The 111,284-nt window shown below is 64.9% G+C and carries 114 protein-coding genes and 1 pseudogene (1 of these 115 running past the window's edge); 72 read left to right on the top strand and 43 right to left on the bottom strand.

The annotated features are described in order from the left end of the window. Together DN824_RS10065 and DN824_RS10060 are read left to right on the top strand one after the other, a co-directional pair. On the top strand, positions 1–80 hold the end of the coding sequence (locus DN824_RS10065; RefSeq protein ID WP_138408269.1) for a DJ-1/PfpI family protein. Its footprint begins 502 nt before the window's first position; 80 of the gene's 582 nt are visible here — the last part of the coding sequence; its start codon lies off the left edge, out of view; the stop codon is at positions 78–80. Positions 81–160: 80 nt separating this feature from the next. Beyond that, positions 161–382, top strand: a complete 222-nt coding sequence (locus DN824_RS10060) for a VF530 family protein (RefSeq protein WP_138408268.1) — start codon at positions 161–163, stop codon at positions 380–382. A gap of 59 nt (positions 383–441) precedes the next feature. Here the strand turns inward: DN824_RS10060 and DN824_RS10055 are convergent, their stop codons facing one another. Then, a complete protein-coding gene (locus DN824_RS10055) occupies positions 442–1,965 on the bottom strand; it encodes a fumarate hydratase (RefSeq protein WP_138408267.1) in 1,524 nt (507 codons plus the stop codon). A 198-nt stretch (positions 1,966–2,163) separates the two neighbouring features. On the opposite strand from DN824_RS10055, the gene DN824_RS10050 reads away from it, so the two are divergent. Together DN824_RS10050 and DN824_RS10045 are read left to right on the top strand one after the other, a co-directional pair. Next, positions 2,164–3,297: a GGDEF domain-containing protein gene (locus tag DN824_RS10050; protein WP_138408266.1), complete on the top strand. Its 1,134-nt coding sequence runs from the start codon at positions 2,164–2,166 to the stop codon at positions 3,295–3,297. After that, entirely contained in the window at positions 3,290–4,225 is a 936-nt protein-coding gene (locus tag DN824_RS10045; protein WP_138408265.1) for an iron-sulfur-binding ferredoxin reductase, read from the top strand. The genes DN824_RS10050 and DN824_RS10045 overlap by 8 nt, the downstream gene beginning before the upstream one ends. A 47-nt stretch (positions 4,226–4,272) precedes the next feature. Here the strand turns inward: DN824_RS10045 and pyk are convergent, their stop codons facing one another. Beyond that, positions 4,273–5,724 (bottom strand): pyruvate kinase, encoded by a 1,452-nt coding sequence (gene pyk / locus DN824_RS10040; protein WP_138408264.1) that lies wholly within the window; start codon positions 5,722–5,724, stop codon positions 4,273–4,275. A 168-nt stretch (positions 5,725–5,892) separates the two neighbouring features. Here pyk and DN824_RS10035 point away from each other — a divergent pair, with 168 nt between their 5' ends. Genes DN824_RS10035 through DN824_RS10025 form a run of 3 tightly spaced genes read left to right on the top strand, consistent with a single transcriptional unit; the run spans position 5,893 to position 7,219 of the window. Next, the gene (locus tag DN824_RS10035; RefSeq protein WP_138408263.1) at positions 5,893–6,270 is read left to right on the top strand and encodes a tetratricopeptide repeat protein; all 378 of its coding nucleotides are present in this window, start codon (positions 5,893–5,895) and stop codon (positions 6,268–6,270) included. A 31-nt stretch (positions 6,271–6,301) separates the two neighbouring features. Continuing rightward, positions 6,302–6,727, top strand: a complete 426-nt coding sequence (locus tag DN824_RS10030; protein WP_138408262.1) for a DUF4124 domain-containing protein — start codon at positions 6,302–6,304, stop codon at positions 6,725–6,727. A 54-nt stretch (positions 6,728–6,781) separates the two neighbouring features. Beyond that, positions 6,782–7,219: a PilZ domain-containing protein gene (locus DN824_RS10025; protein WP_138408261.1), complete on the top strand. Its 438-nt coding sequence runs from the start codon at positions 6,782–6,784 to the stop codon at positions 7,217–7,219. A 13-nt stretch (positions 7,220–7,232) separates the two neighbouring features. Here the strand turns inward: DN824_RS10025 and DN824_RS10020 are convergent, their stop codons facing one another. From DN824_RS10020 to DN824_RS09995, 6 genes are read right to left on the bottom strand one after another with little or no spacing between them, the layout of a single operon-like run. Beyond that, positions 7,233–8,564, bottom strand: coding sequence for a DUF58 domain-containing protein (locus tag DN824_RS10020; RefSeq protein ID WP_138408260.1), 1,332 nt, complete (start codon positions 8,562–8,564; stop codon positions 7,233–7,235). A gap of 16 nt (positions 8,565–8,580) precedes the next feature. Continuing rightward, on the bottom strand, positions 8,581–9,597 hold the full coding sequence (locus tag DN824_RS10015; protein ID WP_138408259.1) for an AAA family ATPase: 1,017 nt from the start codon (positions 9,595–9,597) through the stop codon (positions 8,581–8,583). After that, entirely contained in the window at positions 9,594–10,772 is a 1,179-nt protein-coding gene (locus DN824_RS10010) for a DUF4350 domain-containing protein (RefSeq protein ID WP_138408258.1), read from the bottom strand. Before DN824_RS10010 ends, DN824_RS10015 begins: the two co-directional genes overlap by 4 nt. Further along, positions 10,769–12,352: a DUF4129 domain-containing protein gene (locus tag DN824_RS10005; protein WP_138408257.1), complete on the bottom strand. Its 1,584-nt coding sequence runs from the start codon at positions 12,350–12,352 to the stop codon at positions 10,769–10,771. The genes DN824_RS10010 and DN824_RS10005 overlap by 4 nt, the downstream gene beginning before the upstream one ends. Beyond that, positions 12,339–13,319 (bottom strand): stage II sporulation protein M, encoded by a 981-nt coding sequence (locus DN824_RS10000; protein ID WP_138408256.1) that lies wholly within the window; start codon positions 13,317–13,319, stop codon positions 12,339–12,341. Before DN824_RS10000 ends, DN824_RS10005 begins: the two co-directional genes overlap by 14 nt. Beyond that, positions 13,316–14,026 carry an RDD family protein gene (locus tag DN824_RS09995; RefSeq protein ID WP_138408255.1) on the bottom strand — a complete coding sequence of 237 codons (711 nt, stop codon included), beginning with the start codon at positions 14,024–14,026 and terminating at the stop codon, positions 13,316–13,318. The genes DN824_RS10000 and DN824_RS09995 overlap by 4 nt, the downstream gene beginning before the upstream one ends. Before the next feature lie 215 nt (positions 14,027–14,241). On the opposite strand from DN824_RS09995, the gene sbcB reads away from it, so the two are divergent. Then, the gene (sbcB, locus tag DN824_RS09990; RefSeq protein WP_138408254.1) at positions 14,242–15,666 is read left to right on the top strand and encodes an exodeoxyribonuclease I; all 1,425 of its coding nucleotides are present in this window, start codon (positions 14,242–14,244) and stop codon (positions 15,664–15,666) included. Positions 15,667–15,833: 167 nt separating this feature from the next. Here sbcB and mvaT read toward each other — a convergent pair whose 3' ends face one another. Beyond that, a complete protein-coding gene (mvaT, locus tag DN824_RS09985) occupies positions 15,834–16,214 on the bottom strand; it encodes a histone-like nucleoid-structuring protein MvaT (protein ID WP_138408253.1) in 381 nt (126 codons plus the stop codon). 286 nt (positions 16,215–16,500) lie between these two features. Between mvaT and purU the strand changes: the two genes are divergently transcribed. Together purU and DN824_RS09975 are read left to right on the top strand one after the other, a co-directional pair. Further along, positions 16,501–17,352, top strand: coding sequence for a formyltetrahydrofolate deformylase (gene purU / locus DN824_RS09980; protein ID WP_138408252.1), 852 nt, complete (start codon positions 16,501–16,503; stop codon positions 17,350–17,352). A 2-nt stretch (positions 17,353–17,354) separates the two neighbouring features. Then, entirely contained in the window at positions 17,355–17,555 is a 201-nt protein-coding gene (locus DN824_RS09975) for a hypothetical protein (protein WP_138408251.1), read from the top strand. A 77-nt stretch (positions 17,556–17,632) separates the two neighbouring features. Here DN824_RS09975 and DN824_RS09970 read toward each other — a convergent pair whose 3' ends face one another. From DN824_RS09970 to yaaA, 3 genes are all read right to left on the bottom strand, one after another. Continuing rightward, positions 17,633–17,848, bottom strand: a complete 216-nt coding sequence (locus DN824_RS09970; RefSeq protein WP_138408250.1) for a hypothetical protein — start codon at positions 17,846–17,848, stop codon at positions 17,633–17,635. A 253-nt stretch (positions 17,849–18,101) separates the two neighbouring features. Continuing rightward, on the bottom strand, positions 18,102–19,547 hold the full coding sequence (locus tag DN824_RS09965; RefSeq protein WP_138408249.1) for a mannose-1-phosphate guanylyltransferase/mannose-6-phosphate isomerase: 1,446 nt from the start codon (positions 19,545–19,547) through the stop codon (positions 18,102–18,104). 745 nt (positions 19,548–20,292) lie between these two features. Next, positions 20,293–21,072 carry a peroxide stress protein YaaA gene (gene yaaA / locus DN824_RS09960; RefSeq protein ID WP_138408248.1) on the bottom strand — a complete coding sequence of 260 codons (780 nt, stop codon included), beginning with the start codon at positions 21,070–21,072 and terminating at the stop codon, positions 20,293–20,295. A 140-nt stretch (positions 21,073–21,212) separates the two neighbouring features. Here yaaA and dmeF point away from each other — a divergent pair, with 140 nt between their 5' ends. The 5 genes from dmeF (at position 21,213) to moaE (ending at position 25,084) form a co-directional block, all read left to right on the top strand. Continuing rightward, complete coding sequence (dmeF, locus tag DN824_RS09955) at positions 21,213–22,196, top strand: CDF family Co(II)/Ni(II) efflux transporter DmeF (protein ID WP_138408247.1); 984 nt, start codon at positions 21,213–21,215, stop codon at positions 22,194–22,196. Between the two features lie 249 nt (positions 22,197–22,445). After that, entirely contained in the window at positions 22,446–23,837 is a 1,392-nt protein-coding gene (locus tag DN824_RS09950; RefSeq protein WP_138408246.1) for a PhoH family protein, read from the top strand. 72 nt (positions 23,838–23,909) lie between these two features. Next, positions 23,910–24,380 carry a cyclic pyranopterin monophosphate synthase MoaC gene (gene moaC / locus DN824_RS09945; RefSeq protein WP_138408245.1) on the top strand — a complete coding sequence of 157 codons (471 nt, stop codon included), beginning with the start codon at positions 23,910–23,912 and terminating at the stop codon, positions 24,378–24,380. Continuing rightward, positions 24,377–24,625, top strand: a complete 249-nt coding sequence (locus DN824_RS09940; RefSeq protein WP_138408244.1) for a MoaD/ThiS family protein — start codon at positions 24,377–24,379, stop codon at positions 24,623–24,625. Before moaC ends, DN824_RS09940 begins: the two co-directional genes overlap by 4 nt. Further along, on the top strand, positions 24,626–25,084 hold the full coding sequence (moaE, locus tag DN824_RS09935; RefSeq protein ID WP_138408243.1) for a molybdopterin synthase catalytic subunit MoaE: 459 nt from the start codon (positions 24,626–24,628) through the stop codon (positions 25,082–25,084). It begins immediately after the preceding gene. Here moaE and DN824_RS22550 read toward each other — a convergent pair whose 3' ends face one another. The 4 genes from DN824_RS22550 to DN824_RS09920 form a co-directional block, all read right to left on the bottom strand. Further along, on the bottom strand, positions 25,085–25,249 hold the full coding sequence (locus DN824_RS22550; RefSeq protein ID WP_174236491.1) for a hypothetical protein: 165 nt from the start codon (positions 25,247–25,249) through the stop codon (positions 25,085–25,087). A 134-nt stretch (positions 25,250–25,383) separates the two neighbouring features. Next, positions 25,384–26,802 (bottom strand): ATP-dependent RNA helicase RhlB, encoded by a 1,419-nt coding sequence (rhlB, locus tag DN824_RS09930; protein WP_138408242.1) that lies wholly within the window; start codon positions 26,800–26,802, stop codon positions 25,384–25,386. Positions 26,803–26,925: 123 nt separating this feature from the next. Next, positions 26,926–27,861: a GGDEF domain-containing protein gene (locus tag DN824_RS09925; RefSeq protein ID WP_138408241.1), complete on the bottom strand. Its 936-nt coding sequence runs from the start codon at positions 27,859–27,861 to the stop codon at positions 26,926–26,928. A 212-nt stretch (positions 27,862–28,073) separates the two neighbouring features. Then, positions 28,074–28,742, bottom strand: coding sequence for an alpha/beta hydrolase (locus DN824_RS09920; RefSeq protein WP_138408240.1), 669 nt, complete (start codon positions 28,740–28,742; stop codon positions 28,074–28,076). 524 nt (positions 28,743–29,266) lie between these two features. On the opposite strand from DN824_RS09920, the gene DN824_RS09915 reads away from it, so the two are divergent. The 6 genes from DN824_RS09915 (at position 29,267) to DN824_RS09890 (ending at position 38,074) form a co-directional block, all read left to right on the top strand. Next, positions 29,267–30,295 carry an amino acid ABC transporter substrate-binding protein gene (locus DN824_RS09915; RefSeq protein WP_138408239.1) on the top strand — a complete coding sequence of 343 codons (1,029 nt, stop codon included), beginning with the start codon at positions 29,267–29,269 and terminating at the stop codon, positions 30,293–30,295. A 96-nt stretch (positions 30,296–30,391) separates the two neighbouring features. Next, complete coding sequence (locus DN824_RS09910) at positions 30,392–31,576, top strand: amino acid ABC transporter permease (RefSeq protein WP_138408238.1); 1,185 nt, start codon at positions 30,392–30,394, stop codon at positions 31,574–31,576. 10 nt (positions 31,577–31,586) lie between these two features. Next, the gene (locus DN824_RS09905; protein WP_138408237.1) at positions 31,587–32,684 is read left to right on the top strand and encodes an amino acid ABC transporter permease; all 1,098 of its coding nucleotides are present in this window, start codon (positions 31,587–31,589) and stop codon (positions 32,682–32,684) included. Positions 32,685–32,692: 8 nt separating this feature from the next. Beyond that, a complete protein-coding gene (locus DN824_RS09900; protein WP_138408236.1) occupies positions 32,693–33,460 on the top strand; it encodes an amino acid ABC transporter ATP-binding protein in 768 nt (255 codons plus the stop codon). 202 nt (positions 33,461–33,662) lie between these two features. Next, positions 33,663–37,559 carry a phosphoribosylformylglycinamidine synthase gene (gene purL, locus DN824_RS09895; protein ID WP_138408290.1) on the top strand — a complete coding sequence of 1,299 codons (3,897 nt, stop codon included), beginning with the start codon at positions 33,663–33,665 and terminating at the stop codon, positions 37,557–37,559. A 197-nt stretch (positions 37,560–37,756) separates the two neighbouring features. Continuing rightward, positions 37,757–38,074 carry a YqfO family protein gene (locus DN824_RS09890; protein WP_138408235.1) on the top strand — a complete coding sequence of 106 codons (318 nt, stop codon included), beginning with the start codon at positions 37,757–37,759 and terminating at the stop codon, positions 38,072–38,074. Between the two features lie 37 nt (positions 38,075–38,111). Here the strand turns inward: DN824_RS09890 and DN824_RS09885 are convergent, their stop codons facing one another. Continuing rightward, positions 38,112–38,615, bottom strand: a complete 504-nt coding sequence (locus DN824_RS09885) for a L,D-transpeptidase family protein (RefSeq protein ID WP_138408234.1) — start codon at positions 38,613–38,615, stop codon at positions 38,112–38,114. Positions 38,616–38,638: 23 nt separating this feature from the next. Next, positions 38,639–39,196, bottom strand: a complete 558-nt coding sequence (locus DN824_RS09880) for an NUDIX hydrolase (RefSeq protein ID WP_138408233.1) — start codon at positions 39,194–39,196, stop codon at positions 38,639–38,641. A gap of 142 nt (positions 39,197–39,338) precedes the next feature. On the opposite strand from DN824_RS09880, the gene DN824_RS09875 reads away from it, so the two are divergent. The 4 genes from DN824_RS09875 to purT are packed head-to-tail and all read left to right on the top strand — an operon-like array spanning position 39,339 to position 41,908. Then, positions 39,339–39,947: a CoA pyrophosphatase gene (locus tag DN824_RS09875; RefSeq protein ID WP_138408232.1), complete on the top strand. Its 609-nt coding sequence runs from the start codon at positions 39,339–39,341 to the stop codon at positions 39,945–39,947. A 46-nt stretch (positions 39,948–39,993) separates the two neighbouring features. Then, positions 39,994–40,518, top strand: coding sequence for a gamma carbonic anhydrase family protein (locus tag DN824_RS09870; protein ID WP_138408231.1), 525 nt, complete (start codon positions 39,994–39,996; stop codon positions 40,516–40,518). Further along, on the top strand, positions 40,515–40,712 hold the full coding sequence (locus DN824_RS09865; protein WP_138408230.1) for a DUF1289 domain-containing protein: 198 nt from the start codon (positions 40,515–40,517) through the stop codon (positions 40,710–40,712). Before DN824_RS09870 ends, DN824_RS09865 begins: the two co-directional genes overlap by 4 nt. Before the next feature lie 14 nt (positions 40,713–40,726). Further along, on the top strand, positions 40,727–41,908 hold the full coding sequence (gene purT, locus DN824_RS09860; protein ID WP_138408229.1) for a formate-dependent phosphoribosylglycinamide formyltransferase: 1,182 nt from the start codon (positions 40,727–40,729) through the stop codon (positions 41,906–41,908). A gap of 56 nt (positions 41,909–41,964) precedes the next feature. Here the strand turns inward: purT and DN824_RS09855 are convergent, their stop codons facing one another. Further along, positions 41,965–43,251 (bottom strand): HlyC/CorC family transporter, encoded by a 1,287-nt coding sequence (locus tag DN824_RS09855; RefSeq protein WP_138408228.1) that lies wholly within the window; start codon positions 43,249–43,251, stop codon positions 41,965–41,967. 13 nt (positions 43,252–43,264) lie between these two features. Next, a complete protein-coding gene (locus DN824_RS09850; RefSeq protein WP_138408227.1) occupies positions 43,265–44,065 on the bottom strand; it encodes a cytochrome C assembly family protein in 801 nt (266 codons plus the stop codon). Positions 44,066–44,230: 165 nt separating this feature from the next. On the opposite strand from DN824_RS09850, the gene ffh reads away from it, so the two are divergent. From ffh to thrC, 11 genes are all read left to right on the top strand, one after another. Next, complete coding sequence (ffh, locus tag DN824_RS09845; RefSeq protein WP_138408226.1) at positions 44,231–45,607, top strand: signal recognition particle protein; 1,377 nt, start codon at positions 44,231–44,233, stop codon at positions 45,605–45,607. A gap of 136 nt (positions 45,608–45,743) precedes the next feature. Beyond that, positions 45,744–45,995, top strand: a complete 252-nt coding sequence (gene rpsP, locus DN824_RS09840) for a 30S ribosomal protein S16 (protein WP_138408225.1) — start codon at positions 45,744–45,746, stop codon at positions 45,993–45,995. A 4-nt stretch (positions 45,996–45,999) separates the two neighbouring features. After that, the gene (rimM, locus tag DN824_RS09835) at positions 46,000–46,536 is read left to right on the top strand and encodes a ribosome maturation factor RimM (RefSeq protein ID WP_138408224.1); all 537 of its coding nucleotides are present in this window, start codon (positions 46,000–46,002) and stop codon (positions 46,534–46,536) included. A 5-nt stretch (positions 46,537–46,541) separates the two neighbouring features. After that, positions 46,542–47,294 (top strand): tRNA (guanosine(37)-N1)-methyltransferase TrmD, encoded by a 753-nt coding sequence (gene trmD, locus DN824_RS09830; RefSeq protein WP_138408223.1) that lies wholly within the window; start codon positions 46,542–46,544, stop codon positions 47,292–47,294. Between the two features lie 46 nt (positions 47,295–47,340). After that, entirely contained in the window at positions 47,341–47,691 is a 351-nt protein-coding gene (rplS, locus tag DN824_RS09825; RefSeq protein ID WP_138408222.1) for a 50S ribosomal protein L19, read from the top strand. A gap of 156 nt (positions 47,692–47,847) precedes the next feature. Further along, entirely contained in the window at positions 47,848–48,261 is a 414-nt protein-coding gene (locus tag DN824_RS09820) for an acyl-CoA thioesterase (RefSeq protein WP_138408221.1), read from the top strand. Positions 48,262–48,325: 64 nt separating this feature from the next. After that, a complete protein-coding gene (gene xerD / locus DN824_RS09815; RefSeq protein WP_138408220.1) occupies positions 48,326–49,222 on the top strand; it encodes a site-specific tyrosine recombinase XerD in 897 nt (298 codons plus the stop codon). Between the two features lie 88 nt (positions 49,223–49,310). Beyond that, the gene (locus DN824_RS09810; protein WP_138408219.1) at positions 49,311–50,039 is read left to right on the top strand and encodes a thioredoxin fold domain-containing protein; all 729 of its coding nucleotides are present in this window, start codon (positions 49,311–49,313) and stop codon (positions 50,037–50,039) included. Between the two features lie 102 nt (positions 50,040–50,141). Beyond that, the gene (locus DN824_RS09805; protein ID WP_138408218.1) at positions 50,142–50,630 is read left to right on the top strand and encodes a GFA family protein; all 489 of its coding nucleotides are present in this window, start codon (positions 50,142–50,144) and stop codon (positions 50,628–50,630) included. A gap of 116 nt (positions 50,631–50,746) precedes the next feature. After that, a complete protein-coding gene (locus DN824_RS09800) occupies positions 50,747–52,051 on the top strand; it encodes a homoserine dehydrogenase (protein WP_138408217.1) in 1,305 nt (434 codons plus the stop codon). 62 nt (positions 52,052–52,113) lie between these two features. Next, a complete protein-coding gene (thrC, locus tag DN824_RS09795) occupies positions 52,114–53,538 on the top strand; it encodes a threonine synthase (RefSeq protein ID WP_138408216.1) in 1,425 nt (474 codons plus the stop codon). A 393-nt stretch (positions 53,539–53,931) separates the two neighbouring features. Here the strand turns inward: thrC and DN824_RS09790 are convergent, their stop codons facing one another. Beyond that, positions 53,932–54,618 carry a GntR family transcriptional regulator gene (locus DN824_RS09790; RefSeq protein WP_138408215.1) on the bottom strand — a complete coding sequence of 229 codons (687 nt, stop codon included), beginning with the start codon at positions 54,616–54,618 and terminating at the stop codon, positions 53,932–53,934. 219 nt (positions 54,619–54,837) lie between these two features. Between DN824_RS09790 and DN824_RS09785 the strand changes: the two genes are divergently transcribed. The 8 genes from DN824_RS09785 to DN824_RS09750 all read left to right on the top strand — a co-directional run bounded on the left by DN824_RS09785 (position 54,838) and on the right by DN824_RS09750 (position 65,019). Next, positions 54,838–55,299: a GlcG/HbpS family heme-binding protein gene (locus DN824_RS09785; protein ID WP_138408214.1), complete on the top strand. Its 462-nt coding sequence runs from the start codon at positions 54,838–54,840 to the stop codon at positions 55,297–55,299. Between the two features lie 461 nt (positions 55,300–55,760). Next, on the top strand, positions 55,761–56,738 hold the full coding sequence (locus DN824_RS09780) for a TRAP transporter substrate-binding protein (protein WP_138408213.1): 978 nt from the start codon (positions 55,761–55,763) through the stop codon (positions 56,736–56,738). A 69-nt stretch (positions 56,739–56,807) separates the two neighbouring features. Further along, positions 56,808–57,341 carry a TRAP transporter small permease gene (locus tag DN824_RS09775; protein WP_138408212.1) on the top strand — a complete coding sequence of 178 codons (534 nt, stop codon included), beginning with the start codon at positions 56,808–56,810 and terminating at the stop codon, positions 57,339–57,341. 53 nt (positions 57,342–57,394) lie between these two features. Further along, positions 57,395–58,681 (top strand): TRAP transporter large permease, encoded by a 1,287-nt coding sequence (locus DN824_RS09770; protein ID WP_174236490.1) that lies wholly within the window; start codon positions 57,395–57,397, stop codon positions 58,679–58,681. A 14-nt stretch (positions 58,682–58,695) separates the two neighbouring features. Next, positions 58,696–59,490 (top strand): enoyl-CoA hydratase, encoded by a 795-nt coding sequence (locus tag DN824_RS09765; RefSeq protein WP_138408211.1) that lies wholly within the window; start codon positions 58,696–58,698, stop codon positions 59,488–59,490. Positions 59,491–59,516: 26 nt separating this feature from the next. Beyond that, positions 59,517–60,704: a CaiB/BaiF CoA transferase family protein gene (locus DN824_RS09760; RefSeq protein WP_138408210.1), complete on the top strand. Its 1,188-nt coding sequence runs from the start codon at positions 59,517–59,519 to the stop codon at positions 60,702–60,704. Between the two features lie 71 nt (positions 60,705–60,775). After that, on the top strand, positions 60,776–61,984 hold the full coding sequence (locus DN824_RS09755) for a pyridoxal-phosphate-dependent aminotransferase family protein (protein WP_138408209.1): 1,209 nt from the start codon (positions 60,776–60,778) through the stop codon (positions 61,982–61,984). 32 nt (positions 61,985–62,016) lie between these two features. Then, positions 62,017–65,019 carry an FAD-binding and (Fe-S)-binding domain-containing protein gene (locus DN824_RS09750; RefSeq protein WP_138408208.1) on the top strand — a complete coding sequence of 1,001 codons (3,003 nt, stop codon included), beginning with the start codon at positions 62,017–62,019 and terminating at the stop codon, positions 65,017–65,019. Between the two features lie 154 nt (positions 65,020–65,173). Here DN824_RS09750 and rnt read toward each other — a convergent pair whose 3' ends face one another. Beyond that, the gene (gene rnt, locus DN824_RS09745) at positions 65,174–65,848 is read right to left on the bottom strand and encodes a ribonuclease T (RefSeq protein WP_138408207.1); all 675 of its coding nucleotides are present in this window, start codon (positions 65,846–65,848) and stop codon (positions 65,174–65,176) included. Beyond that, positions 65,845–66,888, bottom strand: a complete 1,044-nt coding sequence (gene pyrC, locus DN824_RS09740) for a dihydroorotase (protein WP_138408206.1) — start codon at positions 66,886–66,888, stop codon at positions 65,845–65,847. Before pyrC ends, rnt begins: the two co-directional genes overlap by 4 nt. Before the next feature lie 217 nt (positions 66,889–67,105). Here pyrC and DN824_RS09735 point away from each other — a divergent pair, with 217 nt between their 5' ends. From DN824_RS09735 to gloA, 3 genes are all read left to right on the top strand, one after another. Next, on the top strand, positions 67,106–68,011 hold the full coding sequence (locus DN824_RS09735; RefSeq protein WP_138408288.1) for a flagellar protein MotY: 906 nt from the start codon (positions 67,106–67,108) through the stop codon (positions 68,009–68,011). A gap of 78 nt (positions 68,012–68,089) precedes the next feature. Further along, complete coding sequence (locus DN824_RS09730; protein WP_138408205.1) at positions 68,090–69,307, top strand: argininosuccinate synthase; 1,218 nt, start codon at positions 68,090–68,092, stop codon at positions 69,305–69,307. Positions 69,308–69,451: 144 nt separating this feature from the next. Beyond that, on the top strand, positions 69,452–69,844 hold the full coding sequence (gene gloA, locus DN824_RS09725; RefSeq protein WP_138408204.1) for a lactoylglutathione lyase: 393 nt from the start codon (positions 69,452–69,454) through the stop codon (positions 69,842–69,844). Positions 69,845–69,889: 45 nt separating this feature from the next. Here the strand turns inward: gloA and DN824_RS09720 are convergent, their stop codons facing one another. From DN824_RS09720 to rsxA, 8 genes are all read right to left on the bottom strand, one after another. Beyond that, positions 69,890–70,069, bottom strand: a complete 180-nt coding sequence (locus DN824_RS09720; protein ID WP_138408203.1) for a PA3496 family putative envelope integrity protein — start codon at positions 70,067–70,069, stop codon at positions 69,890–69,892. A 112-nt stretch (positions 70,070–70,181) separates the two neighbouring features. Beyond that, positions 70,182–70,820 carry an endonuclease III gene (gene nth, locus DN824_RS09715; RefSeq protein ID WP_138408202.1) on the bottom strand — a complete coding sequence of 213 codons (639 nt, stop codon included), beginning with the start codon at positions 70,818–70,820 and terminating at the stop codon, positions 70,182–70,184. Between the two features lie 73 nt (positions 70,821–70,893). Then, positions 70,894–71,607 (bottom strand): electron transport complex subunit E, encoded by a 714-nt coding sequence (locus DN824_RS09710; RefSeq protein WP_138408201.1) that lies wholly within the window; start codon positions 71,605–71,607, stop codon positions 70,894–70,896. Further along, on the bottom strand, positions 71,604–72,371 hold the full coding sequence (gene rsxG, locus DN824_RS09705) for an electron transport complex subunit RsxG (RefSeq protein WP_138408200.1): 768 nt from the start codon (positions 72,369–72,371) through the stop codon (positions 71,604–71,606). The genes DN824_RS09710 and rsxG overlap by 4 nt, the downstream gene beginning before the upstream one ends. 2 nt (positions 72,372–72,373) lie before the next feature. After that, positions 72,374–73,402, bottom strand: a complete 1,029-nt coding sequence (locus DN824_RS09700; protein WP_138408199.1) for an RnfABCDGE type electron transport complex subunit D — start codon at positions 73,400–73,402, stop codon at positions 72,374–72,376. A 57-nt stretch (positions 73,403–73,459) separates the two neighbouring features. Then, positions 73,460–75,751: an electron transport complex subunit RsxC gene (gene rsxC, locus DN824_RS09695; RefSeq protein WP_138408198.1), complete on the bottom strand. Its 2,292-nt coding sequence runs from the start codon at positions 75,749–75,751 to the stop codon at positions 73,460–73,462. Further along, on the bottom strand, positions 75,748–76,323 hold the full coding sequence (rsxB, locus tag DN824_RS09690; protein WP_138408197.1) for an electron transport complex subunit RsxB: 576 nt from the start codon (positions 76,321–76,323) through the stop codon (positions 75,748–75,750). Before rsxB ends, rsxC begins: the two co-directional genes overlap by 4 nt. Beyond that, a complete protein-coding gene (rsxA, locus tag DN824_RS09685) occupies positions 76,320–76,904 on the bottom strand; it encodes an electron transport complex subunit RsxA (RefSeq protein ID WP_138408196.1) in 585 nt (194 codons plus the stop codon). The genes rsxB and rsxA overlap by 4 nt, the downstream gene beginning before the upstream one ends. A gap of 231 nt (positions 76,905–77,135) precedes the next feature. Between rsxA and DN824_RS09680 the strand changes: the two genes are divergently transcribed. Next, positions 77,136–77,555 (top strand): hypothetical protein, encoded by a 420-nt coding sequence (locus DN824_RS09680; RefSeq protein ID WP_138408195.1) that lies wholly within the window; start codon positions 77,136–77,138, stop codon positions 77,553–77,555. Between the two features lie 7 nt (positions 77,556–77,562). On the opposite strand, the gene DN824_RS09675 is transcribed toward DN824_RS09680, so the two are convergent. The 3 genes from DN824_RS09675 to DN824_RS09665 all read right to left on the bottom strand — a co-directional run bounded on the left by DN824_RS09675 (position 77,563) and on the right by DN824_RS09665 (position 79,921). Next, positions 77,563–78,669, bottom strand: a complete 1,107-nt coding sequence (locus DN824_RS09675) for an enoyl-CoA hydratase/isomerase family protein (RefSeq protein ID WP_138408194.1) — start codon at positions 78,667–78,669, stop codon at positions 77,563–77,565. Positions 78,670–78,708: 39 nt separating this feature from the next. After that, on the bottom strand, positions 78,709–79,527 hold the full coding sequence (locus DN824_RS09670) for an enoyl-CoA hydratase (protein ID WP_138408193.1): 819 nt from the start codon (positions 79,525–79,527) through the stop codon (positions 78,709–78,711). Between the two features lie 76 nt (positions 79,528–79,603). Further along, positions 79,604–79,921 (bottom strand): hypothetical protein, encoded by a 318-nt coding sequence (locus tag DN824_RS09665; protein ID WP_138408192.1) that lies wholly within the window; start codon positions 79,919–79,921, stop codon positions 79,604–79,606. A gap of 151 nt (positions 79,922–80,072) precedes the next feature. On the opposite strand from DN824_RS09665, the gene DN824_RS09660 reads away from it, so the two are divergent. Together DN824_RS09660 and ung are read left to right on the top strand one after the other, a co-directional pair. Then, positions 80,073–80,702, top strand: a complete 630-nt coding sequence (locus DN824_RS09660) for a DsbA family oxidoreductase (protein ID WP_138408191.1) — start codon at positions 80,073–80,075, stop codon at positions 80,700–80,702. 127 nt (positions 80,703–80,829) lie between these two features. After that, entirely contained in the window at positions 80,830–81,525 is a 696-nt protein-coding gene (gene ung, locus DN824_RS09655; RefSeq protein ID WP_138408190.1) for a uracil-DNA glycosylase, read from the top strand. Between the two features lie 35 nt (positions 81,526–81,560). Here ung and DN824_RS09650 read toward each other — a convergent pair whose 3' ends face one another. From DN824_RS09650 to ygfZ, 3 genes are all read right to left on the bottom strand, one after another. Then, complete coding sequence (locus DN824_RS09650; protein ID WP_138408189.1) at positions 81,561–82,073, bottom strand: DUF4142 domain-containing protein; 513 nt, start codon at positions 82,071–82,073, stop codon at positions 81,561–81,563. A 172-nt stretch (positions 82,074–82,245) separates the two neighbouring features. Then, positions 82,246–83,082, bottom strand: a complete 837-nt coding sequence (locus DN824_RS09645) for an HDOD domain-containing protein (protein WP_138408188.1) — start codon at positions 83,080–83,082, stop codon at positions 82,246–82,248. A gap of 47 nt (positions 83,083–83,129) precedes the next feature. After that, positions 83,130–84,080, bottom strand: a complete 951-nt coding sequence (gene ygfZ / locus DN824_RS09640; protein ID WP_138408187.1) for a CAF17-like 4Fe-4S cluster assembly/insertion protein YgfZ — start codon at positions 84,078–84,080, stop codon at positions 83,130–83,132. Positions 84,081–84,213: 133 nt separating this feature from the next. On the opposite strand from ygfZ, the gene DN824_RS09635 reads away from it, so the two are divergent. Both DN824_RS09635 and DN824_RS09630 read left to right on the top strand, forming a co-directional pair. Further along, positions 84,214–84,468 carry an FAD assembly factor SdhE gene (locus tag DN824_RS09635; RefSeq protein WP_138408186.1) on the top strand — a complete coding sequence of 85 codons (255 nt, stop codon included), beginning with the start codon at positions 84,214–84,216 and terminating at the stop codon, positions 84,466–84,468. Next, positions 84,452–84,904 (top strand): protein YgfX, encoded by a 453-nt coding sequence (locus tag DN824_RS09630; RefSeq protein ID WP_138408185.1) that lies wholly within the window; start codon positions 84,452–84,454, stop codon positions 84,902–84,904. Before DN824_RS09635 ends, DN824_RS09630 begins: the two co-directional genes overlap by 17 nt. Here DN824_RS09630 and DN824_RS09625 read toward each other — a convergent pair. Beyond that, a pseudogene (locus DN824_RS09625) lies at positions 84,873–85,088 on the bottom strand (hypothetical protein); the annotation flags it as partial. The gene DN824_RS09630 and the pseudogene DN824_RS09625 overlap by 32 nt on opposite strands. Before the next feature lie 490 nt (positions 85,089–85,578). Between DN824_RS09625 and DN824_RS09620 the strand changes: the two are divergent. From DN824_RS09620 to DN824_RS09605, 5 genes are all read left to right on the top strand, one after another. Then, positions 85,579–86,286, top strand: a complete 708-nt coding sequence (locus tag DN824_RS09620) for a tyrosine-type recombinase/integrase (protein WP_241666685.1) — start codon at positions 85,579–85,581, stop codon at positions 86,284–86,286. Positions 86,287–86,289: 3 nt separating this feature from the next. Next, positions 86,290–86,529 (top strand): hypothetical protein, encoded by a 240-nt coding sequence (locus DN824_RS22470; protein WP_158295377.1) that lies wholly within the window; start codon positions 86,290–86,292, stop codon positions 86,527–86,529. 76 nt (positions 86,530–86,605) lie between these two features. Then, a complete protein-coding gene (locus tag DN824_RS09615) occupies positions 86,606–86,908 on the top strand; it encodes a hypothetical protein (protein WP_138408183.1) in 303 nt (100 codons plus the stop codon). Between the two features lie 54 nt (positions 86,909–86,962). Further along, on the top strand, positions 86,963–87,421 hold the full coding sequence (locus DN824_RS22880) for a BRO family protein (protein WP_138408182.1): 459 nt from the start codon (positions 86,963–86,965) through the stop codon (positions 87,419–87,421). A 961-nt stretch (positions 87,422–88,382) separates the two neighbouring features. Continuing rightward, positions 88,383–88,928 (top strand): hypothetical protein, encoded by a 546-nt coding sequence (locus tag DN824_RS09605; protein ID WP_138408181.1) that lies wholly within the window; start codon positions 88,383–88,385, stop codon positions 88,926–88,928. Positions 88,929–89,223: 295 nt separating this feature from the next. Here the strand turns inward: DN824_RS09605 and nadB are convergent, their stop codons facing one another. Next, the gene (gene nadB, locus DN824_RS09600; protein WP_138408180.1) at positions 89,224–90,843 is read right to left on the bottom strand and encodes an L-aspartate oxidase; all 1,620 of its coding nucleotides are present in this window, start codon (positions 90,841–90,843) and stop codon (positions 89,224–89,226) included. Between the two features lie 415 nt (positions 90,844–91,258). Between nadB and rpoE the strand changes: the two genes are divergently transcribed. From rpoE to pdxJ, 12 genes are all read left to right on the top strand, one after another. Then, a complete protein-coding gene (rpoE, locus tag DN824_RS09595) occupies positions 91,259–91,840 on the top strand; it encodes an RNA polymerase sigma factor RpoE/AlgU (protein ID WP_138408179.1) in 582 nt (193 codons plus the stop codon). A 31-nt stretch (positions 91,841–91,871) separates the two neighbouring features. Then, the gene (locus tag DN824_RS09590; protein WP_138408178.1) at positions 91,872–92,465 is read left to right on the top strand and encodes an RseA family anti-sigma factor; all 594 of its coding nucleotides are present in this window, start codon (positions 91,872–91,874) and stop codon (positions 92,463–92,465) included. 15 nt (positions 92,466–92,480) lie between these two features. Continuing rightward, a complete protein-coding gene (locus DN824_RS09585) occupies positions 92,481–93,428 on the top strand; it encodes a MucB/RseB C-terminal domain-containing protein (protein WP_138408177.1) in 948 nt (315 codons plus the stop codon). Beyond that, positions 93,425–93,880 carry a SoxR reducing system RseC family protein gene (locus DN824_RS09580; RefSeq protein ID WP_138408176.1) on the top strand — a complete coding sequence of 152 codons (456 nt, stop codon included), beginning with the start codon at positions 93,425–93,427 and terminating at the stop codon, positions 93,878–93,880. Before DN824_RS09585 ends, DN824_RS09580 begins: the two co-directional genes overlap by 4 nt. 26 nt (positions 93,881–93,906) lie before the next feature. Continuing rightward, positions 93,907–95,316, top strand: a complete 1,410-nt coding sequence (locus DN824_RS09575) for a DegQ family serine endoprotease (RefSeq protein WP_138408174.1) — start codon at positions 93,907–93,909, stop codon at positions 95,314–95,316. Between the two features lie 156 nt (positions 95,317–95,472). Then, positions 95,473–97,272 (top strand): translation elongation factor 4, encoded by a 1,800-nt coding sequence (gene lepA / locus DN824_RS09570; RefSeq protein WP_138408172.1) that lies wholly within the window; start codon positions 95,473–95,475, stop codon positions 97,270–97,272. Between the two features lies 1 nt (position 97,273). Then, positions 97,274–98,128: a signal peptidase I gene (gene lepB, locus DN824_RS09565; RefSeq protein ID WP_138408171.1), complete on the top strand. Its 855-nt coding sequence runs from the start codon at positions 97,274–97,276 to the stop codon at positions 98,126–98,128. 91 nt (positions 98,129–98,219) lie between these two features. Further along, positions 98,220–98,597, top strand: a complete 378-nt coding sequence (locus tag DN824_RS09560) for a DUF4845 domain-containing protein (protein WP_138408169.1) — start codon at positions 98,220–98,222, stop codon at positions 98,595–98,597. Beyond that, positions 98,594–99,283, top strand: a complete 690-nt coding sequence (gene rnc / locus DN824_RS09555) for a ribonuclease III (protein WP_138408167.1) — start codon at positions 98,594–98,596, stop codon at positions 99,281–99,283. Before DN824_RS09560 ends, rnc begins: the two co-directional genes overlap by 4 nt. Then, positions 99,276–100,181: a GTPase Era gene (gene era / locus DN824_RS09550; protein WP_138408165.1), complete on the top strand. Its 906-nt coding sequence runs from the start codon at positions 99,276–99,278 to the stop codon at positions 100,179–100,181. Before rnc ends, era begins: the two co-directional genes overlap by 8 nt. Before the next feature lie 56 nt (positions 100,182–100,237). After that, entirely contained in the window at positions 100,238–100,930 is a 693-nt protein-coding gene (gene recO, locus DN824_RS09545; RefSeq protein ID WP_138408163.1) for a DNA repair protein RecO, read from the top strand. Next, positions 100,923–101,666, top strand: a complete 744-nt coding sequence (gene pdxJ, locus DN824_RS09540; RefSeq protein ID WP_138408161.1) for a pyridoxine 5'-phosphate synthase — start codon at positions 100,923–100,925, stop codon at positions 101,664–101,666. Before recO ends, pdxJ begins: the two co-directional genes overlap by 8 nt. A gap of 38 nt (positions 101,667–101,704) precedes the next feature. Here pdxJ and cmoB read toward each other — a convergent pair whose 3' ends face one another. The 4 genes from cmoB to lon form a co-directional block, all read right to left on the bottom strand. Beyond that, positions 101,705–102,667, bottom strand: a complete 963-nt coding sequence (gene cmoB, locus DN824_RS09535; protein ID WP_138408159.1) for a tRNA 5-methoxyuridine(34)/uridine 5-oxyacetic acid(34) synthase CmoB — start codon at positions 102,665–102,667, stop codon at positions 101,705–101,707. Then, positions 102,664–103,407, bottom strand: a complete 744-nt coding sequence (cmoA, locus tag DN824_RS09530; protein ID WP_138408157.1) for a carboxy-S-adenosyl-L-methionine synthase CmoA — start codon at positions 103,405–103,407, stop codon at positions 102,664–102,666. Before cmoA ends, cmoB begins: the two co-directional genes overlap by 4 nt. 69 nt (positions 103,408–103,476) lie before the next feature. Then, positions 103,477–103,869, bottom strand: a complete 393-nt coding sequence (locus DN824_RS09525) for a protease inhibitor I42 family protein (RefSeq protein ID WP_138408156.1) — start codon at positions 103,867–103,869, stop codon at positions 103,477–103,479. Between the two features lie 91 nt (positions 103,870–103,960). Next, positions 103,961–106,351, bottom strand: a complete 2,391-nt coding sequence (lon, locus tag DN824_RS09520) for an endopeptidase La (protein WP_138408155.1) — start codon at positions 106,349–106,351, stop codon at positions 103,961–103,963. A gap of 127 nt (positions 106,352–106,478) precedes the next feature. On the opposite strand from lon, the gene DN824_RS09515 reads away from it, so the two are divergent. The 3 genes from DN824_RS09515 to DN824_RS09505 all read left to right on the top strand — a co-directional run. Next, positions 106,479–107,234: an AraC family transcriptional regulator gene (locus tag DN824_RS09515; RefSeq protein WP_138408153.1), complete on the top strand. Its 756-nt coding sequence runs from the start codon at positions 106,479–106,481 to the stop codon at positions 107,232–107,234. A 251-nt stretch (positions 107,235–107,485) separates the two neighbouring features. Then, the gene (gene putA, locus DN824_RS09510; RefSeq protein WP_138408151.1) at positions 107,486–110,659 is read left to right on the top strand and encodes a bifunctional proline dehydrogenase/L-glutamate gamma-semialdehyde dehydrogenase PutA; all 3,174 of its coding nucleotides are present in this window, start codon (positions 107,486–107,488) and stop codon (positions 110,657–110,659) included. 254 nt (positions 110,660–110,913) lie between these two features. Then, positions 110,914–111,284, top strand: a 371-nt coding sequence (locus tag DN824_RS09505) for a sodium:solute symporter family transporter (protein WP_414718411.1), incomplete at its 3' end; no start/stop codon positions are given.

The following is a 111,284-nucleotide window of genomic DNA, read 5'->3' as shown; positions in this document are numbered from 1 at the left end:
TCACGGCGCCGGCCTGGCCCGCGCATCCGGCCTGGCTGGCGGCGTTCCTCAGGCTGCTCGGCACCGAGATCCGCCCCTGAGCCAATGGCTGCGGCGGCTTTGCCCGGCGCAGCCGCTCCACTATGCTGTCGACCCTTCATCGACCGAGGCGAGGCTCACAGTGCCTGATTCTTCCCATGACCCGCTGCACGGCGTAACGCTCGAAGCCATGCTCGTCGAGCTTCAGGCCCGTTACGGGTGGGATGGCCTTGCCAAGCGAATCGACATTCGCTGCTTCAAGAGCGAGCCGAGCATCAAGTCCAGCCTGACCTTCCTGCGGCGCACGCCCTGGGCGAGGGAAAAGGTCGAGGCGTTGTTCGTGCGGATGCGCCAGTCGCGCTGACCAGGCGGCGCGCATAAAAAAGCCCGGCACAGGCCGGGCTTTTTTAGCGTACGCAGCGGTTACTGCACTTCCACCGCCAGGCTTTCGGCGATCTTCTTGTTCCAGATCGCGGGGCCTGTGATGTGTACCGATTCGCCCTGGGTGTCCACGGCGACCGTGACCGGCATGTCCTTGACCTCGAATTCGTAGATCGCTTCCATGCCCAGCTCGGGGAATGCCAGCGTCCTGGAACCCTTGATCGCCTGCGACACCAGGTAGGCGGCGCCGCCCACGGCCATCAGGTAGACCGCCTTGTTGTCGCGAATCGCGTCGATGGCGATCGGGCCACGCTCGGACTTGCCGATCATGCCGAGCAGGCCGGTGCTTTCCAGGATCTGGCGGGTGAACTTGTCCATCCGCGTCGCGGTGGTGGGACCGGCCGGGCCTACCACTTCGTCGCCGACCGGGTCGACCGGGCCGACGTAATAGATGAAGCGACCCTTGAGGTCCACCGGCAGCTGCTCGCCCTTGTTGAGCATGTCCACCATGCGCTTGTGGGCTGCGTCGCGGCCGGTGAGCATCTTGCCGTTGAGCAGCAGGGTCTCGCCCGGTTTCCAGGCCTGCACTTCTTCCGGCGTGATGGTGTCCAGGTTGACACGGCGCGCGGACGGGCCGGCTTCCCAGACGATATCCGGGTAGGCGTCCAGCGGCGGCGCTTCCAGCGCGGCGGGGCCGGAGCCGTCGAGGATGAAGTGCGCGTGGCGGGTGGCGGCGCAGTTGGGGATCATGCACACCGGCAAGGAGGCGGCGTGGGTCGGGTAGTCCATGATCTTGACGTCGAGTACCGTCGTCAGGCCGCCCAGCCCCTGGGCACCGATGCCGAGCTGGTTGACCTTCTCGAACAGTTCCAGGCGCAGCTCTTCGATGCGGTTCTGCGGGCCGCGCGCCTTGAGCTCATGGATGTCGATCGGCTCCATCAGCACTTCCTTGGCCATCACCGCGGCCTTCTCGGCGGTGCCGCCGATGCCGATGCCGAGCATGCCCGGCGGGCACCAGCCGGCGCCCATGGTCGGCACGGTCTTCAGTACCCAGTCGACGATCGAGTCGGACGGGTTGAGCATGGCCATCTTCGACTTGTTTTCCGAGCCGCCGCCCTTGGCCGCCACGTCGACCTCCACGGTATTGCCGGGCACGATGGAGTAGTGGATGACCGCGGGAGTGTTGTCCTTGGTGTTCTTACGGGAACCCGCCGGGTCGGCGAGGATCGAAGCTCGAAGCACGTTCTCCGGCAGGTTGTAGGCGCGACGCACGCCTTCGTTGATCATGTCGTCCAGGCTCATGGTGGCACCGTCCCAGCGGACGTCCATGCCGACCTTGACGAAGACGGTGACGATGCCGGTGTCCTGGCAGATCGGGCGGTGGCCGGTGGCGCACATGCGCGAGTTGATCAGGATCTGCGCCATGGAATCGCGTGCAGCCGGAGACTCTTCACGCAGGTAGGCTTCGTGCATGGCCTGAATGAAGTCGATGGGGTGGTAATAGGAAATGAACTGTAGGGCATCGGCGACGCTTTGAATCAGGTCGTCTTGCTTGATCACGGTCATGCTGCGCGTCCTCTAGGGGGGCGGGAACAACCGAGGCGCGCCGAGCCAGGCAGCTGGCGCGCTCTCGCAGGAAAAACGCGCGGCAGTATAGCGCGCTGCATTGAATGGACACAGCCGCAGGAGAGAAGGGATGCGTACTAGGCTTTCGTCGGGCTTTGACGTAAATTGCCATCAAAATGATATCGCGGGACGGACCCCATGGGCGTGATGCGTGACGAGGGGGCTCAACAGGCGCTGCAGCTATTGCTGCTCAAGCGCTTCGGCATGGCCGCCGGGACCTATGCGCTGGCCTTGCTGCTGACCTGGCTGACCGTGGTCGGCGGGTTCTACCAGGCGCCGGCCAGCTCGGCGGTGGCCAGCGGCGCGATGATCGTTGGCAGTCAACTGATCTTCCTCTATTTCTTTCGCAGCGGGCACAACCTGCGCTTCGAGGACCCGAGCCTGACCGAACCCCAGGTGCTGGTCGGGCTGCTCTGGCTGACCTATTTCCTCGCGCATCTGGGCGAGGCCCGGGGCTCGCTGATCGTCCTCTACATCCTGGTGCTGCTGTTCGCCGCGTTCAGCCTCAAGCCCCTGGTCTTCGTCCGTTGCGCCGCCCTCGCGTTCTGCAGCTATGCCGGGCTCAACCTGTGGGATTACTTCAACCGGCGGCTGGTGCAGCCTGAGCTGGCCTTGCTGGAGGCCTGCGTGCTGCTGGTGATGCTGGTGTGGATGAGCCTCTTCGTCAGCTACCTGTACCGGATGCGCCAGCGGATGCGGCAGCGGCGTATCGCCCTGCAGGCGCACCAGGAGACGCTGCGCGGCATGATGCGTCAGCTCGAGGACCTGGCGTCCACCGACGAGCTGACCGGGCTGTTCAACCGGCGGCATTTCATCAAACTGGCCGAGATCGATATCAGGCGCCTTCGCCCGGGGCATCGCTCGGGGCTGGCGCTGATCGACCTGGATCACTTCAAGCGCATCAACGACGTGCATGGTCACGCCAGTGGCGACCTGGTGCTGCAGTGCTTCGCCAGCATCGCCCGGGGCTGCCTGCGAGAAGGCGACATCCTGGCCCGCTACGGTGGCGAAGAGTTCGTCCTGCTGCTGCCGGACACCGGGCCGGAGGCCTTCAAGGCGTGCTGCGAGCGCCTGCGCGAAGCCTTTGCCACGGTGGAGGTGCCGGGCACCGCCGTCGACACTTCGCAGCTGAGCCTGTCGGTGGGCATGACCCTGCTGAGCGCGGACGACGACCTGGAGGCGGCCCTGCAACGTGCCGACGAGGCGCTGTACGAGGCCAAGCGCAGCGGACGCAATCGTTGCCACCCGTCCTGGGCGCAGGGCGATGCCTGAGCTGTGCTGCGCCGGGCAGTGCTGGACGGTCGAAGCCGGCGCTAATCTGCTCGATGCGCTCAACCTCGCCGGCTACCGCGTTCCCTATAGCTGCCGCGCCGGCAGTTGCCACGCCTGCCTGGTGCTTTGCACCGAAGGCGAGCCCGAGGACGCCAGGCCAGACGCCTTGCCACCCGAGCAGCGCGCGGCGGGCTGGCGCCTGGCGTGCCAGTGCCGGGTCCGTGAGCGCCTGACGGTCAGGGTCTACGATCCCGAACGAGAGGGCATCCCGGCCAGCGTGCACTCGCTGGACTGGCCCGCCAGCGGCATCGCCCGGCTGCGCCTGCAGCCCCGACGGCCCTTTCGCTACGACGCCGGCCAGCATGTCCTGCTCTGGGCCACGCAGGACGTCGCCCGGCCGTATTCGCTGGCCAGTCTTCCGGTCGAGGACGCCTGGCTGGAATTTCATATCGATTGCCGCAAACCCGGCCTCTTCGCCGACAGGATGCGTCGCCTCGCGCCGGGCGACACCTTGCGCCTGGGCAACCTGCATGGCGGGGCGCTGCACTACGACCCGTTGTGGGACGGCCAGCCGTTGCTCCTGCTGGCCAGCGGAACGGGGCTCGCGCCGCTGTGGGCGATCCTGCGCGAGGCGCTGCGCCAGGGGCACGGGGCGCCGATCCGGCTGGTTCATCTGGGCAGCGGCTATATGGACGAGGCGCTGCAGGCGCTGGCCCGGCAGCACCCGCAGGTGGACCTGGAGCGGATCGAGGAAGGGCAGGGCCGGCAATGGCTCGCCGCCCTGCAGCCGGCGTCGCGGCGCACCATCGCATTGCTCTGCGGTGGGGATGACTTCGTCCAGGCGGCCACGCGGCGCCTGTTCATGGCCGGCTTGCCGCGTGGGCAGATATTCAGCGACACCTTCGTGTCGGCCACGCACGACGCATAAAAAAGCGGAGGGGCCGGGAGCCGCTCCGCTTGGTACCGCCAGATCGATCAGACCAGCGCTTCGCCGACGTGCAACAGCTTCATGCTGTTGGTGCCGCCGATGGTGTGGTAGCTGTCGCCCTTGGTCAGGATCACCCAGTCGCCCGGCTGCACGAGGCCGCGCTGCAGCAGCTCGTTCACCGCGGCCTGGCTGACGCTCTCGCTGCGCTCGAGGGATGGATCGAACGGGATGGTGTACACGCCGCGGAACAGCGCCACCCGTGCCTGGGTTTCGCGGTTCGGCGCGAAGGCATAGATAGGCACCGACGACCGGATGCGCGACATGATCAGCGGGGTGAAGCCGCTCTCGGTCAGGCTGATGATGGCCTTGACGCCGGGGAAGTGGTTGGCCGTGTACATCGCCGCGAGCGCGATGCTTTCGTCGCAACGGTCGAAGCTGTGGCCCAGGCGGTGGCTCGACTTCTGGCTGGTGGGATGCTTCTCGGCGCCGAGGCAGACCCGGGCCATGGCCTTGACCGCTTCGACCGGATAGGCACCGGCGGCGCTTTCGGCAGAGAGCATCACCGCGTCGGTGTAGTCGAGCACGGCGTTGGCCACGTCGGAGACTTCGGCGCGGGTCGGCATCGGGTTGGAAATCATCGACTCCATCATCTGGGTCGCGGTGATCACCGCCTTGTTGTAGCGGCGCGCGTGCAGAATGATCTTCTTCTGGATGCCAACCAGCTCCGCATCGCCGACCTCGACGCCCAGGTCGCCGCGGGCGACCATGACCGCATCGCTGGCGCGAATCAGGCCGTCGAGCGCCTCGTCGTCGGCCACCGCCTCGGCCCGCTCGATCTTGGCGACCAGCCAGGCCGTGCCACCGGCTTCGTCACGCAGGCGGCGCGCCAGTTCCATGTCGGCAGCGTCGCGCGGGAAGGACACGGCCAGGTAGTCGAGTTCCATTTCCGCCGCCAGCTTGATGTCGGCCTTGTCCTTGGCGGTCAGGGCCGGAGCGGTCAGGCCGCCGCCGCGACGGTTGATGCCCTTGTGGTCCGACAGCGGGCCGCCGATCAGGACCTTGCAGTGCAGCTCGTCGGCGGTCTTGTGCTCGACGCACATCACCACGCGGCCGTCGTCGAGCAGCAGCTCGTCGTTGACCGAGCAGTCGTTGATCAGGTCCGGGTAGTCGATGCCCACCACTTCCTGGGTACCGGCGTCACGCGGGTGGGTAACGGAGAAGCGGAACAGGTCGCCTTCCTTGAGTTCGATGCGCTTGTTGGCGAATTTGGCGATGCGGATCTTCGGGCCTTGCAGGTCGCCGAGCAGCGCCACGTAGCGCCCGTGCTTGGCAGCGATGTCGCGGATCAGGCGTGCCCGGGCCTTGTGCTCGTCCGGCGTGCCGTGGGAAAAGTTGAGGCGTGCGACATTGAGCCCGGCGAGGATCAGTTGCTCGATCACTTCCGGGGAGTTGCTGGCGGGGCCGAGGGTGGCGACGATTTTGGTACGACGCGAGGTCATGCAAAGACTCCTTGTTCTGGCTGGTCTGGAGGCTACTACGCGCTGAGGCTGTAGTCATCGTTGCGCGGCACTACTCTTTGCAGGGCACCTTTGGCATGGCCGCCGCCGGGCAGAGGCGGCTGGAGATTCCGTCCGGCCGGTCGATAACGTCCTCAACGGAGGATCCCCATGCGCACTTTCATTCTGATTACCCTGGCCGTTCTGGCCACCGGCTGCAGCACCCGGAGTTCCCTCGACCGGCACTTGGACGAGGCCTACCAGTATTACGAGCGGGGCGATTGCGACAAGACGATGCTCTCGCTGTCCCAGGCCGAGCGCCGCAGCCGGGCGCGCAGCTACGTGCAGCCGGAAATATCGCTGTTGCGTGGCCAGTGCCTGGAGCGGCAGGGCCTGTTCGTCGATGCGGCGCAGACATACCAGTTCATCATTAGCCGTTATCCGGCCAGCGAGTACGCGTTCCGCTCGCGCGCCAGGCTGGAGACGTTGCGACAGTTGGGGCATTATCAGCCAAGCGAGACGGCGAAGACCCTTCCGGTCAAGCCTTAGGTTGCTCGCGGTCCAAACCAGGGAGAGGTCTGTGCGAGCGTTGTTGTGGATGGCGTTGGCGTTTCCGCTGGTGGCATCGGCGCAGATCTACCGCTGGACCGACGCACAGGGACGCGTGCAGTTCGGCCAGACGCCGCCGGCCGGCGCCGAGCGGGTAGAGGTCAGGCCACAGGTCATGGAGCGGGACGAGGCGGTGCAGGAGCGGCTGCAGCGGACCGAGCGTCTGTTCGAGGCCCGTCGGCAGGAACAGCAGGCCGCCGGGGAGAAGGCGCAGAGGGCTCGGGCCGAGCGTGACGAGCATTGTCGACGTCTTCGCCACGAGCTTGCGCAGCTGGCCGATGGCGGACGTTTCTTCCGCACCGACGAGCGGGGCGAGCGGCAGTACTACAGCGAGACTCAGGTCGAGTCTGCGCGGCACTATTTGGCAGGCAGGATCAGCCGGGACTGCGGCGGCTGACTGGCCGTAAAGCAATGCAGCAGCCATACTGGCAGCAGGTGGGGGAGGTCTGACATGCTCAACCAACGGCGTATCGAACGACACCAGTTGCCCTATTACCTCAAGGTTTTCAACCGTATCACCGACAAGCCGATGGGGTTCATCGGCAACCTGTCGGAGAAGGGGCTGATGCTCATCAGCCCCTATCCCATGCTGGTCAACGCGCGATTCGACATGCGCCTGAAAATCCCCGGCCAGGGTGGGCGCCTTCGCTACGTGGACTTTTCCGCGACCTGCCAATGGACGCACGAAGACGTGACGCCGGGCAGCTTCGACTCGGGCTTCGCCCTGATCGCGCCGTCGGCCGAATTCGTCGGCATGATCAACGCGCTGCGGCATTACTTCAGTTTCCAGCCATTCGTGCCGAGCGGCAGCGGTTCGCCGAGCCCGGCGTGGCGCGAGGGCGACGGCTACATGGAAACCGATCGGGTCGGCTCCGACCCGGCGCGTTGAGCGCCGGCAAGGTTCAGAGCGTGCCGGCCTTCTTCCAGGCCAGGTAGCGGGCGACGATCTCGGGTCCAAGCTCGGCAGGGCGGACGTCCAGAACCGGTACGCCATGGGCCGTCAGCCGCTCGTGCAGGGCGTTGCGTGCATTGAGGTAGTCGACCGTGCCGCAATAGGCGAGCGCCTGATCGTATCCCTCGACCGGCGTGTGGCGCAGCCGATCGAGCACCTCTTCCCTCAGGCTGACCACCAGTACGCGATGCTGGCGGGACAGGCGGCGCACCGCGGTCAGCAGGTGTGCATCGTCGTCGTCCCTGAGATTGCTCAGCAGTATCACGAGGGCGCGTCGGCGCTGGCGCGCCAGTACATCGTCCACGGCGGTGGCGAAGTCCGACGCGAGCGTGCTGCTGTGCAGGTCGTACAGAGCATTGAGCAGTGTGCTCAGGTGCGCCGCCCCCTTGGCCGGGGCGACGAAGCGCGGCTGCTGCGTGGCGAAGGCCGAAATGCCAACCGCATCCCCCTGGCGCAGGGCGACGTGGCTGAGCAGCAGGCAGGCATCGAGGGCGTGGTCGAAATGCGAGCGCTCGGCGTCCTGGCTGCGCATCCTGCGGCCGCCATCGAGCATGAACAGGATCTGCTGATCGCGTTCGTCCTGGTATTCGCGGGCGATCGGCGTGCGTTTGCGCGCCGTGGCCTTCCAGTCGATCTGACGGAGCGTGTCACCGTCGCGGAATTCGCGCAGTTGATGGAATTCCATCCCGAGGCCGCGGCGAGGCTGCTGCCGGACGCCGAGCTGGCTGAGCCAGTTGTCCACCGCAGTGAGTTGCGCACCGTGCAGCCTGGCGAAATCGGGGTAGACCCGCGTCTGGGCGGGCAGCGCAAGGAGCCGCCGCATCCGCCAGAGGCCCAGTGGGCTCGGCAGGCGGATCTCGCAGGTCTGGAAAGAGAAATGACCCCGGGCGGCAGGGCGGAGGAAGTAGCCGAGTTCCCCGCGTTCTCCGGGTCGCAGCGTGATCCGCTGCGGCAGCCCTTCGACCGCCATCCCCGACGGTGCATGATCGAACACCTCGAGGGTGATCGGTTGCGCGAAGCGATGCTGGAACGCCAGGCGCACCTCGCTGCTGCGACCGAGCGGCAGGTTGCCTGCCAGGCTTCGCGTCGGTTCGGGCGTCGGCAAGCGACGCAACCGGAGCGCGTCGAGCGCGGCAACGGCCAGCGTCGCGAGCAGCAGACCCCACCACAGGCTGTCCAGCACCCCGGGCAGGGCGACGCCGAGGGCGGGCAATGCGCCGAGCAGAACGGCGAGCAGCAGCAGAGCGGCCGTCAGGAGGATCAGCCGGCGGGTGGGATTCATCGCGCTGGCGTCCGGATCACAGGCGAGGCGCCGGAATCTGGTCGAGCAGCTGGCGCAGCACCTGGTCGGTCGAGAGCCCCTCGATATCCAGCTCCGGCGACAGCCGCACGCGATGGCGCAGCACGGGCAGGGCGCAGGCCTTGATGTCGTCCGGCGTGACGAACTCGCCGCCGCGCAGCAGGGCCCGGGCCCGCCCGCCGCGCACCAGCGCGATGGATGCCCGCGGGCCTGCGCCGAGGGTGAGCCCGGGCCAGGAGCGGGTGGCCCTCGCCAGGCGCACGGCATATTCGAGCACCTGCTCGTCGATGGGCAGGTCGGCGGCGATCTTCTGCAGCGCGAGGACGTCGCGGGCCTGCAACAGGCTGCGCAGCGGGGTGACCTCCAGCATGTCGCCCTTGGCCGAGCGCGTCACCTGGCGGACCAGGGTCATCTCTTCGTCGGCCTGCGGGTAGTCCATGCGCAGCATCAGCATGAAGCGGTCGAGCTCGGCCTCGGGCAGCGGATAGGTCCCTTCCTGCTCGATGGGGTTCTGCGTGGCCATCACCAGGAAGGGTTGCGGAACGGCCAGGGCACGTCCTTCGAGGGTGATCTGGCGCTCCTGCATGACTTCCAGCAGGGCGGCCTGCGTCTTCGCCGGCGCCCGGTTGATCTCGTCCGCGAGCAGCAGGTTGGTGAATGCCGGCCCCTTGCGCAGCTTGAACTGCTCGCTCTGCAGGTCATAGACCGCATGGCCGGTGACATCGCTGGGCATCAGGTCGGGGGTGAACTGGATGCGCGCGAACTCGCCGCCGAAACAGCGCGCCAAGGCGCGGATGAGCAGTGTCTTGCCGAGGCCCGGTACCCCTTCGATGAGCACGTGGCCACCGGCGATGAGCGCGGTGAGTACGCCTTCGACGACTTCGTTCTGACCGATCAGGGCCTTGTGCAGCTCCTGCTCGAGAACCTGGGCGAGCTGGCTGGCGCGTGCACGCTGGCTACTGGGCGTCGCCGCCGGCGGTGTACTGGCGGTCGGTTCGGGTGTCTGTTCGCTCATAGGGCATTCCTGAGGTTTTGCAGGTGGGCGACCTGGCGGGTGAAGTCGAGGGGGCGGATACGTTCGGCGGGCAGCGGCCGCATCGCCTGGCTGATGGCGTTGACCGGCAGCCTGCTCAGCCGGCCGAGCACCTGCCATTGTTCGGCGACCGGGAGGCGTTCGAAACCGGGGTGTCGGTGGCGCGCGCGTCGCTGGATATCCTTTTGCAGACCCAGCAGCAGACGCTGCGGCCCGCTGCGGCGCAGCAGGAAGTCCGCGGTCCCGCGAAGGTGCTCCTGCAACTGGCGGCGTGCGGGGCTCGGCGGAATCTGGATCGGGCCCTGGCGCTGCGCGTGATGCCAGAGCAGCAGGGCGAGCATCAGCAGCAGGGCTGTCAGTGCCTCCGGGAAATGCTCGAGCAGCAGCCGGGCGAGACTCTCGTGATCGGCACGGTAGATCAGGGTCACGGCGCTGTCCTGGGTCAGGTACCAGAGCAGCCAGGCATGGTCGTACTGGCCGATCTTGCGGTTCTGCCAGATCCAGGCGTCGGTCAGCACCGTCACCAGGCCATCGCCATGCTGCAACTGAAGCATGTGGGTGGCCGCGGCGCTGTTGGCCCAGGCATGTGCGCGATTGCCGGCGTCGTAGAGGTGATAGGCGGTGTCGAAGGCGACGTAGGCGGGCGCCTGTTCGTTCTCCAGATACAGCTTGGTCAGTTCGGGATAGGGCTCGGCAGCCTCGGGGTCGTCCACCTTGCCGGCATCTTCGGCTGACAGTTCATCGGTCTCGTACTGCTCGAGCTCCAGGCTGTCGAGCAACAGGTCGCCGCTCCTGCCGTCGTCTTCGTCCCACAGGCGCTCGGCGACGAAGACCAGGTGACCGCCGCTTGCGGCCCATTCGAGCAGTTGGCGCGACTGACGCGGGCTCATGCGGCTGCGGTCGCCGAGCAGCAACAGGGTGTTGCCGGGGCCGGTCAGGCCCCGGACGGCTTCCAGGTCGTCATTGCGCCGGGTGGCTATGCCCCGTTCACGCAGAAAGGCTTCGGCGGCGAGATAGGGGTTGGCCCTGGCCTCGGGCGCCGGGCCGTGCTCGATGATCTCCTCGTAGGGCTGCAGCCGCCCTTGCAGGTAGTAACCCAGCAGGGCCACCAGCACGGCGGCCGCCAGCGCGAGTGTCAGCTTGATCCGCACGGTCATGGCGCGCTATCCCGCGTCGCATGGCTTGTTCCGAACAGGTCGCGCCAGGTGCCGCACAGCTGGTCCCTGACCGAGGCGGCGGGCATGTGATGGCCGTACGCCGCGTTCTGCCAGTGCAGGGTCAATAGCCGGGCGAAATCATGCAGCGGCGGTTGCTCCAGCGCTCGTATCCGGGCGATCACCTCGCCTTCGGTATCGGCGTCTTTCAGCGGCAGGCGATGGACCTGCACCAGGTGGCTGAGCAGTGCGCGATAGAGCAGGCCAAGGGCCTCGCGCGGGTTCTCGGCCCACAGGCGTTCGGCCTCGCCGGCGACATCCGTGGGCAGGCTTTTGGGGGCGAGTTCCAGGCCGAAGCGTTGCGTGGGCGTTTCCGGCGGCGGGCGTTGAGCCAGGCCCAGGCGTGAGCCGAATACCTGCAGCCAGGTGCGATACCGCCAGCAGAGCAGGAAGAAGCCGGCGATCACGGCGGCCCAGAGCACCGCTTCGAGGACCTGGGCGACGACGTCCAGGCTCTTCCACAGGTCGGCCAGGCGGGAGAAGGCGTCGAGCAGGCCCTTGCCGCTGTCCCTGCCGTCCGCGTCCTGCGCCGGGTCGCCGAACCGCCAGCGCGTAACGGTCTCCCGGTGCTCGAAGGGCGGGTTGTCGAGGATCTTCTGGATCTGCTCGCTGGCGGCCTTGCTGGTCAGCGGCTGGCTGAGCAGGCGCTCGGCTTTCGGGCTCTCCTCGCTGGCGAGCTCGGCGTCTTGGGTGGCGGCCGGTTGTTGCGCGAGGGCCTCTCCCGTCGGCAGGGCAGTCCACAGGCCGATCGCGATCAGCAACGCCGGTACCACCCCGGCCAGGCGCCGCTGCAGGCGTCTGAAGCCCAGTTCGATGTCCCAGCCTTCCAGAATAGTGCGTCGATTGAGGTAGAGGCTGAAGCCGCAGGCCACGTAGATCGGCTCCCAGACGACGAGCACCAGCACGTACAGCAGGTTGCTCAGGTGCTCGAGCCAGAGCCATTGCTGATCGTCGCCGAGCAGGTCGCTCCAGCTCCAGTTGTCCATCAGCTGGGCGGGCAGCATGACATAGAGCGCCGCGAGCAGGCCCAGCCAGAGGGCGGTCTCCAGGTGCATGCCGACGATGGTCAGCCAGGTGGCGGTGCCGCTGCCCTGCTGGGCCAGCACGGCGAGACGCTGACGCCTGGCCCGGCCGGACAGCCCCTCGAGCTGGATGACCGGTAGGTCGAAGCTGCGGGTCGTGCTGAAGCGGCGCCAGGTGATGCTGGCCAGCCACTGGCTGCGCAGGGCGGACGGCAGGGCCGCGAGGCTTTGCCTGAGCGTCGGCGTGTCGCCGAACAGGGCACGGGAAAGGATCAGCAGCGGCAGGCGCTCGTAGAGCGGCTTGAGCCACCAGAACAGCACGAACGCGACCCCCGGGTATTGCCAGAACAGCAGGCTGAGCGCCGTGAACACCGGCAGGGTCAGCAACGCCCAGCTGAGCATCAGGAGCGGGGCGTGCCGCCGTGCCAGCAGGGTGCCGAGGTCGAGCGCCTCCCAGGTGCTACGCGGGCGGATCGCCATGGTCGCATCACTCAGGCGCATGCGAGCTCCGGCCGGCCAGCGACAGGTAGAGCCCGACCAGTGCCCAGAGGGCCGCGCCGACCAGGTATTTGATGGTCGTCGAGGTATAGGTCATCGACGACCAGTAGGCCTCGACGAAGGCGGCGATGAGAAGAAGGACCACCGCGCCGGCGATGAGCCCGATGGCCCGTTTCGCCGCCATGCGCAGGGCCTCGCCCCGGCTGTGTCGCCCCGGCGCGATCAGCGCCCAGCCCAGCTTCAACCCCGCCGCTCCGGCGAGGGTGATGGCGGTCAGCTCGAACGCGCCATGGCCGATCACGAACGACCAGAAGGGCTGGTGATAGCCGATTTCGGTCAGGTGTCCGGCGATCGCGCCGATGGTGAGGCCGTTGAACAGCAGGAAGAACAGCGTGCCGATGCCGAAAAGCAGGCCGCTGGCGAAGGTCTGAAAGGCGATGCCGATGTTGTTCATGATGTAGTAGCCGAACATCAGCCAGTCATCGCCCGAGCCCCGCTCGGAAAAACGGCCGAGACGGCTCGCATCCGGGTCGTACATCGATTCCATCTGGCTCACCTGGTCGGCGCCCATCAGGCTGTACACCAGGTCGGGGAAGAGATAGACCAGCACGCCCATCAGCACCAGGCTGCCGTAGAACAGCAGGCTGGCGGCCAGCAGTGCGCGCCACTCGTGGCGTACCAGGCGCGGGAATCCACTCAGGACGAATCCGAGCAGGTCTGCCAATAAATGGCTTCGGTGACGGTAGAACTGCTGGTGCCCGCGCATCGCCAGCTGCCTGAGTTGGTCGATCAGGTAGCTGCTGTAGCCGCGCGATTCGGCCAGTGCCAGGTGCTGGCAGATGCGACGGTAGGCGGCGGGGAAGTCATCCACCGGCTGGCTGGGCTTGCGGCCGCGCTCGAGCAGTTCGAGCTGCGCCGAAAAGCGCTGCCACTCCTGCTGATGACGGGCTTCGAACAGACTCTGTTTCATGTCGGGCCCAGCAAGCCGCGGGCGATCGCCTGGATGCGCGCTTCGCTCTGTTCCGGCGCCACCTGCAGGGGCCCGGCCAGTATCGCTGCCAGCTCCTGGCGCCTGGGGGCGGACAGCCCGGCCTGGCGCTCGGCGTAGCTCATCAGCACGCGCTGCTCATCGATCGACAGGGGGACGGGGGTGTGCATGGCCTCGATCTCCGGCAGTGGTGGCCGGCTCGGCGGCTGCTCGCGGTACACCACCAGGGTTCCGGCCGCCAGGTCGCCGAGGCGTTTGAAGGACGGGTGCGCCAGGCAACTGAGGGCACCGAGGAAATAGCCGAAGGGCAGCAGATCGACGAAGCGCAGCAGATTGCGCGTCAGGGAGGCGGGCCAGCCGACGGGCGTGCCGTCGTCGTGCACCACGCGCAGCCCCATCCACTGCTTGCCGGGCGTGCGGCCCTGGTTCAGGACTTCGAACAGCACCATGTACCACCATTGCACGAGGAACAGCATGATGGCGCCGAGCCCCATGCCGAACTTCCCCATCAGGGTCAGCAGCAGGGCGAGGACGCCGAGGATCGCACCCCGTATGGCCAGATCCAGGGCGAAGGCGAGCGCGCGAGGAACCAGCCCGGCGGGGCGCAGCACCAGATCGATCCCTTCGGGTGTCTCGATCCTGTGGCTGTTGTCCAGTGGCGCTGGAAGGGAAGAACTGGCGGGTGACAAAGAGTGGACTCGTTCGGCGGCGTCGAGCAAAGCCAGATGCTATGCGGCACCGCGGCGGGAATCAATTGAAGACTGGCCAAAGGCCGCTTGCAGGATGTCGCCGCCGGGCTGGGCGGCGCAATGGGCCGGTGACGCGTTCGGCACCGGTGGAAGTCGGCGTCGTCGGTGTCCGCGGCTGGGGTAGACTCGCGGCAACGCATGGAAGGATCGATCACGTGACGCCGACTATCTTCTGGTACGACTACGAAACCACCGGCATTTCGCCGCGCTGCGACCGCCCGCTGCAGGTCGCCGGCATACGTACCAACGAGGCGCTGGAGGAGGTCGGCGAGCCCCTGAATCTGTACTGTCGGCCGAGCGACGACATCCTGCCCCATCCCGCCGCCTGCCTGGTGACCGGCATCACCCCGGCGACGCTCGAGCGCCAGGGGCTGTGCGAGGCGCACTTCATGACGCGTCTGCACGCCGAACTGGCGCAGCCGGGTACCTGTACCGCCGGCTACAACAGCATCCGCTTCGACGATGAAGTCACGCGCCATGGCCTGTACCGCACCTTCTTCGACCCCTATGCCCGGGAGTGGCAGGGCGGCAACAGCCGCTGGGACCTCATCGATCTGGTGAGGGCCGCCTATGCCCTGCGCCCGGAGGGGCTGGTCTGGCCGCAAGACGACGGCCGGGTGAGTCTGAAGCTGGAGCGCCTGAGCGTGGCCAATGGCCTGGAGCACCTGCAGGCGCACGATGCCTTGTCCGACGTGCGCGCGACCATCGCGCTGGCTCGCCTGGTCCGTGACCGGCAACCGCGCCTGTACGACTACCTGTATCGGCTCAGGCGCAAGCAGCAGGTACTCGAGCAGATCCAGCTGCTCAAACCCTTCGTGCATGTGTCCGGGCGCTTTTCGGCGGCGCGGCATTTCCTCTCCGTCGTGCTGCCGCTCGCCTGGCATCCGGTCAACCGCAATGCGCTGATCGTCTGCGATCTGCAGGCCGACCCCTCGCCGCTGTGGCGCGAGTCGGCCCAGACCTTGCGCAAGCGGCTCTATACCCGCCGCGATGAACTGGGGGACGAGCTGCCGGTACCGCTGAAACTGATCCATGTGAATCGCTGCCCGGTGATCGCGCCCATGGGCGTGCTGCGCCAGGAAGACATCCAGCGGCTGGAATTGGATGTCGATGGCTGCCATCGCAACGCCGAGTCGCTGCGTGCGCATCAGCCGGACTGGCAGGACAGGCTCGAGGAAATCTACCGGGAAGACCCCGTGCCCGGCCCCGACGATACCGAACAACTGCTGTACGACGGTTTCATTGGTGATCGTGACCGCAGGCTGTGCGAACGGGTGCGCAATGCGCAGCCTCATGAACTCGCAGGCCAATGGGGCTTCGCCGATCCGCGGTTGGCGGAGCTGCTGTTCCGTTACCGGGCGCGAAACTTCCCGGAGTCGCTGAGTGCAGAAGAAAGGCAGCAGTGGTGGGCGTTCTGCAGGCGACGCTTGAGCGAGCCGGAGTGTGGCGCGCCGAACACCCTGGAGCGCTTCGAGGCGCAGGCCGGTCAGTTGCTGGAGGGGGCGAGCGCGGATCAGGCCAACCTGCTGCGCCAATGGCAGGCGCACGCCGAGCAGCTGCGCATTCGCTACGGTTTGTAAGTAAAACGCCGGTTCTCCCGGTTATTCAAAAGTGCTCTTTCGAATAACCGGGAGAACCGGCGTTTGGTGTCGCGGTGACCTCGAGCGTTCACAAACCGCTCAGCTGATAAATGACCGATGGGTCATGACCGTGAGTCGGCTGGCGCTCCGAGATTTGTGCTACTTGCTCAGCCCAGCAGGGTCGACCAACCTTCGACGGTATCTGCGCCCCACTTGGCCTTCCACTCTTTCAAGGTCTTGTGGTTGCCGCCTTTGGTTTCGATGACTTCACCGGAGTGCGGGTTCTTATACTGCTTTACGCGACGAGCGCGCTTGCTTGGCGCTGGAGCCTTGGCAGTGCGGTTGTTAGTGCGAGTGTTCTTCGCCTCGGGATCGAGCAGGGCGATAATGTCGCGCAGCGATTTCTGGTACTGGCCCATCAGCTCCCGCAGCTTGCCCTCGAACTCAAGTTCCTTTTGCAGCTTGTCATCCTGCGACATGTTTTTCAGGCGCTCCTGAAGTTCCTTGATGGCTTCTTCGGTAGCGCGGTATTCGTTGATAAGCGACATGTGGGCTTCCCTGATATGAGGATAAGGTTAAGGTTGTCCGTAATGGTAATCACGCAAATGCGGCAAGTAAATATAGCTTGGTAAATTACCGTTGTCGTATTGCGGATTTAAGTTGCGGCGTTTTTCCGGTGCCGACGAGTCTCGGACAACTTATTTATTGATTTGTCTTGCCGCGACAGGTGCCGTTTTGCTGGCTTATGCCGAGGCATTAGCGCGAAACGGCGATGGCTGCGATTTTACCCCTTGGGATAGAATGCGCGCCTCACGAACCGCGGAGTTACCTTAGATGCGTACTTTCAGGCTGGTCATTGCCTGCCCGGATGGCGTTGGCATCGTCGCCAAGGTCAGTAATTTTCTCGCCACCTACAACGGATGGATTACCGAGGCGAGTCATCATTCCGACAGCCAGAGTGGCTGGTTCTTCATGCGTCATGAAATCCGTGCCGATTCATTGCCTTTCGACCTGGACGGATTCCGCCAGGCCTTTGCTCCCATCGCCCGGGAGTTCTCGATGGAGTGGCGCATCAGCGATTCGGAGCAGCGCAAGCGGGTGGTGCTGATGGCGAGCCGCGAATCCCATTGCCTGGCGGACCTGCTGCATCGCTGGCACAGCGGCGAACTCGATTGCGATATCCCCTGCGTGATCGCCAACCACGACGCGCTGCGCAGCATGGTCGAGTGGCACGGAATTCCCTATTTCCACGTTCCGGTCGAGGCAGGGCGCAAGGAAGAGGCCTTTGCCGAAGTATCGCGTCTGGTCCGGGCCCATGAGGCCGACGTGATCGTGCTGGCGCGTTACATGCAGATCCTGCCGCCCGATCTGTGCCAGCAGTTCGCTCAGCAGGTGATCAACATCCACCACAGCTTCCTGCCGTCGTTCGTGGGTGCCAAGCCCTATCATCAGGCCTCGCTCAGAGGCGTGAAACTCATCGGCGCGACCTGCCACTACGTCACCGAAGAATTGGATGCCGGGCCGATCATCGAGCAGGATGTCGTGCGAGTGACGCACCGGGACAGCATCGAAGACATGGTCCGGTTGGGCAAGGACGTCGAAAAGATGGTGTTGTCACGCGGGCTGCGTTATCACCTCGAGGACCGCGTTCTCGTACACGACAACAAAACTGTCGTATTCAATTAAGCATGAGCACTCCCTGGGACAAAGCGACGAGCAAGGCGCCACCGACTATCGGTGAAGGCTGTGTTCGTCGTTATGATCCCGAAGAACTCGGCGAGCATCACGGCACGGAGTTTCCGGAGGCGGAGCAGTTATGGCGACGCTTGCAGGAAAAAGCCACCGAAGAGCGGGACTCGGCGGATAAGACGCCGTCGAAGGACGCTTGAGGGCAGACGGCGAAGGAGTGCCGTTCAACTTCCACGGTCAGTGCGCTGCGCCAATGCGGTGCAATTAGCCGTGCACTTCAAAGGGACTTGTCTTCGGACTCGTTCTGCAGTTTCTCCCGCTCCAGTTTCTGCAGTTCTTCCTTGAATGCCTGGTCCTGGACGCTGGCTTTCTTGCGCCAGGGTTTGCGTTCGGGCTCAACTTGGGCGGCGTAGGTGGTGATCTCTCCGCCATAGATAGTCTTGTATCGCTGCGCCTGGCGTTCGAGTTCGATGCGCAGTTCATCTTTGGTCACGTTCGGTCTTTCGCTCTTTCAGGAGTTGATCTGCTCTGTGCAGGGTGGCGTATTGAAAGCAGATTGTTTGTGGGTTTCAAGATAAAACTGTTTGTCACGACGACCGGGACGACGCAGAGAGGAAGTAGGTCGCTGCTGCAGTGTGCTCCGGTGCACGGCGTGAATTATGGCGGCATCGATGCACTTGCACGCGTTCGACTGCCCATAAAAAAGCCCCCTGCCTTACGGGAGGGGGCTTTTCGGAGCTCGTCGTTTAACGGGCTACATTGGCTTCGACGTCGCCTTCGGCGCGGCCGTACACGTCATCGAGGCGCTCGATGTCGTCCTCGCCGAGGTAGCTGCCCGACTGGACTTCGATGATTTCCAGCGGGATCTTGCCCGGGTTGGCCAGGCGGTGAACCGAGGTCACCGGAATGTAGGTGGACTGGTTCTCGGTCAGCAGGAAGGTCTTGTCGTTGCAGGTGACCTGCGCGGTACCGGATACGACGATCCAGTGCTCGGCGCGGTGGTGGTGCATCTGCAGCGACAGGCTGGCGCCCGGGTTGACGCAGATCCGCTTGACCTGGAAGCGACCGCCCATGTCCACCGAGTCGTACCAGCCCCAGGGGCGGTAAACGGCGCAGTGGTTGTGGGTCTCGGAACGTTCCTTGGCGTCGAGGGCGTTGACCAGCTTCTTGACGTCCTGGACCTTGTCCTTGTGCGCCACCATCAGGGCGTCCTTGGTTTCCACCACGACCACGTCGTCCATGCCCAGCACGGTGACCAGCTTGCCGTTGCTGTGGATCAGGCTGTTATGGGTGTCCATTGCGACGACGTCGCCCTTGACCACGTTGCCGTTCTCGTCCTTGGCGTGAACGTCCCAGATCGAGGACCAGGAGCCGACGTCGCTCCAGCCTGCCGACATCGGTACGACGCAGGCCAGCTGGGTCTTTTCCATCACGGCGTAGTCGATCGAGTTGTCTGGGCAGCAGGCGAAGGTGGCCGGGTCGATGAGAACTTCTTCACCGTTGTGCAGGCTGCGTTCGAGCGCGGCCCAGCAGGTGTCGTAGATGTCCGGATCGTGCTGCTTGAGCTCGTCGAGGAAGACGCTGGCGCGGAACAGGAACATGCCGCTGTTCCAGAAATAGTCGCCCGACTCGACGAACTGCTGGGCGCGCGCTTCGTCGGGCTTTTCAACGAACTGCATGACGCGATTGACGCCGTTGGGCAGGCCGTCGCGCTCGGAAAGGTCGCACTTGATGTAGCCGAAACCGGTCTCGGGGCGGGTCGCCGGGATGCCGAACAGCACCAGCTTGCCACGCTCGGCGGCGTTGGTGGCCAGGGCGAGCGAGCGCTGGAAGGCTTTCTGGTCTTCGATGACGTGGTCGGCGGGGAGGACCAGCAGGAGTTCGTCGCGACCCTGCTCGATGAGCTTCATGGCGGAGATGGCGATGGCCGGCGCGGTGTTGCGGCCGAAGGGCTCGAGCATCAGGCTCTGCACCGACAGCTTGCGGTTCTGCAGCTGCTCCTTGACGATGAAGCGGTGTTCCTTGTTGCACACCAGTACGGGTTGCTGCATGCCTTCGAACGCGAGGCGCTCGACGGTCTGCTGGAACAGGCTCTGTTCGCCGGTCAGTGCCAGGAACTGCTTCGGAAACTGTTTGCGGGACAGAGGCCAAAGCCGGGAACCGCTACCACCTGAAAGAATAACCGGGATCATGTGTGTTCTCCTGAATCGATTCGTTTGAAGTCTTTTCTTGTCCGATTAGCGCAGCGCAAGGCCGCGTTGATGCGTCGCTCTTTTTTGAGCTATCAGGTTCCACGGGCCGCGGAGTAGCGTTCCACGACTGAAAAGCCAAGGCGTGCCCGACGAGGCGCGAGCCCCAGGCAGCCAATGTTTCTTCTCGCCCTGCCGGCGAGTGGGGTGATGTGAGCGACCTGGCCGATGCCGGTGCTCCTGTTGGTTCTATCCACTGAACAGGGCGAGCGCAGTACCTCGCCACGACAGTTCGACTGACCGGCAAAGAACTGCTTTGCCGTGGATAGTCCGCGCACGAAAGGATCAGTCGTATCCAACGAGCGTCGAGACGCCGACTTGCCATCGCAAGCGGAGTGCCCAAAATTCCGGAGCCGCGGGGTGATCGCGTCGTGATCGCTGCCGGCGGCTGAAGCGGGCAATGCCTGTCGCGCTTCGGTTCGGAATGTAAAACACGATTGTTCGATGACCCGGGGCACATTCATGTGCGACGTCCCTTTCCAATCTGGAATTGTCGGTACGCGCTTATGATGCTGGTGCCCCGGGATAGTTCCCGGGCATTCGCTTTTGCGCCAAAAGGCCATGGGGCGCGCGCGCTCGTTCCGGCGTCGCGGCAGTTGCCGTCCGGTATGCAAAAGCAGGCTGGGTTTCGCGAGGGGGACGGGGCGGCGAGAACGACCGCCCCGGAGGGAGACGGAAGGGGAGGCGGTCAGTCCGCCGGTTCGTCACGGAGGAACACCAGACGGTCCTCGGTCGAGCGCTCTTCGCTGAAGCGGTAGCCCTGGTCGTCGAACGTCTTGAGCTGCTCGACGTCACGTATCCGGTGCTTGATCACATGGCGGGCCATCAGGCCGCGTGCCTTCTTGGCGTAGAAGCTGATGATCTTGTAGTCGCCGTTTTTCAGGTCGCGAAACTCGGTCTCTATCACGCGGGCGGCGAGCGCCTTTCGTTTGACGGCGGAGAAGTATTCGTTCGACGCCAGGTTGAGCAGGACATCGTCGCCCTGTTCGCGCAGGGCTTCGTTCAGCCATTCGCTGATGCGTTCGCCCCAGAAGGCGTAGAGATCCTTGCCGCGGACGTTGGAGAGCTTGGTGCCCATCTCCAGCCGGTAGGGCTGCATCAGGTCCAGCGGACGCAGGACGCCATAGAGCCCCGAGAGCATGCGCAGGTGCTTCTGCGCGAAGTCGAAGTCCTCTTCGCTGAAGTCCTGGGCGGCCAGTCCCGTATAGACGTCGCCCTTGAAGGCCAGGATCGCCTGGCGTGCGTTCTCCGGTGTGAACTGCCGGTCCCAGCTGCCATAACGCGCCACGTTGAGCGACGCGAGCTTGTCGGACAGGTGCATCAGTTCGGCGATGTCCTGGGGCGAAAGCTCGCGAAGCTCATCGATCAGCACCTGGGCGTGCTCCAGGTGCTGCGGTTGGGTGTGGCGTCGGGTGGCAGGGGGCGTCTCGTAATCGAGGGTCTTGGCGGGGGATATCACCATCAACATCTGCGGTCTCCATCAAATGGTGCCGATTCTAGGCGTGATGGGTCTTGCGGCTCCAGCTATCGGCGCGATTGACCGGCGCGGCGCTTGACCTTCCCCCTGCGGCAAGGAGCAAGCTGTGTCGAGTTACGAGGAGAGCGCCGATGACCGATTGCAACCACTCCCACTGGCATCCTTCGCATGATTACCGGCCCTTGGAGCGCCAATCCGAGCGCCAGGCCTGGCTCGTGGTGGCCCTGACCGGAGCGACGATGATCCTGGAGATCGGGGCGGGCTACCTGTTCAACTCGATGGCGTTGCTGGCCGACGGCTGGCACATGGCATCGCACATGGTGGCGATCGGTCTGGCGGCACTGGCCTACGCGCTGGCCAGGCGCTATGCCGGTGATCGCCGCTTTGCCTTCGGCACCTGGAAGATCGAGGTGCTGGCCGGGTTTGCCAGTGCCCTGCTGCTGGTCGTGGTGGCGGTGCTGATGCTCGGCGAATCGATCTGGCGGTTCTGGTCGCCTGCGCAGATCGCTTACGACGAGGCGCTCTGGGTGGCGGTGATCGGTCTGCTGGTCAACCTCTGGTCCGCGTGGCTGCTGCGTGACCGCCATGAGCACGGACATGCCCACGCTCACGGAGATCATGGCGAGGGCCGCCGGCACGGACATGGCAAGGACCTCAACCGTCAGGCCGCCTTCGTGCATGTGCTGACCGATGGGCTGACCTCGGTGGCGGCGATCGTCGCCTTGCTCGGGGTGAAGTATTACGGCTGGAACTGGCTGGACCCGCTGATGGGCGTGCTCGGCGCGCTGGTGATCGGGGTATGGGCCAAGGGCCTGCTGCTCGAGACCGCCAAGGCGCTGCTCGATCGGGAAATGGACGATCCGCTGGCGGCGAGGGTTCGGCATGCGCTCGAGCAGCTGCCCGATACCGAAGTGGTGGACCTGCACCTGTGGCGGGTGGGGCGGGCGCAGTACGGCTGTATCCTCAGTGTCGTCACCCACGGGGATCGTTCGGCGGACGATTACAAGGCGGCGTTGCAGGGCTTTGCCGAGGTCGTCCACGCCACCGTGGAGGTCAATCGCTGCGCGCTTTCGAGCGATTGCACAGGGCCCGGACTCGGGACTCTAGCGCGCTGAGCGCGAGGGCGCCAAGCGTATTTCGTCGTGCCGAAAAAAAAGCCCCCTCGGGTCGAAAAAGCCTTTCGCCGGTCATGATTTTTACGGTATTACCAGAGCCAGACCGCCGAAACCTGCGACACAGGTGGCGGCCTCGGGATGCTCCGAACCCACTGGCTCCCCAAGTCCGCTCACCTTGCGCATGGCGGTTCGTATGCGACGGAGCGACGTCTGCTCCGCGCTCGGCCAGACGAGAAAGGTGACCCGCGTATGGATGATTACGGCAGACCCCGCGCTACGCAGCCCACGCTCTACGTGCTCGACACCAATGTGCTGATTCACGATCCCAACGCGTTGCTGAACTTTCAGGAGCACCACGTCGCGGTACCCATGACCGTTCTCGAGGAGCTGGACCAGCTCAAGACCGGCAAGCACACGGTGGCCGCCGAATGCCGCCAGGCGATTCGTCTGATCGACAAGGTGCTCGGCGAGGCGACGCCCGAGGAAGTGGAAATGGGGGTGCCGATCCAGCGCGGCGCGAGCGGGCCGTGCGGTTGCCTGTCCATTCTGATGAGCAAGCGCGCCGAGCCGGTCACCTGGCTCCCCGAAGACCTCAACGACAACAAGATCATCAACCAGGTGGTCGAGTTGAAGGCCCGCCGCGGTGGCACGCCGGTGGTGCTGGTCACCAAGGACATCAACATGCGCCTCAAGGCGCGGGCCTGCGGCGTGGCCGCCGAGGATTACCACACCGACCAGCTGGTGGACGACATCGGCCAGCTGTCGCGCGGCTACCACGACATGAGCGGCTCCTTCTGGGACCGCGTCAGCAAGGTCGAGACCCGCCAGGACCACGGCCGGACCTGGCACCGGGTGCAGCTGACCGACAACCTGCCCGCCGTGCACGTGAACGAGTTCATCCTCGACGAGCAGGGCTTCGTCGGCTGGGTGAAGGGCATCAAGGCCGACGAGCTGCTGATTCTCGATCTTCATCAGGAGCCTTTGCTGCATCAGGAAGCCTGGGGGCTGCGGCCGCGTGACATCTACCAGGCGCTGGCGCTTTTCGCGCTGCTCGATCCGGACATCCACCTGGTCAATCTGTCGGGGGCGGCCGGCTCGGGCAAGACGATCCTGGCCCTGGCCGCGGCGATCGAGCAGAGCATGGTGAGCAAGCGCTACCGGCGGATCATCGCGACGCGCAGCGTCCAGGGGCTCGACGAGGACATCGGCTTCCTGCCCGGCACCGAGGCGGAAAAGATGGAGCCCTGGCTCGGCGCCATCACCGACAATCTCGAGGCCCTGCACATGGAGGACGAGAGCACCCATGGCAGCGTCGATTACATCCTCAGCAAGGTGCCGCTGCAGTTCAAATCGCTCAACTACATCCGCGGACGCAGCTTCCAGCAGAGCCTGATCCTGATCGACGAGTGCCAGAACCTGACTCCGCACCAGATGAAGACCATCATCACCCGTGCCGGTAGCGGCTCCAAGGTCGTGTGCCTGGGCAACCTGGCGCAGATCGACACGCCTTATCTGTCCGCCACCAGTTCGGGGCTCACCTACCTGACCGAACGTTTCAAGGACTTTCCCCACGGCGTCCATATCACCCTGCAGGGCGTCCCTCGCTCGGTGCTGGCCGAATACGCCGAAGCCCACATGTAGCGACATCAGGGCCCGGAATGAAGCCGTCCTGCCGGTATACAATGGGCGGCGTTCATTCCCGGAGTACCTCTTATGCTTACCCACCTGGATTCGCAGGGCCGCGCCAACATGGTCGACGTCACCGAAAAGGCGGTGACCTCCCGCGAGGCGACGGCCGAAGCGCTGGTGCGCATGCAGCCCGACACCTTGCGCATGATCGAGGAGGGCGGCCATCCCAAGGGCGACGTGTTCGCCGTCGCGCGTATCGCCGGGATCCAGGCCGCGAAGAAAACCCACGAGCTGATCCCGCTGTGCCATCCCTTGCTACTGACCAGCATCAAGGTCGAGCTCGACGCGCTGGGCGAAGATCGGGTACGCATCGTCGCGCGCTGCAAGCTGGCGGGGCAGACGGGCGTCGAGATGGAGGCGCTGACGGCGGCAAGCGTCGCGGCACTCACCCTTTACGACATGTGCAAGGCGGTGGATCGCGGGATGGTCATCGAAGGCGTCAGGCTGCTGGAAAAACGCGGCGGCAAGAGTGGTCACTGGGAGGTGCCGGAATGATTCGCGTGCAGTACTTTGCCCGCTACCGCGAAGCGCTCGGGCTCGATGGGGAGCAACTGAGCTGGGAGCCCACCCTGGCCAGCCTCGATGCGCTTCGCCAGTTTCTGCTGGCGCGCGGCGGCGTCTGGTCGCTGATGGCCGAGCCGAACCTGATGTGCGCGCGCAACCAGGAGCTCTGCTCGCTGGACGAGCCGCTCGAGGACGGCGACGAGGTCGCCTTCTTTCCAACCGTAACGGGAGGCTGAATGGCCGTTCGGGTGCAACAGCAGCAGTTCGATCCAGGCGTCGAAGTGAACGCCCTGCACTCGGCCAATCTGGGTGTGGGCGCGGTCGCCAGTTTCGTCGGCTACGTGCGGGACTTCAACGACGGCCATGAGGTGTCCGGCCTGTTTCTCGAGCATGCGCCCGGCATGACCGAGCATGCGCTGGAAAAGATCGCCACCGAGGCCCGCGAGCGGTGGCCGCTGCTGGCGCTGGAGATCCTGCACCGGGTCGGGCGTCTCGAGCCGGGTGATCCGATCGTGTTCGTCGGCGCCGCCAGTGCCCACCGCGATGCGGCATTCGATGCCTGCCGCTTCGTGATGGACTATCTCAAGACCCGCGCGCCGTTCTGGAAGAAGGAAGACACGCCCGAGGGCGCGCGCTGGGTGGAAGGTCGCGCGAGCGACGAGGCCGCCGCCCAGGGCTGGTCGTCGCAGGGCTGATCAGCCGAAGGTGATGTACACCTTGTAGAGCAACGACGAGAGCATGCAGACGACGCCCAGGCTCAGCAGGCCGACGCCCCACTCCTTGTCCCGGCAATTGAAGCCCACGCCGAACAGCAGGAAGCCGGCGACGATCAGCAGTAGCATCCAATGGAAGGTATCCATCCGAATTCTCCTCTGGCCCGGATTCGATACCTGAAACTATAGACGGCCGTTGCGATGAGGGTCTGATCTGGGTCATGCCCGGTCGATGCAGCATGAAAAAAGGCGAAGCCTTCGCTTCGCCTTTTGCGTACCGGTCACCGCGTGCGCGGTACGGGCTTGAGCAGCGTGTCGGGGGGCATTTCGCAGTGGATCTTGCGGCCGAGCAGCTCCTCGATCGGGGGCAGGGCGAAGGCGTCGTCTTCACCGGCGAAGCTGATCGAGGTACCGCTGGTGCCGGCCCGCCCGGTCCGTCCGATGCGGTGAACGTAGTCGTCCGGATCTTCCGGCAGGGTGAAGTTGATCACGTGGCTGATGCCGTCGACATGGATTCCGCGCCCGGCGACGTCGGTGGCCACCAGAACGCGAATCTTGCCCTCGCGAAACCCTTCCAGCACCTTGATGCGCTTGTGCTGGGGAACGTCCCCGGACATCTGCGCCGCGCTGATGCCGTCGCGGGTCAGGCGTTCCTCGATGCGGCGTACCTCGTCCTTGCGGTTGGCGAAGACCATGACCCGCTCCCAGTCGTTCTGGCTGACGAGGTTGTACAGCAGCTTGTACTTGTCGCTGCTGGCCACGGCATAGACATGCTGTTCGACCGTGTCGCTGGCGACGTTCTCCGGCTCGATTTCGACGATCGCCGGGTTCACCGTCCACTGTTTGGCCAGGTTCATCACGTCTTCGGTGAAGGTGGCCGAGAACAGGAGCGTCTGGCGCTCGCCCTTCATGGGCGTCTGGCGAATGATCTGGCGTACCTGCGGGATGAAGCCCATGTCCAGCATCCGGTCGGCTTCGTCCAGGACCATCACCTCGACCATGTCCAGGTGCACCTCGCCGCGCTGGTTGAAGTCCAGCAGGCGTCCGGGCGTGGCCACCAGGATGTCGCAGTAGCGTGATTCGAGCTGCTTGAGCTGCTTGTCGAAGTCCATTCCGCCCACGAAGCTCATGACGTTCAGGCCGCTGTACTTGGTCAGGGCCAGCGCGTCCTTGGCGATCTGCACCACCAGTTCGCGGGTCGGCGCGATGATCAGCGCGCGCGGCTCACCCATGTAGCGCTCTTTGGGTGGTGGCGTCTGCTGCAGCTGGCTGATGATCGAAATGAGGAAGGCCGCGGTCTTGCCGGTGCCGGTCTGGGCGCGGCCGATGGCGTCGCGGCCCTTGAGCGTGTAACCCAGCACCTGGGCCTGGATCGGCGTGCAATAGGGAAAGCCCAGGTCCTGAATCGCGTGCATCAGCTCCGGTGTCAGGTCGAAGTCGTGAAAGCGAGTCTTGCCTTCGACCGGCTCGACCTGGAAGTCCTCCAGCTTCCACGCGGGCACCGGCGGTTTGACGGGCTTGGCGTGGGTGGGCTTGCTGGACGGTCGCGGTGCGCGCGATTCGGCGGCGGGTTCGCTTTGCGGGCGGCTCGGGGGCGTTGCGGCCGTGGCCTGACTGTCGTCTTGGCGGGTGCGAACTGCTGGCTCGGCGGACTGCTCGGGCGAGCCCTTGGCGAAGATGTTCTTGAGTGCTTTGAGCACGGTCTTCTCGTCATTGATTGATAAGGTCACCGCTCAGTGTAATGCAAGACGCAGGCAGGGCGAAGCCCGCGCCGAGCTTGGCTTGCGGCGCGACCTTCGGTGCGTGAGCGGAGCCGGGCAGGCTCAACTGCAGAGGCAGTTGCGGCCTTGCTGCTTGGCCTTGTAAAGCGCCTTGTCGGCGCGTCCGATCAAGCTTTGCAGACTGTCCTTCGGACGCATGGGAGCAAGCCCGATGGAGACGGTGACGCCGGGCAGCATGCCGACCGGCGAATAGAAGTTGCCGATCTGCTCGAGGCTGGTGCGCAGGCGTTCACCGATCGAGCGCGCTTCCTCCATGCTCAGCTCGGGCAGCAGGATGACGAATTCTTCGCCGCCGTAGCGGGTGAGGCTGTCCTTCGGGCGCAGCTGGTTGCGCAACGTATGGGCGACCAGGCACAGCGCATAGTCGCCGGCGAGGTGCCCGTGCTGATCGTTGTAGGCCTTGAAGTGGTCGACGTCGAGCATGAGCATGCTCAGCGGCTGTTCGTTGAAGGCACAGCGCGTGCTTTCGCGTTCATACACGTGGTCGAGCCAGCGCCGGTTGAAGGCCCCGGTCAGGGTGTCGATCTTCGCGTTCTGCTCGCTGTCGATGATGATCCGGTTGCCCTGGCGCACGCGTTCGCAGAGCAGTTGCACCAGGTTCTGCATCAGGGCCGGCGAGTGTGTGAGCAGCGGCAGGGTGCGATTGTGCAGGCGCAGCAAGAGGGTCGGCTGGCGCGCCACGACATAGGCCGAGGGCGCGTGGTTGTCGACGAAGCTGATTTCCCCCACGCAATCGTTAACGCCAAGGCTGCGTACCGGCTGGCTGTCGAGCGAATCGAGGTAGACCTCCAGTTCGCCACAGAGGATCAGATAAAGGTAGTTGTTGCGCTTGAACGGCGTGAGCAGTATCTCGCCCGGCTCGAGCTCGCATGCCTGGAATTCCGGGAGCAGCGGTTTGAGGCTGGCCGGGTTGACGTTGTGCATCAGTCGCATCTGCATCAGTTGCTGCAGGTTCTCTTGCCAGAAAACCGCCTTCATCGCACACGCGCATCCAGCTGCTTTACCCGGATCGTACACATCGCGAACTGCTCTCCTCGTATGGATGGTCTGTTTCGACTCCCGTCGAGCCGAGCGGTGCTCGGCCTGGGAGCGAAAAGCAGAACCAGTCCGCTTTTTGGCGCTAGCGTAACGGCGTTGCGATTCTCATGTATGCGTTTGGTCACAAATCCGAAGCGGGACGGCTTGCGGGTTCATCCGTTATTGGAACCAAGCCTCTTTTCCAGCCAGTCACCGATGTCGTTTATCTCCTCGATCACCACTTCGTGGGCCATCGGGTAGTCCTGCCAGGTCACCGGCACACCCGCTGCCTTGAGTTGCTCATAGGCGGTCCGGCCCATCTGAGGACGCACCACATCGTCGCGAGTACCGTGCAGGCAGAGCACCGGCAGGGCGCGCTGGCTCGGTGAGAGCGACAGCTCGTCGACGAAGGTCGGTGCGTAGGTCGACAGGGCGATCACGCCGCCGAGGGCGTCGGGCCAGCGCAGGAAGGCGGTGTGCAGCACGACGGCGCCGCCCTGGGAGAAGCCGGCGAGTATCACCCGGCGAGGATCGATGCCCTTGTCGCGTTGTTCTTCGATCAGGCTCATGACCCGCTCGGCCGAGGCCTCCAGCTGCCCCTGGTCGATGGCCCTGGCCGGGCTCATCGCGAGGATGTCGTACCAGCTGGGCATCTGCCAGCCGCCATTGATGGTGACCGCCTGGGTCGGCGCCTGGGGGAGCACGAAGCGCGTGGAGGCGAGTCGTTGCTGAAGCATCTGGGCGACCGGCTGGAAATCGGTGCGGTCTGCGCCAAGGCCGTGCAGCCAGATGACGCAGCTGTCTGCGGGCGAGGTGGGTTCTACGATCAGGGCGTCGTTCATGGTGGCTCCAACTTGGGGCGCTCGAAAAAATGTGCGCTTCGAAATAGGGCGTTCGGGTGGGAAGGTGACAGCGGGTCGCGGAACAGTAGCGCCCGATTTCCCCTTTTGCCATGCCCGGGCAACGAATGGGACGGGCCGGACATCGTTCCGGGAGCGCCTCCCGCTAATGGCGCTCTGCTATTTCGCAGCGTTTCGCGGCTTCGCTTGCGGATTTACAAATCTGCTTGTGCTACCGGCCTGCACTGGTACGCCGCTTGCTTTGTCCTGATGGGGCTGCGAGGAGTTCATGGCGGTAACGCCGAACCGGTGCAGGTAGGCGGAGCCCCGATGTGGGTATCCCAACTTTTGATCGTTTCGGCCCATCGTTCGATGAGCGAGAAGGGCGTCGGTGGCCGACCAAAGATTTGGCCAGTAGACTCCCGGCTAGTTTTGCTTCCGCCCGTTTCGCTTCGAGACGTGCCTGCCTCACAAGGGCGAGGGAGCAGGACCGGAACTCCGCACAATAAGAGCAACTGGAGGTTTTGATGAAGATGATGAAATCCACCCTGGCTGTCGTGATCGCTGCAGCTGCGCTGAGCGTCACCGGTATTGCCAACGCCGGGGCCACCCTGGATGCGGTGAAGAAGAAGGGTTTCGTTCAATGCGGTATCAGCGACGGCCTTCCGGGCTTTTCCTATGCTGATGCCAAGGGGGAGTACAAGGGGATCGACGTCGACGTTTGCCGCGCAGTCGCTGCCGCGGTATTCGGCGACGCCAGCAAGGTCCGGTACAGCGCACTGACCGCCAAGGAGCGCTTCACCGCGCTGCAGTCGGGCGAAGTCGACGTGCTGTCGCGCAACACCACCTGGACCAGTTCGCGTGACGCGGCCATGGGCCTGAATTTCACCGGCGTCACCTACTATGACGGCCAGGGCTTCCTGGTGAACAAGGAGCTCGGTGTCTCCAGCGCCAAGGAACTCGACGGCGCCACGGTCTGCATCCAGGCCGGCACCACCACCGAACTCAACCTCTCCGACTACTTCCGCGCCAACAGCCTCAAGTACACCCCCATCACCTACGACACCTCCGACGAAAGCGCCAAGTCGCTGGAGTCCGGTCGTTGTGACGTGCTGACGTCCGACCAGTCGCAGCTGTATGCCCAGCGCATCAAGCTGGCCGACCCGGACGCCTACGTGGTGCTGCCGGAAGTCATCTCCAAGGAGCCCCTCGGCCCGGCTGTACGCCAGGGTGACGAGGAGTGGTTCGACATCGTGCGCTGGTCGCTGTTCGCGATGATCAACGCCGAAGAGCTTGGCCTCACCGCGGCCAACGTCGAAGAAATGGCCAAGACCACCAAGAACCCCGACGTGGCGCGTCTGCTCGGTGCCGAGGGTGAATATGGCAAGGATCTGAAGCTTCCCAAGGACTGGGCGGTGCAGATCGTCAAGCAGGTGGGCAACTACGGCGAAGTCTTCGACCGCAACGTCGGCGCCGGCAGCGAGCTGAAGATCGAGCGCGGTCTCAATGCTCTCTGGAACAATGGTGGTCTGCAGTACGCACCGCCCGTGCGTTGACCGTCCCGGCCGCTGCCAACGGCGGCCGTGTTTCCGTTTTGGCTTAACGTTTCCGGCACACCTCCGTGTGCCGGTCGCGTTTCGTGAGGCTTTTTAATGCGAACCACCAGTAAAGCCACGCCGTCCGCGGGGTCGTACATGCGCGATCCCAAGGTCCGTGCCTGGCTGTTCCAGATCATCGCCGTCGCCGCCGTTGTCGGCATCGGCTGGTACCTTTTTCACAACACTCAGACAAACCTGGCGAATCGGGGGATCACGTCAGGGTTCGGTTTCCTCAATAATTCCGCGGGATTCGGCATTCCGCAGCACCTGATCGACTACACCGAAAGCGACAGTTACGCTCGGGTGTTCTGGGTCGGCCTGCTGAACACGCTGCTGGTCAGTGTCGTGGGCATCGTGCTGGCGACCATCCTCGGCTTCATCCTCGGGGTCGCGCGGCTCTCGCCCAACTGGCTGATCCGCAAGCTCGCCACCGTCTACATCGAAACCTTCCGCAACATCCCACCGCTTCTGCAGATCTTCTTCTTCTATTTCGCCGTGCTGGCGCCGTTGCCGGGGCCGCGGGACAGCATCTCGCTGTGGGACACGTTCTTCCTGAACAATCGCGGCCTGCAGATGCCCGCGCCGCTCGCGGCCGAGGGCATGTGGCCGTTTCTGATCGCGCTGCTGGTGGCCATCGTCGCGGCGTTCGCCGTGCAGCGCTGGGCACGTCTGCGGCGGCATGCGACGGGTGAGCGCTTCCCGGTCCTGTGGACGGCCCTGGGGCTGCTGATCGGCCTGCCGCTGCTGGCGGTGCTGGTGTTCGGCGCGCCGTTCCACTGGCAGGTGCCGGAGCTGCAGCGCTTCAACATCCGCGGCGGCTGGGTGGTCATTCCGGAGCTGGTGTCCATCGTCCTGGCGCTGTCGATCTATACCGCGGCCTTCATTGGCGAGACCGTGCGCGCGGGCATCCAGGCGGTCAGCCATGGGCAAACCGAGGCAGCTGGTTCGCTGGGCCTGCGCCCGGGTCAGATCCTGCGTCTGGTGATCGTGCCGCAGGCCATGCGGGTGATCATTCCGCCGCTGACCAGCCAGTACCTCAACCTGGCGAAGAACTCGTCGCTCGCGGCCGCCATCGGCTACCCCGACATGGTCTCGCTGTTCGCCGGCACGGTGCTCAACCAGACCGGTCAGGCGATCGAAACCATGGCGATCACCATGAGCGTCTACCTGGCCATCAGCATCAGCATCTCGATCCTGATGAACTGGTACAACAAGCGCATCGCGCTTATCGAGCGGTGAGGATAGGCCCGTGACTACTCATATCTTCAAACCTGACCTGCCGGCGCCGAGCAGAAGCGTCGGCATCGTCGGCTGGATGCGCGCCAACCTGTTCTCCAGCTGGTTCAACACCCTGATGACCCTGGCCGGGCTCTACCTGCTCTGGGTGATCGTTCCGCCGTTGCTCAACTGGGCCTTCATCCAGGCCGACTGGACGGGTGAAACCCGTTCCGACTGCTCGCGTGAAGGTGCCTGCTGGGTGTTCATCCAGAGCCGCTTCGCCCAGTTCATGTACGGGTTCTACCCGCCGGAGCTACGCTGGCGCGTCGACCTGGCCGCGATACTGGCAATCGTGGGCGCGATCCCGCTGTTCCTGAAGAACACGCCCCACAAGGCGCGTTTCGGCATCGGCTACCTGATCGCCTATCCGCTGGTTGCCTACTGGCTCATGCACGGCGGGTTCTTCGGCCTGGAGACGGTGCCGACCAGCCAGTGGGGCGGGCTGATGCTGACCATCATCATCGCCGCGGTCGGCATCGCCGGCGCCTTGCCGCTGGGGATCCTGCTGGCGCTCGGGCGTCGCTCCGACATGCCGGCGATCCGGGTGATCTGCGTGACCTTCATCGAGTTCTGGCGGGGCGTTCCGCTGATCACGGTGCTGTTCATGTCGTCGGTCATGCTGCCGCTGTTCCTGCCTGAAGGCATGAGCCTCGACAAGCTGATGCGCGCGATGGTGATGATCATCTTCTTCGAGGCGGCCTACATCGCCGAAGTCGTGCGTGGCGGTCTGCAGGCGATTCCAAAGGGGCAGTACGAGGCGGCCGCGGCGATGGGCCTGGGCTACTGGCGCAGCATGATGCTGGTGATCCTGCCGCAGGCGCTCAAGCTGGTCATCCCGGGCATCGTCAACACCTTCATCTCGCTGTTCAAGGACACCAGTCTGGTGATCATCATCGGCCTGTTCGACTTCCTCAACAGCATCAAGCGCGCGACGGCCGACCCGGCCTGGCTGGGCATGTCCACCGAGGGCTATGTCTTCGCCGCATTCGTCTACTGGATTTTCTGTTTCGGCATGTCCCGCTACTCCATGCATCTGGAGCACAAGCTGGACCGGGGCCACAAGCGTTAGGAGTGAACATGAACGATACGAACAAGCAGCCCGCCGGCGCCGATCAGCTGATGATCCAGATGGAAGGGGTGCACAAGTGGTACGGCCAGTTCCACGTGCTCAAGGACATCAACCTGAATGTCACCCAGGGGGAGCGCATCGTCCTCTGCGGACCATCCGGCTCGGGCAAGTCGACCACCATCCGTTGCCTCAACCGGCTCGAAGAGCACCAGCAGGGGCGGATCATCGTCGACGGTCACGAGCTGACCAACGACCTCAAGCAGATCGAGACCATTCGCAGCGAAGTGGGCATGGTTTTCCAGCACTTCAATCTGTTTCCCCACCTGACCGTGCTGCAGAACTGCACGCTGGCGCCCATGTGGGTGCGCAAGATGCCCAAGCGGCAGGCCGAGGAAATCGCCATGCATTACCTCGAGCGCGTGCGCATTCCCGAGCAGGCCAACAAGTACCCCGGCCAGCTTTCCGGTGGTCAGCAGCAGCGCGTGGCGATCGCCCGCGCGCTGTGCATGAAGCCCAAGATCATGCTGTTCGACGAGCCGACCTCGGCCCTCGATCCGGAAATGGTCAAGGAAGTGCTGGACACCATGATCGGGCTCGCCCAGGACGGCATGACCATGCTCTGCGTGACCCACGAGATGGGCTTCGCGCGCACCGTGGCCAACCGGGTGATCTTCATGGACAAGGGCGAGATCGTCGAGCAGGCGGCTCCGGAGAAGTTCTTCACCAATCCGGAAAACGAGCGTACCCAGCTGTTCCTCAGCCAGATCCTGCACTGAGGTCCGGTTGCTGACCGGTGGTGCGCAACGCACCGCCGGGCGTTACGACGGAGGATGGGTGTCTGCCCGTCCTCCGTTCGTTCGAGGGGTCGCGAAAAATTTGCGATCAGCCGCCGACATCCGGTTCCGCGCTTAGCCTCGCGCCGCCTGATGAGCTAGAATGCACGCCCTCTACGCTCCCCCCTTCGAGGCTGTTCCGACGATGTTGATCCTGCGCGGCGCTCCTGCACTCTCCGCCTTCCGTCACGGCAAGCTCCTGGCGCAACTGACCGAAAAGGTCGCTGCCGTGAGCGGCGTTTATGCCGAGTTCGCCCATTTTGCCGAGGTATCCGGTGCCCTAGGGGCGGATGAGCAGCAGGTGCTGGCTCGCCTGCTCGAGTACGGCCCGAGCGTGCCGGTCCAGGAGCCGTCCGGCCGCCTGTTTCTGGTGATCCCGCGCTTTGGCACCATTTCGCCCTGGTCCAGCAAGGCCAGCGACATCGCCCGCAACTGCGGCCTGAGCAAGATCCAGCGCCTGGAGCGGGGCATCGCCTACTACGTGACCGGCGAGCTGTCCGACGCCGACGCGGCGCTGATCGCAGCCATGCTGCACGACCGCATGACCCAGCTGGTCCTGGAGCGCTTCGAGGATGCGTCGACGCTGTTCAGCCATGCCCAGCCCAAGCCGTTGACCGCCGTGGACGTGCTGGCCGGAGGCCGCGCCGCGCTGGAACGTGCCAACGCCGACCTCGGCCTGGCACTGGCCGATGACGAAATCGACTACCTGGTCAAGAGCTTCGGCGAGCTGGGGCGCAACCCGCACGACATCGAACTGATGATGTTCGCCCAGGCGAACTCCGAGCACTGCCGTCACAAGATCTTCAATGCCAGCTGGGACATCGATGGCGAAAGCCAGGAAAAATCCCTGTTCGGCATGATCAAGAACACCTACCAGATGCACAGCGAAGGTGTGCTCTCGGCCTACAAGGACAACGCCGCGGTCATCGTCGGCAACGTGGCCGGGCGCTTCTACCCCAACCCCGAGAGTGGCGAGTACGCGGCGAGCCAGGAGCCCGTGCACATCCTCATGAAGGTGGAAACGCACAACCACCCGACGGCCATCGCCCCGTTCCCGGGCGCCTCGACCGGCTCCGGCGGCGAGATTCGCGACGAAGGCGCGACCGGACGCGGCGCCAAGCCGAAGGCCGGCCTGACCGGCTTCACGGTGTCCAACCTGAACATCCCCGGGTTCCTGCAGCCCTGGGAAAAGCCCTACGGCAAGCCCGAGCGCATCGTCACCGCGCTGGACATCATGATCGAGGGGCCGCTGGGCGGCGCCGCGTTCAACAACGAATTCGGCCGTCCGGCGCTCACCGGTTACTTCCGTACCTTCGAGCAGGCGGTGCAGACCCCGCGGGGCGAGGAAGTCCGCGGCTACCACAAGCCCATCATGCTGGCGGGCGGCATGGGCAACATCCGCGAGGAGCACGTGCAGAAGGGCGAGATTTCGGTCGGCGCCAAGCTCATCGTGCTCGGTGGCCCGGCCATGCTCATCGGCCTGGGTGGCGGCGCCGCGTCGTCGATGGCGACCGGCACCAGCTCGGCCGACCTCGATTTCGCCTCGGTGCAGCGCGACAACCCCGAGATGGAACGTCGCTGCCAGGAAGTGATCGACCGTTGCTGGCAGCTCGGCGAGCGCAACCCGATCAAGTTCATTCATGACGTCGGCGCCGGCGGTCTTTCCAATGCCTTCCCGGAACTGGTCAACGATGGCGGGCGCGGCGGGCGCTTCGAACTGCGCAACATCCCGAACGACGAGCCGGGGATGGCACCGCACGAGATCTGGTGCAACGAATCCCAGGAGCGCTACGTGCTTGCCGTCGATGCCGGCGACTTCGAGCGTTTCAAGGCCATCTGCGAACGCGAGCGCTGCCCGTTCGCGGTGGTCGGCGAGGCGACCGAGGAGCCTCGCCTGACGGTGTCGGACAGCCATTTCGGCAACAAGCCGGTGGACATGCCGCTCAACGTACTGCTGGGCAAGGCCCCGCGCATGCACCGCAGTGCCAGCCGCGAAGGCGCGCTGGGCGATGACTTCGAGCCGTCGGGCGTCGAGCTCACCGAGGCCGTCGGGCGCGTGCTGCACCATCCGGCGGTGGCCAGCAAAAGCTTCCTGATCACCATCGGCGACCGCAGCATCACTGGCCAGGTGGCCCGTGACCAGATGGTCGGCCCGTGGCAGGTGCCGGTCGCCGACTGCGCGGTGACCGCCACCAGTTTCGACGTCTACACCGGTGAGGCGATGGCCATGGGCGAGCGCACGCCGCTCGCGCTGCTCGACGCACCGGCCTCGGGCCGCATGGCCATCGGCGAGACGCTGACCAACCTGGCCGCCGCGCCGATCGCCAAGCTCGGCGACATCAAGCTGTCCGCCAACTGGATGGCCGCCGCCGGCCACCCCGGCGAGGACGCGCGCCTGTACGACACCGTGCGCGCCGTGGGCATGGAGCTGTGCCCTGAGCTCGGCATCACGATCCCGGTCGGCAAGGATTCGATGTCCATGAAGACCCGCTGGTCCGACGAAGGCGTGGACAAGAGCGTGACCTCGCCGCTGTCGCTGATCGTTTCGGGCTTCGCGCCGGTGACCGACGTGCGCCGGACGCTGACGCCGCAGCTGCGCCTGGACAAGGGCGAGACCGACCTCATTCTCATCGACCTTGGACGCGGCCAGAACCGCATGGGCGGCTCGATCCTGGCGCAGGTGTACGGCCAGCTGGGTCGCCACGCGCCGGATGTCGACGATGCCGAGGACCTGAAGGCCTTTTTCGCCGTCGTGCAGGGCCTGAACGCCGATGGCCTGCTGCTGGCTTATCACGACCGTTCCGACGGTGGCCTGCTGACCACCGCGCTGGAAATGGCCTTCGCCGGCCATTGCGGCCTGGACCTGAACCTCGACGGCATCGCCCAGGACGCCGCGGAGATCCCGGCGATCCTGTTCAACGAAGAGCTCGGTGCGCTGATCCAGGTGCGTCAGGACGATACCGAAGTGATCCTGGCGCAGTTCAGCGCGGCCGGGCTCGGCGACTGCGTCAGCGTCATCGGCCGGCCGATCAACAACGGCCGGGTGGTGGTCCGCTACAGCGGCGAGGATGTCTTCACCGGTGATCGTCGCCTGCTGCAGCGCCAGTGGGCCGAGACCAGCTACCAGGTCCAGCGGCTGCGCGACAACGCCGAGTGCGCCGACGAAGAGTTCGACCTGCTGCTCGACGAGGAAAACCCCGGCCTGCACGCCAAGCTCAGCTTCGACGTGAACCAGGACATCGCGGCGCCCTACATCAAGAAGGGCGTTAGGCCGAAGGTCGCGATCCTGCGCGAGCAGGGCGTCAACGGCCAGTCCGAGATGGCGGCCGCCTTCGATCGTGCCGGCTTCGCCTCGGTCGACGTGCACATGAGCGACATCCTCGCCGGGCGCATCGAACTCGACGCCTTCAAGGGGTTGGTCGCCTGCGGCGGCTTCTCCTATGGCGACGTGCTCGGCGCCGGCGAAGGCTGGGCCAAGTCGATTCTGTTCAACAGCCGTGCGCGCGAGGCGTTCAGCGGCTTCTTCGAGCGCAGCGACAGTTTCGCGCTGGGTGTCTGCAACGGCTGCCAGATGCTCTCCAACCTCCACGAACTGGTGCCTGGCAGCGAGTTCTGGCCGCACTTCGTGCGCAACCGCTCCGAGCAGTTCGAGGCGCGGGTCGCGATGGTGCAGGTGCAGGATTCGCCGTCCATCTTCCTGCAGGGCATGGCCGGTTCCCGTTTGCCGATCGCCATCGCCCATGGCGAAGGCCACGCCGAGTTCGAGAGCGAGGAGGCACTGCTCGAGGCCGATCTGTCGGGCTGTGTCGCCATGCGTCTGGTCGACAACCACGGCAAGGTCACGGAACGCTATCCTGCCAACCCCAGCGGCTCGCCACGTGGCATCACGGGCCTGAGCAGCCGGGACGGGCGGGTGACCATCATGATGCCGCATCCGGAGCGGGTGTTCCGGGCGGTGACCAACTCGTGGCGTCCGGACGACTGGCAAGAGGATGGCGGCTGGATGCGGATGTTCCGTAACGCCCGCGTCTGGGTGGATTGATCGGTTCCGGGGCTGGCTTGACGCCGGCCCCGGGCCTGCACCGACCGGAGCAGGAAGCATCGGCCAGGCAAGGTAGCCAGACGCTGTCCGGGGAATTGATTACTGGCGGCTTAACTGTCACTGTGTGGCGGTTTGCCATCGCTTCGGGACGGCCTGTCGAGACGCGCCGCCCGGGCTGTATTCGCGCGGAGACCCTGATGTACAAGCTGTGTTTCTATGTGCCGGAAAAGCACCTGGACGAAGTCAAGAAGGCCGTATTCGCGGCCGGCGGCGGTCGCGTCGGCGCTTACGACAGTTGCTGTTGGCAGAGCCTCGGCCAGGGGCAGTTCAGGCCGCTTGCCGGCAGCCAGCCTTATGTTGGCGAAGTCGGCAAGGTCGAGCAGGTTGCCGAGTGGAAGGTCGAGCTGGTGGTGTCCGACGAGCTCATCCACGATTCGGTGAAGGCCCTGAAAAAGGCCCATCCCTACGAGACGCCGGCCTTCGAAGTCTGGCGGCTGTCGGACATGCAGTTCTGAGTTCGCGCAGGGCCGCGCTGCGTGGCCCTGCCGCGAGTCACGGTCTGATTTCGATCAGGGTCCCGTCCGGGACCCGACTCCACAAGTCCCGCATGTCATCGTTCTTCAGCGCAATGCAGCCCTCGGTCCAGTCCAGGGTATGGAAGAACCATTCCGGATACTCCTCGTCCACTGGCGTGCCGTGCAGCATGATCATGTTGCCCGGCTTCACGCCCTGCGCCCGTGCGCGTTCGCTGTCGCGCGCGTTGGGGTAGGAGATATGCATCGCCAGGTTGTACTTGTCGCTGATCTTGCGCCAGTTGATCCAGTAGAAGCCCTCGGGCGTGCGCAGGTCGCCTTCGCGTTCCTTGGCGCCGACCGGTTGCTTGCCCAGCGAGACGCGATAGCTCTTGAGCGTCTCATTGCGACTGATCAGGTGGAGCTTGCGCTCCGACTTGATCACCAGCACCTTGTCGATGGGCTTTTCGGTCGAGGTGGGCGGCGGACTGGCGAGGGAGAGAGTCGCGAGGCTGAAACAGAAAACAGCGAACAACCAGCGCATCGAAGGAGCTTCCACTTACTGCATCAGACCGGTCTTGGCGTGCCGACCCGCATGGGGGCGAGCGACTCGTTGCGAACCGGGAAGGTCTGCTGTTCCCGGTCGGCGAAGAAGCATTCTAGGGTACGACCCACGGTCGGAAAAGCGAGCGCTGACCAGGGGATGTCCCGTTGGTGAAACAGAGCGACTTCCAGGCTCTCGCTGCCGGGGCTGAAGGCGAGATCGACGAGCTCGGCGCGAAAGAACATGTACACCTGGCTGATGTGCGGCAGGTCGAACAACGTGTAGAGCTGCAGGCCCCTGACCCTGGCGCAGGCTTCTTCGAGGGTTTCGCGTTCCGCGGCCTGCTGGGTCGTCTCGCCGTTCTCCATGAAGCCGGCGGGCAGGGTCCAGTAGCCCCGGCGAGGTTCTATCGCGCGGCGGCAAAGCAGCACGCGATCCTCCCAGACCGGCAGGCAGCCGGCGACGATGCGCGGGTTCTGGTAGTGAATGGTGCTGCAGCTGCCGCAAACGAAGCGCGGGCGGTTGTCGCCTTCCGGGATGAGCTCGGCCACCGGGCTGCCACATTGATTGCAGAATTTCATACCGGCTCCTCGTCCAAGTTGGCTAATCTTGGCTTGGGCACACCGATGCGGCAAGACGCCAATCGACCTCGGGTTGCGAGCCTTGGGCGCGCTGGCCGTTTCGTGCCATGATGCCGAGCGAAGAAAAAAGACGAGAAATTCGATGCTGGACCACATTCTCCAGAGGGTGCGCGATTACTCGCCGCGTCTGATGGAGCCCGAAGTAGACCTGCCCGAAGCCGCGGTACTGATGCCCATCACCCGTGTGGAGGAGCCTGAGCTGGTGCTGACGCTGCGTGCCAGCGGGTTGTCCACCCACGGCGGCGAGGTGGCGTTCCCCGGTGGACGGCGTGACCCGGAAGACCGCGACCTGGTGCACACCGCCTTGCGCGAAGCCCAGGAGGAGGTCGGGCTGGCCCCCGGCATGGTCGAAGTCATCGGTCCGCTCAGCAGCCTGGTGTCGCGCTACGGCATCCACGTCACGCCCTATGTCGGGCTGGTGCCGGATTACGTGGAGTATCGGCCCAACGACGCCGAGATCGCCGCCGTGTTCTCGGTGCCGCTGGAGTTCTTCCGCCAGGACCCGCGAGAAGTCACGCACCGCATCGATTACCGCGGGCAGAGCTGGTATGTGCCGTCGTACCAGTATGGCGAATACCGCATCTGGGGCCTCACGGCGATCATGATCGTCGAGCTTGTCAATCTGGTCTATGACGCCGGCATCGAGCTGCACCGCCCCTCCGATTCGTTTCGCGACCTCGGCGGCCGATGACCGCCCGCGCGCATCCCGGAAGCACAGCCACAGCATGAGGTGAGTGATGAAATACCGTTTGGGTGATTCCCGTGTCGATGCCGACCCGCAAAGCTGGGTCGCGCCGAATGCCACGCTGGTGGGCAAGATTCGCCTGGAGGCGGGCGCCAGCGTGTGGTTCAACGCGGTGCTGCGCGGCGACAACGAGCTCATCCACATCGGGCCGAACAGCAACGTGCAGGACGGCAGCGTGATCCATACCGACATGGGCTATCCGCTGACCCTCGGGACGGGCGTCACCATCGGCCACAAGGTGATGCTGCATGGCTGTACGGTGGGGGATTACAGCCTGATCGGGATCAACGCCGTGGTGCTCAACGGCGCGAAGATCGGCAAGTACTGCATCATCGGCGCCAACAGCCTGATCCCCGAAGGCAAGGAGATACCCGACGGCTCGCTGGTGGTCGGCTCGCCCGGCAAGGTGGTGCGCGAACTGACCGAGGCGCAGCGCAAGATGCTCGAGGCCAGCGCGGCGCACTACGTGCACAACGCCCAGCGCTACGCGCGCGATCTGCAGGAGCAGGACGATTGAGCGAGGCGCGTCCCGAAAAACCCGTCGCCTCGCCGTGCGTGAGCATCTGCGCCCTGGACGATGAGGATGTCTGCGGAGGCTGTCAGCGCACAGCCGAAGAGATCACCCGCTGGGGTCGCATGGACAACGCCGAGCGCCGTCAGGTGCTCGTGCGCTGCCACGAGCGCGCCCGTGCAGCCGGCATATTGCTATAACCCTGAGGAACCCCATGTCTCGTATTGGTACTCCGCTGTCCAACAGCGCCACGCGCGTCCTGCTTTGCGGCAGCGGCGAACTCGGCAAGGAACTGGTCATCGAGCTGCAGCGGCTTGGCGTCGAGGTGATTGCCGTCGATCGTTATGACAAGGCGCCCGCCATGCAGGTCGCCCACCGCAGCCACGTGATCGACATGCTCGACGGAGAGGCGCTGCGGCGCGTCATCGAACAGGAGCGGCCGCACTATATCGTGCCCGAGATCGAGGCGATCGCCACGGCGACGCTGGTCGAGCTGGAGTCCGAGGGCTTCACCGTGATCCCGACAGCCCGGGCGGCGCGTCTGACGATGAACCGTGAGGGTATTCGCCGTCTGGCCGCGGAGGAACTGGGGTTGCCGACCTCGCCGTACCGCTTCGCCGACTCGCTGGAGCAATGCCGTGGCGCGACCGCCGAACTCGGTTTTCCCTGCCTGATCAAGCCGGTGATGAGTTCATCCGGCAAGGGGCAGTCGGTGCTCAGGAGCGCCGACGATGTCGAGGCCGCCTGGAACTATGCCCAGGCCGGCGGCCGTGCCGGGCAGGGGCGCGTCATCGTCGAGGGCTTCATCGACTTCGATTATGAAATCACCCTGCTGACCGTGCGGCACGCGGGCGGCACCACCTTCTGCGAACCGGTCGGGCATCGCCAGGAAAAGGGCGACTACCAGGAGTCCTGGCAGCCGCAGGCGATGAGCGAGGCGGCTCGCGCGGAGGCCGAGCGCATTGCCCTGGCGGTTACCGAGGGGTTGGGTGGGCGCGGTATCTTCGGCGTGGAGCTGTTCGTCAAGGGCGATCAGGTGTGGTTCTGCGAGGTGTCGCCGCGTCCGCACGACACGGGTCTGGTCACCCTGATTTCACAGGATCTGTCCGAATTCGCCCTGCATGCCCGGGCGATCCTCGGCTTGCCGATTCCGGCGATTCGTCAGTTCGGCCCGGCGGCGTCGGCGGTCATTCTGGTCGAAGGTGAGTCGGACCGGGTCAGCTTCGGCAGCCTCGATGCCGCCTTGAGCGAGGCCGACACCGCCTTGCGCCTGTTCGGCAAGCCCCAGGTCAGTGGCCAGCGACGCATGGGCGTGGCCCTGGCCCGCGACGAATCCATCGAGGCCGCCCGTGCCAAGGCGCTGCGTTCGGCGCAGGCGGTCAAGGTAGAACTCTAGCGGGGCCTGGGTGCCGGTCGAAGCGATGCCTGCCGCCGTGGCGGGCATCCTTGCGGTCAGGGCGACTCTTCGTCTTCCCTGGTCGGCTCGGGCAGCGCCCAGGCGCGAACGCTTTTGACCCGGTTGTCGGAGGCCTGAAGGATCTCCAGGCGATAACGGCCGACCTGCAGGCAGACGCCACTGTCGGGGATGTGCTCGAGGGCTTCGGTGATCAGGCCGTTGACGGTCTTGGGACCGTCGACGGGCAGCTGCCAGCCGAGCGCCCGGTTGATTTCCCGCAGATAGGCGGCGCCATCGATCACGTGGGTGCCGTCTTCCTGCGGATGGATGTCCGGGCTGAGCAGGGTGTCCTGGTTGCTGAATTCCCCGACGATCTCTTCGAGGATGTCCTCCAGGGTCACGATGCCCAGCACTTCGCCGTATTCGTCGACGACGATGCCGATCCGACGCTTCTGCTTCTGGAAGTTGAGCAGCTGGGTCGATAGCGGCGTGTTCTCCGGCACGAAGTAGGGCTCGTTGCAGGCGGCGCGCAGGTTGTCCTTGGTCAGCTGGTCGTGGCTCAGCAGGCGGGCGATCTTGCGCATGTGCACGATGCCCTCGATGTGGTTGATGTCCTTGCGGAACACCGGGATGCGCGTGTGCGGGGTGGTCCGGAGCTGGGCGACGATGGTCTCGAGGTCGTCCTCGAGGTCGATCCCGGTCACCTCGTGGCGGGGGATCATGATGTCGTCCACCCGCACCTTTTCCAGGTCGAGGATGCCGAGCAGCATGTTCTGTCGGTTCAATGGCAGGTCTGCGCCGGATTCACGCACCACGCTGCGCAGTTCCTCCGTGGACAGGCTGTCGGTGGCCTTGCTCGCCGGGTCGACGCCGAGCATCCTCAGCAGCCCATTGCTGATCCAGCCCAGTGCCAGCACCAGGGGATAGAACACCTTCTGCAGCATCAGCAGGGGCAGGCTGAAGGGATAGGCGACCTTCTCGGGGCGCAGCGCGGCCAGGGTCTTGGGCGTGATCTCGCCGAAGATCAGCAGGAACAGGGTCAGGCCGATGGTGGCGATGGCGATGCCGGCCTCGCCCCACAGCCGCACGGCCAGCACCGTGGCGATGGACGAGGCGAGGATGTTGACGAAGTTGTTGCCGACCAGAATGGTGCCCAGCAGGCGATCGGGGCGCGCCAGAAGGTCGCTGACACGCTTGGCTGCGCGATGTCCTTCCTTGGCCTGATGGCGCAGGCGGTAGCGGTTGAGGCTGAGCATGCCGGTCTCGGAGCTCGAAAAGAACGCCGAGCACAGCAGCAGGAAGATCAGAACGCCAACCAGGACGCCGGGATGGATGTTTTCCACGTAACGATCTGCCTCAGATGTGCAGGATGAATTCGCGGACGAGCTTGCTGCCGAAGTAGGCCAGCATCAGCAGGCAAAAGCCGGCCAGCGTCCAGCGAATGGCCTTGTGGCCCCGCCAGCCGAGGCGATGGCGGCCCCAGAGCAGAAGGCCGAAGACCACCCAGGCGACGACCGACAGAAGCGTCTTGTGTACCAGGTGCTGGGCGAACAGGTCGTCGAGGAACATCCAGCCGGAGACCAGCGACGCCGATAGCAGCAGCCAGCCGGCCCAGAGAAAACCGAACAGCAGGCTTTCCATCGTCTGCAGCGGCGGGAAGTTCTTGATCAGGCCGGACGGGTGCTTGTGCTTGAGGTGATGATCTTGCAGCAGCAACAGCAGGGCCTGGAACACGGCGATGGTCAGCAGGCCGTAGGCGAGTATCGATAGCAGGATGTGCGCCAGTATGCCGGGCTGCTCGATGATCGCCGGCACGGTGCCCGAGGGGGCGAACTCGGCAAACAGAACGGTCAGGCAGCCCAGCGGAAACAGCAACAGCAGGAGGTTCTCCACCGGCATGCGGTACAGCGCCATCAGGATGAGCAGGATCACGGCGGCCGCGATCAGGCTGGAGGCGGTGAAGAAGTCCAGATGAAGGCCGGCCGGTGTCAGCAGCTGCATGGCTAGGCTCACACCGTGGGCGAGCAATGCGAGCAGCCCCAGGCCGAGCAGCAGGCGTTTGTCCGGCATGGCGCGCTGCGTCAGTCGCAGGCCTTGGTAGCCAGTGGCGCCAGCGTAAAGGAGGGCGGCAGCGAGGCTGGGTAGCAGAGGGTGCATAGATCCGGGAGCGAGCTGGAAAGGCGCTGAGTGTGGCACAAAGACCAGGGCTGCAAAAGCAGGCGCGCGGCCGGGGCTTGACGAAAACCGTGACGGGCGGGGTACCGGCTGGCGCCTTCCCGCTTCTATAATCGCGCCCTCACCACATCCAGCGTGGAATGGCTCATGTTTGAAAACCTTACCGACCGTCTTTCCCAGACCCTGCGCCATGTCACCGGCAAGGCGAAGCTGACCGAAGACAACATCAAGGACACCCTGCGCGAAGTGCGCATGGCGCTGCTCGAAGCCGACGTCGCCCTGCCGGTGGTCAAGGACTTCGTCAACCGGGTCAAGGATCGCGCGGTCGGCACCGAGGTCTCGAAGAGCCTGACGCCGGGTCAGGCGTTCGTGAAGATCGTGCGCGCCGAGCTCGAAGAGCTGATGGGCGCCGCCAACGAAGACCTGGCCCTGAACGTCTCGCCCCCGGCGGTGGTGCTGATGGCCGGCCTGCAGGGTGCGGGCAAGACCACCACGGTCGGCAAGCTGGCGCGCTTTCTCAAGGAGCGCAAGAAGAAGACGGTGCTGGTGGTTTCCGCCGACGTCTATCGCCCGGCGGCGATCAAGCAGCTGGAAACCCTGGCGGCCGAAGTGGGCGTGACCTTCTTCCCGTCCGATACCAGCCAGAAGCCGGTGGACATCGCCCAGGCGGCGATCCGCGAGGCCAAGCTCAAATTCATCGATGTCGTGCTGGTCGATACCGCGGGTCGCCTGGCGATCGATAGCGAGATGATGGCCGAGATCCAGGCTGTCCATGGCGCGATCAAGCCGGCCGAGACGCTGTTCGTGGTCGATGCGATGACCGGTCAGGATGCGGCCAATACCGCCAAGGCCTTCGGCGATGCGCTGCCGCTCACCGGCGTGGTGCTGACCAAGGTCGACGGTGATGCGCGCGGCGGTGCCGCGCTTTCGGTGCGCTCGATCACCGGCAAGCCGATCAAGTTTCTCGGCATGGGCGAGAAGAGCGACGCGCTCGAGCCTTTCCATCCGGACCGCATCGCTTCGCGCATCCTCGGCATGGGCGATGTGCTCAGTCTCATCGAGCAGGCCGAACAGACGCTCGATCGCGAAAAGGCGGAAAAGCTCACCAAGAAGCTTAAGAAGGGCAAGGGCTTCGATCTCGAGGACTTTCGCGACCAGCTCCAGCAGATGAAGAACATGGGCGGTCTCGGCGGCCTGATGGACAAGCTGCCCTCCATTGGCGGCATGAACCTTTCGCAGATGGGCAATGCCCAGGGCGCGGCGGAAAAGCAGTTCAGGCAGATGGAGGCGATCATCAACTCGATGACCCCTGCCGAGCGGCGCAATCCGGACATCATCAGTGGCTCGCGCAAGCGGCGCATCGCCTTGGGTTCCGGCACCCAGGTGCAGGACATCGGCCGGCTGATCAAGCAGCACAAGCAGATGCAGAAGATGATGAAGAAGGTCACCGCCAAGGGCGGCATGAGCAAGATGATGCGCGGCATGGGCGGTATGTTCCCAGGCGGCGGCATGCCCAAGTTCTAGTCCGCCCGGCAGGCACTTCGGCGCCGGCCGCTGAAACCATTTGCAATCCTGCCGTTTATCCTTAGAATATGCGGCCTTTCGGGCCTAGGGCCCGTGTAACCAGATTCGCAGCACCGACTACAGGAACGATGTTCACATGGTAACCATTCGTCTCGCTCGTGGCGGCTCCAAGAAGCGCCCTTTCTACCACCTGACCGTGACCAACAGCCGCAACGCGCGCGATGGTCGTTTCGTTGAGCGTATCGGCTTCTTCAACCCGATCGCCTCGGGTGCGGAAGTGAAGCTCTCGGTCGACCAGGAGCGTGCCAGCTACTGGCTGAGCCAGGGCGCACAGCCGTCTGAGCGCGTTGCTCAGCTGCTCAAGGAAGCTGCCAAGGCCGCTGCCTGATCCTATGAGCGCCACGCCTGCCCCGGCCGACGATCTGATCGTTCTCGGCAAGATCGTTTCGGTGCATGGTGTGCGCGGTGAGGTGAAGGTGTATTCCTTCACCGATCCCATTGAAAACCTGCTCGATTATCGCAACTGGACGCTGAGGCGAGGTGGCGAGGTCAAGCAGGTGGTCATGACCTCGGGCAGGCTGCAGAACAAGGTCCTGGTGGCCAAGCTGAAGGGGCTGGATGATCGCGAGGTCGCGCGTAGCTACGCGGATTTCGAGATCTGCGTTCCTCGCAGCGAGCTGCCGGCCCTGGCTGGCGACGAGTATTACTGGTTCCAGCTCCAGGGGCTGAAGGTCGTCAACCAGGAAGGGCAGTGGCTCGGCGTGGTGGACCATCTTCTCGAGACCGGTGCGAACGACGTGCTGGTGGTCAAGCCGGTCGACGGTAGCCTGGACGATCGCGAACGCTTGCTGCCCTATACCGAGCAGTGCGTGCTGAAGGTCGATCTGGCTGCCGGGCTGATGCAGGTCGACTGGGATGCGGACTTCTGAGCGGCGTGGCGACCTTGCGCGTTGAAGTCATCACCCTGTTTCCGGACATGTTCGCGGCCATCAGCGACTGGGGGATCACCAGTCGTGCGGTAAAGCAGGGGTTGCTCCAGCTGACGTGCTGGAATCCCCGCAGCTATACCGAGGATCGGCACCAGACGGTGGACGACCGCCCCTTCGGCGGTGGCCCGGGAATGGTGATGAAGATCGCTCCGCTGGAGCGCGCTCTGGCCGATGCCAGGCTCGCGGCAGGGGAGAAGGCGAAGGTCATCTACCTGTCGCCGCAGGGACGTCAGCTCAAGCAGGCGGACGTCCGAGAAATGGCGAAGGGGGAGGCTCTGATCCTCATCGCCGGTCGGTACGAAGGTATCGACGAGCGCTTCATCGAAGCGCACGTGGACGAAGAATGGTCGGTTGGCGATTACGTGTTGTCCGGTGGCGAGCTGCCGGCCATGGTGCTGATCGATGCCGTGACCCGCTTGCTTCCCGGAGCGCTGGGTCATGCTGATTCGGCCGAGGAGGACTCGTTTACCGACGGCCTGCTCGACTGCCCGCACTACACCCGACCCGAGGTGTATGCGGATAAGCGTGTTCCTGAGGTGCTGCTCAGCGGCAACCACGAACACATCCGGCGCTGGCGTTTGCAGCAGTCCCTCGGAAGGACCTGGGAACGCCGCGCTGATCTTCTGGATAGCCGCTCGCTTTCTGGAGAAGAACAGAAGCTGCTGGCGGAATACATCCGTCAGCGGGACGATAGTTAACGTATCGATGGCGTACCCGAGACGGTCCGCCTTAGGAGCACACAGCATGACCAACAAGATCATCCAGCAGCTCGAAGCCGAGCAGATGACCAAGGAAATCCCGCCGTTCGCCCCGGGCGACACCGTGATCGTTCAGGTGAAGGTGAAGGAAGGCGACCGTCAGCGCCTGCAGGCCTTCGAAGGCGTGGTGATCGGCAAGCGCAACCGCGGTCTGAACAGCGCGTTCACCGTTCGCAAGATCTCCAACGGTGTGGGCGTGGAGCGTACCTTCCAGTCCTACAGCCCGCTGGTCGACAGCGTCAGCGTCAAGCGCCGCGGCGATGTCCGCAAGGCCAAGCTGTACTACCTTCGCGAGCTGTCCGGCAAGGCCGCACGCATCAAGGAAAAGCTGTCCTGAGGACAGCGGTTCCATCGAAAAAGCAGCCTTCGGGCTGCTTTTTTGCATTCAGGGGATCGCTGACCGGGCGGTCCGCGGTATCTGCCTGCGTGCAGCGTAGAACAATCACAACAACCGTCGCCGTGGCAGCCCACTCCCGTAGTCGTAGAGCGTGGCATGACCTCCAGAGAACTCGAAATCCAGCGTCGCACGCAGCTGTCCGAGACGCGTGTCACCAAGGCGGTGTTTCCGCCCACCACCAATCATCACAACACCCTGTTTGGCGGGACCGCCCTGGCCTGGATGGACGAGGTGTCCTTCATCACCGCGACGCGTTTCTGCCGCCTGCCGCTGGTGACGGTTTCCACTGACCGTATCGACTTCAACCATCCGATTCCGGCGGGTTCGATCGTCGAGCTGATCGGACGGGTGGTCAAAGTGGGCAACACCAGCCTCAAGGTTTCGGTCGAGGTGTTCGTCGAGAGCATGAGCGCCGACGGTCGCGAGAAAGCGATCGAGGGGACCTTCAGTTTCGTCGCCATCAATGAAGAGCAGCGGCCGGTACCGGTCTTGCCTGGCCTGGTCGAGTGAGGCGCTGGCGCTTTCGCGCGCGGCTGTGGAAGACTGGGCGCCCTCGTTCGAAATCCGATAGCCCATGAGCCTTCGCGAAGACCCCCTGATCGATCAGTTCCTCGATGCCCTCTGGCTCGAAAAGGGCCTGGCCGAGAATACCCGCGAGGCCTATCGCACGGATCTGGGGCTGTTCCACGGCTGGCTGCACGAGCGTGGCGTCGCGCTGGAGGGGGCCGGGCGGGAGATCATTCTCGATCACCTGGCCTGGCGCCTCGGCCAGGGTTACCAGGCGCGCTCCACCGCGCGATTTCTGTCCGGGTTGCGCGGTTTCTACCGCTACCTCTTGCGGGAGGGGCGGATCGACCAGGACCCGACGCTTCGCGTGGAAATGCCCCGGCTGGGTCGGCCGTTGCCCAAGACCCTTTCCGAGGCCGATGTCGAGGCGTTGCTGGCGGCGCCGGATACCGGCGAGCCGTTGGGGCTGCGCGACCGTGCGATGCTCGAGGTTCTCTACGCATGCGGATTGCGGGTAACCGAACTGATCAGCCTGACGCTCGAACAGGTCAGTCTGCGTCAGGGTGTGCTGCGCACCTTCGGCAAGGGCAACAAGGAGCGCCTGGTGCCGATGGGGGACGAGGCGATGCACTGGATCGAGCGCTACCTGCGCGAGGCGCGAGGCGAACTGCTGTCGGGAAAGGCGAGCGATGTGCTGTTTCCCAGCCAGCGCGGCGATCAGATGACTCGCCAGACCTTCTGGCATCGAATCAAGCTGCATGCGACGGTGGCCGGGATCGGCAAATCGATTTCGCCGCATACCCTGCGCCATGCTTTCGCGACCCACCTGCTCAATCACGGGGCCGACCTGCGCACCGTGCAGATGCTGCTCGGCCATAGCGACCTGTCCACCACCCAGATCTACACCCATATCGCACGTGCCCGCCTGCAGGAGCTGCACGCGCGGCATCATCCGCGCGGCTGACCGTTGTGCGCTGCCCGGCAACGGGCCGCATGCCCGCTGTGGTAGGCTGGCTCACTTTTTCCACGCCGCTGTCAGGAGATTTCAGTTCATGCGCGTGATTCGTTTGTTCGCTGCGATGGCCCTCGGTCTGTCCGGTTCCCTGGCTCTTGCGGCCGACCCCGACCAGGCCATCCGCCGATCGCTGCAAGCCCTGCAGCCCGACCTGCCGATCCAGGCCATCGCCGAGAGCCCCATGCCTGGCGTCTACCAGGTTCAGCTGACGGGCGGGCGGCAGCTGTATGCCAGCGCCGACGGCCAGTTCCTGATCCAGGGTTACCTGTTCCAGTTCAAGGACGGGCAGGCGGTCAACCTCACCGAGGAGGCCCAGGCCAGCGCTGTCGCCAAGGAAATCAACGCCGTGCCGGCGAGCGAAATGGTGGTGTTCGCGCCTGAAAAGCCGAAGACCCACATCACCGTGTTCACCGATACCGATTGCGGCTATTGCCAGAAGCTGCACAGCGAAGTGAAAGAGCTCAATCGCCGCGGCGTCGAGGTTCGCTACATGGCCTTCCCGCGTCAGGGTCTCAACAGCGCGGGCGCCAAGACCCTCACCAATGTCTGGTGCGCCAAGGATCGCCAGGCTGCGATGGACAAGGCCAAGGCCCGCGAGAAGGTGGCCGATGCCAGTTGCGACAATCCCGTGGCCAAGCAATTCGCGATGGGGCAGATGATGGGCGTGCAGGGGACTCCTGCCATCGTCCTGGCTGACGGACACATGATCCCAGGCTACCAGCCAGCGCCGCAACTGGCCGAGATCGCCCTCCAGGCCGGCCAGTAAGCCGCATCGCCGCCGGTCCGGAAGACCCCGTCGGCCGGCGGCGTGCCGAAACTTGGCTTAGCCTTCCTCGCTCAGAGCTGTAACACGAGCGAGGAGGTCACCATGAAGCTGGAAGGTTCCTGTCATTGCCGCGCGGTGCGCTTCAGCGTCGAATCCGCGCAGCCCTACCCCTTCATGCGCTGCTACTGTTCCATCTGCCGCAAGACGGCGGGTGGCGGCGGTTATGCCATCAACCTGGGGGCCGACAACAGGACCCTGCAGGTCGAAGGGCGCAATCATCTGGGCGTCTACCGGGCGCGAATGGTGGACGACGGCGACGGCAAGGCAAGCGTCAGCGACGGCCAGCGGCATTTCTGCAAGCAGTGCGGCAGTGCGCTCTGGCTCTGGGATCCGAACTGGCCGGATCTGGTCCACCCGCATGCCTCGGTGATCGATACGCCGCTTCCGGTCCCGCCGGAACATACCCACCTGATGCTGGGTTCGAAGGCCGCCTGGGTGGAGCCGCAGGTCATGGCCAACGACAAGACCTTCGATGAGTATCCCGACGAATCCCTGGCGCAGTGGCACGAGCGACTTGGGCTTTCCTGCTAAGCGCCGCAGCGCCTGCCGCTCCCCGCGCCGATTGACTAAAACCCCCATGCTTCGTAATGTGCGGCTCTTTTGTTCGGTCGGCGCGCCGACCGTTTCGTTGGCATGGGGAGTTCAGCTTGAAACCGGTGAAAGTTGGCATCTGTGGGCTGGGTAACGTCGGTGGCGGTACCTTCAATGTGCTCAAACGCAACGCCGAGGAGATTGCCCGCCGTGCCGGGCGCGGAATCGAGGTTGCACAGATTGCTACCCGCCGGCCGAACCCCAAGTGCGACACCGGCTCCACTCCCACCTGCAGCGACGTGTTCGAGGTGGTCGATAATCCGGAAATCGATATCGTCGTCGAGCTGATCGGCGGCTACACCGTCGCCCGCGAGGTGGTGCTCAAGGCCATCGCCAACGGCAAGCACGTGGTGACCGCCAACAAGGCGCTGATCGCCGTCCACGGCAACGAGATCTTCGCCCGTGCCCGGGAGCAGGGCGTGATCGTGGCGTTCGAGGCGTCGGTGGCCGGTGGCATCCCGGTCATCAAGGCGATCCGTGAGGGGCTTGCCGCCAACCAGATCAACTGGCTCGCCGGGATCATCAACGGCACGGGCAACTTCATCCTGACCGAAATGCGCGAGAAGGGCCGTACCTTCGAGGACGTGCTCAAGGAAGCCCAGGCGCTGGGTTATGCCGAGGCCGATCCGACGTTCGACGTCGAAGGCATCGACGCGGCCCACAAGCTGACCATCCTGGCTTCTATCGCCTTCGGTATCCCGCTGCAGTTCGACAAGGCCTACACCGAGGGGATTTCCCGCCTGGCCACGGCCGACGTGAATTATGCCGAGGCGCTGGGCTATCGCATCAAGCACCTGGGCGTCGCGCGCCGCACCGCCGCGGGCATCGAGCTTCGCGTGCATCCGACGCTCATCCCCGCCGACCGCCTCATCGCCAACGTCAACGGCGTCATGAACGCGGTGATGGTCAATGGCGATGCCGTGGGCTCGACCCTTTATTACGGCGCCGGCGCCGGCATGGAGCCGACGGCCTCGGCCGTGGTCGCCGACCTGGTGGATGTGGCGCGGGCGCTGACCACCGATCCGAACAACCGCGTCCCTCACCTGGCCTTCCAGCCCGACGCGCTGTCGGATCACCCGATCCTGCCGATCGGCGCCTGCGAAAGCGCCTATTACCTGCGCATCCAGGCCAAGGACCATCCGGGCGTTCTCGCCCAGGTCGCGACCATTCTGTCCGAGCGCGGGATCAACATAGAGTCGATCATGCAGAAGGAAGTCGAGGAACACGATGGGCTGGTGCCGGTGATCCTGGTCACCCATCGGGTGGTCGAGCAGCGCATCGACGATGCGATCGCCGCCCTCGAGGCGCTGGACGATGTGGTTGGCAGCGTCGTGCGGATTCGCGTCGAACAACTGAACTAACTGGAGCTGGAAGCTGGGACGGATCGCTCTGGCTTCAGGCCCAAACCGAAGGTTTTGAATACATGCGCTACATCAGCACCCGCGGCCAGGCATCGGCCCTGAATTTCGAAGACGTCCTGCTCGCTGGCCTGGCCAGCGACGGCGGTCTCTACGTGCCGGAAAACCTGCCGCGCTTCACCCAGGAAGAAATCGCATCCTGGGCCGGCCTGCCCTATCACGAGCTGGCATTCCGGGTGATGCGCCCATTCGTGGCCGGCAGCATCCCGGATGCCGATTTCAAGCGGATTCTGGAAGAGACCTACGCGACCGGCGAAGGTGGCGTGTTCGCCCACGGCGCCGTGGCGCCGCTGCGTCAGCTGGATGCCAACGAATGGGTGCTCGAGCTGTTCCACGGCCCGACCCTGGCGTTCAAGGACTTCGCCCTGCAACTGCTCGGCCGCCTGCTGGACTACGTGCTGGCCAAGCGTGGCGAGCGGGTGGTGATCATGGGCGCCACATCCGGCGACACCGGCTCGGCCGCCATCGAGGGCTGCCGCCGCTGCGAGAACGTCGACATCTTCATCCTGCACCCGCACAACCGCGTGTCCGAAGTGCAGCGCCGCCAGATGACGACCATTCTCGGCGAGAACATCCACAACATCGCCATCGAAGGCAACTTCGACGATTGCCAGGAGATGGTCAAGGCGAGCTTCGCCGACCAGGGTTTTCTCAAGAGCACACGCCTGGTCGCGGTCAACTCGATCAACTGGGCGCGGATCATGGCCCAGATCGTCTATTACTTCCATGCGGCGCTGCAGCTGGGTGGCCCGGCGCGCTCGGTCGCGTTCTCGGTGCCTACCGGCAATTTCGGCGATATCTTCGCCGGCTACCTGGCGCGCAACATGGGCCTGCCGATCAGCCAACTGATCGTCGCGACCAACCGCAACGACATCCTGCACCGCTTCATGAGCGGCAACCGCTACGACAAGGACACGCTGCACGCCAGCCTGTCGCCGTCGATGGACATCATGGTGTCCTCCAACTTCGAGCGCCTGCTGTTCGACCTGCACGGGCGCAACGGTGCGGCGGTGGCCGAGCTGCTCAACGGCTTCCGTGCCAGCGGCAAGCTGGCCGTCGAGGAAGATCGCTGGACCGAAGCGCGTCGCCTGTTCGATTCGCTGGCGGTGGACGATGCGCAAACCTGCGCGACCATCGCCGAGGTCTTCAAGGCCAGCGGCGAGCTGCTCGACCCGCACACCGCGATCGGCGTGCGCGCGGCGCGTGAATGCCGGCGCAACCTGGCCACGCCTATGGTGATCCTGGGTACCGCGCACCCGGTGAAATTCCCCGATGCGGTCACCCAGGCGGGTGTCGGCAAGGCGCTGGAGCTGCCGGCGCATCTGTCGGACCTGTTCCAGCGCGCGGAGCGCTGCACCGTGCTGCCGAACGCGCTGGAAGCGGTACAGGCGTTCGTCAGCCAGCACGGCAACCGCGGCAAGCCACTCTGACGGACGGCGAGCCGGCGCAACAGGGTGTCCTTTAGCCAGGGCAGCGGGCGAGTACAGGGCTTTTTTCTCGCAACGAAGCCGGGAAAAGCTCGCCGTTGCCTGAGGCTTCAATGAGCGCCTCTAAAAGCTGGCGCGCCTGCGACCGATCTGCTCGCGGCCTCGCGGCGATACCCCTTGGAATCACTTGCGGCCGGCGCGGTTAGGTCAGGGGCTGGCTTAAGCTCCCGTTCAGAAAATTCGCGGTGTGGCGGGCGCCCGGTCCGTTATGGTTATGCAGATCATTCTTTGCCTGCATCGCATATCCCGAGCCCTGCTCGCTTCGCCCTGATTCACTTCGTCGCGCTGGCGCTGCTCTTCATTCGCGGGGCGCTCGTCTGACACCGCGCAAAGAGCTCAGTCGGGATTGACCACGCCGGCAAGGTTGACCGCCCCGATCTTCTGACCGAGATGCCCGCGAAGGATGTCGCCCAGGCGCTTGCCGTCGCGTGCGCGCAGCGCTTCGATCATTTCCTCGTGATCGTTCACTGCCTTGCGCCAGAAGGCATCGCTCATTTCCATGGTGTAGCGAATTCTTTTGATCCGCTGGCTGAGGTTGTTGTACATCTCCAGCAGGATGGCGTTGCGCGAGGCCAGAAGGATGCACTCGTGGATCTGCCGGTTGGCCTCGAAATAGGCCTGCAGCTCCTTGCGCTGGTAGTGCCCGAGCATCTGTTGGTGCAGGTCGCAGATCCGCGCGAACTCCTCGTCCGTCAGGTGGCGGCAGGCGGTTTCGCCGGCCAAACCCTCCAGAGCACCCATGACGTCGTAGGTGTGTTCGACGTCGCTCAGCGTCAGGCGGCTCACCCGCGCCCCGCGATTCGGCAGGATCTCCACCAGCCCCTCGGACGTCAGCACCTTGAGGGCTTCACGAAGCGGCGTCCTGGAAATACCGAATTTCTCACACAGCTGCTTTTCCGAGATTTTCTCCCCGGCGATCAGCGCACCGTGTTCGATCAGTTCGCGGATTCGGTTGGCCGCTTCCTGGTAGAGAATCCTGTGCTGAATCTTGTCCAACGACTTCTCCTGCGCGGGTAGCGTCATTTCGGCACCTCCGGTAGGTCGGCAACATTGCCGCCTGGCCACGCTGTGCTAGCTTTTGAATTAAGAATACAAATTAGCTCGAAAGTGCGATCTACGCGAAGCCGGACCGAATAACAGCGTTTCGCCTGTTTTCCGGTAAGCCAGTAGCGGAGTTTACGGAGTGCCTTCGCAGCCGCGAAAGCACTCCGTCCGATCCGATACACCCTGAGGAGAAATGACATGGCTGGCAAGGTTTACCGTTCGAGCGTGGCGATTTCACGGGCCCAGGCCCGACGCATCCTGGATGCGGCGTTCGCCGAGGCGAGGGCGAAGGACATGGAACCGCTGACCGCCTTCGTCATGGACGGCGGCGGCAACCTCATCGCTGCCGAGCGCGAGGACGGTTGCGCCCCGCTGCGTTTCGCGGTTGCCAGAGGCAAGGCCTTTGCCGCGCTGGGCAACGGCGTCGCCAGCCGCACGGTCGGCGAACGCAACGAAGCGCGTCCGGCCTTTCTCGCCGCGGTGGCCGCCGCGTCCGATGGTCGCTTCATTCCGGTGCCCGGCGGCGTGCTGATTCTCGACGGCAACGAAGAGGTCATCGGCGCGGTGGGTGTCAGCGGCGCTTCCTCGGACGAGGACGAGCAGGCCGCGATCAGCGGAATCGAAGCGGCAGGATTCAAGGCCGGCATCGTGCCGGCTTGATACGACGCGGGGCGCTGCCGACCGGTCCTCTCTCTCGGCCCGCGCCTCGATGCCACGGATGGATGGTCGTCGTCGGCGACTCTATTCCCCATACGCCGGGCTCTTGTCCCGGCCGTGCAGGCCCTAACAGAGCGTGCCGGCCGCTGCATGTCTATTCAGTCACCAACGGCAGTCCGGCTGCGCGAATGCCCATTGCCCTAGGGGACAGCTCCTTTCAAGACCCTTCACGGACCGCCCGAAATTTCTTCGATTCCTTTCTGGCGCCTCTCGAAAAGCTGAACTAAGGTCTGAACGGGATGATGAATAATGAATTCATTTTTCCTTGAAGCCTTGGTTGCTGTCCGCAATGCGAACTACCGGGCTCCAGCACGCCGCCTGCCGGCGATGCGCGTCGGGCCACCCACATGGTTTCCGACGGTGATTGCAGTACCACCTCAATAAAAACAACAGTGGAGGTCAGCATGAAAATCCTGAAGACGGCATTGGTCGCATCCCTGCTAGGTCTTGCCGCAGCGTCGGCACAGGCGGCCGAGAGACAGATCAAATTCGGGCACGTCGGTGGCCCGGGTTCGCTGTTCGAAATCTCGGCCAACGAGTTCGCGCGCATCGCCAACGAAAAGCTCGAAGGCAAGGCCAAGGTCATCATCTACGGGTCCAGCCAGCTCGGCGACGACTCGCAGATGCTCAACAAGCTCAAGCTCGGCTCGCTCGACCTGGCGCTGCCCTCGACAGTGATGAGCAGCGTGGCGCCGGCGTTCTCATTGTTCGAAATGCCCTACCTGATCAGCGATCGCGAGCACATGAAGCGTGTCCGCGACGGGCTGGTTCGCGACGAGCTGTACAAGGCCGCTGAAGGCAAGGGCTACAAGATCATCGGGGTCTGGGAGAACGGTGTTCGGCAGATCACCAACAACGCCCGGCCCATCGTCGTGCCGAGCGATCTGAAAGGCCTGAAGCTGAGGACGCCGAACGGCATCTGGCGCGTCGAAATGTTCAAAAGCTACGGTGCCAACCCGGCTCCGATGGCGCTCTCCGAAGCCTTCGTGGCGCTGCAGACCGGTGCGATGGACGGCCAGGAAAACCCGCTGGTGCAGAGCTATTCGCAGCGCTTCCACGAGGTCCAGAAGTACCTCTCCATGTCCAACCATGTCTACACCCCCGCCTTCGTCGTCGCCGGCGCGAGCTGGAAGCGCTTCCCCGAGGACGTGAGGCAGGCGCTGAGCGAAGCCGCCCAGCAGGTCGAGGCTTACGCCTTGGAGCAGGGCAAGGCGCTCGACGACAGCCTGGTGAAGAAGATGGAAGAGGCCGGCATGGAGGTGAACGAGGTCGACCAGCAGGCCTTCATCGATGGCTCCGCCGCGATCTACGCCAAGTTCGCCAAGGAGGTCGAAGGCGGCCAGGCGATGCTCGACAAGGTGAAACAGCTCCGCCAGATGTGACCCCCACCTGCCTGCGCATGACCGCACCGAGGTCCGGTGCGGCGATGCCCCATAGATCGGAGAGAGCTGATGAATTCCGTCGCTGCTTTCAGAAAGGGTTTTTCCAAGTTTCTCGAAGTCATCGTGGTGCTCAACGTCGTGGCGCTGGCCCTGGTGATCACCATCGGGTTCGCCTCGCGGCTGGCCGGCTCGCCGTTCAGCTGGTACGACGAAGTGGCCTCCGTCGGGCTGGCCTGGCTCACCTATTACGGCGCGGCGCTGGCCGCCGCCAAGGGTGCGCATATCGGCTGCCCGAGCGTGGTGAACTACTTCTCCCCGAGGCTGCGCCTGCCGATCGCGCTGGTCGCCGAGGCGATCACCATCGGCTTCTTCGTGCTGCTGGCCTGGACCGGCACTCAGGTGGTTCTGATCCTGGAAGGTTCGACGCTGGTCAGCCTGACCAGCGTGTCGCTGCAACTGACCCAGTCCGTGCTGCCGATCGGTTCCGCGCTATTCATCATCGCCGAGCTGCTGCGGTTGCCGGAAGTGATCGAGAGTGCCAGGGGCGACGGATTCGTCGATCACGAACTCGAAGAAGCCGGCATCAAGCTCGCCAAGGCGTGAGTGGCCGAAATGCATAACGAACGTCCGTCGCGGCGCTCGGGAGAGAACAAGAAATGACCATCCTATACATGTTCCTTGGCTTGATATTCCTGATACTCATCAACGTCCCGGTGGCCATCGCGCTGGGTGTGGTCGGTGCGGTGGCGATTTTCATGAGTTACGGCGCACTGGCGCTTCCCAACATCGGGATGGTCATGTACGACGGCACCACCAGCTTCCCGCTGATCGCCATCCCGCTGTTCATCCTCGCCGGCGCCATCATGAACGCCTCGAGCATCTCCCGGCGCCTGATCGACCTGGCCTCGGCCATGCTGGGCTTCATCAAGGGCGGCTTGTCGATGGTCACCATCGGCGCCTCGATCTTCTTCGCCGAAATCTCCGGTTCGGCGGTGGCGGGCGTCTCGGCCATCGGCAGCATCATGATCCCGGCGATGAAGAAGAAGGGCTACTCGAAGGAGTTTTCCGCGGCGCTGTCCTCCTCGGCAGCGAGCCTGGCGATCATCCTGCCGCCGTCGATCCCGATGATTCTCTACGCGGTGATGTCGGGCGAATCGGTGGTGAAGATGTTCGTCGCCGGCGTCTTCCCGGGGCTGCTCGGGGCGCTGGGCCTGGCTGCGATGTGCTACTACCTGGCCAAGAAGCACAATTTTCCGTCCGAAGGCGAGTTCCGCGCGAAGAAACTCTGGGAGGCGTTCAAGGGCTCGATCTGGGCATTGTCGATCCCGGTCATCATCCTGGGCGGTATTTTCGGAGGGGTGGTGACCGCCACCGAAGGCGCGGCCCTGGCGGTGGTGGTGGCGATCTTCATCAGCGCTGTCATCTACCGCGAGTTCACCCTGAAGACTTTCTACAAGGCCTGCCTCGATGCGGGCATCCAGACCGCGGTGGTGATGCTGCTGGTGGCCAGTTCCGCGGTGGTGGGGCTGTATCTGACCGAAACGCAACTGCCGCAGCAACTGGCCAGCCAGATCAGCGAGTGGACCAGCAACAAGTACGTGATCCTGGCGCTGCTCAACATCATCTTCCTCATCCTCGGCATGTTCCTGCACTCGGCGGCGGCGATCATCCTGGTGGTGCCCATCGTCCTGCCGCTGGTGCTGGCGGTCGGCATCGACCCGATCCACTTCGGCCTGATCGTCACGCTGAACCTGGCCATCGGCCAGCAGACGCCGCCGGTGGCCAGCGTGCTGATCGCTTCCTGCTCGATCGCCAAGGCCGACATCTGGGCCACCACCCGCACCAACCTGTGGTTCCTCGGCGTGCTGACCCTGATCCTGCTGATCAACACCTACGTGCCGGCCGTCGCCATGGCGTTGGTGAACCTGGTCTACGGCACATGACGGAGGAGGCAAGCATGACTGACACGACTCAGGGGCAGGTAGCCTGCCGGATCGAGCAGGGGGTCGCCTGGATTGGCTTCGACCGGCCGGAAAGCCGAAACGCGATGACCTGGAGCATGTACGACAGTCTGGACCGGCTCCGCCAGGAGGTGGACGACAACCCCGAGGTGGTCGCGGTGGTGTTCCACGGCTGCGGCGGCAAGGCCTTCGTCGCCGGCACCGACATCGCCCAGTTCGCCGACTTCGAGGGCGGCGAGGCGGGCGTGGCCTACGAGCGGCGCATCGACAGCGTGATCGCCGGGCTGGAGAACATGCGCAAGCCCACCCTGGCGCTGCTCGAGGGGTTCTGCGTCGGCGGCGGCGCGGCCATCGCCCTGGCCTGCGACTTCCGCTACTGCACGCCGTCGCTGAAGTTCGGCGTGCCGATCGCGCAGACGCTGGGCAACTGCCTGTCGGTGACCAATGTCTCGCGACTGATGGACCTGCTCGGCGTCGCGCGGACCAAGGAGGTGCTGATGGCCGCCCGGCTGATCGAGGCGCCGGAAGCGGCGGCGGTCGGCCTGGTCGGCGAGGTCTTCGCGGCGGACAGCATCCACCAGGAGGTCGCCCGCAAGGCGCAGGCGTTCGCCCGGCGCGCGCCGCTCACCGTGCAGGCCACCAAGGCCACCATCAACCGGGTGCTGGCGCACCGCCGGGCCTCGGCCGATGCCAGCGACGACTGGATACGCGCCTGCTACGGCAGCCGCGATTTCAAGACGGCCGTCGGCCATTTCGCCAGCAAGACGCCGTTCGATTGGACCGGCCAGTAGTCACGCGCCCGCTCTGGAGAAACCCAATGCTTCCATTGAACAACGTGAAAATCCTCGATATCTCGCAGATCATGGCCGGCCCGTACTGCACCATGGTGCTGGGCGATCTCGGCGCCGAGGTGATCAAGGTCGAGAAGGCCAACGGCGGCGACGACAGCCGGCAGATGGGCCCCTACGTCAACGGCGAGTCGACCTGCTTCTTCCAGATCAACCGGAACAAGAAGAGCATCTCGCTGAACCTCAAGGACCCGCGCGCCCGCGAGGTGTTCTACCGGCTCGCCGCCGACGCCGACGTGATCGTGGAGAACTACCGGCCGGGCGTGACCCAGTCGCTGGAGATCGACTACGAGACGATCCGCCGGATCAACCCCGGCATCATCTACTGCTCCATCTCCGGCTACGGCCAGACCGGGCCCTACAGCAACAAGGGTGGCTTCGACCTGGTCGCCCAGGGCATGACCGGGCTGATGTCGATGACCGGCGAGCCGGGCAAGCGTCCGCTGAAGACCGGCATCGCGGTGTACGACATCGGCGCCGGCATCACCGCCATCTATTCGATCCTCGCGGCCTACATCCACAAGCAGAACACCGGGGAAGGGCAGCACGTCGACATCGCCATCGCCGAGTGCGGGCTGCCCTGGTTCAGCTGGGAAGCGGCCGCCTATTTCGCCGAGGGAACCGTGCCCAAGCCCACCGGTTCGCGCCATCGGGTGTCGGCACCGTACCAGGCGGTCAAGGCTGCGGACGGCTACATGATGCTCGGCTGCGCGAACCAGAGAACCTGGGAGCGCTTCTGCCGCGACGTGATCGGCCGCGAGGACCTGCTCGCCGACGAGCGCTTCGTCACCAACAGCGACCGCGGGCGCAACGTCGAGGTGCTGGAGACGCTGCTCGAGGAGATCCTGGTGCGGCAGCCCATGAAGCACTGGCTCGAGCGCTGTGACACGGCTGGGGTGCCGGCCGGGCCGATCAATGACTTCGCTCAGGCCATGCACGACGAGCATTACCTGGCGCGGGACATGGTCAAGCAGGTCAGCCATCCGGTGATCGGCGAGATGAAGACGATCGGCTTCCCGACCAAGTTCTCCCGGACCCCCTTGCAGATCCGTTACCCGGCGCCGCTGTTCGCCCAGCACACGGACGAGGTGCTGCAGGGCATCGGCATGAGCGACGACGAGATTCAGAGCCTGCGCAGCGAAGGCTGCGTCCGTTGAATCCGCGTTTTTGCTGATTTTCATTGCATGCAAAACGCAAAAAACAAAAAGAACAAAGAAGGAGAGCCGCCATGTTGAAACTCGATTTCCATCCCTCCGGTCGCCATTTCCTCCAGATCCCCGGCCCGTCGCCGGTGCCGGATCGCATCCTGCGCGCCATGAGCCTGCCGACCATCGACCACCGCGGCCCGGAGTTCGGCGCGCTGGGGCTGGAAGTGCTGCGCAAGGTCCGCGAGGTGTTCAAGACCCAGCAGTCGGTGGTCATCTACCCGGCCTCCGGTACCGGCGCCTGGGAAGCGGCGCTGGTCAACACCCTCTCGCCGGGCGACCGGGTGCTGATGTTCGAGACTGGCCATTTCGCCACCCTGTGGGAAAAGATGGCGCGCCGGCTGGGGCTCGAGCCCGAGTTCCTCGGCCTGCCGGGGTACGAGGGCTGGCGCAACGGGGTGCAGGCCGACATGATCGAGCGGCGCCTGAAGGAGGACAGCAACCACGAGATCAAGGCGGTCTGCGTGGTGCACAACGAAACCTCCACCGGCGTGACCAGCGACATCGCCGCCGTGCGCCGTGCGCTCGACGAGGCGCGGCACCCGGCGCTGCTGCTGGTGGACACCATCTCGGGCCTGGCCTGCGCCGACTACCAGCACGATGGCTGGGGCGTCGACGTGACCATCTCCGGCTCGCAGAAGGGCCTGATGCTGCCGCCGGGCATCAGCTTCAACGCCGTCTCCGCCAAGGCCGTCGAGGCCAGCCGCCGCGCGCAGCTGCCGAAGAGCTTCTGGGCCTGGGACGAGATCCTGGAGATGAACAAGAGCGGCTACTGGCCGTATACCCCCAACACCAACCTGCTGTACGGCCTGAACGAGGCGCTGGACATGCTCCTCGATGAGGGGCTGGAGCAGGTGTTCGCCCGCCACCAGCGCTGGGCGGCCGGCGTGCGCACCGCAGTCGAATGCTGGGGGCTGGAAGTGCAGTGCCAGGACCCGAGCGTCTACTCGCCGGTGCTGACCGGCGTGGTGATGCCCGAGGGCATCGACGCCGACGCCGTTCGCAGCCTGATCTACAAGCGCTTCGACCTGTCGCTGGGCACCGGGCTTGGCAAGGCCAAGGGCAAGATGTTCCGCATCGGCCATTTGGGCGACTGTAACGACCTGACGCTGATCGCCACCCTCGGCGGCTGCGAGGCCGGCCTCAAGCTGTCCGGGGCGAAGCTCCAGGGCAGCGGCGTGCTCGCGGCCCTGGACTATTTCGCGGCGCATCCGCTGGCTACCGCCAGCTGATGTCTTCCCCGACGGCAGAACAGGAGGTCGAGATGACTTCGTTGAGCGGATCAGGTTTACAGACGAGCAAGGTGCCGGCGGCCCGGGTGACCGAGCTGGCGGCGAGACTGCAACGCGAGATCGCCGGGGAGGTGCTGTTCGATGCCGCGTCGCGCGGCCGCTATTCGACCGATGCCTCGATCTACCAGGTGATGCCGGTGGGCGTCGTCATTCCCCGGCACCAGGATGACCTCCAGGTCGCGCTGGACATTGCCCGCGAGGCCCGTGTGCCGCTGCTGGCGCGCGGCGGCGGCACCAGCCAGTGCGGGCAGACCGTGGGCGACGCGCTGGTGGTGGACACCAGCCGCTGGCTGAACCAGGTGGTCGAGTTCGACCTCGAGGCGCGCACCGTGGTGGTCGAGCCGGGCATGGTGCTCGACGACCTCAATCGCTGGCTCAAGCCGCACGGCCTGTGGTTCCCGGTGGACGTTTCGACGTCGGCCCAGTGCACCATCGGCGGCATGGCCGGTAACAACTCCTGCGGCTCGCGCTCGATCCACTACGGCAACATGGTGCACAACGTGCTCGGCATCGAGGCGTTGCTGGCGGACGGCAGCCAGGGCTACTTCGGTTTTCTGCACGAACTGCCGGCGAACGAGCGGATGCGCGAGATCACCCGCCAGGTGCAGCGCATCGCCGAACGCGAGCAGCCGAACATCCAGGAGCATTTCCCCAAGGTGCTGCGACGGGTCGGCGGCTACAACCTCGACCTGTTCGACTGCCAGAACCCGAGGCCCTACGACCCGGACGGGCAGATCAACCTGGCGCACCTGCTGGTCGGCTCCGAGGGCACGCTCGGCGTGACCCGGCGGATCAAGCTGCGGCTCTCGCCGCTGCCGCGTCACAAGGTGCTGGGGGTGGTGAATTTCCCCGGCTTCTACCAGTCGATGGACATGACCCAGCACATCGTCAAACTCGACCCTACCGCGGTCGAGCTGGTAGACCGCACCATGATCGAGCTGTCGCTGGAGAATCCCGCCTTCCGCCCGGTGATCGAGAAGGCCCTGATCGGCCAGCCGGATGCGCTGCTGCTGGTCGAGTTCGCCGGCGAGGACGCCGGTGAGCTGCGTCGGCAGCTGGACCGCCTGAGCGAGCTGATGGCCGACCTCGGGCTGCCGGGCAGCGTGGTCAGCATGATCGAGGGCGCCGAGCAGACGGCGCTGTGGAATGTGCGCAAGGCCGGCCTGAACATCATGATGAGCATGAAGGGCGACGGTAAGCCGGTGTCTTTCATCGAGGACTGCGCGGTGCCGCTGGAGCACCTCGCCGAATATACCGCCAAGCTCACCGAGGTGTTCCACAAGCACGGCACCGAGGGTACCTGGTACGCCCACGCCAGCGTCGGCACCCTGCACGTGCGGCCGATCCTCGACATGCGTCGCGACGGTTCGGACAAGATGCGCGCCATCGCCGAGGAGGCGTCTGAACTGGTGCGCGCGTACAAGGGGGCGTTTTCCGGCGAGCACGGCGATGGCATCTGTCGCGGCGAGTGGGTGGCCTGGCAGTTCGGCCCACAGCTCAACGCCGCGTTCAAGGAGATCAAGCAACTGTTCGACCCGGACAACCTGCTCAACCCCGGCAAGATCGTCGACACGCCGCGAATGGACGATCACAGCTACTTCCGCTTCCCTCGGACCTACCAGCCGATGCCGGTCACGCCGGTGCTGGACTGGTCGGATTGGGACGTGCTGCGTGACCCGTTGACCGGCGAGCAGAGCGCGCCGGGCAGCGCCGGCGACCCCACCGGCGGGCTGATCAAGGCCGTGGAGATGTGCAACAACAATGGCCACTGCCGCAAGTTCGACGCCGGCACCATGTGCCCGAGCTACCGCGCCACGCGCAACGAGCAGCACCTGACCCGCGGGCGCGCCAACACCCTGCGCCTGGCGCTGTCCGGGCAGCTTGGCAGCGAAGGGCTGGCCAGCGAGGACGTGAAGGCAGCACTGGATCTGTGCGTGTCCTGCAAGGGCTGCAAGCGCGAATGTCCGACCGGCGTCGACATGGCGAAGATGAAGATCGAGGCGCGCGCTGCCTGGGCCAGCAGACATGCCATTCCGCTACGCGAACGGCTGATTGCCGAGATGCCGCGCTATGCGCCCTATGCACGCCATCTGGCCGGCGCGGTGGCGGCGGTCGAGCGGGTACCGTTGCTGTCGCGCTGGGTCAAGCGCCGGTTGGGCCTGGCCGACCAGCGCGCGCTGCCGAGCTTCGTTGGCGACTTTCTGGCCGAGGCCAGCGGCACGGAGAGCGCGACGCAGACGCGGGACGTGCTGCTGTTCGTCGACACCTTCAACAACTACATGGAACCGGAAAACGCACGGGCCGCGCGGCGGGTGCTGGAGGCGGCCGGCTATCGGGTGCACTTCAACCAGGCGCCGGGCCAGCGCCCGCTCTGCTGCGGTCGCACCTACCTCGCCTCCGGGCAGGTGGAGAAGGCCAAGGCCGAGGCAAAACGCGCGCTGGACCACCTGCTGCCGTTCGTCGAGCGCGGCGTCGCCATCGTCGGCCTGGAGCCTTCGTGCCTGCTGACCATGCGCGACGAGTTCCTGCGCTACGGCTACGGCGAGCAGGCGGTGGCGCTGTCGAAGGCCTCCTTCCTGTTCGAGGAGTTCCTGCTGCGCGAGCACCAGGCCGGTCACCTGCGGCTCGACCTCAAGCCGCTGGCCGAAACCCGGGCGCTGCTCCACGGGCATTGCCATCAGAAGGCGTTCGACGCGCTGCGCCCAGTGGAGCAGGTGCTGCGCTGGATACCGCAGCTGGAGGTCAGGACGGTCGAGACCTCGTGCTGCGGCATGGCCGGCAGCTTCGGCTACGAGCGCGAGCACTACGAGGCGTCGATGCAGATGGGTGAGCTGGCGCTGCTGCCGGCGGTACGCAAGGCGGAGGCGGATGACCTGGTGGTGGCCGACGGCACCAGCTGCCGACACCAGATCCACGACGGGGCCCAGAGAACAGCGTTGCACGTGGCGAGGGTGCTGGAGCGGGCGCTGGCCTGAGGCGGGGCTTGGGTGCCGTCCCGTTCGCGGTCAGGACTGCGTCCGCGGGGCAGACGGCATCGGGCCACTTTCTCCCTCCGGAAGAAGGTGGCCCGCCGGGCCTGATGAGGGTACGCAGCTTCCCCGTCCGGCTTCTACAGGGCGTTCGAAGGCCTCAGCTTTCGTAGTCTTCCCAGCCGCCCATCTCCTTCCACCGGTTGACGATGCCGCAGAACAGCTCGGCGGTCTTTTCGGTGTCGTAGCGGGCCGAGTGCGCCTCGCGGCCATCGAAGTCGATGCCGGCCGCCTGGCAGGCCTTGGCGAGTACCGTCTGCCCGTAGGCGAGGCCTGCCAGGGTGGCGGTATCGAAGCTGGAGAAGGGGTGGAAGGGGTTGCGCTTGATGTCGCAGCGGGCAATCGCGGCGTTCAGGAAGCCCAGGTCGAAGCTGCTGTTGTGGCCGACCAGGATGGCGCGCTTGCAGCCGTTGGCCTTGAGCGACTTGCGCACGCTGCGGAAGATCTCGCCCAGCGCGTGGGACTCGGCAACCGCCATGCGCAGCGGATGGTCGAGCTTGATGCCGGTGAATTCCAGCGCAGCGGCTTCGATGTTGGCGCCGGCGAACGGCTCGACACGAAAGAAGTGGGTGTGCTCGGGAAACAGCAGGCCCTGCTCGTCCATGCCGATGGTGACGGCGGCGATTTCCAGCAAGGCATCGGTGGTGCAGTTGAACCCGCCGCACTCGACGTCGACGACGACCGGCAGATAGCCCCGGAAGCGCCGTGCCATCGGGTGGCGCGTGTCGTTGGAAAGATTGCCGTCCAGCTCGTCCTCGAACTGATCTTCGCTCATGCGCCGGTCTCCAGTCGCCATTGCAGGGATTCGCCTGCCCGCAAGGGCACCAGTTGTCGATCGCCGAACGGCAGCTGGGCCGGTACCGTCCAGCTTTCGCGCACCAGCGTGATCTGCTCGGTGTTGCGCGGCAGTCCGTAGAAATCGGCGCCGAAGTGGCTGGCGAAGGGCTCCAGCCGGTCGAGCGCGCCGCGTTGTTCGAACGCCTCGGCATACAGCTCGATGGCGGCGAAGGCGGTGTAGCAGCCTGCACAACCGCAGGCCGATTCCTTGGCGTGCTGGGCGTGGGGCGCCGAGTCCGTGCCGAGGAAGAATTTGGCGTTGCCGCTGGTGGCGGCGTCGAGCAGTGCTTCCTGGTGGGTGTTTCGCTTGAGGATCGGCAGGCAGTAGAAGTGCGGCCGGATCCCGCCCACCAGCATGTGGTTGCGGTTGTAGAGCAGGTGGTGCGCGGTGATGGTGGCGCCCACGGTGGCCGGAGCGGCCTCGACGAACTGCACCGCATCGCGGGTGGTGATGTGTTCGAACACCACCTTGAGCGTCGGGAAACGCTCGACGACACGGGTCAGGTGCTCGTCGATGAAATGTTTCTCCCGATCGAAGACGTCGATCTCCGGGCGGGTAACCTCGCCGTGTACCAGCAGCGGCAGGCCGACTTCGGCCATCACCTCGAGCACCGCGAAGATGTTGTCGATGCGGGTCACGCCCGAGGCGGAGTTGGTCGTGGCCCCGGCCGGATAGAGCTTGGCGGCGTGGACGAAACCCGATGCCTTGGCCTGGCGGACGTCTTCCGGACGCGTGGCGTCGGTGAGGTAGAGCACCATCAGCGGGTCGAAGCGGCTTCCGGCGGGCCGGGCGGCGAGGATGCGCTGGCGATAGGCGTCCGCCTCGTCGGCGTTGCGTACCGGGGGAACCAGGTTGGGCATGATGATCGCCCGGGCGAACTGGCGGGAGGCGTCGGCGACGGTATGGGACAGCGCTTCGCCGTCGCGCAGGTGGATGTGCCAGTCATCGGGGCGCAGCAGGGTGAGTCGATCGGACATGCAGACTTCCAGGCGGGTCGAACGTGCGGGAATGCTACCGGAAAAGCCATGCGGCGGCACGCCGCGTTAACCGGCGATACGGGGGCCATGTCGCGCTCCGGCGGCACGCGGGAGCGGCGGTGCAGGCCGCAAGGGACGCGCAAGTCCGGGCCGGCGCTCAAGTTTTATCGCCCCTCACCGATACCTCCAGATGAATACATCCTCTGCGGAGCCCGCTGTGCGCCTGCGTTCTCTTGTCCTCTTCAGCCTGCTGGCCGTCCAGCCGGTCCATGCCATCACTTTCCAGACGCGTCTGGAAAAGGTGGAGTGGCAGGTCGAAGGCGATCAGTTCGAATGCCGCCTGGCTCAGCCGATCGCCGGCTTCGGTGCCGGCGAGTTCGTGCGGCGCGCCGGCGAGCAGGCGATTTTCCGCCTCAAGGCCAACGACCGCTGGCTGGCCAACGGCTCGGCGACACTGCTCGCGGCGGCCGCGCCCTGGCAGCCGGCGCGCGGCGACATCAATCTGGGCGTGGTGTCGGTAGGGCCGGGGGAGATCCCCTTCAACAGTACCCAGTTGCAGGCAGGTCGCTTGCTGACGGGCCTGCTCGAGGGGCGCAGCCCGGTGGTGCGCCATCGCACCCTGCACGGTGGCGATGCCCTGGAAGTGCGTCTGCTGCCGGCGCGGTTCGCCAAGGCCTACGAGGATTATCAGGCCTGTACCGCGAAACTGCTGCCGGTGAATTTCGACCAGATCAAGCAGAGCAACATCGCCTTCACCAACAATGCGGTCGAGCTCGACGATGTCGGTCGCGCGAAGCTGGACATCATCCTCCAGTTCATCAAGGCCGACCCCGGCATCAAGCACATCCAGCTCGACGGCCACTCCGACAACAGCGGCAATCGACTGGCCAACCGCGACCTGTCGCGCCGGCGCGCGTTGGCGGTCAGGGAGTACCTGCTGGCCAACGGCATCGGCGAGGACCAGGTGACCCTGCGCTTTCACGGCGAGCGCTATCCGCTGGTGCCGAACAACAACGCGGCCAACCGCGGCAAGAATCGCCGGGTGACGCTGCAATTGCTGCGGCACGCGCCTGTCCCCGAGACCGCGGCCGCCGTCCCACCGGCCGGGGCGCCACTTTCCTGATTCCCTCCGCCCCCTGTAAAAGCGCCGTCGCGACCAGTAGAATCGCGCTTTTCCGCACAACCCCGGGAGTGGATGGCGATGGCCGATGTAAAGAAGGTGGTCCTGGCGTATTCCGGTGGCCTGGACACTTCGGTGATCCTCAAGTGGCTGCAGGATACCTACAACTGTGAGGTGGTGACCTTCACCGCCGACCTCGGCCAGGGCGAGGAAGTCGAGCCGGCACGCGCCAAGGCTCAGGCCATGGGCGTCAAGGAAATCTACATCGACGACCTGCGCGAAGAGTTCGTCCGTGATTTCGTCTTCCCGATGTTCCGCGCCAACACCGTCTACGAAGGCGAGTACCTGCTGGGCACCTCCATTGCCCGTCCGCTGATCGCCAAGCGCCTGATCGAGATCGCCAACGAGACCGGCGCCGACGCCATCTCCCACGGCGCCACCGGCAAGGGCAACGACCAGGTGCGTTTCGAGCTGGGTGCCTATGCCCTCAAGCCGGGCGTGAAGGTGATCGCCCCCTGGCGTGAATGGGACCTGCTCTCGCGCGAGAAGCTGATGGACTATGCCGAGAAGCACGCCATCCCGATCGAGCGCCACGGCAAGAAGAAGTCGCCGTATTCCATGGACGCCAACCTGCTGCACATCTCCTACGAGGGCGGCGTGCTGGAAGACACCTGGACCGAGCACGAAGAGGACATGTGGCGCTGGACCAAGTCCCCGGAAAACGCACCGGACACCCCGACCTATATCGAGCTGACCTACAAGGCCGGTGACATCGTTGCCATCGACGGCAAGGAGATGACCCCCGCCCAGGTACTGGCCGAGCTGAACCGCATCGGCGGCGAGAATGGCATCGGCCGTCTGGACATCGTCGAGAACCGCTACGTCGGCATGAAGTCGCGCGGCTGCTACGAGACCCCCGGCGGCACCATCATGCTCAAGGCCCACCGCGCCATCGAGTCGATCACCCTCGACCGCGAAGTGGCTCACCTCAAGGACGAGCTGATGCCCAAGTACGCCAGCCTGATCTACACCGGCTACTGGTGGAGCCCGGAGCGCCTGATGCTGCAGCAGATGATCGACGCTTCCCAGGCCAGCGTGAACGGCGTGGTGCGCCTGAAACTCTACAAGGGCAACGTGATCGTGGTCGGCCGCAAGTCGGACGATTCGCTGTTCGACGCCAACATCGCCACCTTCGAGGACGATGCCGGCGCCTACGATCAGGCCGATGCGGCGGGCTTCATCAAGCTCAACGCGCTGCGCATGCGCATCGCCGCCGGCAAGGGGCGCAAGCTGTACTGATGCCCTGAAGGGCGAGGCCCGGGCCGCGGCGAAGAGAGCCAGGCGAGCGGTGCCTTGCCCCGATCCTCTGCGCGAAGGCAGAGGAACGCACAAAACCCCGGTCGAAGAGCCGGGGTTCGTTTTTCAGCCGTGAGGAGAAGACCTATGAGATTGCTGCATACGATGTTCCGCGTCGGCGACATGGAGCGCTCCATCGCGTTCTACACCGAAGTGCTCGGCATGACCCTGCTGCGGCGCAAGGACTATCCGGAGGGCAAGTTCACGCTCGCCTTCGTCGGCTACGGCGACGAGGCGCACAACAGCGTGATCGAGCTGACCCATAACTGGGGCGTGGAAAGCTACGAGCTGGGCACCGGTTACGGCCACATCGCGCTCGAGGTGGAGGACGTCTACAAGGCCTGCGAGGATATCCGCTCGCGGGGCGGCAAGATCACCCGGGAGCCGGGGCCGATGATGCACGGCACCAGTATCCTGGCGTTCGTCGAGGATCCGGACGGGTACAAGATCGAGCTGCTGTCGCCCAAGCGGGCGGACTGATACGGCCGCGAGACAGGAAAGCCCCCTCGTGGGGCTTTCTTTCGTTCAGATGTCGAAGTCGAAGTCGTTCAGCTGCTTTTGCAGGCGACGCTCTTCGAGCAGGTTGTCGATGATCCGACGCTTGGTCAGGTTGGTCTTCGCCACTTCGACAGGGGCTTCGGCGACGTCGTCTTCGTCTTCGGCGACGAAATCGTCTTCGATCTCGATTTCTTCTTTATCGGCCACGGTGTTCTCACTCCACTACTGCGGGGGCGCTGTTGGCGCACCTTATAGCGGCATTCCCGAAGGCGGTAAAAAAGATTTTTTCAATCGCGGGTGCTGAAAAGTCCCGACTCGCTCAATCGTCCGACGTCTTGTGCTTGTACTCGCACAGGTCCTCGATCAGGCAGCTGCCACACTGCGGCCGGCGTGCCTTGCAGACGTAGCGGCCATGCAGGATCAACCAGTGGTGGGCGTCGAGCAGATAGTCCTTGGGGACGAACTTGATCAGCTTGCGCTCCACCTCGAGCACGTTCTTCCCCGGGGCGATGTTGGTGCGGTTGGCGACGCGGAAGATGTGGGTATCGACCGCCATGGTGAACTGGCGAAAGGCGGTATTGAGCACCACGTTCGCCGTCTTGCGACCGACGCCGGGCAGGGCTTCGAGGTCCTCGCGGTTGTCGGGTACCTGGCTGCCGTGCTTCTCGATCAGGATCCGGCAGGTTTCCAGCACGTTCTTCGCCTTGCTCGGGTACAGACCGATGGTCTTGATGTACTCGCACAGGCCGTCGTAGCCGAGCGCATAGATCGCCTCGGGTGTGTTGGCCACGGGATAGAGCCGGGCGGTCGCCTTGTTGACCCCGACGTCGGTGGCCTGGGCGGAGAGGATCACGGCGATCAGCAGTTCGAACGGCGTGCTGTAGGCCAGCTCGGTCTTGGGTTCGGGGTTTTCCCGGTGGAAGCGGCGGAAGATTTCCAGGCGTTTGGCGGCGTTCATTGACTTCAGCTCCAAGCTTCAAGCGGCAGGCCGCAAGCAGTCCGTTGGGGTGTTCGACGTGCGTGCATCTGCCTCACTCGATCACGCCGGTGACGCGGACGCGGCGGCTGGCCGACGGGCTCTGTTGCGCGGCGGGTCGGGCGCGCTCGGCCAGGTGATGGTCGATGCGGTTCTTCAGTGCGATCAGCAGGCCGAGGACGATGAATGCGCCCGGCGGCAGGATCGCCAGCAGAAAGCCTTCGTGATTCTCCACCAGGGTGAGCTTCCAGCCCGTGGCCACGGGGCCGAACAGCAGGTGCATGTTGGCCAGCACCGCGCCGGTGCCGATCAGCTCCCGCAGGCTGCCGAGCACCACCAGCACCGCGCAGAAGCCCAGGCCCATCATCACGCCGTCGTAGGCCGCGACGAGGGGGTTGTGGCGCGAGGCGAAGCCGTCGGCTCGACCGAGGATCACGCAGTTGGTGGTGATCAGCGGGATGAAGATGCCGAGGATCTGGTACAGCTCGTAGGTGAAGGCCTGCATCAGCAATTCGATGCAGGTGGTCAGCGCCGCGATGATCATCACGAACGCCGGCAGGCGCACGGCGGTGTTCACCACGCCGCGTACCAGCGAGACGGCAACGTTCGAGCAGGTCAGCACCAGCAGGGTCGCAAGGCCCAGGCCCAGCGCGTTGACGGCCGAGTTGCTGACGCCCAGCAGGGGGCAGAGGCCCAGCAGCTGCACCAGCGCCGGGTTGTTGCGCCACAGGCCGTTGAGGCTCAGTTCGCGAAGGTTCGGGGTGCTCATCGGGACGCTCCGTCCTGCGGGTGGGATTCGCCGGCCGGCACCTGATCGCGCGCCGCATCGCTGCCGGCCCTGGCGTGGGTCGCGGGGTCCCTGGCTGCTTCGGGCCGCTCCAGCGCGCCTTCCGGGGCTGGCTGCAGGGCGTCGGTGGCGAACAGGGCCTCGCGGTTGGCATCGAAATACTGCAGCGCGCCATGCACCGCCTTGACCACCGCCCGGGGCGTGATGGTGGCGCCGACGAACTGGTCGAAGGCGCCGCGGTCGCGCTTGACCCCCCAGCGTGACGGCTCGGGGTCCTGCAGCGACTTGCCGGTGAATCCCAGAATCCAGTCGCTCTTGCCGGTTTCGATGCGATCGCCGAGGCCGGGCGTCTCGCGGTGGCTGACCACGCGTACGCCGGCGAGCCGGCCGTCGGCCTCGATGCCGACCAGCAGGTGGATGGCCCCGCTGTAGCCGTCCGGCGCGAGGACCTGCAGGATCACCGCGCTCGGAACGCCCTGGCGCATGGCGATATAGGCCGGCAGCGGGGTGTCGTAGCCCAGTAGGGGATGTTGCACGTCGCGGGTGCTGTCGAGCAGCAGGTTGTCGTGGCTGTCCGCGGGCAGGATCTCTTCCAGGACGCGAAACTGCGCGGCGCGCTCGGCCTGGTGGATGCGTTCGGCGGTCGCCTGGCGCAGCAGGCTGACGCCGCCTACCGTGACGACCGCGAAGAGCGCCAGGACCCCAGCATTGCGCAGCATCGAGCGGCTGATTTCCGGCAGCGCCATGGCTAGTCCTCCGTCTTCAGGCCGCGCACCGGCTTGGCATGGCCATAGGTGCGGGGACGGGTGTAGTAGTCGATGGTGGGCGCGGCGAGGTTCATCAGCAGCACCGCGAAGGCGACGCCGTCGGGATAGCCGCCCCAGGCGCGAATCACATAGACCAGCACGCCGACGCCGATGCCGAAGACGAGCCGGCCACGGTTGCTGGTGGCTCCGCTGACCGGGTCGGTGACGATGAAAAAGGCGCCGAGCATGGTTGCGCCACTGAGCAGGTGAAACAGCGGCGAGCCATTCGAATCGGAGCCCGAACCGTTCCAGAACACCAGGCTCATGACGAACAGGGCGGCGAGCATGCCCACCGGCGCGTGCCAGCTGAAGAGGCGCCTGTGCAGCAGGAACAGCCCGCCGGCGAGAAACGCGAGGTTCACCACTTCCGAGCCGATGCCGCCGAAATGGCCGAACGCAGGCCCTTGCCAGAGTTCGTCGACCGTCAGGCTCTGGTTGTTCTTCAGGACATCCAGCGCGGTGGCCTGGGTCCAGGCGTCGGGTGCCGCCACCAGGCCAAGGATCTGCTGCAGGCCCGCGCCCAGGGACACCGCATGGGCGACCGGCCAGGTGGTCATCTGCAGGGGAAACGAGACCAGCACCACCACGTAGCCGACCATCGCCGGGTTGAACGGATTCTGCCCCAGGCCGCCGTAGAGCTGCTTGCCGAGCACGATGCCGCTGGCCACCGCGATCAGCGTCAGCCACCAGGGCGCGTAGGGCGGCAACGCAAGGGCCAGGAGCACCGCGGTGACCAGGGCGCTGCCGTCGCGCAGGAAGAAACCCACCGGGCGCTGGCGCATCCGCAGGATCAGGGCTTCGATGGCCAGCGCGGCGCCGCTGGCCCAGAGCAGGTTGATCAGGGTGCCGGCGCCGTACAGCCAGGTCAGCACGAGCACCCCCGGCAAGGTCGCGGCCAGCACCGTCAGCATGACCTGCTGGGTGCGGTTGCCGCCCTTGGCATGGGGCGAGGTGGGGCGGGGCAGGGCCATCGGCTCTCCGGTTCGAATGGTCAGTGGGCGGTCAGGGCGCCGCGTTCACGAAGGTATTCACGGCTGCGATCGGGGCGGGCGCTCGGCCAGCCGACGCTCCGCTTCGGCCAGGCGCGTGCGGGCCGCGTCAAGGGCCTCGGCAGCGGCGGTGTCATCACGCTCAAGCTTTCGCAGGTCCGCCCGCGCGTAGGCCAGCTCGGTTTTCAGGGCGCGGGTATCCGCGTCGATGGGGCGCTTGTCGATGCGGATCAGCTCGGGGGCCGGGCGCTGCGACTGTTCCTCGGCGGCATGCAGCGTCCGTTCGGCTTCGGCGAGCTGCTCGCGCAGGGACTGCAGCTGGGTTTCCTCGGCACCGGCCGTTTCGGCTTTCTTCAGCGCGGCTCGGCGCATGGCCAGTTCGATCTTGGCTTTCTTCAGCGGATCGCCAGCGGCGGGCGTCGCGGCGCTTTCGCCGGGCTGAAGCTCGGCCAGTTTCCGCTCTGCGGACTGCAGTGCAGCGCGCAAGTGCTCAAGCTCGCGCTCCTGGTCGGCGTCGGGCGGGTCGAGCGTTTCCAGCTTGCGCAACTGCGCGCGCAGCATGGCCGCCTCGATCTTGAGTGTGTTCAGCGCCGGGCCGTCCGTGGGGGCGGGTCGCTCCTGTGGCGGCTGTTCGGCCAGGGCGCGCTCCAGCGCTGCCTGGGCAGCGTCGGCGGCGTGGCGCAGTTCCTCGACCTGACGCTCGAGTTCGGGCGAGGCATGGCTTGCCAGTTGCTTCTGCGCCTTCTTCAGCGCCACCTGGGCCATGCTGGCTTCGATCTTCAGCTTCTTCTGGGTGTCGGACAGCGTGCTGGCCTTCTGCGCCTGCACCCGGGCCAACGGGTCGTCCTGGACAGGCACCGAACGGGTTTCGGCGTCGACCGCCTGGGTCCGCAGCCGTTTCTCGGCACGCGCCTGGCGCTCGGCCTCCTTCTGCTCATCGGCGCGGCGCAGGCGTTCCTGGCGTTGCTCGAAACGCATCCGCGATTGCTCGGCCTTGTGCTGGCGCAGCTCGATCTCGCGGATGTCCGCCTTCGCGGCCCGGTAGGACTGCACCAGCGGCAGATTCGACGGGCAGACGTAGGCGCAGGCGCCACATTCGATGCAGTCGAACAGGTTGTGCGCCCTGAGTTGGGGGTGGTCTTCGCCCAGCGCGAAAAAGTGCAGCTGCTGGGGCAGCAGGCTCGCCGGGCAGACCTCTGCGCAATCGCCGCAACGGATGCAGGGCAGCGCGGGGGCGGGTGGCGGGAGTTCGGCCGCGGTGCCGGCGAGCAGGCAATTGGTGGTCTTGATCAGCGGCACGTCGCGAGACGGCAGCGCGAAGCCCATCAGCGGCCCGCCCATCAGCAGGCGCTGCAGACGGCTGTCGCGCAAGCCGGCGAAGGCCAGCAGTTCGGCGACCGGCGTGCCGATCAGGGCCTCGACGTTCATGGGGCGCTCGAGCGCTTCGCCCGTCAGGGTGGTGATCCGCGAGATCAGCGGTCGCCCCAGCACGATGGCGTCGTGGATCGCCACGCAGGTGCCGACGTTCTGGCAGAGCACGCCAAGGTCCATCGGCAGGCCGCCGGAGGGCACTTCGAGGCCGGTGAGAATCTGGATCAGCTGCTTTTCACCGCCCGACGGATAGCGGGTCGGGATGACCCGCACGGTGAATGGCCGCTCGCCGATGGCGGCTTGCAGCGCCGCGATGGCTTCGGGCTTGTTGTCCTCGATGCCGATCAGCACCTCGTCGGGGTCGAGCAGATGGACGAGGATTTCAATGCCCCGTACCAGTGCCACCGGTTTCTCCCGCATCAGCAGGTCGTCGGCGGTGATGTAGGGCTCGCATTCGGCGCCGTTGATGACCAGGGTGCGGACTTTCTGCCGCGGCGCTGCGGCGAGCTTGGCCGCGGTCGGAAAGCCCGCGCCACCCAGCCCGCTGATGCCTGCTTCGCGGATGCGCTCGAGCAGGGCGTCGGCGGGCTCGCGGCGAAAATCATCGCAGGGCTCCAGCGCTGTCCACCGTTCCTGCCCGTCGGTTTCGATCACGATGGCCGGTGCCGGCAGCCCGGAGACATGCGGATAGGGCTGCGGACCGATGGCGGTCACCACGCCGGAGCTCGGCGCGTGCAGGGCGACGCCCAGCGCGCCGCTGGCCAGGCCGATCTTCTGGCCCTTGAGGACCCGCTCACCGACCGCCACGCAGGGTTCGGCCGGTTCGCCGACGGACTGGCCGAGGGGTACGTACAGGACACGCGGCAGCGGCATCGGCTGGATCGGGGTGCGATTGGACAGTGTCTTGCATTCCGGCGGATGAATGCCGCCGGGAAAATCCCACAGCCGTGCTTCGCTCATGCGGCGCGCTCCCGGTCGCTGGCGATCAGCCGGCCCGGCGCCGGCGGGTGGTCCCAGCTCCATTGCCGCAGGCCGCCGGGCACCTCGACCATGTCGATGCAATCGACCGGGCAGGGCTCCACGCACAGGTCGCAGCCGGTGCACTCGGACACGATCACCGTGTGCATCAGCTTGGCGGCGCCGACGATGGCGTCCACCGGGCAGGCCTTGATGCATTTGGTGCAGCCGATGCATTCGGCCTCGCGGATGTAGGCCACCATCGGCGGCTTTTCCCCGCCTTCGGCGTCGAGCGGTTCGGCATCCAGGTCCAGCAGGTCGGCCAGCGCCTGAATGGTCGACTCGCCACCCGGTGGGCACTTGTTGATCTTGTCCCCGGCGGCGATGGCCTGGGCGTATGGCTTGCAGCCGGGATAGCCGCACTGGCCGCACTGGGTCTGCGGCAGCAGGGCGTTGATCCGTTCGGCGACCGGGTCACCCTCGACCCTGAAACGCACCGCGGCAAAGCCGAGGATCGCGCCACACACCAGGCACAGCGCCGCCAGCACCAGCACGGCCACCAGCACCAGGGTCATGGCTTGATCAACCCGCTGAAGCCCATGAACGCGAGCGACATCAGGCCGGCGGTGATCATGCCGATGGCGGCGCTCTGGAAGGCCTGGGGCACATCGGCGATGGCGATCCGCTCGCGCAGGGCGGCGAACAGCACCAGCACCAGGGAAAAGCCCAGTCCCGCCGCGAAGCCGGTTGCCGTCGCCGTCAGGAAGTTGAGCTCCTGGCGATGGGCGTTGAGCAGCGCGACCCCGAGCACGATGCAGTTGGTGGTGATCAGCGGCAGGAAGATGCCCAGCACGCGATAGAGCAGCGGGCTGGTCTTGTTCACCAGCATTTCGGTGAACTGCACCACCACGGCGATGATCAGGATGAAGCCGATGGTGCGCAGGTATTCCAGATCGAGCGGTGCGAGCACGTAGCGCTGCACCAGATAGCTGCACATCGCCGCGAGCGTGAGCACGAAGGTGGTGGCCAGGGACAGGCCGATGGCGGCCTCGATCTTTTTCGACACGCCCATGAAGGGGCACAGGCCGAGGAACTGGACCAGGACGAAATTGTTGACCAGTATGGCGCTAACCATGATCAGGGCGAGTTCGGTCATCGGGTCCGTCGCCGGGGCGCGTTGGGAAAAAAGGGCGCCTATTATCGGGAAGCCGGGTAGGGCATACAACCGTGGCGGTTGCCGCAGCGCCCGACGGCGACAGGCCGGGCGCCCGCGCCACCCATGTAACACGTTGATACGAACCCGCGACCGCAGCCTGCGGCAAGTGGCCGATCATGGGGTCCAATGTCCAAAGCCTGGGCAAGGTGCCTACAAGGCCCGGAGGTAGTGATGAAGCTTCGAATTCTTGTGGGAATCGTGGGAATCGTGGGCCTCGGCCTGGCGCTGGGTGCCCATGCCGACAGCCGGGGCGGCGTCTACGTCTACAAGGCCGGCGACCATGGCTATTACGGCGGTGGCTCGCAGGTGCGCTCCTACCAGTACGATCCGCGCAGCCCCTATCCGCAACACCCTCAGTATCAGCGCAACCTGCCGAACCAGCCTGGCTACCGTCCGCCGCAGACCGGTGTCCAGCCCAGGACTGACATCCGCCTGGGGCGCTGGCAGCGCAACGACCAGCGGTTCGACCAGCGCCACCCCCATTACCGCCCGCCGCAGCACGGCTACCGCCCGCCGCAGTACCAGCATCAGCCGCGCGGCTATTATGGCCAGCCGCAGCGGCAGTTCAACGGCTCCTATCGTCGCTGGTAGACCGCCGTCAGGCGAGGTCCGCCAGCGGATGCTCGCCTTCCCAGGTGGGCTGGAAGTGGGCTTGCACCGCGGCGGGCGGCACGCTCGCCGGGTCGGGCCAGTGCCAGCGCGGCTGGTTGTCCTTGTCGATGAGCCGCGCTCTTACCCCTTCGGGGAATTCCGGATGACGGCAGCAGTTCAGGCTCATCGCGTACTCCATGCGCAAGGCTTGAGCGAGCGACAGGTGCCGCGCGCGACGCAATTGTTCCCAGAGCAGATGGCCGGTCAGCGGGCAGCCGTTGCGCAAGGTTTCGGCGGCCCGGCTGAACAGCGGGTCGTTGTCGTCCGCCAGCGCCGTGAGGGCCCGCCAGGCCGTCGGCAGGTCGGCGACATCGAGCAGTTGGTCGATCGTTTCGCGGCGCGGCAGCAACTGCGCCGGCGGCAGTTGCCCGCTGGCGTCCTGCGCCAGAGCCCGTAGCAGGCTGTTGAGCTGGCTGGGCGCCTGGTCGTTCCAGTTCAGCTGGACCAGGCCCTCGATCAGGTTGTTCTGCTGGTCCTGGCGCAGGCAGCGGTCGGCCAGGCCCAGGTCGAGGGCGTCGCGTGCGTTCATCTGGGTGGCGGTCAGCCCAACGAAGGTTCCCAGCTTGCCCGGCAGCCGTTGCAGGAACCAGCTGGCGCCGACGTCCGGATACAGGCCGATGCTGATTTCCGGCATGGCCAGGCGGCTGTCTGGGGTGACGATGCGAATCGAGCAGCCCTGCAGCAGGCCCATGCCGCCGCCCATCACGTAGCCATGGCCCCAGCCGATCACCGGCTTGGGGAAGCGGTGCAGCCGATGATCGAGCCGGTATTCGTCAGCGAAGAAGCGGCTCGCCAGGGCCGGCACTTCCCCGGGCTGGGCCAGGCAGGCCTCGGCCAGCCGCCGGACGTCGCCGCCGGCACAGAAGGCCTTGGTTCCGTTGCCGCGCAGCAGCACGCAGACCAGCGCGGGGTCTTTTTCCCACTGGTCGAGCTGGGCCAGCAGCGCCTCTATCATCGGCAGACTCAAGGCGTTGAGGCTCCTTTCCGAGTCGAGCGTGGCGATGCCGATGCGGGCGCCGTGCAGGGCGGGGCGTTCTTCGAAGATCACGTTCATGGACGGCCTTTCTTGTTGTCGGTGTGGGGCATGGCGGCGTCAGCGGTTGCGCCATTGCGGGTCGCGTTTTTCCAGGAAGGCGTTGACGCCCTCGCGGGTGTCCTCGGCCTCGAAAAGGTCGAGGAAGGCCTCGCGCTCGGCAGCGGCGAAGGTATCCGGGCCGCGGCCTCGAACGCCATTGATCAAGGGCTTGATGGCGCGCACGGCCACCGGGCTCTGCCGCGCCACGCGGGTCGCCAGCAGCAGCGCATGGCCGCGCGCCTCGCCGGCATCGACCAGCTGTTCGACCAGCCCGATGCGCAGCGCGGTCTCGGCGGTGAGGCGCTCGCCGCAGAGGATCATCCGCTTGGCCCAGCCTTCGCCCACCAGCCAGGCGAGCGCCTGGGTTCCGCCGGCACAGGGCAGCAGCCCAACCGAGGCTTCCGGCAGGCCCAGCTCGGCCTGCCGTTCGGCAATGCGCAGATCGCAGGCCAGGGCGCATTCGAGCCCGCCGCCCAAGGCGAAGCCGTTGATCGCCGCGATGGTCACGCCACGAAAGTCGCGCAAGGCCTCGAAGGCTTCGCCGAAGCGGCGGGCCATCTCCCGTGCGCGGTGGCGATCGCCATCGGCGAACAGCTTGAGGTCGGCGCCGGCGCTGAAGAATTTTTCGCCCTGGCCGGTGATGACCAGCGCGTAGATCTCGGGGTCCCGGTCCAGGTGTTCGACCACCTGCCGCAGTCCGATCAGCGATTCACGGTCCCAGGTGTTGGCCGGAGGGTGGTTGATGGTGATCAGAGCGGTGTGGCCGTGCTTCTCCACCGTGAGCTTGTGGGTCAGGTCGAAGACACCGGATTGGTAAGGTTCAATGGCATTGGTCATGCGGTCGATCCCTTTGTCGTCCATTGCTCGTGCGCGGTAGCGTTGAAAGGATTCTAGGAAATGCCGAGCCGCTGGCCTATCGGTCGAAGGTTTCGGCCTGTTGCCGGCCCTGCTCGATGCCTTCGGCCAGGGCTTCTTCGAATTGTCCGTAATGCCGCTCCCGATAGACCCGGACCGGCTGCACGATCTGCCGGTCGCGCACCAGTTCGATGCCGAAGGCCCATAGGGTCTGGCCGAGGCTTTCGTACTCGTAGCCGGTCAGATGCACGATGACGTCCAGGTCGTTGTGCCTGAAACGGTGGCTATGGGGGATCTGATGGTCGCTGCCGGCGGGAATGCCTGCCGGTGCGTCGAAGTACGGGCGCTCGGCGTCGGGCTTGACTGCTTTGCTCATCGTGACACCTCCGATGGTGGATGACCTTTGGGCCGGCGGTTGCGGGTGGTTGTTCCCGAGGCGGCGGCCGGACAAGCGAGCAATTCGTGTCGCGGGGTGAATTTCAGGTCCTGCGCCGGGTCGCAAGAAGGAAGTCCATCAGGAGAGTGCCATGGTTACCGCCACCATCCGGATCGACGTCTGGAGCGATTATGTCTGTCCGGTCTGCTACATACAGCTGCCCGTGATCAAGCAGCTCGCCCATGAGCTGGGGCCGCGCGCATCGCTGGTCTGGCATGCGTTCGAACTGCGCCCCGAACCCGTTCTGGTGCCCGATCCCGACGCCGAGGAACCCGGCGACGACTGGTCCCGGGAGGCGTTTCCGATGGCTTCGCTGCGCCAGATCGTACCGCGCCGGCCCGTCGGCCAGCCGCCGAGCCGCAAGGCATTCGAGATGGCGGCCTTCGCCCGGGAGAGGGGGTGCTTCGATACGGTCCACGAGGCGCTGTTCCGGGCCTATTTCGAAGAGGGACGCGATATCGGCGAGGAGGTGGTCCTGCTCGAGTTGGCCCAGGAGCTGGGCCTCGATACCGACGCGCTGAAGCAGGCCATCGACACCGGTCTGTATCTGGAAGACCTGTTCGCCGACCGGCAACTGGCCGAGACGCTCGACACTTCGGTGTTGCCGGTCATTTGCATCCGGCCGGCCAGCCAGTTGCTGGACGAGGCGATCTGTCTGCGCGGCTCGGTGGAATTCGAAACGCTCAGGCGCGCCGTCGCGCCGATCCTGCAGGCCGCCTGATCGCCCAGGCTCTCTGCACCGAGGGCTGCGGGAGCCGTGCTCCGGCATTATCTTCTTCCCCGTGCGGGCGGATTGACAGTCTGGTCGCGCTTTTCTAGGGTGCGGCAGCCGCCAATCGGGGATTCGGATGACTCAAGACGATCGCATCAAGCTGGAACCGAGCTGGAAAGCCGCCCTGCACGAGGAGTTTCAGCAACCCTACATGCAGCAGCTAAAGGATTTCCTGCGCCGCGAAAAGGCCGCGGGGAAGGTGATCTACCCGCCTGGCCCGCTGATCTTCAATGCCCTCAATTCCACGCCGCTCGACCAGGTGAAGGTGGTGATCCTCGGTCAGGATCCCTATCACGGCCCGGGACAGGCACACGGGCTGTGCTTTTCGGTGCAGCCGGGCGTTGCGCCACCGCCGTCGCTGCAGAACATCTTCAAGGAACTCAAGCGCGACCTGAACCTCGAGGTTCCGACCCATGGCTACCTGCAATCCTGGGCCGATCAGGGCGTGCTGATGCTCAACACCTCGCTGACCGTCGAGCAGGGTAACGCCGGCTCGCATGCCAAGGCCGGGTGGCAGCGATTCACCGATCGGATCATCGAGGTGGTGGTGCAGCAGCGGCCGCACCTGGTGTTCATGCTGTGGGGGGCTCATGCGCAGAGCAAGGCTCCGCTGATCGATCCTACCCGCCACCTGATGCTGAAGTCCGCCCACCCCTCGCCGTTGTCGGCGCACCGGGGCTTTCTGGGGAACGGGCACTTCAGTCGCGCCAATCAGTTTCTCAGGCAGAACGGCCTGACGCCGATCGACTGGAGCTTGCCGGCCGAGGTCTAGAGCGGTGCCGCATCAGGGGCACCGCTCAGGCTGTCTCAGCGCTGGCCGTGCTGGGCCTGAAGCTTGCGAGCATGCTCCAGGTGTTGCTCCAGCGTCGGCAGGGTCTGCTCGGCGAAACGCTTGAGGTCGGCGTTCTCGCCATCCTGGATGTAGTCACGATACAGCTCGATGGTCTGTTCGTGGGCGACCACTTGGTTGTTCGCATAGGCCTGGTCGAAATTTTCGCCATCGCGCAACTGCAGGATCATCGCCTTGGCCCTGTCCATAAGGGTCGCGTTGTCGGACATTTCCAGGTTCTTCTCGCCCGCCAGCTGAGCCAGTTCCTGGTTGGACTTGGTGTGTTCGTCGATCATCTGCTGGGCGAACGTGCGGACGTCTTCGGCTGTGCCTTTTTCCAGCGCGAGCTTGGCGGTTTCGATTTCCGCGAGGCCCTTGGCCGATGCTTCGTCGACGAAGTTGTCGCCGTCGGCGGCGAGCGCCAGATTGGCGGCCATGCCGAACAGCACGGCCATGGTGCCGCTGAAGAATGCTTTTGTTTTAGCGTTCATGTCGTTCTCCTTCCTCTGCTGACGAGACTGCGATGACTGGCCAGGTAGGCCTGGTGGCAGGCAAGCGGATACGGCGAAAGATGCCGTCCATTTTGTGACTGGTGTCACGGGCAGGGGTTCAGGAGGGCCGGCGAACGGTAGGGGAGGGCCGGCGAGCGCCGGCCCCGGAGCTTTACTGCAGCATGCTCATGGCCGCATCCATGGCGGCGGAGAGGTCTTCGTCCTCGTCCATCAGGGAGTTCGGATCGAGGCCCAGCTTGGCGAACGAGGGAATCTGGTTCCAATCCAGCTGGGTGTACGGATGCCCGGTGCCGAGGTAGCTCTGCAGCGTCGCTACCTGAACGATGTCCACGTAGTCGGCCTTGACCGAATCCCGGGCGAAGTCCACGTATTCGCCGGGCACCCTGGCGATCGGGTCGGGGAATTCCCAGGCCCGCAGGATCTTTTCGCCGATGATCGGGTGAATCTTGTCGATCACGTGGTTGAGGCTGATGGAGTCGGACAGCAGCTCGCTGTGCTCCTCGGCATAGGTGAGGATCGGCAGGACGCCGATCTGATGCACCAGTCCGGCCAGGGTCGCCTGGTCCGGCGCCAGTCGTGTGTAGTGGCGGCAGAGCACATGGCAGATCGCGGCGACTTCCGTGCTCTTGTTCCACACCTCGCGCATCTTGCGGTCGACCACATCGGTGGTGGCCTGGAACATCTGCTCCATCGCAAGGCCGGTGGCCAGGTTGCAGGTGTAGTTGATGCCCAGGCGGCTGACCGCCATCTGCAGGTCGTTGATTTCCTTGTTCGAGCGCAGCAAAGGGCTGTTCACGACCTTGATGATGCGCGCCGTCAGGGCCGCGTCGTTGCCGATCACCTTGCACAGGTTGGGAATGCTGATGTTCGGGTCTTCCGCCGCTTCGCGTACCCGCAGGGCCACTTCCGGCAGGGTAGGCAGTACCAGTTCGTCGTTGTCGATCGCCTGGATCAGTTTGAGTTGGACGCTTTCGGCAAGGGTACTCATGTCATTTCCTTGTGAGCCGGTTATGCCTGGCAGGGCATGGGTGAACGCTAGCGCTGGATCTCGCGGTCCGGATCCAGCGTGTAAGGGAGTGGCAGCAGAGTCAGGGGCAGACCGTCCGGCGAACCGAGAAATACCCGACCATCGGCGGCGGCATCTTCCTGCAGTACGGCGAGCAGTTCCACACCATCGGTCGCCTTCGCGGCGAGCACAACCTCGCCGACGCTGGAACTGTGAACGGGTGAATAAAGATCGACGCCGGGCGCGGGCAGATCATGCTCGTCGGGGCTGTCGCTGGCCAGCCGAAACAGACGCCGTTTGAGCTTGCCCAGGTACTGCATGCGGGCCACGATTTCCTGGCCGGTGTAGCAGCCCTTCTTGAAGCTGACGCCGCCCAGCGCCTGCAGGTTGATCATCTGCGGGATGAACAGCTCGCGCGTCGAGCCGAATACCTGGCCGACCCCAGCGCGCACCTGCGCGAGCAGCCAATCGTTCAAGGGCGCGTGGCGAAGCTGTGCGCCGAGCCGGAGCGTCAGCGATTCGGTGTTGTCGGCGCTGGCCCAGAGTTCGCAATCGCCGCCTGGCAGGCGTATGGCGATCAGGTCGTCGAGGCGAGCCACCCGGCCGGGCTCCTGCGGCAGATCCAGCCCCAGGCCCAGCAGGGCGCCATCGCCGCGGTGCAGGCCGAAACGGATCCAGCGCGTGCTCTCGTCGGCGAGGGTGGATTTGGAGAACACCGCGTATTTCTTCAGGTCCGCCAGTTGTGGCTCGAGCAGCTCCTGCGCCATCGCCAGCAGGTAGCCGTCGGCTTCGGCGAGCAGGCGAAAGCTGGAAACCATGCGCCCCTTGGGGGTGCAGCGGGCGCCCAGCGAGGCGTGCTCGGCGTCGATGTAGTTGAGGTTGCAGGTCAGCTGGCCTTGCAGGAATTTGCTGGCATCGACGCCGCGAACGGCCAGGACGCCCTCGTGCGACAGGGCGCAGTAAAAAGCTGTGTCGGTCATGCTCGATCGCCGTGCTGGTGCGGGGTGGCCATCATAGCAGGCCCGCCGCCCAAGATCGCGAGGGGCACCTGCCCGATGGTGCCGCCCGACGGCGCGCCGCTATAATGCCGGCCCGCCTACCCGGAGCTGTCCCATGGTCGACCAAACCGAACTCAATCGCCTGTTCTGGCACAGCCGCCGCGGCATGCTCGAGCTCGATGTGCTGCTGGTGCCCTTCGTCAGGGAGGTCTATGCCGATCTCGATGCCGATGACCAGGCGCGCTACCGCAAGCTGCTCGCCTGCGAGGACCAGGACATGTTCGGCTGGTTCATGGAGCGCGAGGAGCCCGAGGACGAGGATCTCAGGCGCATGGTTCGCATGATTCTCGACCGTGTCCAGCCCAAGTGACCCTTTCGTCTGCCAATGGAAGCCGTCGGCGCGTCTGCTGGCGCTGTACCTCCTTGGGCTGGCACTGGCTTCGCTGACCCTGCTGATCGTCTCCGCGCCGCTGTGGCTCAAGCTGCTCGGGCTGGCCGGCTGCCTCGCGCATGCCGGCTGGACCCTGCCGCGGCAGATCCTGCTGTCCCATCGACAGGCCTGGCGCGCGCTGCGCCATGACGAAGGCGGCTGGCAGCTGTGGAATGAGCGTGCCGGCTGGCAGCGGGTGCAGCTTCGGCGTGACAGCCTGGCGCTGCCGGTCGCCGTCGTCCTGCGTTTTCGGGTGGAGGGGGAGCGCTTCGCCCGTGGGGTCTGCATTCCTCGTGACGCGCTTCCCCTGGATCAGCACCGCAGGCTTCGGCTGCGGTTGAAGTTCAGTCGGCGAAGGTGGGCGGCACCAGAATAGTGTCTACCGCCTCGGGCAGCTGCTCGGGGTAATCGAGGGTGTAGTGCAGGCCCCTGGACTCCTTGCGCGCCATGGCCGAACGGATCATCAGGTCGGCGACCAGCGCCAGGTTGCGCAGCTCGATCAGGTCCCGGCTGACCTTGTAGTTGCTGTAAAACTCACTCTCAAGGAGGCTCAAACCCACTGGAATCAAGGGTTTCAGCCGATGCTCCAGCGAAATGAAGGGCCAACTGTTAGACCACTGTTAGAACTCAGCTCGCTAAGCCGTGGCACTACAGACGCTCCGGTATCTACTACCTTAGGGTCCGCCCGCTGGGCTCTGTGGCATGCTGTACGGTATCGCTCCGCACCAATGACCGATCTACCGCAATGGTTACCAGCAAGCAGCTTCAGGCGGCCCTGAGGGCCTTCCACCTCGACAACCCAGACGCCACTTGGCCGGAGCTAAGGGCGCAGCTCAGGGAGACCGCTGAGGGCCTTTTCTTGCGACTCCTACGGAGTGGGAGGCGCTCGATTCCTTGGGGATGACATACTCGGACCTAAGCGACGACCTGGGGAAGGCCGAAAGAGCCTCTTCACTGACGGTCGCACAGCCTCGAGCGGTCCCGTTGGCTCGTGAGATTGCTCGCGGGGCTGAACGTAGGCTCCAAGGGGACACTGGGCCGCTACTGAGCGTGATAGATAGAATCGATTATTATGCTATCTTTGATAGCAATATTAAGAAACTGAAGATCACGAAGGGGGCGGACAGCTCCCGCGAGGCGCTCTCGCCGGAACAAGTGGCCGAACTGATGGCGAAAGCTCAGCGTGCGGACTCGTGGGTCCGGTGGTCAGTCTCCTTGGCTGCGCTCACAGGCGCTCGCATCGGGGAGCTTCACCAGCTCACGAAGGAGGATGTTCGGCAAGTCGGGGACGTATGGGTCATAGACATCAACAGCCGGGAAGGCAAGACCCTTAAGAATCGCTATTCGGCCCGCTTGGTGCCGCTGGTCGATGGCGCCTACGGTTTTGACCTTGAGGCGTTCCTCCGGTTTGTCGAAGCGGAGACGGCAGGAGCACGGCTGTTCGATCAAGGCTACGGCTATTTCTCCCAGGTAAACAATTCGTTTCTTAGGGAGGCCCTGAGCCTCGAAGCGGACCGGGTGCAATCCTTCCATTCTTTACGCCACTCGATGGCCTCGCGGTTGAAGGCGTGCGGAGTGCCTGTAGGAATTGCCCAGGATATCCTCGGGCATAGCTCGCAATCGATCAGCTATGACCTTTACGGGGGAGATCAGCGGGTTGCCGTGGAGAAGCTGGCAGCGGCTTTAGCGGTGGCCTTTAGGTCAACATCGGACCAAGCTGAAGGCGCAAGCATCGGCCTCACAATCAAGGATGAATAAAACATGTTTCACAATCTCCGCAGAATGTCCCCGTTTACGATTTTCTGGATTCTTTTCTATGTTGCCGCCTGTATTGGCTTGCTTGTGCCTTGGGACATAGGGCAGTGGTTCGCTATGGCCCTGGCGACTCCTTTTTTCCTCGTCACGGCAACGTTATGCATCCTTCTGGCGGGGGCCATCGCGTGGGGCGCTTGGGCGAAGTGCGTTCAACTTCTTAAGCGCAAGGCGCATGAAGGGGCTTGAACATGGCGGGCCTATGGAGCTCCCGAAGACCTGCTAAACCAACGCCAACGCAATGCAATTCACCAAGCAGTCCTTCATGGACATCGAGTTGGACATCCTGGTGGGTCACCCTGAGCACGACATCCTGTTCATCGCTACGCAAGTCGCAAGGGCGGCGGGGCTGAAGGACCCGGCTGGCTCGGTTAACCTGGCCCGCAAGTACCACAAGTGCGGCCACCCTTTGGCGACACTGATCGATAAATCCTCGGTCAGTCTTCCGGGAGACGAGAAGGGCATGGAGCACCGCTTTGTCCATCAGTTCGGGTCTCTATTTCAAGCAGAGACCTTGAAGAAGCCTAAGGGGGTCTATACAAATTGTAGAGGCCCTGGAGAGCCCTAAAGGGGTCCAGAAAACTTCCTGGCTTTGCGTGATGTCTTGGAGGCCTGTCAGGAAATGCCAGACCTTCCGAGCGAAGGAAGTCTTAACGGACAAGTTGTCCGCTATGCGGCATGGGCCACGGCCAAGCACCACGGCCACACGCAGACAAGGCAGATGGGGACATTGGGTGTCCCTGCGGAAATTACAGAGGGACGCGGGAACACCCTAAAGGCAACCTCGTGGATGTTTTCTGAGGCGGCGACCTATCAGATGCTCCTGTGGGGCCACGCTCCGGCCTCCGAGCCATTCCGCAAGTGGGTCACCGAGGAGGTCCTCCCATCCATCCGCAAGACTGGCGCCTACAACGTGAACGAGAGCACCACGGTGGAAGGCCAGCAGTTCGCCGGGGAGCTGACGCGCAGGGCTACAGGACGGCGCTTTGGAACTCTTCGACACTTCGTCCCGAACGACCCGGTGAGCCAGAACCTTATGCTCCCCATGGCTGAGGTGCATGGAGTCGACCGGAGACGGTAAACTGAGACTTCTAACACGGAGGTTTTCAATGCTTACGGCAGGTCCATCTCAGATTCTGAAATCCTTTATATGGGCTTCTTTCGCAGTGCCCGCCCTGGTAGCCATGCGTCTATACGATGAACTGGTATGGGCCTACCCGGGGCGGGCTTCCCCTGCACAAATAGTGGCATCCCTCATCGACGGCACTGTGGTCACATCTACCATGCGAGTCGTTACGGCACTCGTGCTACTGGCCGCATGCTGTTTCCTATGGAGCTGGATGCTTCGCTCAATAGAGGAAGCGGTGCGGAAATTCTCACGGGTTAAAAACCCTCACTAATAGGGGAGACAGGAAGATAAGCCCGCTCGTGCTCAGCCACGCGGCCCTTCCGTTTCCTTCTTGCCAGCTTCACGGCTGGCCCTGCTGACCCTCTTCGGGTCGCCTCTCCGTTCGCTACAGCGCTGCCCTTCGTGGGCATGCCATGGTGAACAGCGGGAGGACAATCGGATCGTCGGCTGGTGTCTCTACCAGCTCGACGGCAAGTCCGAGCCTCAAGCAGACAGGCCGTATCGTGGTGTTCGCTCAGGTGTCGGCGCAAAGCTGACCATTGGACTTGTCCCTGAGCCTTTTCGAGAACTGGGGGCGCTCGAACTGACCATGAGAACACGGGGGGCTTTTACTTAAAGATTCTCTCTGAGATCCAGCAATTGTCTTGTGAAACAAGCAATTAACTCTCTGAGATTAACTTTAGGTCCCAGGTCTCTCCAAGTTAGGACGGGTCTTGGCAGACCACGATCCTGATTCTCTTCGCAACTCTCCGTCACTTAGGACCGCTACAGCTTCGCGGCTGGGTCCATCGTTCACTCGCACACCAAGCCTTTTCGGTCGAACCTTCTTGCTATGTCCCGGTGCCCTGTCGTGGGGCCTTGGTGGTCGGGCTGTGGGCGCGACTGGGAGGTTCGACCAAAGAGGATTCACGACATGATCGACATCAAGCACAAGCACGCCGGGCACCTCATCACAATCGAGGGGCACCCGTTCAAGGCCAACGATGCGGGCCAATGGGACCTGACAGAAATCTGGCAGACGCTCAGGTTGCCGAAGGGCAAGCAGCCGAAACGATTCGTAGAACGCAAAGAGGCTCAGCGCTTAGAACAGGCCGGAAAAATCGGCTCGTTAAATCGTGGCCGAGCTGGCTCCCAGACGCTCGCAGCGAAGCAGGCAGTCATCCGTTACGCTGCCTGGGTGTCGCCCGAATTTGAAGATATGGTCTTCGACGCCTTCGAGGCGATCCTTGACTTGCCCGAGGTCATGGCCGCTGTGGCTGACCAAATGCGGACGATGGGATACCGCCATAGCGCCGCCTTGCTGGAGCGCGAAAAGGACATCCGTAGGGAAGCACTCCGAGCCTTGAAGAAGGGACCCAGACCACTCTTGACGACTGAGCAGAAGGAGCGCCAACGGTATGCCCGCATGGCGCGCTCTGAGGCCGATAAGACGCGTCGGGCTGGCCGTGAGTACGTTTAGCTAAGCCGCGCGCGGCAAACCAGTATGTGCGTATTAGGAAGCTCCAAGACCATTAGGGACTCGGGGCTTTCTTTTCGCTTCGTTAGCTTGCTAATGGATTGGCCGCGTCGTCAGTTCGTCGCTAAAAGGGCCTCTCGATGAACCCAACAAAAATTTCTGTGAACCCTTATCAATAAGAAACCCAGCGCCATTCCCCCGTGCCGGCCCTCGGGTTCCCTGACTGCGCATCTACTTTTCCGCGCGCGCCGTTAGAAAAGTGTTCGAGGTCTGTTAGAAAAGTGCTAACGTCTTGCGCTTAAACCGGCCTCCAAGAGGGCGGCGTAAGGATCGTGTCCACCGCCTCGGGCAGCTGCTCGGGGTAATCGAGGGTGTAGTGCAGGCCCCTGGACTCCTTGCGCGCCATGGCCGAACGGATCATCAGGTCGGCGACCAGCGCCAGGTTGCGCAGCTCGATCAGGTCCCGGCTGACCTTGTAGTTGCTGTAGAACTCGTCGATCTCGCTGAGCAGCAGCCGCACCCTGTGCTGGGCGCGCTGCAGGCGCTTGCTGGTGCGGACGATTCCGACGTAGTCCCACATGAACCGCCGCAGCTCGTCCCAGTTGTGGGCGATGATCACGTCTTCGTCCGAATCGGTCACCTGGCTCGCGTCCCAGGCCGGCAGGTCGGCGGGATCGGCCACCGCTGTGTGCTCGCGCAGGATGTCGTCGGCCGCCGAGCGAGCGTAGACGAAGCATTCGAGCAAGGAATTGCTGGCCATCCGGTTGGCGCCGTGCAGTCCGGTGAAGCTGGTTTCGCCAATGGCATACAGGCCGGGCACGTCGGTGCGACCCTGGCTGTCGACGAGCACGCCGCCGCAGGTGTAGTGCGCAGCCGGGACCACCGGTATCGGTTGCTGCGTGATATCGATGCCGAATTCGAGGCAGCGCTCGTAGACGGTGGGAAAGTGCGACTTCACGAACTCGGCGGGCTTGTGGCTGATGTCCAGGTAGACGCAGTCGATGCCCAGGCGCTTCATTTCATGGTCGATGGCGCGCGCGACGATGTCGCGGGGCGCGAGCTCGGCGCGGGGGTCGAAGCGGGCCATGAAGCGTTCACCGTCGGGCAGCTTCAGCAGGGCGCCCTCGCCGCGCAGCGCCTCGGTGATCAGGAAGCTCTTGGCCTGGGGGTGATACAGGCAGGTCGGATGAAACTGGTTGAATTCCAGATTGCCTACCCGGCAGCCGGCCCGCCAGGCCATGGCGATCCCGTCGCCGCAGGCGCCGTCGGGGTTGCTGGTATAGAGGTAGACCTTCGCCGCCCCGCCGGAGGCCAGGACCACGAAGCGCGCCTGATGGGTGTCGACCGCGCCCGTCTCGCGGTTGAGGACATAGGCGCCGAGGCAGCGGCGACCGGGGCGGCCGAGCTTTTTCTCGGTGATCAGGTCCACCGCGACGCGCTGCTGTAGCAGCTCGATGTTCGGCTTTTGCCGCGCCTTGCCGAGCAGCGTGTCGAAGATGGCGGCGCCGGTGGCGTCGGCGGCATGGATGATCCGCCGGTGGCTGTGTCCGCCTTCGCGTGTGAGGTGGAATTCGAAGCCGCCGTCTTCCAGGGCGGCGCTGTCGTCGCGGGTGAAGGGCACGCCCTGTTCGATCAGCCAGCCGATCGCCTCCCGGCTGTGTTCGACGGTGAAGCGTACGGCCTCCTCACGGCACAGCCCTGCGCCCGCATTCAGCGTGTCGGCTACATGGGAGTCGACCGTGTCGCGGGTGTCTAGCACGGCGGCCACGCCCCCCTGGGCCCAATAGGTCGAGCCGTTGGCCAGATCGCCCTTGCTGATCACCGCGATGCTCATGTCGTCGGGCAGGTTGAGGGCCAGTGTCAGGCCGGCCGCCCCGCTGCCTATGACCAGGACGTCGTGCTGGAAGAGTTGGCTCATGTCGGATCCCTGAAAGCGAGCGGGCGAGTATATCGGGGGGAGCAGGGTGCAAGAATAGGGAGGCTGACTGGCGCGCGGTTTGCCTTGACGGTGCGCGACGTCATATTCTGCGCAGCCAACCGGGCCACCGGTTTGCCTGCATGGAACTTTCCCGGCACATGCGGCTCAATAGAAAGTTATATAAGCATCCTGGCTCCTATTCCAAGATAGGCGGTCAGGATGCGCTATGGGGTGTCCTTGCAGATGGCCCGTGCGCCGCACCGGCGCATTCTTATTTTTGTGTAAGCGATACCGTTGATCGCTTCGCATGACAGCTTGCTAGGAGGGGAGAACTTTTGCGTAAAGCCCGGGTCTATTCTGGCAGGTCGGTTCGCTGGTTCAAGCGACACCCCTTCGATCTTTCCAAGGAGTGTTCATGCTAACCCAGGAGCAGGACCAGCAACTGGTCGAACGTGTGCAGCGTGGGGATAAGCGGGCTTTTGATCTGCTGGTGATGAAATACCAGCACAAGATTCTGGGGCTGATCGTGCGGTTCGTGCATGATTCCCATGAAGCCCAGGATGTAGCCCAGGAGGCGTTCATCAAGGCCTACCGCGCACTTGCGAATTTTCGTGGTGACAGCGCGTTCTACACATGGCTGTACCGCATCGCCATCAATACGGCGAAGAATCATCTGGTGGCCCGCGGCAGACGTCCGCCGGACAACGATGTAAGTTCCGAGGATGCCGAGTTCTACGAAGGCGATCATGCCCTCAAGGATATCGAGTCGCCGGAACGATCCTTGCTCAGGGATGAGATCGAAGGCACCGTCCATCGAACCATCCAGCAATTGCCAGAAGATTTGCGCACTGCTCTAACATTGCGCGAATTCGATGGTCTTAGTTATGAAGACATTGCAAGCGTGATGCAGTGTCCGGTGGGGACCGTACGCTCCCGGATCTTCCGGGCGCGGGAAGCCATCGATAAAGCATTGCAACCCTTGTTGCATGAGTCCTGAGACAGCGGCGACAGCCAAGAGAGGAACCGCCATGAGTCGTGAAGCCCTGCATGAATCGCTGTCCGCGGTGATGGATAACGAAGCGGACGAGTTGGAAATACGTCGTGTGCTCGCCGCCAGTGGCGAAGACGAAATGCGATCCACCTGGTCGCGCTATCAAGTTGCCCGTGCCGCACTGCACAAGGAACTGATCGATCCACGTCTGGACATCGCCGCGGCCGTATCCGCCGCGATCGCCGACGAGGCTGCCCCGGCAGTCAAGGCCCGTCGCTCGCCATGGCGCAGCATGGGTCGCCTGGCGGTCGCTGCTTCGGTTACCGTAGCGGTCCTGGCCGGTGTCCGTCTGTACAACCAGGATGACATTTCAGGTCAGCAACTGGCACAACCGGCACCTGCGCCGGTCATTTCGGTGCCCCAGGCGAGCCAGGCTCAAGGTCCGGCCGTACTGGCTGGTTACAGCGAAGGTCAGAGCGAAGCGGGCGCTGCACAAGCGGCTCCTGCCCAAGGCTGGCACGAGCAGCGTCTGCCGTCGTTCGTGCGCCAGCACGCGCAGCAGGCCGCTTTCAGCGGTGGGTCGGACAGTGCCCTTCCGTTCGCTCGCGCCGCTAGCATGGAAGAGCGCTAAACGCTAGGGAGAAACATGCGCGTCATACCGCTGTATGTGGTGCTCGGGGGCTGGCTATCGATGCCGGCCCTTGCTGCTGATGCTGACGAGTGGATGAGCCGTCTGGCCAAGACCGAGCACACTCAAAGCTATTCCGGAATCTTCGTCTACGAGCGCAACGGCGCTTTCTCCAGCCATGCCGTGTGGCAGGGTGTGGAGGGCGACGTCGTGCGCGAGCGGATGCTGCAGCTCGATGGCCCGGCGTCCGAGGTCGTTCGTGTGAATGGCGAACTCAAGTGCCTGAGCACCGAACTGGCCGGGCAGTTTTCCGGCGGCAAGGCGTGGCATGAACAAAGCTTCGATACCCATGCGTTGTCCGAATGGTATGAATTCCGTGTGATCGGCGATTCGCGTGTCGCCGGCCGCGAGGCGGTCGCGCTGGCCATCCTGCCGCGCGATCAGCATCGCTACGGATTCGAACTCCACCTCGATCGCGAAACCGCGCTGCCCTTGAAGTCCCTGCTCCTGAGCGAGCGGGGGCAACTGCTCGAGCGCTTCCAGTTCGCTCATCTCGATACCGGCGATGTTTCCGAGCGCGACCTCGCGCCTTCGGCGGCATGCACGGCGGTGGCGCCCGGGACCGAAGTGGGGAAGCCGCTGGAAACCGGCTGGCGCTCGGATTGGTTGCCGGCGGGTTTTCGCCTGACCAAGGCCGACGTGCGACCCAGCCCCGCGTCGGACGAGCCGGTTTCCTGGCTGGCCTACAGCGATGGCCTGGCCAGCTTTTCGGTGTTCATCGAGCCGCTCAAGGGTGAAATCGTCGAAGACGCCCGCAGCCAGATGGGCCCGACCGTCGCGGTATCCAAGCGCATCACCGCCGCCGAAGGCGATGTCATGGTGACTGTCGTGGGCGAAATTCCGCCAGGGACCGCCGAGCGTGTAGCCCTCTCGATGAGGGCAGGTGCCGCCCAGGCGCAGCGATGATCGAAGAGCGGGGCCGGGTGGTGGCGGTCGAGACCGACGGGGTTTGGGTCGAGACGCTGCAGAAAACCACCTGCTCGGGCTGCTCCGTTCGAAGCGGTTGCGGGCAGGGGCTGATGGATCGCCTGGGTGTGCGCGAACGCCGTCATCGCGTGTTCGCTGCCTCGGATCTGGTTCTTGGCGTTGGTGATCAGGTCACGGTCGGGGTTCCCGAAGCCGCTCTGCTCCGGGGTGCCGTAACGGTGTATCTCGTTCCCTTGCTGGCGCTGTTCGCGTCGGCTTTCCTGTTTTCCTGTCTTTCGTTTGGCGAGCCCGTGGTGATTCTCGGCGGGTTGAGCGGCTTTGCGCTGGCCTGGTTGTGGGTCTGGAGGCGCAATCTTCGCGCGGGAGATGAGGTTTCGTTGCGGCCTGTCGTGCTGCGCGCGATGCTCGTCGACCCGCAGGGGGCGTCTTAATCCGTTGTCGTGGGGAAATGCTTAGCATGTTGAATCGCACGCGTGTCGCCTATCTGACCGGCCTCGTATTGCTGGGGCAGGCCCTGCTGGTACGGGCAGCGCTTCCGGATTTCACCCCCTTGGTCGAGCGAGCTTCGCCGGCCGTCGTCAATATCAGTGCGCGGCAGGCGGCCGGGGCGTCCCCCGTTCCCGAGTTGGAGGGGCTGCCTCCGTTCTTTCGCGAGTTCTTCGAGCGCAGTATTCCGCCGAACCCGGGCCAGCCGAACCGGGGACGTCAGCGGGAAGCCCAATCGCTGGGCTCGGGCTTCATCATCTCCAGCGATGGCTATGTGCTGACCAATAACCACGTGGTTGCCGATGCGTCCGAAATCATGGTGCGCATGACCGATCGCCGCGAGCTGGCCGCCAAGCTGGTCGGCGCCGATCCGCGCGCCGACATCGCCTTGCTCAAGGTCGAGGGCAAGGACCTGCCGGCTGTCACGCTGGGCAAATCCAGCGCGCTGAAGGCCGGTGAGTGGGTGCTGGCGATCGGCTCACCGTTCGGCTTCGATCGCTCCGTCACCGCAGGTGTGGTGAGTGCGACCGGCCGCAGTCTTTCGGCTGAAAGCTATGTGCCGTTCATTCAGACCGACGTGGCGATCAATCCGGGCAACTCTGGCGGTCCGCTGTTCAACCTGGATGGCGAAGTGGTCGGGATCAATTCGCAGATATTCACCCGCTCCGGTGGCTTCATGGGGCTGTCGTTCGCCATTCCGATCGACGTCGCGATGGACGTGGCCGACCAGTTGCGCACCGAAGGCAAGGTCAGTCGCGGATGGCTCGGCGTCGGCATCCAGGAAGTGAACCGGGAGCTGGCCGAATCGTTCGGGCTCGAACGCCCGGCCGGCGCGCTGGTCGCGCAGGTGCTGGAGCGCGGTCCCGCCGCCCGGGGCGGGGTTCGCGTCGGTGACGTGATCCTGACCGTCAACGGGCAGCCCATCGGCATGGCCGCCGACCTGCCTCATCGGATCGGGGCCCTGCGTCCCGGCGAGCTGGCCCGGTTGGAGGTGGCCCGCGATGGTGGCCGCACGACGCTGGAGATGGCCGTCGGCACCCTGCCGGAGCAGGGGCGGGAGATGGAAGCCGGGAGGGCGCCGGAGGCGGCGGCCGAGCAGAGCAGCAACCGGCTGGGGGTCCGAGTCACCGAGCTCGCTGCCGAGCAGAAGCAAGGGCTCGATCTGCAAGGCGGCGTGGTGATCAGCGAAATCCTCAACGGCCCGGCCGCCATGATCGGCCTGCGTCCGGGGGATGTGATCACCCACCTGAACAACGAGGCGATCGACTCGGTCCGTACCTTCGCCCAGGTGGCCGAGCAGCTGCCGAAGCATCGGTCGGTTTCGATGCGGGTGCTGCGTCAGGGGCGGGCGAGCTTCATCACCTTCAAGCTCACCGACTGATGCGTGGGCTGTGCCAGGCACAGCGGATGTGGGGCATGACTGCGTGCTCCACGTCAGGCTTCGATCCGGCCAGCGTGGCGCTTGGTTGGGCGTTGGGGTACACTTGGCGGCTATTTTCGGCGGGCAATCGGCCTGCGGCATTTCGAGTGTTGAGCTGTGAGTGACCTGAGTCATATCCGCAATTTTTCCATCATCGCGCACATTGATCACGGCAAGTCGACGCTGGCGGATCGCTTCATCCAGATGTGCGGCGGCCTCACCGAGCGCGAAATGGCGTCTCAGGTCCTCGACTCGATGGATCTGGAGCGCGAGCGCGGCATCACCATCAAGGCCCATAGCGTGACCCTGCACTACAAGGCGCAGGACGGCAGGACCTACCAGCTCAATTTCATCGATACCCCCGGGCACGTCGACTTCACCTATGAGGTGAGCCGCTCGCTGGCCGCCTGCGAGGGCGCGCTGCTGGTGGTGGACGCCGGCCAGGGTGTCGAGGCGCAGTCGGTCGCCAACTGCTATACCGCCATCGAGCAGGGCCTCGAGGTCATGCCGGTGCTGAACAAGATGGACCTGCCGCAGGCCGAGCCCGACCGGGTCAAGGCCGAGATCGAGCACATCATCGGCATCGATGCCACCGACGCGGTGCCCTGCAGCGCCAAGAGCGGCATGGGCGTGGTCGACGTGCTCGAGCGCCTGGTCCAGGTGATCCCGCCGCCGGAAGGCGAGATCGAAGCGCCGCTGCAGGCACTGATCATCGACTCCTGGTTCGACAACTACCTCGGCGTGGTCTCGCTGGTGCGGGTGCGCCAGGGGCGCGTGAAGAAGGGCGACAAGATCCTGGTCAAGTCGACCGGCAAGATCCACCAGGTGGACAGCGTCGGCGTATTCACACCCAAGCACACCACCACCGAAGACCTGAAAGCGGGTGAGGTGGGCTTCATCATCGCGGGTATCAAGGACATTCATGGCGCGCCGGTAGGCGATACCCTGACGCTGTCGGCGACCCCTGACGTCGAGATGCTTCCGGGTTTCCAGCGGATCAAGCCGCAGGTCTATGCCGGCCTGTTCCCGGTCAGCTCCGACGATTTCGAAGATTTCCGCGAGGCGCTGCAGAAACTCACGCTCAACGACGCCGCGCTGCAGTACGAGCCGGAAAGCTCCGATGCGCTGGGCTTCGGTTTCCGGATCGGCTTCCTGGGCATGCTGCACATGGAAATCATCCAGGAACGCCTGGAGCGCGAGTACGATCTGGACCTGATCACCACCGCGCCGACCGTGGTGTTCGAGGTGGCGCTCAAGAACGGCGATCTGGTCTACGTCGACAACCCTTCGAAGCTGCCTGACCTAGCCTCCATCGACGAGATGCGCGAGCCGATCGTGCAGGCCAACATCCTCGTTCCGCAGGACCACCTGGGCGCGGTGATCACGCTGTGCATCGAGAAGCGCGGCGTGCAGCGGGACATGCAGTTCCTCGGTTCCCAGGTCCAGGTGCGCTATGACCTGCCGATGAACGAAGTGGTGCTCGATTTCTTCGATCGCCTCAAGTCGGTGAGCCGCGGCTATGCCTCCCTCGACTACAGCTTCGACCGTTTCCAGCCTGCCAACCTGGTACGCCTGGACGTGCTGATCAATGGCGAGAAGGTCGATGCGCTGGCGGTCATCGTCCACCGCGACAATGCCCATTACAAAGGGCGCGCGCTGACCGAGAAGATGAAGGAACTGATCCCACGCCAGATGTTCGACGTGGCGATCCAGGCCGCCATCGGCGGGCAGGTCGTTGCACGCACGACGGTCAAGGCGCTGCGCAAGAACGTTCTGGCCAAGTGCTACGGCGGCGACGTCAGCCGCAAGCGCAAGCTGCTCGAAAAACAGAAGGCCGGCAAGAAGCGCATGAAGCAGGTCGGCAGTGTGGAGATCCCGCAGGAAGCCTTCCTGGCGGTGCTGAAGGTGGATAGCTGATATGTCGATCAATTTCCCGCTGTTGCTGGTCATTGCCGTGGCGGTCAGCGGTGCGCTGGCGCTCATCGACCTTCTGTTCCTGGCTCCGCGGCGTCGCCGGGCGATCGCCGCCTACGAAGGGCGGGTAGGGGAGACCGACCAGAGCACGCTGGATGCGCTGAACAAGGAACCCCTGCTGATCGAGTACGGCAAGTCGTTCTTCCCGGTGCTGGCGATCGTGCTGGTGCTGCGCTCGTTCCTGGTCGAGCCGTTCCAGATTCCGTCCGGCTCGATGAAGCCGACACTGGAAGTGGGCGATTTCATCCTCGTCAACAAGTTCGCCTATGGCATTCGCCTGCCGGTGATCGACACCAAGATCGTCGACGTCAGCGATCCGGCGCGCGGCGACGTGATGGTGTTCCGCTATCCCAGCGACCCTAACGTCAACTACATCAAGCGCGTGATCGGGTTGCCGGGTGATGTCATCCGCTACAGCAGCGACAAGCGCCTGTTCATCAACGACCAGCCGGTGGCCGAATCCCTGATCGGCGAGGAGCCTGGCAGCCTGGGCAGCGCGGTGCTCTATAACGAGCAACTGGGCGACGTCGAGCACCAGATCCGCAAGGAAATGGGGCGCTACCGGGTCGAGCCGGGTCGCCAGTGGACCGTTCCGGACGGCCATTACTTCATGATGGGCGACAACCGCGACAACTCGAACGACAGCCGTTACTGGCAGGACCCGGGCATTCCGGCGAACCTGGCCGGCATGGTTCCGGACCGCAACATCGTCGGCAAGGCGTTCGCCGTGTGGATGAGCTGGCCCGATCCCAAGTTCAGCAACCTGCCGCATTTCTCGCGCGTGGGGCTGATTCACTGAAAGCTGTGAATTGCCGCCGTCTTCGCTCCGCACAGGCCGCTATATTTGTCGACGCCCCGATCGGTGGGTACTGCAACACGTTGAGGTCGAAATGAGATTCGCGCGTTCTCAGAAAGGGATGTCCATGCTGGGCTGGGTCATGGTGCTGGCGGTGGTTGCGTTCGTCGCAAGCACGGCCTTCAAGATGATGCCCCATTACTTCGACTACATGTCGATGGACAAGATCATCACTTCGGTGGAAACCGACAGGGCGCTGGACATCCGCAGCGTTCGCGACTTTTATAGTCATGTAAACAAAGGGATGCAGGTCAACGGCGTTCGCGACATAAAACTCGAAGACGTGCTCAAGGTGGAAGTCGAGAACAACGAGTTCAAGGCGCACCTGAACTATGAGAAGCGTGAGCCGATGATTCGCAATCTGGACCTCGTTGCGCGCTTCGACAAAGAATATCGTTTAAGGATGCCGTGAGCACTTCGTTAGCCCGCCTGGAGCGCAAGCTCGGTTACCAATTCAAGGACCAGGAGTTGATGCTCCTGGCGCTCACTCATCGCAGTTATGCCGGGCGCAACAACGAGCGCCTGGAATTCCTCGGCGATGCCATTCTCAACTTCGTCGCTGGCGAAGCCCTGTTCAATCACTTCCCCCAGGCGCGCGAAGGGCAGCTTTCGCGCCTGCGCGCGCGGCTGGTCAAGGGCGAAACCCTTGCGGTCCTGGCACGGGGCTTCGAACTCGGCGATTACCTGCGTCTGGGCTCCGGCGAGCTGAAGAGCGGCGGTTTTCGCCGCGAGTCGATTCTGGCCGATGCGCTCGAGGCGCTGATCGGCGCCATCTACCTGGACGCCGGCATCGATGCCGCCCGCGAGCGGGTGCTGGCCTGGCTGGAAAATGAGCTGCAGAGCCTGACGCTGGTCGATACCAACAAGGATCCCAAGACGCGCCTGCAGGAGTTCCTCCAGTCGCGCGCCTGCGAGCTGCCGCGTTACGAAGTGGTGGACATCCAGGGTGAGCCACATTGCCGGACGTTCTTCGTCCAGTGCCAGGTGGCATTGCTCAACGAAACGACACAAGGGCGGGGCGCCAGCCGGCGGATCGCCGAACAGGTTGCCGCGGCAGCCGCATTGATCGCCCTTGGCGTGGAGAACGGAAATGAGTGAAGAGGGCGCGGTGAGCCGCTGTGGCTATGTGGCGATCGTCGGAAGGCCGAACGTGGGCAAGTCGACGCTGCTCAACCATATCCTCGGGCAGAAGCTTGCGATCACCTCGCGCAAGCCGCAGACCACCCGCCACAACATGCTCGGCATCAAGACCGAGGGCGAGGTCCAGGCGGTCTATGTCGACACGCCCGGTCTTCACAAGAATGGCGAGACCGCGCTCAACCGCTACATGAACCGCACCGCGTCCTCCGCGTTGAAGGACGTCGACGTGGTGATCTTCGTGGTGGACCGCACCCGCTGGACCGACGAGGACCAGCTGGTGCTCGAGCGCGTGCAGTACGTGCAGGGCCCTGTGATCCTGGCGGTCAACAAGACCGACCGCGTCGAAGACAAGGGCGAGCTGATGCCCCACCTCGAGTGGCTGGCGCAGCAGCTGCCGAACGCCGAGATCGTGCCGATCTCCGCCCAGCACGGTCACAATCTCGACACCCTCGAGCGCCTGGTGGCCGAGCGCCTGCCCGAAGGCGAGCATTTCTTCCCGGAAGACCAGATCACCGACCGCAGCAGCCGATTCCTCGCCGCCGAACTGGTGCGCGAGAAGATCATGCGCCAGCTCGGCGCGGAAGTGCCCTACCAGATCACCGTCGAGATCGAGGATTTCAAGCAGGAGGGCCGGGTGCTGCACATCCACGCCCTGATCCTGGTCGAGCGCGACGGTCAGAAGAAGATCATCATCGGCGACAAGGGCGAGCGCATCAAACGCATCGGCCAGGAAGCGCGCAAGGACATGGAGGTGCTGTTCGACTCCAAGGTCATGCTCAACCTCTGGGTCAAGGTGAAGGGCGGCTGGTCCGACGACGAGCGCGCACTCCACTCGCTGGGTTACCGCGACAGTTGATTGCCGGGCCGCACCTTGCGGCACCGGTCCTTCCGCGTCATTGCCGATGAGCTGCCATGACCGCTCAAGCCGCTTTCGTCCTGCATAGCCGTCCCTACAAGGAAAGCAGCGCCCTGGTCGACCTGTTCACGCCCCAGGGGCGGCTGCGCGCGGTGCTGCGCAGCGCCCGGGGCCGGGCCGGCAGCCTGGCGCGGCCGTTCGTGCCGCTGGAAGTGGAGCTGCGCGGCCGCAGCGAGCTCAAGACCCTGGCGCGGCTGGAGGGCGCAGGGCTTGCCCACTGGCTCGACGGCGATGCGCTGTTCAGCGGTCTCTACCTCAACGAGTTGCTGATTCGGCTGTTGCCCGCCGAAGACGCCCACCCCGACCTGTTCGAGCACTACGCGGCGACACTGCCGGCGCTGGCGGCCAAGCGTCCGCTGGAGCCGTTGCTGCGAGCCTTCGAGTGGCGATTGTTGTCCGAACTCGGGTACGGTTTTGCGCTGGACCAGGATATCCAGGGTCAGCCTGTGGCTGCGGACGGGCTCTATCGGCTGGTGCCCGACGCGGGTCTGGAGCCGGTCGGGCAGTTTCAGCCCGGGCTGTTCCAGGGCGCAGAACTGTTGGCGATGGCCGAAGCCGACTGGCAATCGCCGGGCGCGCTGGCGGCGGCCAAGCGCCTGATGCGACAGGCCCTCGCCCCTCATCTGGGCGGCCGACCCCTGGTCAGCCGCGAGCTGTTCATGAACCTCAAGGAGCCTACCCGTGGCTGAATCCAGTCGTATTCTGCTTGGCGTCAACATCGATCACGTCGCGACCCTGCGCCAGGCCCGCGGCACCCGCTATCCGGACCCGCTCAAGGCGGCGCTGGATGCCGAGGAGGCCGGGGCGGACGGTATCACCCTGCACCTGCGCGAAGACCGTCGTCACATCCAGGAGCGCGACGTGCGGATGATGAAGGACGCGCTGCAGACGCGGATGAACTTCGAGATGGGCGTCACCGACGCGATGCTCGACTTCGCCGAGAGCATCCGCCCCGAGCACATCTGCCTGGTCCCGGAAACCCGCCAGGAACTGACCACCGAAGGCGGGCTGGATGTCGCCGGCCAGGAAGCGCGTATCCGGGCGGCAGTCGAGCGGCTGAGTCGGCTCGGCAGCGAAGTCTCGCTGTTCATCGACGCCGAACCCCAGCAGATCGAGGCGGCGCGGCGGATCGGCGCGCCGGCCATCGAGCTGCACACCGGCCGCTATGCCGATGCCGAAACGCCGGCCGAGCAGGCCGAGGAACTCGAGCGCATCCGTCGGGGCGTGGCGCTTGGGCGCGAGCTCGGACTGGTGGTCAATGCCGGCCACGGCCTGCATTACCACAACACCCAGGCGGTGGCCGAGATCGAGGGTATCCACGAGCTGAACATCGGCCATGCCATCGTCGCCCATGCCCTGTTCGTCGGCTTCAAGCAGGCGGTCAAGGAAATGAAGCACCTGATCGCCAGCTCTGCGCATCGCTGAGTCGTCCACCTATCATGGGACGCTAGTCAACGTGTGATTCAGGGCTTGCGGGCGACGATCACCGCGCGCATCGGCGCCGGCAGCCCTTCGATGGTCTTGCCCGGGTCCTGTGGGTCGAGGAAGTCGGGCAGCGACTGGTAGCGCATCCATTCGGTGCTGCGCTGCTCCTCGGTGCTGGTGCGGCTGACGTCGACGCAGCGAACGTCGACGAAGCCGGCGCGCCGCAGCCACAGCTGCAACGCCGGCACGGAGGGCAGGAACCAGACGTTGCGCATCTGCGCGTAGCGGTCTTCCGACACCAGCGCGGTGTGCTCGTCGCCCTCGACCACCAGGGTTTCCAACACCAGTTCGCCGCCCTTGAGCAGGCAGTCGCGCAGGTCGAGCAAATGGTCGATGGGCGAGCGGCGGTGATAGAGCACGCCCATGGAAAACACCGTGTCGAAGCCTTCGAGCCGGGCCGGCAGCTCCTCGATGCCCAGCGGCAGGTGCCAGGCGGGGTGCTCAGGCAGGTAGCGCTTGATCGCCTGGAACTGGCAGAAGAACAGCCAGTTGGGGTCGATGCCGACCACGCTGTGGGCGCCGGCGCCGAGCATGCGCCACATGTAGTAGCCGTTGCCGCAGCCGACGTCGAGGATGCGCTTGCCGACCAGATCCAGATGCGGGGCGACGCGGGACCATTTCCAGTCCGAACGCCATTCGGTGTCCACCGGCACGCCGAAGATCTCGAACGGGCCCTTGCGCCAGGGGATCAGCCCGCGCAGTGCTTCGAGCGTCTGTCCATGGACCTGTTCCTGGCCGGCGGCGCAGAGGCGTACGCCCTGATCCAGGCGGACGTCGCTCGGCGTCAGGTCGGGCAGGGCATCGACGGCGCGTTGCCAGCGTGGCAGGTCGCCGTGGCCGATCTCGAGCTTGGCGTCGAGCTGCTGCTGCAGACCGTTGGCCCAGGCGGCCAGGGGAGTGCCGGCCAGACGCCAGGCCAGGGGGGAGAGGTCGAGATTCATGGCAGGGCAATCAGCGAGGCGAAATTCAGGCACTGGAACCAGGGCACCACCTTGGAGAAGCCGGCCTCGAGCAGGCGCTGACGATGGGTCTCCAGGCTGTCGGGCTTCATCACGTTCTCGATGGCGCTGCGCTTCTGGGCGATTTCCAGCTCGCTGTAGCCATTGGCACGCTTGAAGGCGATGTGCAGGTCGGTGAGCAGGGCGTGCTCCTGTTCATCCTCGAAGCGCAGCTTCTCCGAGAGGATCAGCGCGCCGCCTGGCAGCAGCGCCTGGCGAATGCGCGCCAGCAGCGCCGGGCGCTGCTCGGGCGGGATGAACTGCAGGGTGAAGTTGAGGGCGACCAGCGAGGCGGGCTCGAACGCAAGGGTCAGGATATCCGCCTCGATCACGCTGACCGGCAGCAGCTCCTGGAACATTGAGTCCTGCGCGTGCAGGTATTCGTTGCAGCGGGTGGTCATCGCCGCCGAGTTGTCCACCGCGATGACCCTGCAGTTGTCAGCCTTCACATGGCGTCGCAGCGCCTGGGTGACCGCACCCAGCGAGCAGCCGAGGTCGTACAGGCAGCTGTCGGGCTGGGCGAATTGCGCGGCGAGCACGCCGATGTTCTCGACGATGGTCGGGTAGCCGGGCACCGAGCGCTTGATCATGTCCGGGAATACGCGCACCACGTCCTCGTTGAACACGAAGTCCGGTACGTGGGGCAGGGGCTTGGCGAACAGGTGGTCGGGATCGTGGCTCACGGCGTTTGGCGATGCGGCGAAAAGGGCCGGCATTGTAGCGGAAACGCAGGGCGCGGCGCGTACTGCGCGTCAGCGCACCTCGATCCGGCAATCGAACAGTCCGGCCGGTTCGGCGGCGGCGTCCCAGGGTTGCTGGTAGGCCAGGTACAGCCGTCCGCTGCCGCCGCCCTGGACCTGGAAGCGCCAGGTCGAAAGCCCTTCTCCGCCGATCACGTCCTTGTCCGGTGAGCTGAACACCTCGGGGCCGAGGCTCTTGAGCTGCCCGGGCGCGGCATCCTGCAGGTTCCAGCGGTAACCGCTGGTGGGGTTGCTGGGCAGGCTGACGATCAGCGTCTGACCGGCGTGCAGATTCAGCGGGCAGCTGCGGTCGTCCTTGAGCGAAACACTGCTGGGCGGCGTGCTCGAGCAGGCGGCGAGCAAGGTCAGCGAGGCGGGCAGGATGAGGCGGGGTACCGAAGGCATGGGCGTGACCGATCCGTGAAACGAACCGCAAGGATAGCCCGCCCGGGCACAAAGGCCCAGGCGCGGGCTGCGGCGCGCCGGGCAGGCGCGGTTAGAACAGCACCTTGGCGACGTCGGCGAAACGCCGGGCGAAATGCACCTTGAGGCCTTCCTTGAGGTAGTCGGGCAGCTCTTCGAAGTCGCCCCGGTTGGGCTCGGGCAGGATCAGTTCGAAGATTTTCTGCCGACGCGCCGCAATGACCTTCTCGCGTACGCCACCGATCGGCAGGACCTGTCCGGTCAGCGTCAGCTCGCCGGTCATGGCCACGCCTTTCTTCGGCGCCTGGCCGCGCGCCAGGGAGAGCAGGGCGCTGGCCATGGTGATGCCTGCGCTCGGGCCATCCTTGGGCGTCGCGCCTTCGGGCACGTGCAGGTGCACGAAGGCCTCGTCGAAGAACTGCGGATCGCCCTTGAATTCCTTCAGGTGCGAGCTGACGTAGCTGTAGGCGATCTCTGCCGACTCCTTCATCACGTCGCCGAGCTTGCCGGTCAGCTTGAAGCCGCGGTTGAGGGTATGGATGCGGGTCGCCTCGATCGGCAGCGTCGCGCCGCCCATGCTGGTCCAGGCCAGCCCGGTGATGACGCCGACGCCCGAGAGCACCTGTTCGCTGCGGAACACCGGTTTGCCGAGGTAGTCGTCCAGGTCGTTCGGGCCGATCCTGATGCTGCGCTCCGGGTCCTCCAGCAGCTGCACCACGCTTTTGCGTACCAGCTTGCCCAGCTGTTTCTCGAGCTGACGCACGCCCGCTTCCCGTGCATAGCCGTCTATCACCGCCTTCAGGGCGCTGTCGCTGAGCGAGAGCCGCTGCTTCGGCACGCCGGTCTTCTCCAGCAGCTTCGGCCACAGGTGGCGCTTGGCGATGGCGAGTTTTTCCTCGGCGATGTAGCCGGACAGGCGGATCACCTCCATGCGGTCGAGCAGCGGGCCGGGGATCGAGTCCAGCGTGTTGGCGGTGCAGACGAACAGCACCTTGGACAGGTCCAGGCGCAGGTCCAGGTAGTGGTCGAGAAACTCGACGTTCTGTTCCGGATCGAGGGTCTCGAGCAGGGCCGATGCCGGGTCGCCCTGGTAGCTGGCGCCGAGCTTGTCGATCTCGTCGAGCATGATCACCGGGTTCATCACCTCGACATCCTTGAGTGCCTGCACCAGCTTGCCGGGCATCGCGCCGATATAGGTGCGCCGGTGGCCCTTGATCTCGGCCTCGTCGCGCATGCCGCCCACGCTGAAGCGGTAGAACGGGCGGCCGAGCGATTCGGCGATGGACTTGCCGATGCTGGTCTTGCCGACGCCGGGCGGGCCGACCAGCAGGACGATGGAGCCTGCGATCTCGCCCTTGAAGGCGCCCACCGCGAGAAACTCCAGGATGCGGCTCTTGATGTCGTCGAGCCCGGCGTGATGCTGGTCCAGTACCTTGCGGGCGCGCTTGAGGTCGAGCTTGTCCTCGCCATAGACGCCCCAGGGCAGGGCGGTGGCCCAGTCGAGGTAGTTGCGGGTGACGGCGTATTCGGGCGAACCGGTTTCCAGGATCGACAGCTTGCCGAGCTCCTCGTCGATGCGCTTGCGTACCGGAGCGGGCAGGGTCTTGCCGGCCAGCCGGGCGCGGAACTCGTCGGCGTCGGCGCTCTTGTCGTCCTTGGTGATGCCCAGCTCGCGCTGGATGATCTTGAGCTGTTCCTTGAGGAAGAACTCGCGCTGGCGCTCGCCGATCTTGCGGTTCACCTCCCCGGTGAGTTCCTTCTGCAGCTTGGCGACCTCGACTTCCTTGCGCAGCAGCGGCAGGACCTTTTCCATGCGCTTGAGCATCGGCACGCAGTCGAGCACTTCCTGCAGTTCCAGGCCCGGCGCGGTGGTCAGCGCCGCGGCGAAATCGGCCAGCGGCGACGGGTCGTTGGGGCTGAAGCGGTTGAGGTAGTTCTTCAGTTCTTCGCTGTAGAGCGGGTTGAGCGGCAGCAGCTCCTTGATGGCGTTGATCAGCGCCATGCCGTAGGCCTTGACCTCGTCGCGCGGGTCATCCTCGCTCTGCGGGTAGTCGACCTCGGCGAGGTAGGGCGGCTTGCGACGCAGCCAGCCGCGTACGCGTACCCGTGTCAGGCCCTGGGCGACGAATTGCAGCTTGCCGCCTTCGCGCGTGGCGTGATGGACCCGGACCAGGGTGCCGTGCTGGGGCAGACTGTCGGGGTCGAAGCTGGCGGCATCTTCCGTCTGGCCGTCCATGAAGAACAGCGCCAGGCGCTGGTGAGGCGTCTTGGCGACCAGCTCCAGTGTCTCGGCCCAGGGGTCTTCGTTGACGATGATCGGCAACACCTGCGCCGGGAAGAACGGGCGGTTGTGAATCGGAATGATGTAGACGCGCTCGGGCAGCGTCTGGCCAGGCAGCGCCAGGCTGCCGCCCGACAGGGTGATCTCTTCGACGATTTCCGGCGTGTTGTCCTGATCGCTCATGGGGCACCTGTTGGCATTGGATGCTTCATAGATGGGAGCGCTGCCGGTGATTTCAATCCCGCGCGTCCCCTGGCTGTGCAAGCGGCCCGGGGCTCGGGTAAAGTCGGCCGAATCCCGAGGTACCGCCATGCTCCAAGCCCGCCTGCTCTGCCTGGACTCCCAGGCCCACGAACACGCCCACGACTATCACCAGCTGGTGCTGTCGCTGGCTGGGCGTGCGGAATTCGAGGTCAACGGTGCGGGAGGCGAGGTCTGTCGCATGCGGGCCTGCCTGGTGCCGGGCGATGCCGAGCACGAGTTCGCCGGGGTCGGCGACAACCGCATGCTGATTCTCGACCTCGACGAGCAGAACCTTCCCGAGGACGATCGCGACCTGCTCGCGCAGCTGTTCGATACGCCGCGCTATCCGGCGCTCGATGCCGATTTCCAGAACCTGCTGAGCTACGCCGGCGCCGAACTCGCGCGCTACGGCAGCGACCCGCTGCTGGGGCGGGCCCTGGGGGGCGTGCTGCTGCGGGCGTTGCACCTGCGTCTGTTCGGCGAGCGGCAGCGGGTTCCGGCCGGGCCGCTGGACATCGAGCGACTCGATGCGCACATCCACGAAAACCTCGCCAGGCGCATCAGCGTGGCGGAGCTGGCGCAGGTCGCCTGCCTGAGCCCGAGCCACTTCCACATGCAGTTCAAGGATTGCGTCGGGCTGACGCCTCACCAGTACCTGCTCAAGACGCGCCTGGATCGCGCCGCGCGGATGCTGCGCGAAAGCCCGCTGCCGCTGGTGCGGATCGCCGAGGAGTGCGGGTTTTCCAGCCAGAGCGCCCTGACCACCGCGATGCGTCGCTACCTGGGGCTGACGCCGAAGCGGATGCGCCACGAGCCGGCCTGACCGCTTCGCCCGTCCGGGCAACTCCTACGCTCGCGCCGCCTTGCACCTTCTTGGTGCGCGGCGCCCGGCTCCGCCGGATAACCGCAGTGGGCGGAGTTTTTCGCAAAAACTCCATAGCTTTGCGCAAGAACCGGCTCGATGGCTGCCTCTACATTCCGCCATCCCCTTGCGAAAGCAGCTCGCCCACATGGTGAGTGGTGCGGTCGTGAGCTAGAACCATACCTATCTTCACCTCTCAGAGGAGCGGCGAGATGTTCAAAGCCGGTCACGTCTTGCAGGGCGACTTCGCCAACCTGAAAGCCGCCGAGTTCTTTCCCCAGGTCAGCGCTACCTATTGCGTCGACGAAGCCCAGTATCTCGAGCAATTGTTGCAACTCGCCGATCCTGGCGAGGCGGGCATCGAAGCGATCCGGCGCGAGGCCCGCAGCCTGATCGAGGCCGTGCGCGGCCGTGACAATGCGGTCGACACCCTCGATGCCCTGTTGCGCCAGTACAGCCTCGACACCCAGGAAGGCCTGATGCTGATGTGCCTGGCCGAAGCGCTGCTGCGCGTGCCGGACTCGGCCACCGCCGATGCGCTGATCCGCGACAAGCTCAACGCCGCCGAGTGGGAGCGCCACCTGGGCCAGAGCGACAACGTGCTGGTGAATTTCGCCGCCTGGGGCCTGGTGATGACCGGCAAGGTGGTCGATCCGGACAGCGCCGACGGCCGCCCGAAGAACGTGCTCGGCCGGCTGATCAGGCGCTCTGGCGAGCCGGTGATCCGTGCCGCGATGAACCAGGCGATGAAGCTGATGGGCAAGCAGTTCGTCCTCGGGCGCAGCATTTCCGAGGCGCTGAAGAACGGCCGTCCCGAGCGCGAGAAGGGCTACACCTATTCCTTCGACATGCTCGGCGAAGCGGCCCTGACGGTCGAAGACGCCGAGAAATACATGGCCGACTACCGCCGTGCGGTCGAGACCGTCGGCGCCGAGCCCCAGGTCGGACCGGGGCCGCGACCGTCGGTGTCGATCAAACTGTCGGCGCTGCACCCGCGCTACGAGGTTGCCCAGCGCGAACGCGTGCTCGGCGAGCTGTTCGAAAGCGTGCGTGAGCTGGCGGTCCTGGCGCGCCGGCTCGACGTCGGCATCACCATCGATGCCGAAGAGGCGGACCGCCTGGAGTTGTCGCTGGAGCTGTTCGAGAAGCTCATGCGCGACCCGGCGATCGCCGGTTGGGGCGAGTTCGGTCTGGTGGTGCAGGCCTATTCCAAGCGCTGCCTGCCGGTGCTGGTCTGGCTGACCCTGCTGGGCAAGGAGCTCGGTGCGCGCATCCCGCTGCGCCTGGTCAAGGGCGCGTACTGGGACAGCGAGATCAAGCAGTGCCAGGTCCAGGGGCTCTCCGGCTACCCCGTCTATACCCGTAAAGAGGGCACGGATACGGCGTACCTCGCCTGCGCGCGCTATCTGCTGTCCGAGCAGACGCGCGGCGTGATCTACCCGCAGTTCGCCAGCCACAACGCCCACACCGTCAGTTGCATCCTGGCGATGGCGCAAGAGGCACAGGCCACGTCCGGGCACGCGCGCGAGTTCGAATTCCAGCGCCTGCACGGCATGGGCGATGCCCTGTACGACACGGTGATCGAGAAATACCGCAAGAACGTGCGCATCTACGCCCCGGTCGGGGCGCACAAGGATCTGCTGCCGTACCTGGTGCGTCGCCTGCTGGAGAACGGCGCGAACTCCTCGTTCGTCCACCAGCTGGTCGATCCGCGCGTACCGGTGGAGTCGCTCATCGACCATCCGGTGACCCAGCTGCGCCAGTTCAAGACCTTCGGCAACCCACGCATCCCGCTTCCGCCAGCGCTGTACGGCGATCGGAAAAACTCGCAAGGCCTCAACATGAATATCCAGACTCAATGGAATGAACTGACCCACGCCTACCAACCCTTCCTTTCGCGCCAGTGGCAGGCCGCGCCGGTCATCGGCGGCAAGGCGCTGGGCGGTACCCCGAGCGAAGTCCGTTGCCCCTATGACCTCGCCGATGTGGTCGGCACCGCGCAGTTCGCCACCGCCGAGCACGCCCGTCAGGCGCTCGATGGCTTGTCCGCCGCCTGGCCGCGCTGGAACGCGACGCCGGTCGAGGAGCGTGCCGCGATTCTCGAACGGCTCGGCGATCTGCTCGAAGCCAACCGCGCCGAGCTCATGGCGCTGTGCACCCGCGAAGCCGGCAAGACCCTGCAGGACGGTATCGACGAGGTTCGCGAAGCGGTGGATTTCTGCCGCTACTACGCCCTGCAGGCGCGCCAGAAGCTGGGCCGCGAGGAGCTCAAGGGACCGACCGGCGAGCGCAACGAGCTGTTCCACGAAGGCCGGGGCGTGTTCGTCTGCGTCAGCCCCTGGAACTTCCCGCTGGCGATCTACCTCGGTCAGATCACCGCGGCCCTGGTGGCCGGCAACACCGTGCTGGCCAAGCCGGCGGAGCAGACCAGCCTGATCGCCGCCCGCGCGCTGGAGCTGATGTTCGAGGCCGGCCTGCCGACGGATGCCATCGCCTTCCTGCCCGGCGACGGCGCGACCCTGGGCAGCGTGTTCTGCCGCGACCCGCGCGTGGTCGGCGTGTGCTTCACCGGTTCCACCGACACCGCGCGCGTCATCAATCGCCAGCTGGCCGAGAAGGAGGGGGCGATCGCCACCCTGATCGCCGAGACCGGCGGCCAGAACGCGATGATCGTCGACTCCACCGCGCTGCCCGAACAGGTGGTCAAGGATGCCATCGGCTCGGCCTTCACCAGCGCCGGCCAGCGCTGCTCGGCCCTGCGCGTGCTCTACGTGCAGCGCGACATCGCCGACCGCGTGATCGAGTTGCTCAAGGGCGCGATGGCCGAACTCAAGGTCGGCCCGACCCACCTGCGCGAGAACGACCTGGGGCCGGTGATCGACGCCGAAGCCCGAGAAAGCCTGCTGGCGCACATCGACAGGCTCAAGGGCGAGGGCCGGCTGATCGCCGAGGCCCGCCTGCCGGAGGGGCTGAACGGCCATTTCGTCGCCCCGGTGGCGTTCGAGATCGGCGGCATTCACGAGCTGGCCAGGGAGCATTTCGGGCCGGTCCTGCACGTGGTGCGCTACGACGCCGCCGACCTGGAAAAGGTCGTCGCCGCGATCAACGGCACCGGTTACGGGCTGACCCTCGGGGTGCACAGCCGCAACGAGGAAACCGCCGCGCGCATCGAGTCGCTGGCCCGGATCGGCAATCTCTACATCAACCGCAACCAGGTCGGTGCGGTGGTCGGCGTGCAGCCGTTCGGGGGTAACGGGTTGTCCGGAACCGGCCCGAAGGCGGGCGGCCCGAGCTACCTGCTGCGCTTCACCAACGAACGCACCACCTCGACCAACACCACGGCGGTGGGCGGCAACGCCTCGCTGCTGTCGCTGGTCGACGATTGAGGTCTGGCGGGGCGTGGGCGGTTTCGGCCGTCCGCCCCGCGAACGCTTGATTACCGTCACGCGTGCAACCAGCCGGCAGCCGCCTTGCCTGCCGGCGACGTAGAACAACACGAACAGTTGGCGTATCGCTCTTGCGCCACTGACGAGCCGGCTCTGGCTCGTCGCCCGGTGATGGCGTCATGGCCATCGCCCTCTGCCAGGTGGGTTCGGGGCTTCCCCTCGCATCCATCGACAACAACTAACGAGGGAACACAATGAGCATCAGTACACCCACACTCATCACCTTTCTGGTCTACATAGGCGCGATGATCCTGATCGGCTTCATCGCGTACCGGGCGACCAAGAATTTCGACGACTACATCCTGGGCGGCCGCAGCCTGGGCAGTTTCGTCACCGCGCTGTCGGCCGGCGCGTCCGACATGAGCGGCTGGCTGCTGATGGGCCTGCCCGGCGCCATCTTCGTCGCCGGCCTGTCGGAGAGCTGGATCGCCATCGGCCTGATCGCCGGTGCCTGGCTGAACTGGCTGTTCGTCGCCGGGCGCCTGCGGGTGCACACCGAACGCAACCAGAACGCGCTGACCCTGCCGGACTACTTCACCCACCGTTTCGAAGACACCAGCCGCCT

The organism is Stutzerimonas nosocomialis (genome assembly GCF_005876855.1).
GTDB lineage: Bacteria > Pseudomonadota > Gammaproteobacteria > Pseudomonadales > Pseudomonadaceae > Stutzerimonas > Stutzerimonas nosocomialis.
Note: the sequence above shows the minus strand (reverse complement) of the source record. Positions and strands in the feature narration are given on the sequence as shown.

Bases quoted from the DNA above. Each gene is read 5' to 3' on its own strand.
- DN824_RS10050 (WP_138408266.1), top strand. From the start codon at position 2,164: ATGGGCGTGATGCGTGACGAGGGGGCTCAACAGGCGCTGCAGCTATTG.
- lepB (WP_138408171.1), top strand. From the start codon at position 97,274: ATGTCGATCAATTTCCCGCTGTTGCTGGTCATTGCCGTGGCGGTCAGC.
- rsxG (WP_138408200.1), bottom strand. From the start codon at position 72,371: ATGGCGCTGCCGGAAATCAGCCGCTCGATGCTGCGCAATGCTGGGGTC.
- purT (WP_138408229.1), top strand. From the start codon at position 40,727: ATGTCTCGTATTGGTACTCCGCTGTCCAACAGCGCCACGCGCGTCCTG.
- DN824_RS22550 (WP_174236491.1), bottom strand. From the start codon at position 25,249: ATGGATACCTTCCATTGGATGCTACTGCTGATCGTCGCCGGCTTCCTG.
- cmoB (WP_138408159.1), bottom strand. From the start codon at position 102,667: ATGAATCTCGACCTCTCCCCCCTGGCCTGGCGTCTGGCCGGCACTCCC.
- DN824_RS10025 (WP_138408261.1), top strand. From the start codon at position 6,782: ATGCTCAACCAACGGCGTATCGAACGACACCAGTTGCCCTATTACCTC.
- rplS (WP_138408222.1), top strand. From the start codon at position 47,341: ATGACCAACAAGATCATCCAGCAGCTCGAAGCCGAGCAGATGACCAAG.
- rpoE (WP_138408179.1), top strand. From the start codon at position 91,259: ATGCTAACCCAGGAGCAGGACCAGCAACTGGTCGAACGTGTGCAGCGT.
- moaC (WP_138408245.1), top strand. From the start codon at position 23,910: ATGCTTACCCACCTGGATTCGCAGGGCCGCGCCAACATGGTCGACGTC.
- rsxB (WP_138408197.1), bottom strand. From the start codon at position 76,323: ATGACCCTGGTGCTGGTGGCCGTGCTGGTGCTGGCGGCGCTGTGCCTG.
- DN824_RS09750 (WP_138408208.1), top strand. From the start codon at position 62,017: ATGACTTCGTTGAGCGGATCAGGTTTACAGACGAGCAAGGTGCCGGCG.
- era (WP_138408165.1), top strand. From the start codon at position 99,276: ATGAGTGAAGAGGGCGCGGTGAGCCGCTGTGGCTATGTGGCGATCGTC.
- DN824_RS09580 (WP_138408176.1), top strand. From the start codon at position 93,425: ATGATCGAAGAGCGGGGCCGGGTGGTGGCGGTCGAGACCGACGGGGTT.
- lon (WP_138408155.1), bottom strand. From the start codon at position 106,351: ATGAGCGATCAGGACAACACGCCGGAAATCGTCGAAGAGATCACCCTG.
- thrC (WP_138408216.1), top strand. From the start codon at position 52,114: ATGCGCTACATCAGCACCCGCGGCCAGGCATCGGCCCTGAATTTCGAA.
- DN824_RS09920 (WP_138408240.1), bottom strand. From the start codon at position 28,742: ATGAACGACGCCCTGATCGTAGAACCCACCTCGCCCGCAGACAGCTGC.
- DN824_RS09710 (WP_138408201.1), bottom strand. From the start codon at position 71,607: ATGAGCACCCCGAACCTTCGCGAACTGAGCCTCAACGGCCTGTGGCGC.
- DN824_RS09665 (WP_138408192.1), bottom strand. From the start codon at position 79,921: ATGAGCAAAGCAGTCAAGCCCGACGCCGAGCGCCCGTACTTCGACGCA.
- DN824_RS09820 (WP_138408221.1), top strand. From the start codon at position 47,848: ATGACCTCCAGAGAACTCGAAATCCAGCGTCGCACGCAGCTGTCCGAG.
- DN824_RS09560 (WP_138408169.1), top strand. From the start codon at position 98,220: ATGAGATTCGCGCGTTCTCAGAAAGGGATGTCCATGCTGGGCTGGGTC.
- dmeF (WP_138408247.1), top strand. From the start codon at position 21,213: ATGACCGATTGCAACCACTCCCACTGGCATCCTTCGCATGATTACCGG.
- DN824_RS09915 (WP_138408239.1), top strand. From the start codon at position 29,267: ATGAAGATGATGAAATCCACCCTGGCTGTCGTGATCGCTGCAGCTGCG.
- DN824_RS09670 (WP_138408193.1), bottom strand. From the start codon at position 79,527: ATGACCAATGCCATTGAACCTTACCAATCCGGTGTCTTCGACCTGACC.
- nth (WP_138408202.1), bottom strand. From the start codon at position 70,820: ATGAACGCCGCCAAACGCCTGGAAATCTTCCGCCGCTTCCACCGGGAA.
- DN824_RS10000 (WP_138408256.1), bottom strand. From the start codon at position 13,319: ATGAAACAGAGTCTGTTCGAAGCCCGTCATCAGCAGGAGTGGCAGCGC.
- DN824_RS09880 (WP_138408233.1), bottom strand. From the start codon at position 39,196: ATGAAATTCTGCAATCAATGTGGCAGCCCGGTGGCCGAGCTCATCCCG.
- yaaA (WP_138408248.1), bottom strand. From the start codon at position 21,072: ATGTTGATGGTGATATCCCCCGCCAAGACCCTCGATTACGAGACGCCC.
- DN824_RS10045 (WP_138408265.1), top strand. From the start codon at position 3,290: ATGCCTGAGCTGTGCTGCGCCGGGCAGTGCTGGACGGTCGAAGCCGGC.
- xerD (WP_138408220.1), top strand. From the start codon at position 48,326: ATGAGCCTTCGCGAAGACCCCCTGATCGATCAGTTCCTCGATGCCCTC.
- DN824_RS22880 (WP_138408182.1), top strand. From the start codon at position 86,963: ATGCCAGACCTTCCGAGCGAAGGAAGTCTTAACGGACAAGTTGTCCGC.
- rimM (WP_138408224.1), top strand. From the start codon at position 46,000: ATGAGCGCCACGCCTGCCCCGGCCGACGATCTGATCGTTCTCGGCAAG.
- rnt (WP_138408207.1), bottom strand. From the start codon at position 65,848: ATGAGCGAAGATCAGTTCGAGGACGAGCTGGACGGCAATCTTTCCAAC.
- nadB (WP_138408180.1), bottom strand. From the start codon at position 90,843: ATGAGCCAACTCTTCCAGCACGACGTCCTGGTCATAGGCAGCGGGGCG.
- DN824_RS09975 (WP_138408251.1), top strand. From the start codon at position 17,355: ATGAGCACTCCCTGGGACAAAGCGACGAGCAAGGCGCCACCGACTATC.
- purU (WP_138408252.1), top strand. From the start codon at position 16,501: ATGCGTACTTTCAGGCTGGTCATTGCCTGCCCGGATGGCGTTGGCATC.
- rpsP (WP_138408225.1), top strand. From the start codon at position 45,744: ATGGTAACCATTCGTCTCGCTCGTGGCGGCTCCAAGAAGCGCCCTTTC.
- DN824_RS09765 (WP_138408211.1), top strand. From the start codon at position 58,696: ATGACTGACACGACTCAGGGGCAGGTAGCCTGCCGGATCGAGCAGGGG.
- DN824_RS09680 (WP_138408195.1), top strand. From the start codon at position 77,136: ATGAAGCTTCGAATTCTTGTGGGAATCGTGGGAATCGTGGGCCTCGGC.
- DN824_RS10020 (WP_138408260.1), bottom strand. From the start codon at position 8,564: ATGAATCCCACCCGCCGGCTGATCCTCCTGACGGCCGCTCTGCTGCTG.
- DN824_RS09605 (WP_138408181.1), top strand. From the start codon at position 88,383: ATGATCGACATCAAGCACAAGCACGCCGGGCACCTCATCACAATCGAG.
- moaE (WP_138408243.1), top strand. From the start codon at position 24,626: ATGGCCGTTCGGGTGCAACAGCAGCAGTTCGATCCAGGCGTCGAAGTG.
- DN824_RS09755 (WP_138408209.1), top strand. From the start codon at position 60,776: ATGTTGAAACTCGATTTCCATCCCTCCGGTCGCCATTTCCTCCAGATC.
- DN824_RS09650 (WP_138408189.1), bottom strand. From the start codon at position 82,073: ATGAACGCTAAAACAAAAGCATTCTTCAGCGGCACCATGGCCGTGCTG.
- ung (WP_138408190.1), top strand. From the start codon at position 80,830: ATGACTCAAGACGATCGCATCAAGCTGGAACCGAGCTGGAAAGCCGCC.
- DN824_RS09780 (WP_138408213.1), top strand. From the start codon at position 55,761: ATGAAAATCCTGAAGACGGCATTGGTCGCATCCCTGCTAGGTCTTGCC.
- DN824_RS09635 (WP_138408186.1), top strand. From the start codon at position 84,214: ATGGTCGACCAAACCGAACTCAATCGCCTGTTCTGGCACAGCCGCCGC.
- DN824_RS09925 (WP_138408241.1), bottom strand. From the start codon at position 27,861: ATGAAGGCGGTTTTCTGGCAAGAGAACCTGCAGCAACTGATGCAGATG.
- DN824_RS10005 (WP_138408257.1), bottom strand. From the start codon at position 12,352: ATGCGCCTGAGTGATGCGACCATGGCGATCCGCCCGCGTAGCACCTGG.
- DN824_RS10010 (WP_138408258.1), bottom strand. From the start codon at position 10,772: ATGACCGTGCGGATCAAGCTGACACTCGCGCTGGCGGCCGCCGTGCTG.
- DN824_RS09790 (WP_138408215.1), bottom strand. From the start codon at position 54,618: ATGACGCTACCCGCGCAGGAGAAGTCGTTGGACAAGATTCAGCACAGG.
- purL (WP_138408290.1), top strand. From the start codon at position 33,663: ATGTTGATCCTGCGCGGCGCTCCTGCACTCTCCGCCTTCCGTCACGGC.
- DN824_RS09585 (WP_138408177.1), top strand. From the start codon at position 92,481: ATGCGCGTCATACCGCTGTATGTGGTGCTCGGGGGCTGGCTATCGATG.
- DN824_RS09525 (WP_138408156.1), bottom strand. From the start codon at position 103,869: ATGCCTTCGGTACCCCGCCTCATCCTGCCCGCCTCGCTGACCTTGCTC.
- DN824_RS10035 (WP_138408263.1), top strand. From the start codon at position 5,893: ATGCGCACTTTCATTCTGATTACCCTGGCCGTTCTGGCCACCGGCTGC.
- DN824_RS22470 (WP_158295377.1), top strand. From the start codon at position 86,290: ATGTTTCACAATCTCCGCAGAATGTCCCCGTTTACGATTTTCTGGATT.
- DN824_RS09660 (WP_138408191.1), top strand. From the start codon at position 80,073: ATGGTTACCGCCACCATCCGGATCGACGTCTGGAGCGATTATGTCTGT.
- pyrC (WP_138408206.1), bottom strand. From the start codon at position 66,888: ATGTCCGATCGACTCACCCTGCTGCGCCCCGATGACTGGCACATCCAC.
- DN824_RS09645 (WP_138408188.1), bottom strand. From the start codon at position 83,082: ATGAGTACCCTTGCCGAAAGCGTCCAACTCAAACTGATCCAGGCGATC.
- putA (WP_138408151.1), top strand. From the start codon at position 107,486: ATGTTCAAAGCCGGTCACGTCTTGCAGGGCGACTTCGCCAACCTGAAA.
- DN824_RS09770 (WP_174236490.1), top strand. From the start codon at position 57,395: ATGACCATCCTATACATGTTCCTTGGCTTGATATTCCTGATACTCATC.
- DN824_RS09590 (WP_138408178.1), top strand. From the start codon at position 91,872: ATGAGTCGTGAAGCCCTGCATGAATCGCTGTCCGCGGTGATGGATAAC.
- ygfZ (WP_138408187.1), bottom strand. From the start codon at position 84,080: ATGACCGACACAGCTTTTTACTGCGCCCTGTCGCACGAGGGCGTCCTG.
- DN824_RS09910 (WP_138408238.1), top strand. From the start codon at position 30,392: ATGCGAACCACCAGTAAAGCCACGCCGTCCGCGGGGTCGTACATGCGC.
- DN824_RS09965 (WP_138408249.1), bottom strand. From the start codon at position 19,547: ATGATCCCGGTTATTCTTTCAGGTGGTAGCGGTTCCCGGCTTTGGCCT.
- DN824_RS10055 (WP_138408267.1), bottom strand. From the start codon at position 1,965: ATGACCGTGATCAAGCAAGACGACCTGATTCAAAGCGTCGCCGATGCC.
- rsxC (WP_138408198.1), bottom strand. From the start codon at position 75,751: ATGAGCGAAGCACGGCTGTGGGATTTTCCCGGCGGCATTCATCCGCCG.
- DN824_RS09515 (WP_138408153.1), top strand. From the start codon at position 106,479: ATGCTCCAAGCCCGCCTGCTCTGCCTGGACTCCCAGGCCCACGAACAC.
- DN824_RS09890 (WP_138408235.1), top strand. From the start codon at position 37,757: ATGTACAAGCTGTGTTTCTATGTGCCGGAAAAGCACCTGGACGAAGTC.
- DN824_RS09810 (WP_138408219.1), top strand. From the start codon at position 49,311: ATGCGCGTGATTCGTTTGTTCGCTGCGATGGCCCTCGGTCTGTCCGGT.
- DN824_RS09900 (WP_138408236.1), top strand. From the start codon at position 32,693: ATGAACGATACGAACAAGCAGCCCGCCGGCGCCGATCAGCTGATGATC.
- DN824_RS09760 (WP_138408210.1), top strand. From the start codon at position 59,517: ATGCTTCCATTGAACAACGTGAAAATCCTCGATATCTCGCAGATCATG.
- DN824_RS09950 (WP_138408246.1), top strand. From the start codon at position 22,446: ATGGATGATTACGGCAGACCCCGCGCTACGCAGCCCACGCTCTACGTG.
- DN824_RS09730 (WP_138408205.1), top strand. From the start codon at position 68,090: ATGGCCGATGTAAAGAAGGTGGTCCTGGCGTATTCCGGTGGCCTGGAC.
- pyk (WP_138408264.1), bottom strand. From the start codon at position 5,724: ATGACCTCGCGTCGTACCAAAATCGTCGCCACCCTCGGCCCCGCCAGC.
- DN824_RS09615 (WP_138408183.1), top strand. From the start codon at position 86,606: ATGGACATCGAGTTGGACATCCTGGTGGGTCACCCTGAGCACGACATC.
- rsxA (WP_138408196.1), bottom strand. From the start codon at position 76,904: ATGACCGAACTCGCCCTGATCATGGTTAGCGCCATACTGGTCAACAAT.
- recO (WP_138408163.1), top strand. From the start codon at position 100,238: ATGACCGCTCAAGCCGCTTTCGTCCTGCATAGCCGTCCCTACAAGGAA.
- DN824_RS09850 (WP_138408227.1), bottom strand. From the start codon at position 44,065: ATGCACCCTCTGCTACCCAGCCTCGCTGCCGCCCTCCTTTACGCTGGC.
- ffh (WP_138408226.1), top strand. From the start codon at position 44,231: ATGTTTGAAAACCTTACCGACCGTCTTTCCCAGACCCTGCGCCATGTC.
- DN824_RS09675 (WP_138408194.1), bottom strand. From the start codon at position 78,669: ATGAACGTGATCTTCGAAGAACGCCCCGCCCTGCACGGCGCCCGCATC.
- DN824_RS09875 (WP_138408232.1), top strand. From the start codon at position 39,339: ATGCTGGACCACATTCTCCAGAGGGTGCGCGATTACTCGCCGCGTCTG.
- DN824_RS09885 (WP_138408234.1), bottom strand. From the start codon at position 38,615: ATGCGCTGGTTGTTCGCTGTTTTCTGTTTCAGCCTCGCGACTCTCTCC.
- DN824_RS09785 (WP_138408214.1), top strand. From the start codon at position 54,838: ATGGCTGGCAAGGTTTACCGTTCGAGCGTGGCGATTTCACGGGCCCAG.
- DN824_RS09575 (WP_138408174.1), top strand. From the start codon at position 93,907: ATGTTGAATCGCACGCGTGTCGCCTATCTGACCGGCCTCGTATTGCTG.
- DN824_RS09775 (WP_138408212.1), top strand. From the start codon at position 56,808: ATGAATTCCGTCGCTGCTTTCAGAAAGGGTTTTTCCAAGTTTCTCGAA.
- mvaT (WP_138408253.1), bottom strand. From the start codon at position 16,214: ATGTCGCTTATCAACGAATACCGCGCTACCGAAGAAGCCATCAAGGAA.
- DN824_RS09940 (WP_138408244.1), top strand. From the start codon at position 24,377: ATGATTCGCGTGCAGTACTTTGCCCGCTACCGCGAAGCGCTCGGGCTC.
- gloA (WP_138408204.1), top strand. From the start codon at position 69,452: ATGAGATTGCTGCATACGATGTTCCGCGTCGGCGACATGGAGCGCTCC.
- DN824_RS09805 (WP_138408218.1), top strand. From the start codon at position 50,142: ATGAAGCTGGAAGGTTCCTGTCATTGCCGCGCGGTGCGCTTCAGCGTC.
- DN824_RS09700 (WP_138408199.1), bottom strand. From the start codon at position 73,402: ATGGCCCTGCCCCGCCCCACCTCGCCCCATGCCAAGGGCGGCAACCGC.
- DN824_RS10015 (WP_138408259.1), bottom strand. From the start codon at position 9,597: ATGAGCGAACAGACACCCGAACCGACCGCCAGTACACCGCCGGCGGCG.
- DN824_RS09870 (WP_138408231.1), top strand. From the start codon at position 39,994: ATGAAATACCGTTTGGGTGATTCCCGTGTCGATGCCGACCCGCAAAGC.